We start from the raw sequence: 112,872 nt of genomic DNA on the forward strand, positions 1-112,872 counted from the left end.
ATGATCGAGACCTCCGGTCTCCTGGCCGCTGGGCCTACGGTCCTGCGCACCGCGACCGGTGAGCAGATGCAGATCCCGAAGACCACCGCGCACTCCGTGAGCGCGAGCCGGGTGGCCGAGGCCGGCACCCTCAACGCGAACGAGCCGACGTTCGGCCAGGTCCCGCTCGACGCGTACAAGTACGGGTTCCTGCTCCAGGTCTCCCACGAGCTCGCCAACGACACGGGCGTCGACCTGATCGGCTACCTCGCCATGCAGGCCGGCCGCGCGCTGGGCAACGGGTTCGGCGCCGAGCTCGTCACCGGCACCGGCTCTTCGCAGCCCAACGGTGTCCTGACCGCATCGACGCTCGGCAAGACCGGCGCCGCCTCGGTCGCTGGTGCCCCGTCCGGGGACGACATCATCGACCTCTTCTACTCGGTCATCGGCCCGTACCGGAAGTCCACTTCGTGCGGCTGGCTGATGCGCGACGGCACGGTCGGCACCGTCCGCAAGCTCAAGGACGGCAACGGCAACTACCTCTGGGCCCCGGGCCTGGAGGGCGCCCCCGACACGATCCTCGGCAAGCCGGTCCACACCGACCCGAACATGCCCGCCGTCGCGCTCGCCGCCAAGTCGATCCTGTTCGGCGACTTCTCCACCTACTTCGTCCGCCAGGTCGAAGCCATCCGCTTCGAGCGCTCGGACGACTACGCCTTCAACACCGACCTGATCACCTACCGCGCGATCCTGCGCGGCGACGGCGACCAGGTCGACACCACCGGCGCCATCAAGCACTTCATCGGCAACGCCGCCTGACCGGCCCGGGCGGGCCCCACCCGGGGCCCGCCCGGCGCGCTTTCCCGACCTGACCGAAGGAGCACCACCATGCGCGTCCGTATGCGCGTCAAGATCAGCGGCACCCGCGACGGAGCCGAGTGGCCCGACCGCGGCGACACCATCGACCTGCCCGACGACGAGGCCGAGCAGCTCATCCGCTACGGCGGCGCCGAGCCGACCGAACCCGAGGCCGCCGAGGACACCGTCGACGAGGACCCGGACGAGGGCGGCGACGGCCCGGACGAGGGCGACGGCGGGGAGCCGGACGTCGAGACCGCCACCGTGCCGGACACCAGCGAGAAGCGCCCGACCCGCAGCCGGGCCAAGGGCTGAGCGTGGCCACCGACTACGCGACGGTGGCCACCCTGCGGGAGATGCTGAACGTCCCCGCCGACGACACGTCCCGCGACGGCCTGCTCGCCCGCGCGCTCGCCGCCGCCTCCCGGGGCATCGACACGGCCACCGGCCGCCGCTTCTACCTCGACGCCACGGCGAGCGCGCGGGTGTACCGGGTGGCGGGCCGGACGATGTGCGACGAGGACGGCGAGCAGCTGCTCGTCGACGACATCGGCGCCGCCTCCGGCCTCGTCGTCGAGACCGGCGCCGCCGGCGCGTGGTCGGTGGTCACCGACTACGAGACCGCCCCGGACAACGCGCTCGCCCGAGGCCGCCCGGTCACCTCCCTGCTCCGGACGTCCTGGGGCAGCAGCTCCACCCGCGTCCGCGTCACCGCCCAGTGGGGCTGGCCCGACGTCCCCGACGAGATCGAGCAGGCCACCCTCATCCAGGCCGCCCGCCTCTACCGCCGCAAGGACAGCCCGGAGGGCGTGACCGGCTCGGCCGAGTGGGGCGTCGTCCGGCTCTCCCGCCGTGACCCGGACGTGTGGGCCCTGATCGAGCACTACATCCTTCCCGGCTTCGGGTAGAGAGGAGCACCCGCATGCGCATGTCCGCCATCCGGGCCGCCATCGCGGACGCCGCCCGCACGGTCGTCCTGCCGGCCGGGACCGCCGCGCTCACCACCACCGCCTACGTCCCGGACGCGGTCACCGCGCCGCACTTCTTCTGCGCCGAGTACGAGGCGCAATTCGACCGGGCAATGCGCCGCGCGCTCGACGAGGCGACCCTCACCTGCCGCGTGCTCGTCGGCCGCGCGGACGACCGCGCCGCCCAGGAGATCCTCGACGCACTCCTCGAAGGCTCCGGCCCCAGCTCGCTCAAGCAGGCGATCGAGGCAGCGCGCGGCGCCCCCGGCGAGTACGCGCTCGGCGGCCTGGCCCACGACCTCCACGTCACCCGCATCCAGGGATACCGCTGGTACGAGCACCAGGGGACGCAGTACGTCGGGGCCGAGCTGATGATCCGCATCCTCGGGAAGGGGGCCACGCCGTGAGCCAGATCCTCACCGACGTCCGCCTGTTCGCCGTCGGCGCCGACTTGTCCGGCAACTCCAACAAGGTCGAGCTCGGCGCCGAGCACGAGGAGAAGGACGTCACCAACTACCGGTCGAAGGGCTGGAAGGAGGTCCTCGGCGGGATCGGCTCGGCGGAGATCTCCGGCGAGGGACAGTGGGAGGCCGGCGACCCGAGCAAGGTCGACGACGCCTCATGGGCCCAGCTCGGCGGCCTCGGCCCCTGGACCGTGTGCCCGGGCGAAGCCACCGTCGGCGCGCTCGCCTACCTCACCAGCGCGATGCGCGCCGACTACAAGCTGCTCGACGCGGTTGGCGAGGTCGCCCCCTGGGCCGGGACTGCCAAGAGCAGCTGGCCGCTGGTGCGCGGGCAGATCGCCCACCCGCCCGGCACCGCCCGCACCGCCTCCGGCTCCGGCACCGCGCTGCAACTCGGCGCCGTTCCTGCCGGCGCCCGGCTGTACGCCGCGCTGCACGTCCTGTCCGCGGCCGGGACCACGCCCTCGCTCACCGTCGCGATCGAGTCGGACGACGCGGTCGGCATGGCCACCCCGACCAGCCGCCTCACGTTCGCTGCCGCGTCCGCGCCGGGCGGCCAGATCCTGCGTACCTCGGGCGCGGCCATCACCGACACCTACTACCGGGCCACCTGGACCGTCTCCGGCACGGGGCCCAGCTTCCTGTTCGCTCTCTCCCTGGGAATCAGGTGATCCCCCATGCCCATGATGGTTCTGACCAGCGAGTACCTCAGCCTTGCCGGGACCGACCTCTCCGAGTACACCCGCAAGGCCGAGCTCGCGGTCGAGGTCGAGGAGAAGGACGTCACCACCTACGCCAGCCTCGGCTGGAAGGTCGTCCTCGGCGGACTCAAGTCCGGCGAGCTCGGGTGTGAGTTCCTCCAGGACTTCGCCGCCACCCGCATCGACTCGATCATGTGGCCGCTCCTCGGCACCGTCGTGCCGTTCGAGGTCCGGCCGACCAGCGCCGCCGTCGGCACCTCCAACCCCAAGTACACCGGGTCGGTCCTGGTCAAGGAGTGGAAGCCGATCGAGGGCAGCGTCGGCGACGAGGCCACCTCCGGCGTCAGCTTCCCCACCTCCGGCGCGGTCCTGCGCGCCACCGCCTGATGGCCGCCTGATGGCCGCCGGCGGCCCGCCGTTCGAGCTCGGCGTCGAGACCCACGAGGGCCTGGCCGCGCTCACCCGCGCGATCCGCGCCGAGGCCGACGGCAAGGAACTGCGCCGGGACCTCGCGCGCAACATGCGGGAGTCCCTCAAGCCCGCGGCCACCCTCGCCAAGTCCGGGATCATGGCCATGTCCTCGGCCACCCCCGGCACCTCCCCGGCGCTGCGCTCGGCGATCGCCCGCAAGATCCGGCCCGAGGTGAAGCTGGGCGGACGGTGGAGTGGGGCCAGGATCAAGGCCTTCAAGACCAAGAACATCCGCGGCTTCAACAACGCGCCCAAGCGCACCAACCGCCCGCGGGGCTGGCGCCACCTCGTCTACGGCCGGCCGGACTCCTGGGTCACCCAGCACGGCAAGAGCCACTGGTTCGACCACGCCCTGGAGGGCGTCGAGCCCAACGCCCGCGAGGCCGTCGAGCGGGCCATGGAGGACATGGCCCGCCGCCTCGCCTCACGCATCGGATAGGAGCAGCACACCCATGTACCTCATCTACCAGCCCGAGGGGCAGGACGAGCCCACCCGCTGGCCCTACAACCCGCGCAAGCTGATGTCCGTCGAGCGCGAGGACATCGAGCGCCGCACCGGCCGGAACTTCACCGCCTTCACCACCGACGTCCTGGAGGGCAACAGCCTGTGCCGGCGGGCGCTGCTGTTCACGTTCCTGCGCCGCGAGCACGCCAAGATCCGGTTCGAGGACGTCGACTTCGCGTGGGACGAGCTGCGCCTGGAGTACTCCCGCCAGGAGCTGCTGCGGATGCGTGAGGCGGTGCTGAAGGCCAAGCACGGCGACGAGCTGGCCGCCGCGCTCGCCGCCCTCGACGAGCAGATCGAGACCGCCTACGACGACGAGGCCGAGGGAAAAGCCCCGCTGCCGATCGCCGACTGAGCCAACTCGGCAACGCCGCCCATCTCCTCGGCATCCGCCCGTGGGAGTGGGACCTCATGACCACGGAGCAGGCCGACGCCGCACTCGACTGGCTCGACGCCTACAAGAAGGCGCAGGACGAGGCCGAGGCCAAGATGAGAAGGAGGTGATCCGGTGTCGGACACCTCCCTGGTCTTCAACCTCGTCGCCCGCGACAAGGCGAGCGGCGAACTCTCCGCGATGGGCGAGCGTTTCAACACCGCCGCCATCGGGATCGGCGCCGGGTTCGCCGGGGCACTCGGCGTGAGCATCATGGACAACATGGAGCTGGAGGCCGCCGGCTCCAAGCTCGCCGCGCAGCTCGGTGTCGGGCCGGCCGAGGCCGCCGAGCTCGCCCAGGTCACCGCGAACGTCTTCAAGGACGGCTGGGGCGACTCCGTCGCGACCGTCAACGAGGCCATCAAGGGCGTCTACCAGAACATCGGGGACGTCTCGGCAGTCGAGGGCGGCCTCGAAGGAGTCACCACCAAGGCCCTCGCCCTGGCCGACACGTTCAACCAGGACCTCGCCATGGCGACCGCCGCCGCCGGCCAGATGATCCGCACCGGCCTCGTCGACGACGCCAACGAGGCGTTCGACGTCCTGACGGTGGGGCTCGGCTCGTCCGCCGACAAGGCCGGCGACCTGTTGGAGACGTTCAACGAGTACAGCACGCAGTTTCGCCGGGTCGGCCTGGACGCCCAGACCGCAACCGGTCTGATCGTCCAGGCCATGAAGGCCGGCGCCCGCGACTCCGACCAGATCGCCGACGGCATCGGCATCTTCGGCGAGACCGCACTCAAGGGCGGGAAGGCCGTGGACGAGGCCTTCAAGTCGATCGGGCTGAACAGCAAGATCATGGGCCGGCTCATGCGCGAGGGCGGGGACAGCTCGACCAAGGCGCTCCAGATGACCATGGACGCGCTGCGCGGCACGAAGAACGAGACCGTGCGGCTCAACGCCGCGTCCGCGCTGTTCGGCGACCCCGCGAACATCATGGGCGACGCGCTCTACGCCCTCGACCCGGCGAGCGCCGCCGCGGCAGCCGGGATGGACAAGGCCACCGGCGCCGCCGACCGCATGGCCAAGACCGTGAGCGACAACCCCAAGGCCGCCCTGGAGTCGTTCAAGCGGTCCGTCATGGTCGAGCTCGGCCAGGTCGGCGGCGCCGTCGGCAAGTTCGCCATGGAGCACACCGGCTTCACCAAGGGCCTCGGCTACGCCCTCGCGGGCCTGGCCGGCATCGTGCTCACGGTCGCCGCCGCGCAGAAGGTCTACGCCGCGTACACCGCGATCGCGACCGTGGCCACCACGATCATGAACTCCGCCAGCATGGCGGCGGTCGCCGGGTGGGCCCGGATGCTCGTGTGGGGCCTGGCCACCTACGCCCGGATCGCCGCCGGGGCCGTCGCGTCCGCGGCGGTCACCTCGGCCTCGTGGGTCGGCTCGGCGCTGGTGTCGATCGGCACGTGGATCGCCGCCGTCGTCCGCGCCGGCGCCACGGCCGTGGCCCAGTTCGCGCTCATGGCCGGCCGCGCGGTGATCTGGGCCATCACCATGGCCGCGCAGTGGCTCATCGCCATGGGTCCCGTGGGCTGGGTGATCGCGATCGTGGTCGGCCTCGTCGCGCTGATCATCGCCAACTGGGACAAGATCGTCGCCTTCACCAAGAGGATCTGGCCGATGGTGTGGGGCGCGATCAAGTCTGTCGGTCAGATGATCTGGAACTTCTTCCTCAACTGGACGCTCCCGGGCCTGATCATCAAGCACTGGCAGTCCATCAAGGACGGCACGGTCCGCAAAGCCACAGAGATGGTGAACTGGGTGCGCGGCCTGCCCGGCATGATCGGCCGCGCCCTCGGGAACCTCGGCGGCCTCCTGGTCGAGAAGGGCCGCGACGTCGTCCGCGGGCTGTGGCGCGGCATCCAGGGCATGGGCCCGTGGCTGCGCGACACCCTCGTGGGCTGGGCGGCGCGCATGGTCCCCGGCCCGATCGCCCGCGCGCTCGGCATCGCGAGCCCCTCCAAGGTGCTGGCCGACCAGGTCGGCCGGTGGATCCCCGCCGGTGTCGCCATGGGCGCCGAGGACAACCGCGCCGTGCTCGACCGCACCATGTCCAACCTCGTCCAGGCGCCGTCCGTCTCGGCCACGCTCAACACCTCGGCCGCGGCGGCCCCCACGGTCGCGCCGCTCGCCCGGGCGGGCATGGGCGGCGGCGGGATGGTCGTCGTCCGCCTGGAGACGACCGGCGCCGACAGCGCCATGCGGACCCTGCTGCAGAAGATCGTGCGCGTCGAGGGACGCGGCAACGTCCAAGTCGCCTTCGGGCAGTAAGGAGGTGGCGGCGTGACGTTCCCGCAGACGCCGCTCGACGTGCGCGTGGAGGCCCAGGTCGGCACCGTGTGGACGGACATCACCGCCGACTCCTACACCCGCTCGCCGATCGGGATCGAGCACGGCCGGTCCGAGGAAGCCGTCCGCACCAACCCGTCCAAGCTCGGCCTGGAGCTCAACAACCGCGAGGGCAAGTACAGCCCGCGCAACCCCCGCAGCCCGTACTACGGCCTGATCGGCCGCAACACCCCGATCCGGGTCTCCGTTCCCGGCGCGGAGCCGTACCTCTCCGTCCCCGAGGGGGTCGCCGGCCGGGCCACCACCCCGGACCACGCCTCCCTCGACATCACCGGCGACATCGACGTGCGCGTGGACGTCGCCCCGCGGCTGTGGTCCGGGGCCGGCATCGGCTACGAGCTGGCAGGCAAGTACGCCGGCGCAGGAAGCCGCAGCTGGCGGTTCATGGTGACCGGCGAGGGCGAGCTGATGTTCACCTGGTCACCAAACGGCACGAACGTCTTGGAGCACCGCTCCCCGGTGCTCACGCCGATCGCCGAGCGCATGGCCGTCCGCGCGACCCTCGACGTCAACAACGGGTCCGGTGGCTACACGCTGACGTACTACGTCGCGGACACGCTCGCCGGGCCCTGGACGCAGGTCGGGCAGACCGTCACCACGGCCGGCACCACCGCGATCTTCGCGTCGGCCGCGGCGGTCGAGCTGGGCGACGTCGCCGTCATGGCCTTCACCAACCATGAGCGGCGGATCTACGGCGCGGAGATCCGTAGCGGGATCGACGGCACGGTCGTGGCCGCGCCGTCCTTCTCCGCCCAGGCCCCGGGCGCGACGAGTTTCACGGACTCCACGGGCAAGGTCTGGACTGTCGCGAACGGCGCCAGCGTCTCTGACCGCGCGTACCGGTTCGTCGGCGACGTGTCAGCCTGGCCCGCCCGCTGGGATACCTCCGGCCGGGACGTGTGGGTGCCGATCGAGGCCGCCGGGATCCTGCGGCGCCTCGGCCAGGGGAAGAAGGCCCTGGCCTCGACGCTGCGGCGGCGCCTGCCGTCCCGCGCCGAGCTGCTGGCGTACTGGCCGTGCGAGGAGTCGGCCGGCGCCACCCAGGCCTACAGCCCGCTCACGAACGGTAGCCCCTTGGCCGTGTCCGGCTGGGACTTCGCCCAGGACAACACCCTCAGCGGGTCGGCCCCGCTGCCCGTGATCGCGCCCGGCGGCACCATGCGCGGCACCATCCCCGCGTCCGCGTCGACGACCTGGGCCCTGTGCATGCCCTACCGCGTCGACGGCACCCCGCCCGCCGCCGAGCAGGAGATGCTGTCCTGGCAAAGCACCGGGACCGTGCGGCGGTGGCGCATCACCATGAGCACCACCGTGGCGCGCGTCCTCGGCTACGACGTCCTGGGGGCGACCATCGTGGACGGCGGCTTCGCTGTCGGCGCCGACCTCTTCGTCGGGTGGCACCGCCTGGAGTTCACCGCCACGCAAAGCGGCGGCACCGTCAACTGGGAGGCCAGCTGGACGCAGGTCGGCGGCGGCAGCGCCTCCGGCACCGGCTCGTTCGCGGGCACGGTCGGCCAGGCCACCCAGATCGACACCCGCTTCGGCACCGGTCTGCCCGACATCCGCATCGGTCACCTCACCGCCTGGACCGCCAACGTCATTGCCGCGGCCTACGACAGCGCGGATCACGGCTTCACCGGCGAGGCCGCCGATGCGCGCATGCGGCGCCTGGCCACCGAGGAAGCGGCCACCGTCTCCCTGGTCACCTACGACGGCGACCTCTCCCTCGACGCCGAGCGCCTCGGTCCGCAGCGCCCCGACACCCTGCTCAACCTTCTCCAGGAGGCGGCCGACTGCGACGGCGGGATCCTGTACGAGGACCGCGCGGCGAGCCGGCTCATCTACCGCGACCGCGCCACCCTCTACAACCAGACCCCGCGCCTGGTCCTCGACTACACCGCTGAGGGCGAGGTCGGCCCGCCGCTCGAACCGGTGGAGGACGACCAGCGGACCCGCAACGACGTCACCGTCACGCGGGCCGGCGGCTCGTCCAGCCGTGCCGTCCTTGAGGAAGGTGCGCTCTCCGTCCAGGCCCCGCCCCTCGGCGTCGGGCTCTACGACGAAGAGGTCACCCTCAACCTGTACGAGGACGGCCAGACCGGTCCGATTGCCTGGTGGCGGCTCCACATGGGCACGTGGGACGAGTCGCGCTACCCCACCGTGCGGCTCATGCTGCACGCGGCCCCCCACCTGATCAGCGCCTACCTGAAGCTGAGGGTCGGCGACCGCATCCAGATCACCAACCCCCCGTCATGGCTGCCGCCCGGGCCGCTCGACCTCATCGTTCAGGGCGTGTCCGAGGTCATCGACCAGTACACGTGGGACGCCGTCCTCCCCTGCACCCCGGCTGGCCCCTGGACCGTCGGCGTCGTCGACGACGCGGCGCTCGGCCGGGCGGACACCGACGGCTCGGAACTCACGGTCGGGGTGAACAGCACCGCAACCACGCTGTCCGTGGCAGTGACGTCCGGGCCGCTGTGGACGACCGACCCCGGCGAGTTCCCGCTCGGCATCGTCATCGGCGGCGAGGAGATGACCGTCACTGGCATCACCGGAACGAGCAGCCCGCAGACGTTCACCGTCGTCCGCAGCAGCAACAGCGTCACCAAGTCGCACGTGGCTGGTGCACAGGTACGCGTTGCCCAGCCCGCCGTCGCTGCACTCTAGAAGGGAGCCGTCCGCATGCCTCAGACCTCGTGGGCCGCCGGGCAGCGCATCACCGCCGGCGGCCTGAACGACCTGATCCCGCCCTCGATCCAGCTCGTCCAGCCGTCCACGTCAATCCCGGTGGGCGCCAACACCTACACGCCGGTCCCGTTCGCGTCGGTCGCCCAGACGAACACCCCGTCCATGTGGTCCGCTGGGCAGCCGACGCGGCTGGTGGCCCCGTATGCGGGGACGTTCCTGCTCCACGGATTCATCGGCTGGCCCGGCACCCTCGGCACGGCCGACGCCCGCGGAGAGTTCCGGACCAACGGCTCCGCGACCCCGATCGCGACCGCGAAATGCGGCACCCAGCGAGGCAGCACCGGCAACATGGCGAGCACGCTGAGCGGCGTCGTCATCTTCACCGCCGCCGCCCAGTACGTCGAGCTGTACCTCAACCACGCCGCGGCGGGCGCCGTCGCGATCAGCGCCACGCTCGGCATGACCCGCGTGTCCTTCGCCACCTCCTGACCACCCCACCCCCTGCACGCCCCGCGCCGCTGGCCCGGGGCTCTCCTCATGTCTGGAGGCCCTCATGGCCGCACCACTGTCCGCGGACCGGCTGCTCGCCGCGCTCCGCGCCGAAGGCGTCAAGGTCGTCGAACACGACGGCTGGCGCACCCACAACCGCAACGGCCACGGCGCCTGGGGCCCCGTGCACGGCGTGATGATCCACCACACCGTGAGCACCGGTACCACCTCGTCCGTCCGGATCTGCAACGACGGCTACTCGGGCCTGCCCGGCCCGCTGTGTCACGGCGTCATCGCCAAGGACGGCACCGTGCACCTGCTCTCCGCCGGGCGCGCCAACCACGCCGGCGGCGGCGACCCGTCCGTGCTCCAGGCCGTCATCTCCGAGACCTACGGGGCCCGGCCGCCGGTCCCGCGCGAGCACCAGGGCAGCGCCGGCGCCGTCGACGGCAACGCCCGCTTCTACGGCTTCGAGTGCATCAACCTCGGCAACGGCTCCGACCCCTGGCCCGCCGAGCAGCTCGACGCCATCGCGCGCGTCTCGGCGGCCCTGTGCCGGGCGTACGGCTGGGGCGCGAAGTCCGTGATCGGGCACTCCGAGTGGTCCGACTGGAAGAGCGACCCGGCCGGGCCCGGGATGCCGGGCATGCCCGCCGTGCGCGAGCGCGTGCAGAAGCGCCTCGGCCAGGACCCGGCCAAGCCCAAGCCCCTGGCGCCGAAGCCCGCGCCGCCGGCCTACGAGCCGTTCCCCGGGGCCGCCTTCTTCAAGGCGCACCCGAACTCGCCGCTCGTGACCGCGATGGGCCGGCGCCTGGTCGCCGAGGGCTGCTCCCGGTACCGGTCCGGCCCGGGCCCGCGCTGGACCGCGGCCGACCGCCAGTCCTACGCCGCCTGGCAGCGCAAGCTCGGCTACTCCGGCACGGACGCCGACGGCTGGCCCGGCCCGGCCTCCTGGCGAGCTCTCCGCGTCCCCAAGACCACCCGCTGAACGGAGCCACCATGATGAGCACCGCCACCAAGCGCACCATCCGCACCGTCCTCCAGGGCGCCGCCGGCCTCGCCGTCACCCTGCCCGCGATCGTCGACGCCGCGGGCATCCCCGAGACCCTGCCCTGGGTCGCCGGAACGCTCGCCGTCGCCGGCGCCCTCGCCCGCGTCATGGCCCTGCCCGCGGTCGAGCAGCTGCTCGACCGCATCGGCCTCGGCCTCATCGACGAGAAGGGCCCGGCCTCGTGACCACACCCCCGTCGCCGACGGAGCCGCTCGCCGTGGCCCTGGAGCTGGAGAAGCTGCGGGGCTCCATGGAGGCCGGCTTCGCCCGGGTCGACGGTTCCCTCGCGCTCCTCGTTCAGCGCGGCGACCAGACCGACAAGCAGCTCGCCGACCACGAGACCCGCCTCGACGCCCTGGAGCGCGGACGCTGGCCGCTGCCCTCCATCGCCGCGCTGACCGGCCTGGCCGCGCTCGGGATCACTCTCTACGAGCTCGCCGCCCGCTGACCCAAGATGCCCCCTCCGCTGCGGCGGAGGGGGCATCTTCGCCTTCCTCGCTATGCGCTGCGACGTGCCCGTACGGCGTCCGTGTAGAGCTCCCGTGTGAGGTCCTGTTCGCTGATGCCGAGCTCGGCGAGGACTGCGCGGATGTCGTCGAGAGCGGCCGGCACCTGGTCGTCGTCGACGAGGGTCTCGACCTCAAGAAACGTGCCGTCGATCTCGGGAACCCGGACGAGGGTGGCGAGCACCTTCCGGCCACGGGCCTCGAAGGTGTAGTTGCGGCAGCGCTTTTCGAACGCAATCAGGGGGACGTATCCGAGGCCGCGCACGATCGCGTGGGCGGCCTCGGCGTCCTCGACGCGGGTCTCTGCCTCCGGCTTGGAGCCGGACGCCTCATCGACTGCGGCGCCCTTGTAGGTGAGGACCGTGCGGGTGTCGTCGGGTCCGTGCACGGTACGGATGCGTAGCTCAGCGTCTCGGGCGTCGAGGCCGCCGTCCGGGGCGTCGTAGTACGTGTCCCGGTACACCTCCGGCACGCCGCTCGCGCGCTCATCGAGTCGTCGCAGGACTTCCTCCGGCGCATGCACGCGGGCCTTCAGCTCCGCCTCGATCACGGGTCTCTCCCCTCTCTCACACCGTTCGCTCCGCGCCGTCGAGGAGCGCCTCGAACATCCGCCGGAAGCCGCGGAAGAGCGGCCCGTGCGGCGTCTCCATCACCTTGTAGGTCGCCGACTCGTGGCCTTCCCAGCCCGCGTCGAACGCGCCGAGAAACATGGTGGAGCCCACGCGGATGATCCGCCAAGTGGGTAGCTGGCGGTACCGGTAGACCTGCACGTCCCCTTCGAGTTCACGTAGGCGTGCCTCGGCGAGACGGATCCCGCTGGCGAGCGATTCAGTCGATTCGCCGATCTCGGCTGCGCGCCGGGCGGTGGCCGGCGACTCGGGGTCGAGGAGCAGTACCCGGACCCGCAGACCGCGGCCGCCTTGGTCTCGGGGGAGGCAGTACTCGCGCAGCAGGCTGTCGTTGAGGCCGATGAGCCCGAGGCCTCGTACGGCCAGGACGTCGAGCTCGTCGGCCGCGGCTGCGTGCTGACGGATCTCGTCGCGGGCGGCGGCCTGGGAGGAGTAGACCCGGACGACCTCGGGGAAGGCGGCGAGGTCGAATGCGGCCCCGCCGACACGCTTCTCTCGGCTGGCAGCAAGGCCGAGAAGGTGGCGGGCATCGTCGGGCATCCGCAGGCCGTCGGCGATCCGCTCGTAGACCTCCAGGTCCTTGACCTCCCGACGACCGTTGATGATCTCGTTGACGCGTCCCTGCGACAGGTCGACGGCCGAGGCGATCCGGGCCTGGCTGGCGCCGCTGTACTGCTGCACGTAGCGGAAGACGGCGCCGATGTTCCGTGCGCGCAGGGCCTGTCGGACCTCGGCGCGCTCCCACGACCACGCCTCTAGCTCGATGGGTCCGAGGGCCATGTGACGCCTCCTCATTCATCGTGGGATCGAAATGCATCTCACCGTGAGATTACCGGTCTGGGATCGAAGCACCACCCTCCGTCACATGATCCTTGCGGCATGACTTCTCGGCTCACGGACTGGCTCCCGGCGGGACGCACCATCACGATGCGCCCCGCCGGCACCTGGTGGGACGCCGTACGCGCCCCTCGCCACCTGGGCCTGACCGCGCTCGGCGTCCTCGGCTCGACCAGCGGCGCCGTCATCGAGGACCCGGGAAGCGGCAGCCTCCTGTGGCTCGTCGAGCCGGGACGGTCGGTCAATCTGCGATCGCTGCCCGAGGCCGCCGCGGTCGAGGTCTACAGCGAGACCATGCACGTCCCCGTGCCCGGGCCACAGCGGACCGCTGGCCCCCTGTGGCGCATCCCGCCTACCACCCGCCGATGGGCCACGAGCGCAGCAGCGCTGGAGCAGGCGTTGCGGTACGCCGTCGCCCGCGAGCTCGGCCCGCGCGGCAGCCTGCCGTGAGCGCCCCGGCCAAGTCCGCCGCGGGAGTGCTCCCGGCGTGCGAGTTCGGCGAGCACCGGTGGTGCAAGCCGGGCGAGGTCCGCACCCTCTACGGCGACGTCGTGCCGGGCCTCGGCCGCTGCTGCACCTGTCCCTGTCACAAGCAAGCCCTCAAGGAGAGACCCCGTGCGTAAGCGCGCGTGCGCCCGCTGCGGCAAGTTCGTCAGCCGTGCCGGCGCCCCCACCGTCATCGTCGCGGTCCGGAACGGGGCGGACGTGTTCGCCTGCGCCGACCACCAGGGCGAGCTCGCGGCACCGGCTGGCGATCCGCTCGTGGCGATCGCTCAACTTCAGGACATGGCCCGCCGCCGTCGCGCGGGCGGATGAGCCCCTGCCCGTGGGCGTGACGGCGGAGCCGCCCACGGGCAGGACACACCCCCTCCCGGTGGGATCGGACGGGCCCGCGCCGCCTCCGGTTGCTCCATAGGATGGGCGGGCCGCCACGAGAGGAAATGATCACAAATGCGACCCCAGCGCTTCACCGAGTACCTCCTCGACCTCGCCAAGAACGCACCCGGGGCGACCCGCGTGCAGACCCTCGCCGATGCCGGGGACGCGGCGCACCCCTTCGGCCTGGCCGTCACGAACGGCGGGAGAGAGACCCGCTGGCAGTTCATGGGTCAGCTGCCGGACGGGGCGAAGCACGACGGGTTCGCGGACGAACCGGTGACCGGCACGCCTGCGCCGGCGCTCGGCGACCCGGCCGCGGCCGACGGGCCCGAGGCGTGGCTCGCTGCGGTCCTCGCCGCCGCCGAGTGCCCCGAGGTCGCCGCGATCGAGCGCTGGTCCACCCGCCCCGAGCCGTCCACCCAGGCCGGGTTCACCGTGACCTTCCACAACGGCGCCCGCATGTTCGTGCGCCAACTCTGACCCTCCCCGGCGTCCGGCCGGGGAGTACATCGCACCACCTCAGCACCACCTACACCAAGGAGGACTGATCCATGCGATTCGACCCCGGTCTCCTCGAGGGCTCCTGCCCCGTCTGCGGCGCTGGCGTCGGCGCGCCGCCCGGATCCCCGACCGCTATGCACCAGCGCGGCGGCACCGGCACGGAGACCTGCCCCGGCAGCGGCCAGCCCGCCGTCTAGCCGCGGCGTGAGACCGCCCCGGCCGGCAACCAGTTCCCCTGCGCCCCGGCCGGGGCTATTGCACGAGCTCGGCGAGCGGGACGTCCAGGACGTACGCGATCCGAGCGAGCACGGAGAAGGACGGATTCGCGCGGCCGGCCTCGATGGCCTGGAGCGTTGCTCGGTCCACGTGGGCCGCGAGGAACACCTTCTCCTGGGTCAGGTTCTGGTGGAGCCGAACGGCTCGGAGCCGGGCCCCTATCGCCCTCTGGCGCTCGTTGATCCATGAGTCGTCGTCAGGCAAGTCTCGCACCCGGTCCACGGTTGACCGGGTGCGACCACTTGTCGGCCGAATATATTCAGCATTTTTTGATCTTCATGAGCGCACGTCACCCCCGGCCGCTCGCAAGCGGCCCGCCCTACGGCAGCTGCTGCTCCTCGCTCCCGCCCCACCAGGCCATGAGCTGATCACGCGACCTGAAGCCCAGCGCCCGGCGAAGCTTCAGCAGCTCGCGAGCGACCGTGGCCTCGCCCATGCCCAGCGCCGTGGCCACCTGGTGCTGCGAGTCACCCCGGGCGAGACCGCGCAGGATCTCACGCTGACGGTCCGAGGTCACCGCGCCCTCCATACGCCTCCGGGCCTGCTCCCACGGTGTCGCAGCCACCCAGGCCCGTTCGAACACGGCGCGGGCCCACGCGGTCGACGGGGCATCCTTGACGTGCCACCCCGCGTCCACCTCCTCAGGCACCACGACCTGCTCTACGAAGAGGTGGCGGTCCGCCAGCACCATGCGCGGGGGCAGGTGCTCGCGCGGGCTGACACGCACCTCGCCACCGGCCTCGATGAGCGCCTCGACGGCCTCGACCGTCGGCCCGTGCCCGAGGGCCGCAGGGGCGTAGAGGTAGCGGACGACCCCTCCGCGCTCCAGGAGCGCCCGGTCCCGCTGGAAGCCGCCGGCCTGGACCTCCGGGTCCCGGTCGGCCGGGTCGGCCGGCTGGACGGTGAGCAGCTCCGTACGCGCGTCGCCGACGACTCGCCCGATCCGTTCGTTCATCAGCCGCTTCGTGGGGACGAGCTCGGAGGCGCTGCCGCCATAGAGGCGGTTGGCGTCGTAGAGCTGGGCGAGCAGACCGATGTCGGGGATCTGGGCCATGCGGTCGGCGGCGGCAAGGAGGTCCTGGCGGACGGCCTCGATGAGCTCTCGCACGACGGCGCGGGGGTCGCGCGCTGCGTGCGCGCCGTCGGCCCCGGGCTCGACGAGCCCCAGCTCGACGAGGCGCCGCACCGCGTCCGCCTCGGGTTCCGCTCCGGTGGCCACGGCCTCGTAAGCCCGCAGGTCAGGCCCCGAGGCGGCCTCGGGTCGATCGCGCTCCGAAAACATACCGCTCTCCTTCGCCGTGAGGGGTTTCCATCATCCCGGTTTCCATCACCCGGAAGATCTGGCACATGCGCTACGCACATGCCACAGTACGTACAGCCATACAAACGCGCACACGCGTTCGATTTCTGGTTGATCCTGGGAGGGACCATGCGAGAGAAGATCGCCCGAGCGACCGCCACGCTCCTGCTCGCCAGCGCTGGTGTGATCGGCGCCGCCACGGCGTCCAGCGCGGACGACTCCGGCTGGGGAGCCCCTGCGCCCGTCACCGCCAACGACTCCGGCTGGGGAGCCCCTGCCCCGTCGCCGACCCCGGAGCCCCCGGCGACCGTGGCCGGCGACTCCGGCTGGGGCTAAGCCACAGCCGCCGCGGGAGCCTCGCCCGCCACTCCCCACATGGCGGGCGAGCGACTGTTTCAGGCCCACGCGCACCAGCGCACGGGGGGCACTCGTTGAGACCGGATATGGGTAGCCGGGGATGGGTGAAATGTACGTCGTGTTCGATCTTGTAAGAGCCGTTGTGCTGGGCATCATCGCCATCGGCGTCGTCTCCCTCGTCCTCGCGGGTCGCTCTCTCCAGCGGCAGGTGGACGACCTCCGCGCCGAGGTCGCAGTTGCGCGGATCGAGGGGATCCTCGGCGGCGCAGCCGCGGAGACGGAGGCGCCTGCGGAGCCCCGGCCGCCCCGGCGGCTCGCCGGGGTCGGCGCGTACCTCGGTGCCCTCATCGGTGCTCTCGTTGCGACGTACGGGTCGTGGCTCGTCTGGGCGTAGGCCTGAATGACGATGCCCCTGCCGCCGAGGCCGCTGTAGTCGGCCAGGCCGCAGGGGCATTGTCGTTCCTCGTCCGCGGGGGACAGTCAGCGGATCGACTCCCGCCCGCCTTCGGGCTCCCCGGTCTTCAAGGCCGGGTTGAGGCCGCACACCCGCAGGGCATCGGCGCGGGCCTGCTCGTACGCGGCCACCACCGCGCTGCGGGACAGGCCCCAGGCCTCCGCCTCGGTCTCGCCGCTGGGGCGCCACTCCGCACGCCGTACGAACGGCTCCTCGGTGAAGCGCTCCTCCCATTCCCACACCCACGACGCGCGAGGCTCGTGATCGTCGGGGCACACCACATGCTCGGTGCCGTCTGCGGAGTACAGCGCCGGGCCGACGTGCCAGACCTGGAGGCGCTCCGGCACCTGGTGGCGGACCTTGTTCAGTCCGCCGTTGAGGCCGCCGCCCACGGTGCGCTGCCACCAGTCCGCCGACCACACCTCGACGAGTGCGGCCTCGCCCTTATCGAGCTCCCACTGCCGCGAGACGGCCTGGGCGTCGTCCAGGTCCCAGAAGCCCTCCTTGTGCGCGCCGAAGTGCACGACGTACACCCGGCGAGCGCTGCCCGCAGCGGCCCGCTCGGAGAGCTCGTACGGCACCTCCTCGACGTCGGAGTCGCTCGGGGCCGGCGGGCCGCCGAGCGTCTTCACGATGGTCTCCATGGCGTCGTCGTCGGCTTCCGGCAGCAAGTGCCCGTAGCGGTCCGAGGTCGTCGTGATCGACTCGTGCCCGAGGCGGCGCTGCACGTACGTCAGGCTCCGGCCGGCGGACAGCAGTGCTGCCGCGTGGGAGTGCCGCAGGTCGTGCAGCGTCGGGTGCTTGTCGAGCGGCAGCGCGCCGGCCGCGTGGGCCTTCTCGACGGCAACCAGCCATCGGTCGTAGACCGTGCTGTACGGGAGCCGCTCGCCCTTGCCGTTGTGGTGGACGAGGTTCTCGGCCTTGAGGGATTCCAGGCCGTCGTCCAGGAGCTCCTGGTAAGTCACCTCGTCGAGCCTGATGGTGCGGCGCGACCGCTTCGACTTCGGCGTGCCGAGGTAGTAGCCGCCGCCCTTCGCCTTCGAGCGTCGCTTCCACGCCCGGGTGACGCGGATCTTGGGCTTGCCGTCCTTCGGGTCCCGGAGGATCTGCCGCTTGGCCAGCGCGGTCAGCTCGCTCCACCGCAGGCCGGTCGCGTACTTCCGGCGCACGAGCTTCTTGTCCTCGGGCCTGTCGAGCGCGTCGACGATCGCCTGGACCTCGTGCGGCTCCAGGAAGCACATGTCCTCGTCGCTGCCGTCGTCCTCCACGCCGCCATCGTCGATGCGCGGGAGCGTCACGAGCTCGCACGGGTTCCGCAGCCGCAGGGGCGGCTCCTCCTGCGTGGCCTCCTTCAGAATCGACGAGAGCAGGCCGTGCAGGTTCCTGAGCGTCTTGGGGCTCATGAACTTGTGCTGGGAGCCGCGCCAGACCTTCGTCTCGGCCATCCGGTTGACCCACTGCTGCACGGTCCGCTTCGAGAAGTGCTCGGTGGACCGGACGTCGCAGTGGGCGAACGTCGGCAGGAGGTACGTGCGCAGCTCTTTCTCGATCGCGTCGCGGTAGTACTCCTCGACACCGGTCCGGTTCCGCACCGACTCAAGCGCGTAGACCTCAAAGCGGTATCGGGCGTCGTCCGGCTCTTCGGCGGCGGGGTCGATGTACCCCTGGCCCTTCACCCATCCGGGGGGCCACCGCTGGCCGGCCTCGTCGACGGCCTGCTTAAAGAGGTCGGCCGCGTCCAGGCCCTCGTCGTCGCCATCGAACTTCTCGGTTTGCCACGTCGGCTTGCCGTCGGGGCCCGGCTGTCGCCACTTCACCTGGTAGCTGGTGATCTCTCCGTTGCGGTTCTCCCGCGGGTGCACGCTCGCCATAGCGACCATGGTGTTCCCAAGGTGTTCCCACGCGCCAGAGGGAACGCAGGCGGGAACCCGCCATCTTCGCAGGTGGGAGGCTATATGGAGGCTGGTGCCCGGAACCGGATTCGAACCGGTACGGCCCGAAGGCCAGCGAGGTTTAAGCTCGCCGTGTCTGCATTCCACCATCCGGGCGTGCGCGAAGCTCCGCGTTGGCACAGGAGCCTATCGGGACGCATCGCCCGATCAGTCGAACGATGTCCCGATGTTGTCTTATTTTATTGACACCTGAGGGTGCGTCAGCGCTGGTGGCGGCCCAGGTGACGAAGTGTGACCAGGGTCGCGTCGGCAAAGACGCCGGGGGCGGAATGACGAAAACTCGCCGCAGCGCGCGGACCGACTCCGTCACCTCCCGCACCGCCCCGGCGTCTCGGGGTGGCCGTCATACCTCAGGATGACGGGGCGCCCCCGCGGTCCGACTCCAGAGGGCCCCCCGAACGGGCACGTGGACGGACGTCGGCGTCCGGAACGAACGACACGATGGAGTGGTTCCCGCATCGTCGCAGTGACAGGAGTCGCCCTCGTGACCACCACCCCCACCGTGCACCGCTCGACCGCGGTGGCCGCCCGCGCCACCGACCTCAGCAAGGTCTACGGATCGGGCGAGACCCAGGTGGTCGCCCTCGACCGGGTCACCGTGGACTTCGGGCAGGGCGAGTTCACCGCCATCATGGGCCCCTCCGGCTCCGGCAAGTCGACCCTGATGCACTGCGTCGCCGGCCTCGACTCCTTCTCCTCCGGCTCGGTCCGGATCGGTGACACCGAGCTCGGCACCCTCAAGGACAAGCAGCTCACCCAGCTCCGCCGGGACAAGATCGGCTTCATCTTCCAGGCCTTCAACCTGCTGCCGACGCTCACCGCCCTGGAGAACATCACGCTGCCGATGGACATCGCCGGCCGCAAGCCCGACAAGCAGTGGGTGCAGCAGGTCATCGACATGATCGGGCTGTCCGGCCGGCTCTCCCACCGCCCCAGCCAGCTCTCCGGCGGCCAGCAGCAGCGCGTGGCCGTGGCCCGCGCGCTCGCCTCCAAGCCCGAGATCATCTTCGGCGACGAGCCGACCGGAAACCTCGACTCGCGCTCCGGCGCCGAGGTCCTCGGCTTCCTGCGCAACTCGGTGCGCGAGCTCGGCCAGACCGTGGTGATGGTGACCCACGACCCGGTCGCCGCCTCCTACGCCGACCGCGTGATCTTCCTGGCCGACGGCCGGATCGTCGACGAGATGCTGCACCCCACGGCGGACGGCGTGCTCGACCGCATGAAGGCCTTCGACGCGAAGGGCCGCACCAGCTGAGCCGCGGGGCCCCGCCCCGCCGCCCGGTCCCCCTTCCCGTCCCACCCTCCTTCCAGGACTCCTCCCATGTTCCGTACCGCCCTGCGCAACGTGCTCGCGCACAAGGCCAGGCTGCTGATGACCGTGCTCGCGGTCATGCTCGGCGTCGCCTTCGTCTCCGGCACCCTGGTCTTCACCGACACCCTCTCCCAGGCCTTCCGCAACCAGTCCGCCAAGAGCTATGACGACATCGCCGTCGCCGTCTCCACCGCGCCGAACCAGCAGGACCCCGGGGCCACCCCCGGCCTGTCCGAGCGCACCCGGCAGAAGATCGCCGCCCTCGACGGCGTCGCCGACGCCACCGGCCGCGTGAGCGGCTTCGCCGGCGTGCCGGACAGGAACGGCAAGCTGATCGGCGCCGGCTGGTCCAACAAGGGCACCAACTTCGCCCCCGGCAAGGGCGGCAAGGACTCCGCGTACGCCTTCACCGCCGGCCAGGGCCCGGTGCGGGACGACGAGATCGCGCTCGACAAGGACACCGCCGACAAGGGCGGCTACCAGGTCGGCGACCAGGTCCGGGTGGCCACCAACGGCCCCGTCGAGACCTACACCCTCGCCGGCGTCTTCACCACCGAGGACGGCGCCGTCAACGCGGGCGGCAGCCTCGTCCTCTTCGACACCGACGTCGCCCAGAAGCTCTACCTGCGGCCCGGCTTCTTCTCCGACATCAACGTCAGCGCCCGGCCGGGTGCCGACGCGGACCGGATCCTCGCCGCGGTGAAGCCGCTCGTGGGCGACCAGGCCGACGCCCGGACCGGCAAGGAGCTGGCCGACGAGCAGGCCAAGGACATCGAGGCCGGGCTCGGCGCGCTCAACCAGATGCTGCTCGGCTTCGCCGCCATCGCGCTCTTCGTCGGCGTCTTCCTGATCTCCAACACCTTCACCATGCTGGTCGCCCAGCGCACCAAGGAGCTCGCCCTGATGCGCGCCGTCGGCGCCTCGCGCCGGCAGATCACCCGCTCCGTGCTCGCCGAGGCCGGACTCGTCGGCCTGGTCGCCTCGGCCGTCGGCTTCGTGCTCGGCATCGGGCTCGCCGCCGGGCTGCGCTCCGGCATGAACGCCTTCGGCCTCAAGGTCCCCGCCGGCGACCTCGTGGTCGGCGCCACCCCGCTGGTCTCCGCGCTCGCCGTCGGCGTCCTCGTCACCATGCTGGCCGCCTGGCTGCCGGGCCGCCGCGCCGCGAAGATCCCGCCGGTCGCCGCGATGAGCAGCGTCCACGCGGTCGCCACCACCAAGTCCCTGGTCGTGCGCAACACCATCGGCGCGATCATCACCGCGCTCGGCGCGGCCGGCATCGCCGGCGGTGCCGCCAAGGGCGGCGACGACGGCCGGATGCTGATCGCGATCGGCGCCTTCCTCGCCCTCGTCGGCGTGATCGTGCTGATCCCGCTGCTGTCCCGCCCGGTGATCGCGCTGGCCCGCCCGGTCCTCAAGCCCTTCGGCGTGGCCGGTGCGCTGGCCGGCCAGAACGCGGTCCGCAACCCGCGCCGCACCGGCGCCACCGCCTCCGCGCTCGCCATCGGCCTCACCCTGGTCACCGGCCTCTCGGTGCTCGGCGCCACGGTCGGCTCGGCCGTCGACCGGATGACGACCGACCAGATCAAGGCCGACTACATGATCACCATGGCGAGCGGCGACGGCCTCAACCGGGCCGCGCTGGACGCCGTGCGCAAGACCCCGGGCGCCACCGCCGTCTCCCCGCAGCAGGCCGGCTGGATCGAGGTGAAGGGCACCTTCAAGTCCGTCTCCGGCGTCACCCCCGGCGACATCGAGAAGGTCCTCAACCTCAAGGTCGTGGGCGGCTCCCTCGGCACCCTCGCCGACGGCCGGGTCGCGGTCGACGACAAGACCGCCGACAAGCAGGGCTGGAAGGTCGGCTCGACGCTGCCCGTCGAGTACTCCGACAAGAAGAAGGGCTCGCTGACGGTCGGCGCGGTCTACGAGGCCAGCGAGTTCGTCTCGCCGCTGATGCTGGACAGCAAGCTCCTCGACGCGCACGACCCCAAGCCGTACATCCCGCAGATCTTCGTGAAGATGGACGGCGGGGCGTCGGACGCGGCCGAGAAGGCCGTGATGAAGTCGCTCGGCGACAACCCGGCCATGACGGTGATGGACCAGAAGGACATCCGCGACCAGTTCGGCGGTGTCATCAACATGATGCTCAACATCATGTACGGCCTGCTCGCCATGGCGCTGATCATCGCGGTGCTCGGCGTCGTCAACACCCTCGCGATGTCCGTCTTCGAGCGGCAGCAGGAGATCGGCATGCTGCGGGCGATCGGTCTCGACCGGCGCCGGGTGAAGCGGATGGTCCGCCTGGAGGCCGTGGTCATCTCGGTCTTCGGCGCGGTCGTCGGCATCGGCCTCGGCGCGTTCCTCGGCTGGGCGATCGGCGAGACCTTCAAGCACAGCCTGCCGAACTACGCGCTCGTGCTGCCCTGGGGCCGGATCGGGATCTTCCTGCTCCTCGCCGGACTGGTCGGCGTGCTCGCCTCGCTGTGGCCGGCGCGCAGCGCGGCGAAGCTGAACATGCTGGCCGCGATCAAGGCCGAGTAGCCGCCCGCGTACGGCGAAGGGCCGGGCTCCCGCACGGGGGTCCGGCCCTTCGCCGTACGCACCGGGCGGCGGCTACTCCGTCCACTCCCGGGTGCGCAGCGGCAGCCCGCTCGTGCCCGCGGCCGGGGTCTTCACCGCCAGGAACTGGTTGACGCCGATCCGGTTGCGCTCGAAGGAGACCGCCGAGGCCGCCATGTACAGGCGCCAGATGCGGGCCCGGGCCGGCGAGGTCAGCCGGACCGCCCGGTCCCAGTGCTCCTCCAGATTGGCCACCCAGCGGCGCAGCGTCAGGGCGTAGTGCTCGCGGATCGCCTCGACGTCCCGCACCTCGAAGCCGGCGTCCTCAAGGGTCGTCAGGGTGCGTCCCATCGGGGCCAGTTCGCCGTCCGGGAAGACGTAGGCGTCGATGAAGGCGTCCACCTGGTACGCCTCCTCGTCGGGCTCCGGGCGCCGCGCGATCTGGTGGTTGAGCAGCCGGCCGCCGGGCTTCAGGAGCCGGTGCAGGATGTCCGCGTACTCCCGGTACCGCACGGAGCCGACGTGCTCGGCCATGCCGATGGAGGAGATCGCGTCGAAGGGGCCGTCGGTGACGTCCCGGTAGTCCTGGACCCGGATCTCGATGCGGTCGGTCAGGCCCTCCTCGGCGATCCGCTTGCGGGCGTAGGCCGCCTGCTCGCGGGAGAGGGTGATGCCGACGACCCGCGCCCCGTACTCCCGGGCCGCGTGGATCGCCATCGAGCCCCAGCCGCAGCCGACGTCGAGCAGCCGGTCGCCCTCCTTGAGGGCCAGCTTGCGGGCGATCAGGTCCAGCTTGTCGCGCTGGGCGTCCTCCAGGGTGCCGTCCTCGGTCCAGTAGGCGCACGAGTAGACCATCGACGGGCCGAGCACCAGCTCGTAGAACTCGTTGCCCACGTCGTAGTGGTGACTGATCGCCTGCTTGTCCCGGCGCTTGCTGTGCCGGACGCCGCTGCGGCCGCGCATCTCCTCCGCGGGCGGCTTCGGCGGCGGGAACGGGCCGGCCAGCTTGAGCAGCTCCTTCGCGGCCGCCCTGACCCTCGGGTCACGCACGGTCTCCAGGGCGCCGCGGGTCTGCTCGCCGCGCTCCCAGAGGAGGCCCGCCAGCCGGTCCAGGACCTCGTAGAGGTCGCCCTCGACGTCGATCTCGCCGGCCACCCAGGCCCGGGCGAGCCCCAGCTCCCCCGGCTTCCACAGCAGCCGCCGCAGGGCGCGGCGCTCGCGCACGATCAGTACGGGGCCGTCCGCAGGACCGGCCTCGCTGCCGTCCCAGGCCCGCAGGCGCACCGGGAGCTTCACTCCCAGGACGTCCTCGGCAAGGGCGGTCAGCCGCGACGCGGCGTCGGCCATGGTGCAACACCTCCGTGATCTCGTGCCCCAGAAATGCTTGTCACCATGGGAACACCGTCCGTGGGCGAAGCCATCCCGCCGCGTGCGTAAACAGCGGGAAAAACACGCGAAGGGCCGTCCGCACCACGGATGGCGGACGGCCCTTTTACGGCCTTGCGTGTACGACCGGTCCTGCCGGTCCTACGGGTACTGCTGGTCCTGCGGGGTCAGGAGGCCTTGGCCTTCTCCTGCGCCGGGGCGGCCGGCGCCGGGGCGGGCTTGGCCGCCTCGTAGAACTCCTCGCGGGGGGTCTCCATGGCGCCCAGGGAGACGACCTCGCGCTTGAGGAACATGCCGAGGGTCCAGTCGGCGAAGACGCGGATCTTGCGGTTCCAGGTCGGCATGGCCATGCCGTGGTAGCCACGGTGCATGTACCAGGCGAGCCGGCCCTTGAGCTTGATCTTCATCTTGCCCATGACGATCATCGCGACGCCCTTGTGGAGGCCGAGACCCGCGACGGCACCCTTGTTGGAGTGCTCGTACTCCTTCTGCGGGAAGCCGCGCATGCCGGCCACGACGTTGTCGCCGAGGACCTTGGCCTGGCGCAGGGCGTGCTGGGCGTTCGGCGGGCACCAGGCGCGCTCGCGCGGGACGCCGGCCTTGATCGAGGCCAGGTCCGGGACCTGGGCGTTGTCGCCCGCGGCCCAGACGTAGTCCAGACCGTTGACCTGGAGCTTCTCGTTGCAGTCCACGTGGCCGCGGGGGCCGAGCGGCAGACCGAAACGGGCGAGCGCCGGGTTCGGCTTCACGCCGGCGGTCCACACGATCGTGTTGGAGTCGACCTCGAGGCCGTTCTTCAGCACGACGTGGCCGTCGACGCAGGAGTCCATCGAGGTCTGGAGGTAGATCTCGATGCCACGGCCCTCGAGGTGCTCCTTGCCGTACTGGCCGAGCTTCGGGCCGACCTCGGGAAGGATCTTGTCGGCGGCGTCGACCAGGATGAAGCGCATGTCCTCGCGCTTCACGTTCTGGTAGTACTTCGCCGCGTCGCGGGCCATGTCCTCGACCTCGCCGATGGTCTCCGCGCCGGCGAAGCCGCCGCCCACGAAGACGAAGGTCAGCGCCTTGCGGCGGACCTCCTCGTCGGTCGTCGAGTCGGCCTTGTCGAGCTGCTCGAGGACGTGGTTGCGCAGGCCGATGGCCTCCTCGATGCCCTTCATGCCGATGCCCTGCTCGGCGAGACCGGGGATCGGGAAGGTGCGGGAGACGGCACCCATCGCGATGACCAGGTAGTCGAAAGGCAGCTCGTACGCCTCGCCGACGAGCGGCGCGATCGTGGCGACCTTGCGGTCCTGGTCGATGGTGGTGACCCGGCCGGTGAGCACCTCAGCTCCGCGCACGACGCGTCGCAGCGGGACGACGACGTGACGCGGGGAGATGCTGCCGGCGGCGGCTTCGGGGAGGAAGGGCTGGTAGGTCATGTACGACCGCGGGTCGACGACCGTGACGGTCGCCTCGCCGTAGCGCATCTTCTTGAGGATGCGCCGAGCTGCGTACAGGCCTACGTACCCGCCGCCTACTACGAGGATCCTGGGACGCTCCGTGGTGCTCATGCATCCGAGTATCCACCCCGCTGGAAGGGGTGGCTCGTGCGCCCCTTCACAAGGTTCCGGGACACCTCTGCTACACTCCGCCGCCCACGTGACCCAGGTCATGGTCCAGCAAAGGAACCACTGTGCGGGGACGAACGTTGTTCACCCCTTGTGAACTGGACCGGAGAGCCTTCCTTAACGCTGAACCGGCGGGCGCGTTCACACGATGGAAACAACGAGCGAAGTGGCCTCCGCGCCTGCGAAAGGGCCCTGCGGAGCCCCTCGGAGGGACCAAAGGCCCTCGGAAGGCTCCTCCGGGGCCCTTTTCCTTGTGAAGAACTTCACGAACCTTTTCGCCGAGGCGCCCAGAAGGGGTGCTTCCGGGGCCCCGAAGGACCCCCGGAGCACCCCTGGCAGGCCTCTCAGCGGGGCTCATAGCCGCGCGCTATGCGACGGATAGCGCGATCCCATCGAGGATGTCGTGCTCGCTCACCACGACCTCGGCGGCGCCGGTGCGCTCCATGACCTCCTGGAGCACCAGGGCGCCGGCGACGATCACGTCGACCCGCCCGGGGTGGACGACCGGGATCGCGGCGCGCTCGTCGTGGGTGGAGCCGAGCAGCCGGGCCACCACCTCGTCGACCTGGGCGCGGGTGATCCGGGAGTGGTGGACGCGCTCGGAGTCGTACTCCGGCAGGCCGAGGGCGATGGCGGCGACGGTGGTGACCGAGCCGGCCAGGCCGACCAGGGTCTCGGCCGCGGTGATCGGCACCGTCTCGGCGGCCAGGTCGAGGGCGGCGCGCACGTCGGCGCGGATCGCGGCGACCTCCTCGGCGGCCGGCGGGTCGTGCCGCACGTGCCGCTCGGTGAGCCGGACGCAGCCGATGTCGACGGAGCGGGCGGCCTCGACGTGCCGGTTGCCGACCACGAACTCGGTCGAGCCGCCGCCGATGTCGACCACCAGGCGCCGGTCGTCGCCGTGCAGCTCGCCGGTGGCGCCGGTGAAGGAGAACTCGGCCTCCTGGTCGCCGGTGATCACCTCGGGCTCGACGCCCAGGATCTCCACGACGCCCTTGACGAAGTCCTCGCGGTTCTCGGCGTCGCGGGAGGCGGAGGTGGCGACGAAGCGCAGCCGCTCGGGGCCGACCCCGTGCTCCCTGATCACCTCGGCGTACGCGCGGCAGGCGGCGAAGGTCCGCTCCAGGGCCTCGGGCGCGAGCCGGCCGGTCCGGTCGACGCCCTGGCCGAGCCGGACGATCGTCATCCGCCGGTCCAGCTCGATCAGTTCGCCGGTCTCCGGGTGGAGGTCGGCGACGAGCAGGCGGATGGAGTTGGTGCCGCAGTCGATTCCGGCGACCCGGGTCACTCGGCGGACTCCTTCTCGTCGGTGCACGGCGTCACGCAGGGGCCCTTGGCCCACCACTCGGGCAGCATCGCGAGGGCCTCGTCGCCGAACGGGTTCACCCCGGGGCCTGCGGCCAGCGAGTGCCCGACGAGCACGTGCAGGCACTTGACCCGGTCGGGCATGCCGCCGGCGGAGGGGAAGCCCTCCAGGACCTCGATGGCGTCGCGGCGCGCGATGTAGTCCTCGTGCGCGGCGCGGTAGGCGGCGGCCAGCTCCGGGTCGGTGGCGAGCCGGGCCTGCATCTCCTTCATGACCCCGTTGGCCTCCAGGGTGCCGATGGCGGAGGCGGCGCGCGGGCAGGTCAGGTAGTACGTCGTCGGGAACGGCGTGCCGTCGGGCAGCCGCGGCGCGGTCTCGACGACGTCGGGGTTGCCGCACGGGCAGCGGTGCGCGATCGCGCGCAGGCCGCGCGGCGGCCGGCCGAGCTGGGCCTCGAACGCGGCGACGTCCGCGTCGGTGGGCTCGGTGCGTTCGGTCTGCGGAGGGGGCGTTTCCATCTGGGATCCTGGGTTGGTTAGCGGCGGTCGGCGTCGTCGACGCCGTCCCACAGGTTGTCGTACCAGGGGCGGTCGTCCGCCGCGTCCTGGTCGGTGCGGGGCCGGTGCTCCGCGTCGGGGTCGTTCACGGTGAAGCCGGTCTCGCCGGGCATCACGTAGTGCAGGTGCTCGCGGGCCAGCCGGCGCACATAGGCCGGGTCCTGGAGGCGGGCCTTCTCGTCCCGCAGCTCCTCGACCCGTTTCGCCGCCTCGGCGGCCTTGCGCTTCTGGTCGGCGATCTCGCCCTGCTGGGAGACGTACTGCCGCATCGGGTAGGCGAGCGCCACCACGAGCGAGCAGACCACGAGGGCCAGGAAGGCCGCGCGGCCGGTGAGCCGGGAGCGGCGGGCCTGGCGGCGGGTCTGGGAGCGGTAGACGCGGGCGGCGGTCTGCTCGCCGAGCAGCCTGATCCGGGTCGCGGTCGAGAACCGGTCCCGGTTCTTCACTGCCATGTCCCGTGCCTCCCCTGGTCACCTGATCAAACGTGCGTCCCCGCACACGGTACGGGACCGAGTGCGGGGACGTCCGGAGGTGCCTCACGGCGCCGGTGTCAGCGCTGGATGTCAGCGCCGGATGTCAGCCCTTGAAGCGCGGGAAGGCGCTGCGGCCGGCGTAGACGGCGGCGTCGTCGAGGATCTCCTCGATGCGCAGCAGCTGGTTGTACTTGGCGACGCGCTCGGAGCGGGCCGGGGCGCCGGTCTTGATCTGGCCGCAGTTGGTGGCGACGGCGAGGTCGGCGATGGTGACGTCCTCGGTCTCGCCGGAGCGGTGGGACATCATGCACTTGAAGCCGTTGCGCTGGGCCAGCTCGACGGCGTCCAGGGTCTCGGTCAGCGAGCCGATCTGGTTGACCTTGACCAGGAGGGCGTTCGCGGAGCCCTCCTCGATGCCGCGGGCCAGGCGCTCCGGGTTGGTGACGAAGAGGTCGTCGCCGACGAGCTGGACCTTGGAGCCGAGCTTCTCGGTGATGACCTTCCAGCCGGCCCAGTCGTCCTCGAACAGCGGGTCCTCGATGGAGACGAGCGGGTACGCGGAGACGAGCTCCTCGTAGTACTCGGTCATCTCGGCGGCGGAGCGGGCCTTGCCCTCGAACTCGTACTTGCCGTCCTTGTAGAACTCGGAGGCGGCGCAGTCGAGCGCGAGCGCGATGTCCTTGCCGGGCACGTAGCCGGCCTGCTTGATGGCCTCGAGGATGAGGTCGAGGGCCTCGCGGTTGGACCCCAGGTTGGGGGCGAAGCCGCCCTCGTCGCCGAGGCCGGTGGACAGGCCCTTGGACTTCAGGACGGACTTGAGGGTGTGGTAGACCTCGGTGCCCCAGCGCAGGGCCTCGGAGAAGGACTCGGCGCCGATCGGCGCGATCATGAACTCCTGGATGTCCACGTTGGAGTCGGCGTGCGAGCCGCCGTTCAGGATGTTCATCATCGGAACGGGCAGCAGGTGCGCGTTCGGGCCGCCGAGGTAGCGGAAGAGCGGCAGGTCGGAGGCCTCGGAGGCGGCGTGCGCCACGGCGAGGGAGACGCCGAGGATGGCGTTGGCGCCGAGCGAGGACTTGTCCGGGGTGGCGTCCAGGTCGAACATCGCCTGGTCGATCAGGCGCTGCTCGGTGGCGTCGTAGCCGACGAGCTCCGGGCCGATCTGCTCGATGACGGCGAGAACGGCCTTCTCGACACCCTTGCCCTGGTAGCGGTTGGGGTCACCGTCGCGGAGCTCGAGGGCCTCGAACGCACCGGTGGAGGCACCGGACGGAACGGCAGCACGGCCGGTGCTGCCGTCGTCGAGGCCGACCTCGACCTCGACCGTGGGGTTGCCTCGGGAGTCCAGGATTTCCCGGGCTACGACGACGTCGATGGACGGCACGAGCATCTCCTTCTGGGATGTGACGCTGATTGTGACGCATGCGGCAAGGACTCGTTCGCCTTGCGACAAGAGCCTAACCGGCTCGGGGGCTCCGGCCAGCCGGGCGCCCGCCCCCTGGGACGAAAAAGGACCCAAGGGCACGCGTATGGGGGCGAAAGACCCCGGTTACCGAGGAGTACGAAACCGGCCCGGAGCGGGATGCTCCGGGCCGGCCTCGTCGGTCACCGCGGGGAGGGGGAGGAAGGGGACGACCGCCGGACCGTCCCCCGCTGCCTCGGGTGCTCCGGGACTACTTCAGGTGGAGCTGCTGACCCGGGTAGATCAGGTCGGCGTCCTGGACGACGTCCTTGTTCAGCTCGAAGAGCTTCGCCCAGCCGCCCTTGACACCGTGCGCCTGGGCGATCTTGCTGAGGGTGTCGCCGGGGACGACCTTGTACTCGCCGTCGCCCTTCTTGACCTTCTTGCCGGTCGGGGTGGTGACGGTCTTCTGCGCGCTCTTCTTGGTGCTCTTCGGAGCGGCCTGCTTCGGGGCGGCCTGCTTCGGGGCCTGGCGCTGCTCGCTGCGGGTGGTCGGCTGCTCGGTGGAGCGCTCGGCGGTGGAGCCGCTGTCCGAGGAGGCGGAGCCGCCGTCGTACGAGGCGCTGGAGAGGCCCACGCCACAGCTCGGCCAGGCGCCCTTGCCCTGGCCCGCGAGGACCTTCTCGGCGACGGCGATCTGCTGCGCCTTCGAGGCGAGGTCGGCGCGCGGGGCGTAGGCGGTGCCACCGAAGGCGGCCCAGGTGGAGTTGGTGAACTGCAGGCCGCCGTAGAAGCCGTTGCCGGTGTTGATGGACCAGTTGCCGCCGGACTCGCACTGGGCGACGGCGTCCCACTCGGAGGCGGTGGCGGCCGAGGCGGAGCCCGCGGTCATCAGCGGGGCGGCGACGGCGACGCCGGCCACGCCGACGAGGGCGACGGCGCGGGTGGCCTTGAAGGCACGACGGTGTTTGCCCTTGCCGGAAAGCAGCATGGAAGTTCTCCTCACCGACGCCTGCGAGGTGAGCTGTCGGGTTCGGGCGAGTGAGCTGCCCGGCCGCGTGTCCTTGCACGCGGCTTCACCCCAAGCCGGTCGCCGGCCGCCCGTCTCGGGCGGCCGGGGACGGCACCTACCTTGGGTCCCCCGCTCCTGCCTTCGGCGCTTGCGCGACGACTGTTCCCATCGGATCGGCGGCAGGATTCGGCGTACCGGTCGACGGGGCCCGCGGTGGCGAGCGGTGACGACCGTAGACAGAGACCCGGGAGAAGTTCAAAGACCCTCAACCCGGAAAAATCGCCCCTACTTGCACCCCGTCAGGTCCTGTTTGCCCAGGTGAGGGGTGCGATGAGCAAAGTTTGCGGGCGTGACACGCCAGTTCGGGAAGAGAGACTCATGTCTCACTTGCACAGAACCGGACATATGGCCCTGAACTACTTCGCGGGCGCGGTCGATTCGGGGCCCAACTCCAGGCTCTGACCAGGGAGGATGAGGTCGGGGTCAGAGCCGACCGTTTCCTTGTTGGCGTCGTAGAGGGCGGTCCAGCCACCGAGCAGGCCGTTCTCCTGCGCAATGCCCGACAGACTGTCACCCGGCTTGACGAGGTATTCGCCCGCCTTGTCCGAGGTGCCCGAATCGTTCGCCCCGTTACCGCCGGTCGCGTCACCCTTCGCCCCGTCAGCGGGCGCGGCGTGACGTCCGGACTCGACTGTTCCGCCCGTTGTGTCCGTTTCATCTGTCGCGGCGTCACCCCGGTGCCGGCCCGTGCCGGGCGCGGGGGCGGAGGTCGTCGGATCCGAGGCGCCGGGGGTGCCGGGGAGACCCGGGAGGCCGGGCGTGGCCGGGCTCGCGGGGGTCGCCGGGGTGGCGGGCGCGGTCGTGGACCCGGGGGTGGAGCCGGGGGCCGACGGGGTGCCGGTGCCGGCTCCGGTGGAGGGCGTGGCGGGCGTCGCGGGGGCGGCCGGGGTCGCCGGAGCGGTCGTCCCGGCCGAGGGGGCGGTGGTGGTGCCGCCGGAGCCGGCGGCGGTGCCGGTCGAGGTGCCGGGCAGGCCGTCGGTGCGGTTGGACTCCGGGAGCGGGCCGGTGGGCTCCGCGGGCGTGACGCCCGGGCCCGGGTCGACGTTCGGGGTCCTGCCGTCGTGGGTCAGGCCGGCGATCGGCGCGCAGGTGGCCCACTGGGTGTCGCCCGCGGCGAACGCCTTGTCCGCGACGGCGATCTGCTGGGCCCGGCTCGCCAGGTCCGCGCTCGGCGCGTAGGCCAGGCCGCCGTGCCGCTCCCACCCCTCCTGGGTGAACTGGAGCCCGCCGTAGAGGCCGTTGCCGAAGTTGGCGCTCCACGCGCCGCCCGACTCGCACTCGGCGACCCGGTCCCAGGTCGCCGCGTCGGCGGCGGAGGCGGAGCCGGTGGCGAGCAACGGCAGCGCCATGGCCGAGCCGGTCACACCCGCCGCGACGACGAGCGCGGGGGCCTGGCGGGGTCTGCGGTGACGTCCGTTTCCGGAGCGCATGCGGAGTGCCTTTCGCGTGACTGCTGAGACTGCTGGTGAACGTAGCGGCATTCGAACGCACGTCACAAGTCGATGCAGCGCAGATCACGCGAAGATCACAGCATTGACGCCCCGTCAGTTCGCGGACGTTTTGTGGGAAGCGCTGAACGCGACCGGAAGCGTGCGCAGGCCACGCATGATGAGCCCGCCGCGCCACCGGAGTTCGGCCGGATCGGCCCCGAGTCGCAGGTCCGGCAGGCGAGTCAGCAGGGTCGCCAGCGCCGTCTGCCCCTCCAGGCGGGCCAGCGGGGCGCCCAGGCAGTAGTGGATGCCGTGCCCGTACCCGAGGTGCTGGTTGTCACGGCGCGCCAGATCCAGGGTGTCCGGCGCCTCGAAGCGCGCCGGATCGCGGTCGGCGGCCGCGAGCACCACCAGGACCGGGTCGCCGGCCGGGATGTCCTGCCCGCCGATGGTGAGCGCCTCGGTGGCGAACCGCCAGGTCGCGAGCTCCACCGGCCCGTCGTACCGGAGCAGCTCCTCGATCCCGGTCTCCAGGAGCCCGGTCTCGCCCGCCGCGATCGACTCCTGGAGCCTGGCCCGCTGCCCGGGGTTGCGCAGCAGCGCGTAGACGCCGTTGCCGATGAGGTTGACGGTGGTCTCGAAGCCGGCGAAGAGGAGGATGAAGGCCATGGCGGCGGCCTCGTTCTCGGTGAGGTGCTCGCCGTGGTCGGAGGCCTTGATCAGTCCGGAGATCAGGTCGTCGGCCCCGTCCTGCCGCAGGCCTTCCCTCTTCTTGTGGATGAGCTCGGCGAGATAGCCCCGCATCTTCTTGACCGAGCGCGCCACCCCGCCGCGCGGCCCGCCGCCGTGCCGGATCATCATCCCGGCCCAGTCCCGGAAGTCGTCCTGGTCCTCGGCGGGCACGCCGAGCAGGTCGCAGATCGCGTAGATGGGCAGCGGGAAGGCGAACTCGTGGATGAGGTCGGCGCTCCCCCGCTCCGCGAAGCCGTCGATCAGACGGTCGGTGAGCTCCTGCACCCGCGGCGCGAACTCCGCGACCCGGCGCGGCGTGAACGCCTTCGACACCAGCCGGCGCAGCCGGGTGTGGTCCGGCGGGTCGATGTTGAGCAGGTGCGTCATCAGCTCGGCCTTGCGCTCGCCCGGGATCCCCGTCTTCCCCTTGGCGTGCGCCGGCTCGTCGTGGTGCGCCGGATTCTTCGACAGCCGCTGGTCGGCCAGCGCCTGCCGGGCGTCCGCGTACCGGGTCACCAGCCAGGCGTCGACCCCACTGGGCAGCGTCGCCTTGTGCACGGGCGCGTGCTCGCGCAGCCAGGCGTACGCCGGGTACGGATCGGTGGCGAACTCCCAGGTGAAGAGCTCGGGGGCGGAGGTCGACGACTGCTGGTGCATGCCCCGACCGTAACCGGCCCGCCGCGCGGCGACCCGACCGGAGCACCCGGCGGGGACTTCTTCCGAAGCTGACACACCAGGGCCCGGTCCCGCCGGAGAATGACGAAGTCCACCCGTGCGGTGACACTCCGTGGCTTAGATTCACCGCGTGGATGCCCAGTTGCTCAGAAGTGTGTTCTCGGTCGTCGAGAGGCGGGCCGAGCACGCCGTCACCTTCTTCTACGCGCACCTCTTCTGGCACAACCCGGGCATGCGCGCGCTGTTCCCCGAGGACCTGGCACCGCAGCGGGACCGGCTCTTCGCCGCGCTCACGCATGTGGTGACGCACCTGGAGGACCCGGGGCTCGCGCACTACCTCGGGCAGCTGGGCCGGGACCACCGCAAGTTCCTGGCCACGCCCGCGCTCTACGCCCAGGTCGGCGCCAGCCTGCTGGCCGCCTTCGGGCACGCCGCCGGCGCCGCCTGGACGCCCGAGGCCGAGAAGGCCTGGACCGAGGCGTACGGGCGGGTGGCCGACCTCATGCAGGCCGGCGCCGAGGAGTCCGCGGCGGGCGGCGAGCCGGCCTGGTGGGACGCGGACGTGGTGCGCCACGAGCGGTACGGGGCGGACCTGACGCTGCTCACCCTGCGCCCGCGCCGCCCCTATCCGTACCTCCCCGGGCAGTACGTGAGCCTCAGCACCCTGCATCTGCCGCGGGTCTGGCGCACCTACTCGCTCGCGAACGCGCCCCGCCCGGACGGCACGCTCGACCTGCACGTGAGCCGGATCCGGGGCGGGCTGATGAGCACCGCCCTGACCGAGCGGCTGCGGGTCGGCGAGACGGTCCGGCTGAGCGCACCGGGCGGCGCGCTGACCGCCCGCACCCCGCCGGGCAAGCCCCGCACCTACATAGCCGGCGGCACCGGCTGGGCGCCGGTGCGGGCCCTGCTCGAAGAGGCCGCGCGGGACGAACCCGAGCTGGAGGGGCGCCTGTTCGTGGTCGCCCGGGCCAAGGAGTACCTGTACGGGCGGGCCGAGGCGGAACGCCTGTGCGGGCTGATCCCCGGGCTGCGCGCCACCTACATCACCGCGGCCCCCGGCCGCCCCCGCGACCAGGCCACCGAGCGGCTGGTGCAGGCCCTGCGGGCGGCCGTGAACTGGCCCGCCCACGACGTCTATCTGGCCGGGCCGCCCGGACTGCTCGACGAGGTCGCGGAGGCGCTGACCGGGCTGGGCACCGATCCGGTGCGCATCTTCCACGACCGGCTGCCGGCCGTCGGCCGCTTCCGGACCCGGCCCGGCAGCCGCGCGGAGTGGCTGATCGAGCCCCCGCAGCTGCACTGGCACAACCCGGACGCCCGCGCCCCGCGCGAGGACTGACCGGGACCCGCCGGGGCCTCAGGCCCCGTCCAGGCCCTCCGCCGCGCGGATCGCGTCGCGGTAGAGACGCCCGGCCGCGCGCAGGGCCGCCTCCGGGTCGACCCCGGCGGCCTCGGCCCGTACGGCCAGGGCGAGCAGCTCGTAACCGATGCCCTCACCGGTGGGGAGCGGGACGTCGAGCCTGGCGGTGCGGACCCGGCCCGCGAGCTTGGCGGCGAGCGCGAGGCCCGGCTGGCCGAGGGGGACGCCGTCGGTGACCGAGTCGCGCCGCTTCTCCGCCGCCTTCATCCGCAGCCAGTGCTCCTTGACCTCCTCCGGGGTCTCGGCGGTCGCGTCGCCGAAGACGTGCGGGTGCCGGTGGATCAGCTTCGCCACGATCGTCGCGGCCACGTCGTCCACCGAGAAGGGCTCCTCGGTGTCCTCCTCCGCGATCCGGGCGTGGAACACCACCTGGAGCAGCACGTCGCCGAGCTCCTCGCGCAGCGCCTCGCGGTCCTCGTCCTCGATGGCCTCGACCAGCTCGTAGGCCTCCTCGACGGCGTACTTCGCGAGGCCGCGGTGGGTCTGCCGGGAGGACCAGGGGCAGGCGCGGCGGATCCGGTCCATGACCTGGACGAGGTCGAGCAGCCGGGCGCCGGGCAGGTCGTACGAGCCGGGCAGCAGCTCCAGGTCGGGCATGGCGACCCGGCCGGAGCCGGCGAGCCGGGCGAGCCCGTCGGTGAGGGCCTGGTCGCCCTCGCCGGAGGGCAGCACGAGGACCGTGCGGCCGCCGGCGCAGGCCTCGACCAGTTCCCCGGCGGTCGGCCGCAGCACCTCGACGGCGACCCCGGCCTCCTTCAGATAGGGCAGCTGGGGGTGGTCCGCGTCCGGGCACAGCACCCGGTCCGCCCCGTGCAGCGCCTGCCAGGCCGGCCAGGACAGCAGGCCCGGCGCGACGCGGTGGCTGGCGGTGAGCAGGACGATGCGACCGGGGTTCTCAGCGTTCACCCCTCGAACCTACCCCTCCGCGCGGGGCGGCCCCCGCTCAGGCCCCGGCCTCCGCGGCGGCCGGCTTGGTGATCTGCCGCACCCACGGCGCCGTGTACGTGCCGAGCTGGATCTTCTCGTCGTCCCAGGTGCCGAAGCGCGGGTTCACGTCGATCTCCAGCGCCTTGGAGGCCCGGCTGAAGGCCTCGGTCAGCTTCTTCTGGCCCTCGGGGGTGTTGGTGATCCCGAGCTTGGACGCGATCTTGTTCATGAGGACGGCGCGGCGGGCCACGTCGTCGATCTGGTCGGGTGCCACCCCGCGCTGCTGGAGCAGCGCGGCCGTCATCTGCTGCTCGCCGCCGCTCTGCCGCACGAAGTCGGCGCGGGCCTGCTGGACCTCGGCGCGGGTGACGGTGACGCCGTTGTCCTCGCCGACCTTCCGGGCCACCCGGTCGAAGATCATGTCGTGCAGCTTCTGGCGGCTGAGGTCGCCGGTCTCGCGGATCAGCTGCTCGGCGTTCGGCGAGGCCTGCTGGGCCGTGCGCACGTCCTCGACCTGGGCCTGGAGGCTGGAGACCTCGATCCGCTGGCCGCCGACGACGGCCGCCGCCCCCGGATGGGCGTCGTTGCCGCAGGCGGTGAGCAGCGGGGCCGCGGCGAGCAGCGCGGCGGCGGAGACGGAGAGCGCAGTGCGGCGGTGCAAAGGAGCCTCCCGGCGTGGGTCGTGCGTCAGTGGGACGACCGTGCGGTGATCGATGGTAGGCAGTCGTCGTGGCCCGGGCCACTACTTGGCGGCGACTGTCTCGGTCGAATCGGTCAACGACTCACGTGTTCGGGTGGTGTCGGGTCCCAGCATGATCGTCCGGGAGAGGACGAAGGTGACGGGGATCGCGGCCGCGGCGGCGAGCAGCGGCGCCCACCGGCTGTCGACGCCGGCCAGGTCGACCAGGACGTAGACGCCGACGGTGGTGACGGTGAAGTTCGCCGCGTTGGTCAGCGGGAAGAGCAGGAACTTCCGCCAGGTGGGGCGGGTGCGGTAGGTGAAGTGGGAGGTGAGGAAGAAGGAGCCGACCATGGACAGCGCGAAGGCGAGGACATGGGCGGCGATGTAGGGCAGCCACCTCCCCAGGAGCAGGTAGATCCCGTAGTACGTACCGGTGTTGACGACTCCGACCAGGCCGAAGCGCAACAGCTGCCCGGCGGTGTTCTTCGCCGTCATCGGCGCAGGAGCTCCTCGTCCCTCCGGTCCTCGCGGGGTGCGGGGACGCGCGTGTTGGTCGCCTTCACCAGGTAGTGCGGGCGCCGCTTCACCTCGTAGTAGATGCGGCCGACGTATTCGCCGACCAGGCCGAGCATCACCATCTGGACGCCGGCCAGCGCCGTGACCGTCACGAGCAGGGTGACATAACCGGGGGTGTCCACGCCGTTCACCAGGGCGACACCGACGATCCAGGCGGCGTACGCGAATGCCACGGCGACCAGCACCATCCCGAGATAGACGGCGGCCCGGAGCGGTTTGTTGTTGAAGGAGAGAAGGCCGTCGAGGCCGTAGTTGAGCAGTTTTCCGAACGTCCATTTCGAGCGCCCCTGCTCGCGCACCGCGTTCTCGTACTCGAAGGTGGTCGACTTGAATCCGACCCAGTCGAACAGGCCCTTCGAGAAACGGTTGTATTCGGTCAGCTGGAGAATGGCGTCGACCGTGCGGCGGGACAGCAGCCGGAAGTCGCCGACGCCGTCGACCAGCTCGACGTCGACCAGGCGGTTGATCGCCCAGTAGTAGGCGCGGGCGGTGAGCGTGCGGGTGACCCGGTCGCCGGTGCGCGTGCGCCGGGCGATGACCTGGTCGTATCCCTCGGTGTGCAGCGCCAGCATGCGGTGCACGAGCTCCGGCGGGTGCTGGAGGTCGGCGTCCATGATCACGACGGCGTCGCCGGCCGCGTGCTGGAGACCGGCCAGCATGGCGGCCTCCTTGCCGAAGTTGCGGCTGAAGGAGACGTACCGCGCCCTCGGGTCGCCGGCGGCGATCTCCGCGAGGAGGGGCAGCGTTCGGTCACGGCTTCCGTCGTCCACGTACACGATCTCGAATTCCCCGTCGAAACGGGAGAGTTCGGCCGTCACCTGGTCATGGAAGCGACCGATGATCTCTTCTTCGTTGAAGCACGGGACCACGATCGAGAGCAGCACGGTCCACACCACAACCGGTCCGGATGTCGCCGCCGGATTCCACCGGTGACGCCGAGGCGACCATTGCGTGAACTGCCCGGCGCCGGGGACGATTTCATGATCTGCCCTGTCATATTCGACAGCACGATGAACACCAGGAACAGAATCACGGCCAAAGCCGGAAGGCCGGACGGAAGGCCCAACAGAAGGCCGGACGCAAAAACCTTGCGCGGTTCCGGGCGCGGTCGCGGGCGCGGGCGCGCGGGCGCCCCGGGCCTCGCGGCGCTGCTCACCGTCCTCGCCGTGTGCGCCGGGGACGCCGTCGCCACCACCTTCCCCTTCGGGCACCACCGGCGCAGCGTCAACGACCTGGGCAACCAGTTCCTGCCCTTCCACGCGCGCCTGTGGGACCTGCTGCACGGGCGGGCCGACGGCGGGCTGCTGCTCAACTGGCAGTCCGGCTGGGGGACCAGCTTCCTGCCCGACCTGGCCACCTATCTGACCAGCCCGTTCGCCCCGCTGGTGGCACTGTTCCCGCGGGCCGGTCTGGCGTACGCGCTGTACGCGATCACCCTCCTGAAGGCGGCGACGGCCGCCGCCGCCATGGCCTTCCTGCTGCCCCGGCTCCGGCCGCCGGCCGGGGAGCGCACGCCGTGGTGGGCGCCGGGGCTGCTCGGCGCTGCCTACGGCCTGTGCGGCTGGGCGATCCTGGAGGCCGTCTACAACCCGATGTGGATGGACGGCCTGATCTCGTTCCCGCTGCTGTGCCTGGTCGGCGTGTGGGTACGGGAGGGGCGGCGGCCGCTGCTCGGCCCGCTGGTCGTCGCGGTCTGCTGGACCGCCAACTTCTACACCGCCTACATGGCGACCCTCGGCGCGGCCCTGGTGCTGATCGTGACCGCCCCGCGGTGGCGGGTGGTCCTGCGCGGGGCCCTGACCGTGCTCCTCGGCGTCGGCCTCGCGGCGCCGGTGCTGGTGCCGGTGTTCCTGGGGACGCGGTACGCGTACCCCGGCGTCGTCCGGGACTTCGTGCCGGCCGGCGGCGCGGACCTCGCGGCGCGCCTGATGCCCGCCACGTACGGCTTCTCCACCCCGGCCCTGTTCGTGTGCACGGCGGTCCCGGTGCTCGCCGCCTCGCAGCTCTTCCGGCGCGCGTGGCGGTGGCCGGCGGTGGTGGCGGGGGTCGCGCTGTCCTTCCAGTTCGGGCCGACGCACCTGGTGTGGCACGTCTTCGCGACCCCGAACGGCAGCCCGTACCGGCAGACCTTCGTCCTCGCGGGCGTCCTCGTCATCGCGGCCTGGGCGGCGGTCGCCGACGGCCCGCCGGACCGGCGGGCGCTGCTCGGCGGCGTCGCGGTCGTCGGGCTGCCGGCGCTCGCCGCGCTGGGCAGCGCGGAGGCGACGCCGTGGGGCTGGGCGCTGTTCGCGGCGGGCCTCGCGGTCGTGCTGGTACGGCACCGGCGCCTCGCCCTGCCGCTGCTGGCCGCCGTCCTGGTGGCGCAGGCCGCCGCGACCACGGCCTGGGGCGACAAGGAGCGGCTGCGGCGGCTCGACGACTACCCGCCGTGGAGCGCCGTCGACACCCGGCGGGCCGAGGCGCTCGACCGGGCCGACGGCTGGCCCGCGTACCGCGTGGACTCCGGCCGGCCGCAGACCACCGGCAACGAGCCGATGATGCTCGGCGGCCAGGGCGGCTCCTACTACAGCAGCCTCACGCCCGACGTCCTCACCCGCACCATGGCGGCGCTCGGCGCCGGCTGGACCTCCCGCGGGCGCAATCTGCAGAGCCTCGACAACCCGGTCACGGACGCCCTGTTCGCGGTCGGCGCGCGCCTGCGGGACGGAGAGCCGGTGCGCACGGGCCCGGCGGCGCCCCTGGTGACCGTCCGGCCCCCGGGCCCGCCCCCGGTCTACGGCCCCTCCCCCTTCCGCAACCAGGAACTCCTGCTGGGCGCCCGGGTGTACGAGCCGCCGGCCGCCGGTGCCTGCCGGGTCGGCACCGAGGTCTTCCTGTGGGCCCCGAACCACACGGGCACGGCCGCGCTCGGCGACCGCACGGTCCGGATGCGCGGCCGGCTGCCGAAGTGGCGGGCCGCCCTGGTCTCCCTGGGCGTCCAGCAGGTGCCGGGTCTGAAGCCGCGGATCCCCGCCGGGGGCGAGGTCGCCTGCCTGGACCGCGCCCGCCTGGACACCGCCGTCGCCGCTCTGCGCGCCTCGGCCCCGACCGCCCTACACGTCACCGACACCGGCTTCCGCGCGACCCTCCGCCCCGGCACCACCGGCACCCTCGTGCTGTCGGCGCCGGCGATCCCCGGCTGGCGCTGCGACGGCCGGGGAGCCGGCTCGTACGGCGGCCTCGTCGCCGTCCCGGTGACCGCCGGCCGCACCGAGGTGAGCTGCGCCTTCCGCCCTCCGGGGCTGCGCCTCGGTCTGGCCGGGGCAGGGGTGTCGCTGCTGGTCCTCGCCGGGTGGGTCCTGGGCGGACGAAGGCGCCGGCGAACCCCTCAGGAGGATGTGGCGCAGGTCACATCGGAGGCTGTCACACGTGCTCCGGCCGTCTCGTCATAGGGGTGTAGCGACGATGAGAACGGCACAAAGGAGCCCATCATGGAACCCCGCCTCAACCCCTTCACCAGCCCGACCGCCGGCAAGCTCATCAAGCACCTCTCCGCCGCCGGCAACGCCGTGACGGCGTCCGGCGTGCCGGTCCTGACCCAGGAGCTGGTGAAGATCCGGGCGAGCCAGATCAACGGCTGCGCCTTCTGCCTCGACATGCACACCAAGGAGGCCGAGGCGACCGGCGAGACCACCCAGCGGCTGATCATGGTCGGCGCCTGGCGCGAGGCCACCGTGTTCACCGACGCCGAGCGGGCCGCGCTCGAACTGGCCGAGCTGGGCACCCGCATCGCGGACGGCACGGGCATCCCGGACGACGTCTGGCAGAACGCCGCCAAGTACTACGACGAGGAGCAGCTGCTCGGTCTGGTCGGTCTGATCGCCCTGATCAACGCCTTCAACCGGATGAACGTCCTGCTCCAGATCCCGGGCGGCGACTACAAGGTCGGCCAGTTCGCCTGAGCCGCACGCCCCCGAACGCCCGCGTGCCCCTTCGCCGCAGGACGGCGGAGGGGCACACGGGTGGTGAGGGTGGGGTGGTCAGTACCCGGTCGCGCCGTCGAGCAGCTCGCGGATGATGTCCAGGTGCCCGTTGTGACGGGCCGTCTCCTCGGTGAGGTGGAGCAGGATCCAGCGCAGGTCGACCGTGGCGCCGTCGCGGATGGTGCGCTTGGCCGGGGTGTCCAGGGCGTGCGCGGCGACGAGTTCGCGGTGCCGGGCGGACTCCTCGGCGTACTCGTCGAGGAGCTGGTGGAGCGGGAAGTCGACGGCGATGCGCATCTCGCGGTCGGGGTCCTCGTCGGTCCAGGGTCCCTGGTCCTCCTCGCCGAGGAAGACCACCCGGAACCAGTGGTACTCGACCCAGCGGAGGTGGTTGACCACTCCGCTCACGGTCATCAGGGGCGAGCCCGGCAGGATCGCCTTGCGGGCGTTCTCCGCGGAGAGGCCCTCGCACTTGGCGCGGACGGTGTCACGGGCGTAGTCGAGGAACGTGGTGAGCTGGGTGCGCTCGTCCCACGCGGTCGGCATGTCGTCGATTCTGGTCATCGCGCGAAGCCTCCCCGATCACCGGGACCGGTGTCGAGGCAATTAGGGCCCGTCCGAACTCGATCCGTCCCGGACGGGCCCCAGGCCGTCCCTTCCGGATCTCGCCGGGTCCCGGCGCCCGGGACCGGGCGGCGGCGCCGTCAGCCGACCCGCTTCTCCCGCAGCGTGAACGACTTGGGGGCGCCGCCCGGCTGGGGCTTGCCCTCCTTGTGGCCGACGGCGCGGTACCCGGCGTCCCGGTAGTAGGCGTTCAGGGCCTCGTTGCCGGCGAGGCAGTCGAGGCGGACGAAGGCGCGACCGGCCTCGGCGACCCGGCGCTCGGCCGCCGCCAGCAGGAGCCGGCCGGTGCCGGGGGCGGCGGTGGCGCGGTCGACCATCAGCCGGTGCACGTATCCGGCCACGGGCGGCTGGACGCCCCACGCGGCCTCGTCCTGCCACCACAGCTCCCAGCCCCCGACGACCTCCCGGTCCGCCTCCGCGATCCACACCTCGCCGCCCCCGGCCGCCACGCGCCGGAAGTGTTCCTCGTCCAGCTCCCCCGGCCGCCACTGGCCGGTGACGCCGCGCGCCAGCATCCAGCGGGCGGCGTCGTCGCGGAGGCGCACGAGGGTGGCCAGGTCGGGTTCGGCGGCGAGCCGGAAGCGCAGGCGGGAGTCGGTCACGCGGTGGATCTTCGCACGCCGGACCGCGTCCCCGCCGGACACGCGGTCCGGCGGGGGTGCGGGGCCCGGCCGTCAGCGCCGGTCGAGGCGCAGGATCGCGCGGCCCGGCAGGCCGGCGGGGTGGACCGCGACGCCGAACTCCGGCCGCCGGTCCGGCTCCTGCGCGTGCCGTGCCCCGTGCTCCCGCGCGTACGCGTCCGCGTACCCCTCCGCGTACTCCTGCGGGACGAGCAGGGTCGCCGAGGAGAGGGCGGCGGGCGCGCGCAGGCACCAGGCGCTGAGCGAGGCCGCGGCGGCCGGGTCGGGGGCGAGCGCGACCAGCGCGAACGGCTCGCGCGGGGTCCTCGCCCTGGTGAAGTCGGCCCGCACCACGCCGATTCCGGGCTCGTCACGGGTGCGCGCGGCCAGCCGCCCGGCGGCGGCCGGGTCGGCCTCGTACACCGTGACGCGGGCGCCGTGAGCGGCCAGCGCGCGGACGAGCGCGCCGTCACCGGCGGCGGGCACGAGGACGAGCCCGTCGGCGGCCGGGGCGGCGGCCGTCACGAGCCGGTCGATCGCGGCGGGGTCGACGGAAAGCTCCGCGGCGGAGGTCCGGCGGGCCCGGTCGCGCGGGGCGCGCTGGGCACCGGGGACGGACCTGCCCCGGTTGTCGTGCGAGAAGTTCCCGTAACCGTGCTTGCGGGAGGAGAAGTTGTTCGCCATGGCGGCTGCCCTTTCGGGGTCTTCGAGAGGAATGGGGTCTCGAAGGGCCCTGGGCACGCCCGCGGACGGGTGAAGCCTGAGGGGATCCGCGCGTCCGCTAGCGGGCCTGGGCCCGGTCGCCGCGCAGACGGATGAAGACGGTGCCGTAGCCGCCGAGGGCGGCACTGGTGAAGGCTGACATGCGGACCACGCTAGGGAGACGCCACGGCGCCCGCAAACGAATTACGGCCCGCGCCGGACCGTGCACGCGTGAGGGGCCGTCCCCGTCGGGAACGGCCCCTCACGTGTACGTCGCGGGACGGACGTCAGCTCTTCTTGACCTCGTCGAGGCAGAGGACGAACTTGTCCGAGCCCAGCTGCTGGGCGAGCGCGGAGAGCTCGTCGCCGCACTTGTTCAGGTCGAAGGTGTTGTCGTGCACCTGGACGACCTTGAACAGGTCGGCCTTGCCGGAGGAGCAGTCCTGGGTGTCGACCTTCGGGTCGTTCTCCGGACCGGTCACGGTCACGCAGTCGCCGACCTGGGCGTGGACCGGGGCGTCACCGGTGAGGTGCGGCAGGCCGACCTTGACGGCGACGGCGACGATCACGAGGACGACGAAGCCACCGATCTTCTTCAGCAGGCCGCCCTTCTTCTGCTCGGGCTGGGGCGCGGGCTGCCCGGGCGCGGCGGCGAACGGGTCGGTCGGCTGAGGCGTGGTCATCTCGGAATCCTTGAACGGCGTGGACATGATCGAACGCGCACGTTACACAGCGCAAAACGATCAAATCGGACCCTTCTGATTCGTTTTCCAATCCGGTACGCACTCGTGACTCTGCCGACCCGTCAGACATGGCGCCAGACACGGCAAGGAAACCGCCTAGTAACGCGCGCTGCGCGGGTCCATCTGGCGCTGACGGTCGAGGACCCGGCGCAGGTCGGCGGCGAGCGGGTGGTAGGGGCCCTGGTCGCGTTCCACGTCGTAGAGGAGGGTGGCGAGGTGGGCCACGGCGGCGGCCTGTTCGCCGGTGGCCAGCATCAGCAGGCCGATCCGGTGCCGGATGTCGAAGGCGCGCTGCCGCAGCTCGTGGTCGGTGGTGCCGGCCTGCTCGTGGTACGGCAGGAGCGCGCGGAACTCGGCGAGCGCGGCGGCCGGGTCGCCGAGCTGTTCCAGGCACAGCGCCGCGTCGTAGCGGAAGCGCAGCGTCTGCGGGTCGTAGGGGCCGGCCTCGGCCGAGCGGTCCTCGGCGAGCCGGCGCAGCTCGGGCAGGGCGCGCCGGTACTGCCCGTCGTCCATGAGGGTCGTCGCGTACTGCTTGCGCAGGATGCGGACGACCGGCGAGTGCTCGCCGTGCTCGGCCGCGGCGGCCGGGAGGATGCCGCCGAGGACGTCCACGGCCTGGGTGATGGAGCCCTCGCCGAGCAGCCGCTTGACCTCGTCGACGGCGGCGGCCACGTCGGGCCGGCCGGGCGCCGGGGGCACGGTCGGCGGGGCGGGCACGCCGGCCGGGACGGCCGCCCGGTCGGGCCAGGGGGCGTGCGGGCGGCGGAAGGGGCGGGTCGGGTCGAGCGGCCCGGCCGCGGCTCCGGCGGACGCCGCACCGGGCGCGGGCAGGAGCGGCAGCAGCAGCTCGTAGACCTCCTGGGCGCCGGACGGGCGGTCCTGCGGGTCCTTGGCCAGCAGCCGCAGGACCAGCGCCTCCAGGGCCTCGGGCACCTCGGGCCGCATCCGGCGGACCGGAAGCGGCGACTCGTGGAGGTGGCGGTGGAGCACGCCGAGGGCGGTGGAGCCGGCGAACGGCACTGTCCCGCTGAGGAGTTCGTGGAGCAGCACGCCGAGCGCGTACAGATCGGTGTACGGGCCGACGGCGCCGCCCATCGCCTGCTCGGGCGCCATGTACGCGGGCGTGCCGATGGGCGAGCCGGTGTGGGTGAGCCGGGTGGTGTCGCTGTCGAGGACGGACGCCACGCCCAGGTCGAGCACGGTGACCGTGCCGTCGGGGCGGACCATCACGTTCCGCGGCTTGAGGTCGCGGTGCACGATCGGCACCGCGTGCACGGCGGCGAGCACCGCGCACAGCTGGGCGGCCACGGACACCGCCCACGGCCAGGGGTAGGGCTCGTGCTCGGCGAGGTGGTCGGCGAGGTCTGCGCCCTCGACGTACTGCATGACCAGGTACAGCTCGTCGCCGTCGCTGCCGGCGTCGTGGACGGTGACCAGGCCGGGGTGGTCGACCTGGGCGGTCACCCGGCACTCGCGCACGAAGCGGCGGCGCAGCTCGTCGGCGGCGGTCGCCGGGCCGCTGATGGCGGCGGGGTTGAGCAGCTTGACCGCGACCCGGCGGTCGAGCCGCCCGTCGTAGGCGGTCCACACCTGGCCCATGCCGCCCTGGCCGATCAGCGTGGCCAGCTCGTAACGCCCGCCGACGACCCGGCCGTTCATCTCTCCTGGTCCTTGCGGAGCAGGTCGCTGAGCTCGTCGAGCTCGGCGCGGACCTGGTCGATGCGGGGGCTGGACGGGGCGACCTGCGGGGGCCGCACCGGCGCCGGGGGCTGGGGCTGGACCGGGGGCTGGGGCTGTGCCTGGACCGGGGGCCGGGCCTGGGGGCGGGCCTGCGGGTATCCGTACGCCTGCTGGGGCACGGTGGCGGCGTAGGGGTTGTAGGGCGCGGGCGGCGGGACCGGGCCGCGCAGGCGTATCCGGTCGTGGCGGATGTCGACCGCCAGGTAGTAGCCGGTGAACGCGGCCGCGCTCAGCAGGATCGTCGCCACGACGACGTCCGCCCGGGTGGTCTCGACGTCGTCCGGCATCAGGACCAGACAGACGACGATCAGCACGATGGAGAGGGCGAACAGCACCCAGTCGACCGCGCGGCGGGTCAGCAGGGCGATGCGCAGCGCCGTGGCCCAGGTGAGCAGCCCGATGCTGAACAGCGGCAGCACGGCGAACAGCACCCGCAGCACGATGACCGACGCCGGCACGCCCGGCCGCTGCTGCGGCCCGGCGGGAGGCGGGTAGCCCTGGCCGTACATTCCTGCTCCTGGTGACCTGAAAAGTCCGACTGTCGGGGACGAGCGTATACACCGACTCCGACAGTCACCCAGGGGTTGTGCACAACCGCGCCCGGACCGTTGTCCGGGCGCTGGTCGGGGCCTTGTCCCGGCCCTTGCCCGGGCCCTGGTTCAGGGCGCGACGGTGCCGTCCGCGAGCCCGTCGTACATGCCCTGCACGAGCTGTTCGCCGAGCCGGCCGGCGAGCCGCAGGGCCTCCTCGAACTCGGCGAGGGCGCGGAACCGGGCGCCGTAGCGCCGCTGTTCGGCGAGCGGCAGCCGGGGCAGCTGGAGGCGCCGCACGTCGAGCCGGGTGGCGGTCGAGGCGTACGAGCTGGCCTGCCGCTTGTTGGCGGTGGCCCGCAGGAAGCCGGCCAGGAACCAGGGGTCGACGGCGGCCGGGTCGGGGCGCAGCAGGTGCACGTTGCGCCCGAGGGCGGCGCCGGCGGTGGCCGGGTCGACGACCCGGGCGACCGCGCCGCCGCCGAGCACCGGGACGACGACGTCGCCGACGGCGAGCAGCACCGGGTCCTCGGCGGGCTCGCCGGGCGGGGCCTCGGGCAGGGTGCCGGAGGGCGGCTGGGCGGCGAGGACGTCGGTGTCGGTGAGGAGCCGGACGGGGGCGCCGGGGCGGGCCGAGCCGGCGCCGCCCGCGTGCAGGGTGAGGGCTCCCGCGCGGGCCAGTTCGCCGACGGTGGTCGCGGTCCGGTGCGGTCCTGGGAGGCCGGCGGAACCGGGGGCGCCGGCCGGGTCCGCGGCGGGCGGCGGGGTGAGCTCGCGGGTGCGGCGCAGGGTCTCGGTCAGGCGCTCGCGCACCCCGGCCAGCTGCGCGGCGCCCTCGGCGGCGGCGGGCGGCGGCAGGTGGCGGGCGGGGGCCAGGTCGACGTCGTCGTCGAGGAGTTCGATGACGGGGACCGAGCGGCTCTCGCCGGGGGTCTCGGCGAGGGTGCCGTCCTGGAGGAAGGGGCGCCAGGCGCCGAGCACGGCCGTCTCGACGGCGGGCCAGTCGGGCCGCCGACCGCTGCCGCCGGGGGCGGCCGTCCCGGTGGTCCCGGCGGCGGTCTCGGTGGCGGTGTCGACGAGCAGCAGTTCGGCCGGCGGGCGTTCGCCGGGGACGGGCCTGCGCAGCACCCACAGGTGCAGCGGGATGCCGTACGGGGGCGCCGCGCCGGCCGGCAGGGCGACGACGGCGCGGAGCGCGCCCCGGCGCAGCAGGTCGGCCCGGATGCGGCGGCCGGAGCGGCGGGAGGCGGCGGCGGGCGGCATGAGCAGGACGGCGGTGCCGCCGGGGCGGACCCGGGCCAGGGCGTGCTGGACCCAGGCCAGTTCGGACTCGGTGCGGGCCGGGAAGCCGTACTCCCAGCGCGGGTCGTAGGCGAGTTCGTCGTGGCCCCAGTTGCGTTCGTTGAACGGCGGGTGGCACAGCACGGCGTCGGCGGCCAGGGCGGGGAAGGCGTCGGCGCGCAGGGTGTCGCCGGGCAGCACGCGCACGTCGGTGCTCCGGCCGGTGGCGAGCGCGAGGCGGAGCGCGCAGAGGGCGGCGAGGTCGCGGTCGGCGTCCTGGCCGTGCAGGGCCGTGGCGGTGGGGGCGGCGGCGCGGAGCAGGGCGCCGGTGCCGCAGGCGGGGTCGAGGACGCTGTCGGCTGGTCCGGCGAGGGCGGCCATGAGGGCGGCCGGGCCGGGCGGGGTGAGCGTGTACTGCCGCGGGTTGGCGTCCAGGTGCCGGCCGAGCAGGAACTCGAAGGCCTCCCCGGGGCCGCTCTCGGCGGCCAGCTCGGCGGCGCCGCGCACGAGCGGGACGGACGGGGCGAGGTCGGCGGCGGTGGGGGTGCGGACGGCGCGGTCGGCGCCGAACCGCTCGGTCAGCGTCTCCTCCAGGGGTACGGGGAGGAGTTCGGCGAGGCGGTCGTCGGGCGCCGCGGCGAGGGCGGGCCAGGCGCCGGCCCGGTCCCGGACCAGGAGCAGGGCGCAGCCGGCGTGCACGAGGGCGGTGACGGCGCCGGCGGGGTGGGCGGCGACCTGCTGCCAGACCCGCTCGCCGAGCGGGACCTCGGCGAGCTTGCCCTGGGCGCGCAGCCAGGACTCGACGTCGGCGAGGGCGAAGGACGGGCTGGTCTCCGTGCCGCCGACGGGCCGGGGGAAGTCGGCGTGCCGGCGGCGCCAGTTGCTCACGGCCGCCCGGCCGACTCCCGCGAGGCGGGCGATCCCCGCGGCGGTCACCTCTGCTGCGCTCTCCGGCACCTGCCACCCCTCTCGTCCCGCCGACTGGCGTGCGACCCCGAACCTCGTGTGGCGCCGATCCTACCGACGAACGCAAGAGCCGACCCTTCACAGCGTGAGCGGACGCATTTTCCGTGAACCGTGTTGACTCGGTTCACAGGCTCTGCTGTCATTGATCCATCGCGCCAGACAAACCCACTGTCCGGGAGGACACACTCATGTCGTACGACACGCAGCTCCCGCACGCCCCCGCTCCGGTGGCCATGCGGAACGGCCTCGGCACCGCGGCCCTGATCCTCGGCATCATCGGCACGCTCTCCGGGCTCGTCCCGCTCTTCTTCTGGCTGGCCGGCATCCTCGGCCTGATCGCCCTGATCCTGGGCCTGGTCGGCACCGGCCGGGTCAAGCGCGGCGAGGCGAACAACAAGGGCGTGACGGTGACCGGAGCGGTCCTCGGGCTCGCGGCCCTGATCCTCTCGGTGGTCGGCGCGGTCATCACGTTCACGGCGGTCAGCGACGCGGTGGAGGAGATCGACAAGACGCTCAAGGACTCCGCCCCGGCCACCCCGGGCGCCAAGGGCAAGGGCCAGACCACGGGCAAGGACGCGGCGGCCAAGGCGCTCACCGCCGACGAGACCGCCGCGTACGACGACGGCCTGGAGATCACCGTCTCGGCGCCCAAGACCTTCACGCCCGGCGAGTTCGCCGTCGGCCACACCGAGGGCAACAAGGCCTACAAGGTCACCGTCACCATCGAGAACAAGGGCAAGAAGGCCTTCGACACCGCAGGCACCCTGCCCACCGCCCGGGCCGGCAAGGACGGCGCCGACGCGGAGATGATCCTCGGCGACAAGGGCCTCGACGTCGCCTTCGAGGGCTCGGTCCTGCCCGGCAAGAAGGCCACCAAGACCTTCGCCTTCGACGCGCCCGCCGACGCCAAGCTCCTGACGGTCGAGATCGCCCCGGCCATGGGCCTGGACCACGACGCCGCGCAGTGGGACCTGAAGATCGGCTGACCCGGCCGCCCTCCCCCACCCCCCACTCCCCCGCATCCCGTGCCGCTCCCCCGGCACGCACCCCCGCACCACCCCGATCCCCCCGGAGAAGCACCATGTCTGCCACCGTCCGCCCCCGCCGCCGGGCCGCCCTCGTCGCCACCCTCTGCGCCGCCGTCGCGCTCGGCGCGGGCGCCTGCGGGCCCTCCTCGGACTCCGGGCCCCAGGCCTCGGGCCCCTTCGGGGAGTTGAGCGGCCCGCAGATCCTGGAGAAGGCGATCAAGGAGACGAAGGCCGCGAAGTCCCTGAGCCTGGACCTGGACCTGAAGACCTCCGACGGCCCGCTCAAGGCCTTCGTCTCGACCGACGTCCAGGGCCGGTGCACGGGCACGATGACGATCGGCACCACCGGCACCGCGGAGCTGCTCCGCCCGGCCGGCGGCGGCCCGGTCTACCTCCGCTACGACGAGGCCTTCCTCAAGGAGCAGGCGAAGGGCGAGTCGCCCGAGGTCCAGGCGGCCGTGCTCAAGCAGATGAAGGGCCGCTGGCTGAAGACCGACGCCAAGGACCCCGACACCAAGGACATGCTCGAACTGTGCGACCTGAAGGCGCTGCTCGCCGACTTCGAGCAGACCACGGCCGGCACGGTGCAGGGCGAGGAGACCACGGTCGGCGGAGCGAAGGCGCTGACGCTGACGCAGCGGTACGAGGGCAACGAGAAGGACACCTTCTCCGTGGCCACCGAGGGCCGCCCGCACCTGCTGAGGATCGTCACCACCGGCGGCGACGAGCCGGGCACGATCACGCTGTCCGGCTACGACAAGCCGGTCACGGCCACCGCCCCGCCGAAGAAGGACGTGGTGGACGAGAAGGACCTCGGCTGACGCGCCCCGCGCGCACGGCCCGCAAGGACGCGAAAGGCGTGACGGCCTCCGGAGGGGGGTGGCCGTCACGCCTTTCGCGTGCCGTACGAGAGGGGCGGGGTCAGAGCCTGTGCTGCACCCATATGTTGGGCTCGACGTAGACCGCGTAGCCGCGGGCGGTGTCGCAGTGCACCGGCACCAGGGCGCCGGGGACCTCGACCGGGCCGTCGGTGTCGAAGGGCAGCCCGGTCCAGGACCGCCACTGCTCCACGGACCCGCCGATCGTCATCGAGGCCGGCGCCACCTTCACCACGGTGCCGCCCGCGCGCACGTGCACGCGCAGCCACGGGTCGTGCGGCAGCCCGTCGGACGCGCGGGTGCGCCGCGCGTACTCGTGGATGGAGGCCGCGGCCTCCAGGTGCTTGCCGTTCGGGCGCAGCGGGGCGACGAGCCGGGTGTGCCCGAGGCGGCGGGCGTTGTCCCGCATGGCCGCGAGCATCCGGTGCGAGACCCCGAGGCCCAGCGCGCCCGTGTCCACGGTGATCTCGATCGCGCTCACCGTGTCCGGCGTCCGCCCGGCCCGCAGGTCGGAGAACGCCCACAGCAGCACCTGGTCCCACCCGGTGTCCGGCAGCTCCCCGCGCCCCTCCTCCGCCAGCCGGAACGGCACGCTGAACCCGCGCGCCACGACGTCCTCGCCGTCCGGCCCGTCGGTCGCGACGAGCACGTACTCCGGGAACTCGGCCACGATCCGCCCGATGTGGCTCCACCCCACCGGGTCGTACATCATGAACTCCGGCCAGAGGTCTTTCATCTGCCACAACTTCCCGGCGAGGCCGGGCCGCTCGGCGAGCGTGGTGATGTGCACGTCCATGCGCCCGAGGCTAACGGCACACCGGTGACGGGCCGTAACGATTTTCCGCGCAGGTGACGGGCGGATCCGCCCGTCACCTGCCGGGCTCACACCTTGCCGATGCCGAGCGTGTTCTCCGACGGCAGCAGGCCGGAGCCGATGACGGTGAGCCAGGGGGCGCCGAGGAGGTCGGCGAGGCGGGTGGTGGCCGTGGGGCCGAGGGTGGTCCAGGGGGCGGAGGCGAGGGCGTCCGTGCGGGCTTCGACCTCGGCGCGCAGCGCGCGGCCGGCGTCGGTGGCGGTGCCGTCGGGAGCGAGCAGGCCGCGGGCCGCGAGGCGGGCGCGGGCGGCGGACCACTCGGCGGCGCGCCAGCCGCGGCTGGCGAAGGTGGCCTCGGGGGCGGCGCCGATGGCCGCGAAGGAGACCAGGGACTCCACCGGGTCCAGTCCGGCGGCGGCGAGCGCGACGAGGTGCCCGTCGCCGCGGTGTTCGCGCAGGATCGTCGCCGCCTGCCACAGCACCAGGTGCGGGGCTTCCGGCCAGGGCAGTTCGGCGTGCGCCGCGGCCAGCGGGCGCCCGGCGAGCGGGGCGGCGAGGGCCGCGCGGCGCGCCAGGTCGGCGGCCTCGGCGATCCCGTCGCCCGCGAGGACCTCCTCGCCGAGGAGCGTGCGGTACGTGCGGTCGACGGCGCGCAGCCGGGCCGCGAGCACCTCGGCGGGCGGGGCGACGGACCAGACGGCGGGAACGTACCGGGCGACCATCGCGGGGCTGAAGGAGTAGAAGGCCGAGGCGACCCGCTCCGCCCCGACCGGGCCGATCGCGGCGGCGCGCCAGGCGAAGTAGCCGGGCCAGCGCTCGGTCACGTCGTAGCCGAGCGCGGCGGCCTCGGCGAAGGCCTCGGGGGCGTAGTAGTGGACGGCGTGCAGGGGTTCGAGCAGGTGCCACATCTGCCGGACCCGGCCGGGCTCGACGAAGGCCGGCCCGCCGGCCGGCCCGGGCTCCACGACGGCCGGCTCGTCGGCCCCCGCGTGGCCCCGCTCGGTCCGGGTCTGCGTGCTCACGGCGTTCGTCGCGTCCACGGTGTCCATGGCGTCCTCCCTCGGCAGCACATCTTGTCACTGACTAGATTCCTCCCCGCCCCCGAACTTGTCAATGACTAGATCCCGCGTACGCTGCTGCCATGACCACCACCGGCAGCACCCGGCGCGGCTACCACCACGGCGACCTGCGGCGGGCCGTCCTCGACGCCGCCCTCGACGTCATCGCCGCCGACGGGCCCGGCGCGCTCAGCCTGCGCGACCTCGCCCGGCGCGCGGGCGTCTCGCACGCGGCACCGGCCCACCACTTCAAGGACCGCACCGGACTGCTCACCGCGATCGCCGCCGAGGGGTACGAGCTGCTCGCCGCCGCCCTCTCCGGCGCCCCCGGGCTGCGCGAGCGGGGCGTGCGCTACGTCCGGTTCGCCGCCGCGCACCCCGCGCACTTCCAGGTGATGTTCCGGCCCGACCTGCACCGCCCCGACGACCCCGCGCTGCTCGCCGCCAAGGAGCGGGCCGCCGCCGAGCTCCGGGCCGGGGTCGCCGCCCTGCCCGCCGGCCCCGGGGACTCCCCCGGTCCGCGCGACACCGGCGTGGCCGCCTGGTCGATGGCGCACGGCTTCGCGACCCTGCTGCTCACCCACAACCTCGACGCCGCGCTGGCCGGGCGGGACCCGGGCGAGGTGTTCGGCGCACTGGCCGGACTGCTCGGTTCCGCCGGAGCCGTCGATTCCGCTCAACTCCCTTCCCCCGCAGGGGAATAGCCGGGAGCGATCACGCCTTCTCCCTGTCGCACACGGACGGTCACGAAGACGACGGGGGAACACACATGTCCAGCCGCACCACCCGGCGGAGCGCGGGGCTCGCCCTGCTCGCCGCCCTGGCCCTCACCAGCACCCTCACCGGCACGCCTGCCACCGCAACCCCGGCCACCGCCGCCGCGCAGCCCGGCTGGCACGGCGTGTGGGCCGCCTCCCCGCAGGCGCCGACGGCCCCCTTCGGCCCCAACTGGTCCACGCAGGGCTTCGCCGACCAGACGGTGCGCCAGAGCGTGCGGCTCTCCGCCGGCGGCACCCGGGCCCGGATCGAGCTGAGCAACCGCTACGGCGACGCCCCGCTGCGGATCACCGGCGCCACCGTGGCCCGCACCGCCGGGGGCGGCGCGGTCGAGCCGGGCTCCGTCCGCCCGCTCACCTTCGGCGGCGGCCACGGCTCCGTGACGGTCCCGGCCGGGGGCACCCTGCTCAGCGACGGCGTGCCGTTCACGACCCGCGCCCTGGAGTCGGTCACCGTCACCCTCTACCTCGCGGGCCCCACCGGCCCCGCGACCTTCCACCACTTCGCGGGCGCCACCAGCTACCGCGCGGCGGGCGACCACCGCTCCGACGCCTCCGGCGCGGCCTTCACCGAGACCAGCAGCTCCTGGTACTACCTGTCCGGCGTCGAGGTCTCCGGCGGCCCCGCCACCGCCCGGCCGCACCGGCGCGACGGCATCGTCACCTTCGGCGACTCCATCACCGACGGCGTCGGCGCCACCCACGACGCCGACAACCGCTACCCCGACGAGCTGGCCGAGCGCCTCGCCGCCGCCGGCCGCCCGCGCCCGGTCCTCAACCACGGCATCGGCGGCAACCAGGTCACCAACGACACCACGTGGGCCGGCGAGGCGGCCCTCGCCCGCTTCCGCGAGGACGTGCTGACGGAGCGCGGCGTCGGCACGGTCGTCCTCCTGGAGGGCATCAACGACATCGGCGGCAGCGGCCCGGCCTACCCCGGCGGGCCGACCCCCGAGGTGTCCGTGAACCGGCTCATCGAGGGCCACCGGGCACTGATCCGCCAGGCCCGCGCCCACGGCATCAAGGTCGTGGGCGCGACCCTCACCCCGATCAAGGGCTCCTTCTACGACACCCCGGAGAACGAGGCGAAGCGCGAGGCCTTCAACGCCTGGGTCCGCACCTCCGGCGCCTACGACGCGGTCGTCGACTTCGACCGGGCCGTCGCCGACCCCGCCGACCCGGACCGCATGCTCCCCGCCTACGACTCCGGCGACCACCTGCACCCGGGCGACGCCGGGTACGCGGCGATGGCCGCCGCCCTGGACCCGGACGCGCTCTGAGCCGAGGGGGACGTACGGCGCGGGAAGCGGAACCCGCGCCCCGCGCCGTACCCCCCTCGACAGCCCGGAACCCACGTCACGGGCCCGGAACCCACGTCACGGGCCCGGGACCCCGGTCACGAACCCAGGATCTCCGTGAGGAACTCGCCCGTCCACGCGAGCAGTTCGCGGCCCACCACCGGCTTCCCGCCGATCTTCCCGGTCGTCGGGCGCGGCACCAGGATCTGGTGCACGGCCGGCTTGATGACCGTGCGCGGGTAGAGGCGCTTGAGGCGCAGCTCCTGCGACTCGCGGAGCTCCACCGGGGCGAAGCGGATGTTGGGACCCTGGAGCACGATCTCGCCGACCCCGCAGGCCCGGGCCAGCATCCGCAGCCCGGCGACCAGCAGCAGGTTCTCCACCGGCTCGGGCAGCTTGCCGTAGCGGTCGGTGAGCTCCTCCCGCACCGCCTTGATGTCGGCCTCGGAGTTGGCGGAGGCGATGGCCCGGTAGGCCTGGAGGCGCAGCCGCTCGCCCGGCGCGTAGTCGTGCGGGACGTGCGCGTCGACCGGCAGCTCGATCTTGACCTCCAGCGGCGGCTCCTCCTCCGCGCCGCCCTCCAGGGAGGCCCGGTAGTCGGCGACGGCCTCGCCCACCATCCGTACGTACAGGTCGAAGCCGACGCCGGCGATGTGGCCGGACTGCTCGCCGCCGAGCAGATTGCCCGCGCCGCGGATCTCCAGGTCCTTCATCGCCACGTACATGCCCGCACCCATCTCGGTGTGCTGGGCGATGGTCGCCAGGCGCTCGTGCGCGGTCTCGGTCAGCGGCTTCTCCGGCGGGTAGAGGAAGTAGGCGTAGCCGCGCTCGCGACCGCGGCCGACCCGGCCGCGCAGCTGGTGCAGCTGGCTGAGGCCGAAGTTGTCGCCGCGCTCCACGATGAGCGTGTTCGCGTTGGAGATGTCGATGCCGGACTCGACGATCGTGGTCGAGACGAGCACGTCGAACTTCTTCTCCCAGAAGTCGACGACGACCTGCTCCAGCGTCTGCTCCGACATCTGGCCGTGCGCGGTCGCGATCCGCGCCTCGGGCACGATCTCGCGCAGCCGGGCCGCCGCCCGGTCGATCGACTCGACGCGGTTGTGGATGTAGAAGACCTGGCCCTCGCGCAGCAGTTCGCGGCGGATGGCCGCGCCGATCTGCTTCTCCTCGTACGGGCCGACGAAGGTGAGCACCGGGTGCCGCTCCTCCGGCGGGGTGGTGATCGTCGACATCTCGCGGATGCCGGTCACCGCCATCTCCAGGGTGCGCGGGATCGGGGTCGCGGACATCGTCAGCACGTCGACGTTGGCGCGGAGCTTCTTCAGCTGCTCCTTGTGCTCGACGCCGAACCGCTGCTCCTCGTCGACGATGACCAGGCCGAGGTCCTTGAACTTCGTCTCGGAGGAGAACAGGCGGTGGGTGCCGATGACGACGTCGACCGAGCCGTCCTTGAGGCCCTCCAGGGTGGCCTTGGCCTCGGCGTCGGTCTGGAAGCGGGACAGGGCGCGGACGTTGACCGGGAACTGCCCGTAGCGCTCGGAGAAGGTGCCGAAGTGCTGCTGCACGAGCAGCGTGGTGGGCACGAGGACGGCGACCTGCTTGCCGTCCTGGACGGCCTTGAAGGCGGCCCGGACCGCGATCTCGGTCTTGCCGTAGCCGACGTCGCCGCAGATCAGGCGGTCCATCGGGACCGTCTTCTCCATGTCCTCCTTCACCTCGGCGATCGTGGAGAGCTGGTCGGGCGTCTCCGCGTACGGGAAGGCGTCCTCCAGCTCGCGCTGCCAGGGGGTGTCGGGGCCGAAGGCGTGGCCGGGGGCGGCCATCCGGGCGCTGTAGAGCTTGATCAGGTCGGCGGCGATCTCCTTGACCGCCTTCTTCGCGCGCGCCTTGGTCTTCGTCCAGTCGGCGCCGCCGAGCCGGTGCAGGGTCGGGGCCTCGCCGCCCACGTACTTGGTGACCTGCTCCAGCTGGTCGGTGGGGATGTAGAGGCGGTCGCCGGGCTGGCCGCGCTTGGCGGGGGCGTACTCCACGAGCAGGTACTCGCGGGTGGCGCCCTGCACGGTGCGCTGCACCATCTCGATGTAGCGGCCGACGCCGTGCTGCTCGTGCACGATGTAGTCGCCGGCCTCCAGGGTCAGCGGGTCGATCGTCTTGCGCCGCTTGGCCGGCATCCGCTGCCCGTCCTTGCCGGCGGCCTTCTGGCCCGACAGGTCGGTCTCGGTGAGCACGGCGAGCCCGAGCGCCGGGTCGACGAAGCCGTGGTCGATCGCGCCGCAGGCCACGTGCACGACGGAGGGCGCGATGTCGGCGAGGTCGGAGGTCAGCCGGGCGGCGATGCCCTCGCCGCCGAGCACCTCGACGGTGCGGGCGGCCGGGCCGTGCGCCTCCGTGACGTACACGGTGCGCCAGCCGTCGGCCAGCCAGCCCTTGGTGTCGGCGAGCGCGCGGGCGGTGTCGCCGCGGTAGCTCTCCGGGGCGTGCATGCCGAGCTTGAGGGTGTCGGAGGAGAGTTCCTCGTCGGCGGCGAACGGCGACACCGACCACCACATCATGCCGAGCTCGCGCGCCCGGTCCCGGACGTCCGCGATGCCCCACAGGGAGGCCGCGCCGACGTCGATCGGGGCCTCGCCGCCGCCGGCCGTGGCCGCCCAGGAGGCCTGGAGGAACTCCTGGCTGGTCGCCACCAGGTCGGCGGCCCTGGTCCGCACCCGCTCGGGGTCGCAGACGACCGCCATGGAGCCGGCGGGCAGCACGTCGAGCAGCAGCTCCATGTCGTCGACGAGGACGGGGGCGAGTGACTCCATGCCCTCGACGGCGATGCCCTCGGCGATCTTGCCGAGCAGTTCGCCCAGCTCGGGGTGCTGCTCGGCGAGCGCCGCGGCCCGCTCCCGCACGGTGTCGGTCAGCAGCAGCTCGCGGCAGGGCGGGGCCCACAGGCCGTGCTCGGCGACTTCGAGGGAGCGCTGGTCGGCGACCTTGAAGTAGCGGATCTCCTCGACGTCGTCGCCCCAGAACTCGATGCGGAGCGGGTGCTCCTCGGTGGGCGGGAAGACGTCGAGGATGCCGCCGCGGACGGCGAACTCGCCGCGCTTCTCCACCAGCTCGACCCGGGAGTACGCGGCGGCGGCGAGGCCCTCCACGATGGCGTTCAGGTCGGCGGTCTGGCCCGTGCGCAGCGCCACCGGCTCCAGGTCGCCGAGGCCCTTGACCTGCGGCTGGAGCACGGAGCGGATGGGCGCGACGACCACGCTGACCGGGCCCGCGGCGGGGTCGTCGGCGGACGGGTGGGCGAGCCGGCGGAGGACGGCGAGGCGGCGGCCGACGGTGTCGGAGCGGGGCGAGAGGCGCTCGTGCGGGAGGGTCTCCCAGCTGGGGTAGTCGACGACGGTGTCCGGGTCGAGCAGCGAGCGCAGCGCCGCGGCGAGGTCCTCGGCCTCGCGGCCGGTGGCGGTGACGGCGAGCACGGGCCGGCCGGCCTCGCGGGCGAGCGCGGCGACCGCGAAGGGGCGGGCGGCGGGCGGGCCGACCAGGTCGACGTGCATGCGGTTGCCGTCGCGGGCGGCCGTCACCGCCTCGGCGAGGGCGGCGTCTCGGACGACGACGTCAAGCAGACCGTGCAGGCTCATGGGGCTTCCATCCCGGCGTGTGGGCAACGCGAACCGCCCGACACGTCTCACGGGCCGGGGGTTTCCCAGCCTACGTCGCCCCGCCGACAGCCGCCGCTGAACGGGGCCGGTCCCGGTCCCGTACGCGCGCGTGCGGCGTACGGGACCGGGACCGTGGGCCGGAGGGGCAGGGCCCGGGGTGCGGCCGGGACCCGTCCGGCGGACCGGCCGTGACCCGCCGGACGGGCCCTAATCCGTCGCGATGGCGTTCAGGACGTTCATCCGGCCCGCCCGGAAGGCCGGGACCAGGGCCGCGAAGAGGCCCACGAAGGCCGAGCCGACGAAGACGCCGACGATCGTCGGCCACGGGATCTCCAGGACGCCGAGGCCTTCGAGCGCGAGCAGCTTCTGGGCGGCGGTGCCCCAGCCGAGGCCCAGGCCGAGGCCCAGGAGGGCGCCGAAGAGGGCGATGACGACCGACTCCAGGCGGATCATGCGGCGCAGCTGGCGGCGGGAGAGGCCGATGGCGCGCATGAGCCCGATCTCGCGGGTGCGCTCGACGACGGACAGCGCGAGGGTGTTCACGACCCCGAGCACGGCCACGACGATCGCGAGGGCGAGCAGCCCGTACACCATGTTGAGCAGCTGGCCGACCTGGTCCTGGAGGTCCTTCTTGTAGTCGGCCTGGTCGGCGACCTTGTACTGCGGGTACGGCTTGAGGGCGTCCTTGAGGGACTGGTAGGCGGCCTCCTCCTGGCCGTCCTTGGCCGTGCCGAAGACGATCATGCTGCGGGGCAGCTTCTCCGCCGGCAGGTACTGCTCGGCGGTGGTGATCGCGGTGTACTTCACGCCCTTGTCGATGTTGTTGTCGTCGGACGTGATCGCCGCGACCCGCAGGGTGGCCTGCCGGCCGCCGGTGAAGGCGACGGTGAGGCGGTCGCCGAGCTTCACGCCGTGCTCGGCGGCGTAGGCGCTGCCGACGGACATGGCGCCGGGGCCGTAGGCGTCGGTGAGCGTGCCGGCGGTGGTGTCGCGGCGCACGTCCTGGGCGTACGTGGGATCGGCGGCGACCAGTCCGGTCTTCTCGGCCCGGCCGCGCGGGTCGGTCACGGTGGCCTCGACCCACTTGTACTCGGTGACGTGGTCGAGTCCGGCGGCCTTCTCCACGGCGGCCTGGGCCTGCGGGACGATCGGCTGCCCGTTGGTGGACTGGACGATGAAGTCGGCGCCGACGGACTTGTCGAGCTCCTCGGTCGCGGAGGCGACCATGGAGGAGCCGACGACGGAGAGGCAGGCGACGAGCGCGAGGCCGATCATCAGGGCGGCGCCGGTGGCGCCGGTGCGGCGCGGGTTGCGCAGCGCGTTGCGCTCGGCCATCCGGCCGACGGGTCCGAAGATCCGCAGGACGACGGCGCCGAGGGCGCGGACGACGGCTCCGGAGAGCAGCGGGCCGACGACGACGAAGCCGAGCAGCGAGAGGACCACGCCGAGGCCCAGCCACATCGAGCCGGGGCCGGCCTCGTCGGCGCGGGTCGCGGCGTACAGCGCGGCGGCGCCGGCGGCGGTCAGGACGATCCCGAGGGCGCCGCGGACCCGGCCGGCGCGGGCGTCGGCGGGGGTGCCGGACTCGCGCAGGGCGGCCATCGGGGAGACCTTGGCGGCCCGGCGGGCGGGCACGAAGGCGGCGAGCAGGGTGACGACGACGCCGAGGACGAGGCCGACGACCGGGGTGGTCCAGCGGACCGTGAGGTCGCCGGTGGACAGCTCCATGCCCATCTGGGACATCAGCTTCATCAGGCCGACGGCGAGGCCGACTCCGGTGGCGACGCCGGCGGCCGAGCCGACGACGCCGAGGAGCAGCGCCTCGACGAGGACGGAGCGGTTGATCTGCCGGCGACTGGAGCCGATGGCCCGCATGAGGCCGATCTCGCGGGTGCGCTGGGCGACCAGCATGGAGAAGGTGTTGACGATGAGGAAGATGCCGACGAGGAAGGCGATGCCGGCGAAGCCGAGCATGGCGTACTTCATGACGTCGAGGAAGCCGGCGACGTCCTCGCGGCCGGCGTCGGTGGCCTCGGCGGCGGTCTGCAGCTTGTAGTGCTCGCCCTTGGGGTCGCCGAGCTTCGCGGCGACGGCGGCCTTCAGGGCCTCGTCGCTGACGCCGTCCGCGGCCTCGGCGGTGATCTGGGTGAACAGGCCCGGCTTGCCGAGGAGTTCGCGCTGGGCGGTGGCGGTGTCGTACCAGACGACGGTGGCGCCGGGGTTGGTGACCTTGAACTCGGCGATGCCGGAGATCTTCGCGGTGAAGTCGCCGGTGACGGCGATGGTGCGCAGCTCGTCGCCGATCTTCAGGTGGTGCTTCTCGGCGGTGCCGGCGTCGACGAGGACCTCGGTGGGGCCGCGCGGTTCGTGGCCGGAGGTGATCTCGACCGAACGCAGCTCCTTCGGCGCCCAGTTGCCGGCGATGGTGGGGGCGCCGGAGGTCGGGCCGACGTTCTCGCCGCCGGCGTCGACGACGGTGACGGACATCGAGGTGACGGCGCCCTGGACGTCGCGGGCGCCCTGGACGCCCTTGATCTGCTCGACGAGCGCCGCGGGCAGGGTGGCCGGGCGGCCGCTCTGCGGGATCTCGTCGTTCTCGGCGGCGTCCTTGGGGCTGACGCTGACGTCGGAGGCGGTGGTGGCGAAGAGCTTGTCGAAGGTGGTGTTCATGGTGTCGCTGAACACCAGGGTGCCGCAGACGAAGGCGACGGAGAGGAGGACGGCGACGGCGGAGAGCGCCATGCGGCCCTTGTGCGCGAGGAAGTTGCGCAGCGAGGTCTTGAGGACGGTGCCGCTCATGAGGCCCGCCCGCGCGCGTCGACGTCGGGGGTCTGGGGGCGTCCCCCGGAAAAGAGGAGCATGCGATCGAGGACCTGATCGGCCGTCGGGGAGTGCATCTCGTCGACGATGCGCCCGTCGGCGAGGTAGAGGACCCGGTCGGCGTAGGAGGCGGCGACGGGGTCGTGGGTGACCATGACGATGGTCTGGCCGAGCTCGTCGACGGACTGGCGCAGGAAGCCGAGGACTTCGGCGCCGGCGCGGGAGTCGAGGTTTCCGGTGGGCTCGTCGCCGAAGATGATCTCGGGCCGGGCGGCGAGGGCGCGGGCCACGGCTACGCGCTGCTGCTGGCCGCCGGAGAGCTGGTTCGGGCGGTGGGAGAGCCGGCCGGCCAGGCCGACGGTGTCGACGACCCGGCGCAGCCACTCGCGGTCCGGCCTGCGGCCGGCGATGTCCATCGGCAGCGTGATGTTCTCCAGGGCGCTGAGCGTGGGCAGCAGGTTGAAGGCCTGGAAGATGAAGCCGATGCGGTCGCGCCGGAGCTGGGTGAGCTTCTTGTCCTTGAGCCCGGTGATCTCGGTGTCGGCGACGAAGATCTGCCCGGAGGTCACGGTGTCCAGACCGGCGAGGCAGTGCATGAGCGTGGACTTGCCGGAGCCCGAGGGCCCCATGATCGCGGTGAAGCGGCCGCGGTCGATGTCCACGTCGACGTGGTCGAGCGCGACGACCCGGGTCTCCCCGGTCCCGTAGGCCTTGACGACCTGTCGCGCCCGCGCGGCGACGGCCGTCCGCCCTCCCGTACCCCCGTGTGCGGGGATGGTTGCAGCCGAAGTCACGGTGTTCTCCTAGGTTTGCGTACGCGTGCGATGGCGCGTTCGAGTCTGGTTTCCGGACCCGGGCCGGGGCACTGGTGCCAGGCGCACTCTTCGTCCTGGGGTTCTCCACAGGGCCGGACCCGTAAGAACAAGCTAAGGACGGCGGGGGCCGGGTCTCGTCCTCCGCCGGGACGAAGCGTCCCTGGGCTGTATGGGGGAGGCGCCCCTAGGGGTTCCTCCACCCCTGGTCGGAGTGAGAGGCTGACCCGGGCACGCAGTTAGATGTACGAAGCATCCGTCGCGGGCGGGGCGGGAGAGGGGTGGAGCGAGGTGTCCGAGGCCACGGCGCGACGGACGGAAGAGACGGCGGGAACGGGCGGCACCCGGCGCGGGCCGGTCGTCGCGGCCCTGATGCTGGGCATGGCGCTCGCCGCGCTCGACGGCACCATCGTGTCCACCGCCGTCCCGCAGATCGTCGGCGACCTCGGCGGCCTGTCGGTCTTCTCCTGGCTGTTCTCCGGCTATCTGCTGGCCGTCACGGTGACCCTCCCGGTGTACGGCAGGCTCAGCGACACCTTCGGCCGCAAGCCGGTCCTGATCGCCGGCATCGTGCTCTTCCTGATCGGCTCCGTGCTGTGCGCCTCCGCGTGGAGCATGGGCTCCCTCATCGCCTTCCGGGTCGTCCAGGGCCTCGGCGGCGGCGCCCTCCAGGGCACGGTCCAGACGATCGCCGCCGACCTCTACCCGCTGAAGGAACGCCCCCGCATCCAGGCCCGGCTCTCCTCCGTGTGGGCCGCCTCCTCCGTGGCCGGCCCGGCCGCCGGCGGCCTGCTCGCCGGATACGCCGACTGGCGCTGGATCTTCCTGATCAACCTGCCCGTGGGCCTGCTCGCCCTCTGGCTGATCGCCCGCCACCTGGCGGAACCCGCCCGCACCGCGCCCCCCGCGCGCGTGCGGATCGACTGGGCCGGGGCGCTCGCGATCTTCGCCACCGGCGCCGTGCTCGTGACCGCGCTCGTCCAGGGCGGCGTCGCCTGGCCCTGGCTCTCCGCCCCCTCGCTCGGCCTGCTCGGCACGGCCGCCGCGCTCGCCGCGCTCACCGTCGTCATCGAGCGCCGCGCGGCCGAACCGATCATCCCCGGCTGGGTCTGGCGCCGGCGCACGATCGCCGCCGTCAACCTCTCGCTGGGCGCCCTCGGCCTGCTCATGGTCGCGCCGACCGTCTTCCTGCCGACCTACGCGCAGTCCGTGCTCGGCCTCGGCCCGATCGCCGCCGGCTTCGTGCTGTCCTCCTGGACCCTGAGCTGGCCGATCAGCGCCGCCTTCTCGAACCGCGTCTACACCCGCATCGGCTTCCGCAACACGGCGGTCCTCGGCATCTCCCTCGCCCTGCTCCTGCTGCTCGCCTTCCCGTTCCTGCCGTTCCCCGGCGAGCCCTGGCAGCCCGCGCTCCTGATGCTGCTGCTCGGCGCGGCCCTCGGCCTGTTCCAGCTGCCGCTGATCGTCGGCGTGCAGTCGACCGTCCCGTACGAGGAGCGCGGCACCACCACCGCCTCCGTCCTCTTCTGCCGCCAGGTCGGCCAGAGCGTCGGCGCCGCGCTCTTCGGCGCCGTCGCCAACGCCGTCCTGGCCGCGCGCCTGGGCGCGGACACGGACCTCGACGCCCTGGCCCGCGCGCTGACCGCCACCGACCGCATCCGCCGGGCGGTCGACACCGCCGTCGACTACGTCTACCTCGGCGCCGCAGCGGCGGCGGCCCTGGCCCTCCTCGTCCTCCTGACGCTCGCCCCGCGCCGCTTCCCGGTCCTGAAGGAGCAGACGCAGACAGCCGATCCTGCTACGGACACGGACGCGGGCGCGGGCGCGGGAGCGGGCGCGGACAAGGAGTCGGACGCGGGCGCGGCTGCCGGGGCGGAACCGGGTGCCGGGGCGGACTCGGGGGCCGAGGGGGCGAAGCCCTAGGGGTGTCTTGTCGATCAGGCCGGATCTGGGGGCACCTCCCGTGCCCGGAGGGCTACGGGGGAGAGCGGCGTCCGGTGCGTGGGGTCTCCCCAGGCCCGTCAGGGCCGAGGGTTGGGGTCTCCCCGGGCCCGTCAGGGCCGAGGGTTGGGGTCTCCCCGGGCCCGTCAGGGCCCAGGGGAAGGATCGCAAGGCGGAGGTGGGGGCACCTCCCCGGCCGCCGGGCCGAGGGGGCGGACGCGATGCGGTGGGGGTACTCCCCCTGGGCTCCGCCGGGGGGGCGCCCCCACCCGGGCGAAGCCCAGGGGGCCATCGGCGACCGACGACAACGCGGCGAGGCGCGGTGCCGGGGGCACTCCCCCAGGCTCCGCCGGGGGCACCCCCACCCAGGCGAAGCTCCGGGGGAGTCGAGAGCCCGGCAAGATCGGCGAGACACCCCCTAGGGGACGTCAGGCCCCGGTCTCGGGGTCGGCGTCAGGGTCGGGCTCCGGGGCCGGCTCGGGGTCCTCGTCCCGGGGCGCGCCGGCGACGCGGCCGGTGAGCGTCGCCAGGGACGCCCGGATGTGCTCCATGTGGGCGTGGATCTCGTCGCGCGCCTCCTCGTGCTCGCGCAGCAGCCGCTCCGTGGCCCGCTCGATCCGCTCCTGTTCGAGGCGGGCCGCGGCCAGCAGCTCCGCCGCCTTCGCCTCGGCGTCCTCCTGGCGGTGCCGGGCCGCCTCCGCGGTCTCGGCGAGCCGCCGGTCGGCCTCGGCCCGTACCGCCTCGGCGCGGGCGTCGAGCTCCGCGTGGCGGTCCTGCTGCTCGGCGAGCCGGGCCGCCGCCTCCCGCTCGGCCTCCGCCAGCCGCGCCGCGTGTTCCTCCCGCTGCTTCGCCAGCAGCTCCGCGGCCTCCCGCTCGACGGTCTCGAAGGCGGTACGGGCCTCCTCCCGCTGCTCCTCGGCCTCGCGCCGGGCTGCGGTGCCGATCGCCTCGGCGCGCTCGGCGGCGTCCTTCAGGGTCGCGCGGGCCTGCGCCTCGGCCGCCGCGGTGACCCCGTCCGCGTACGCCCGGGCCGCCTCGGCCGCCTCCCGGCCGGCCGCCTCCGCCGCGGCGGCGAGCTCCTGCGCCTCGGCCTCCGCGGCCCGTACCAGGCTCTCGTCCTCGGCCTCCGCCAGCTCCAGGATCTTTTGGGCCCGCTCCCCCAGGGACTCGTAGCGCTGCGGGGCGAGCGCGGCGACCGCCTCGCGCAGCCGGGCCGCCTCCTCCTCCATCTCCTTGGCCAGGACGGTCAGCCGGGCCGCCCGCTCCCACGCCCCGTCCCGCTCGGCGGACAGCGCGGCCAGGAAACGGTCGACCTGCTCGGGCCGGTAGCCCCGCCCGCGCACCCCGGAGAATCCGACGGAGAAACTCATCCCTGACGCCCCTTCGACTCCCTTATGTCCTCAAACATCAAGGATGCGACATCAGAACGGACAAAAGGCGCCCGATACGGATACGCATCGAGCGCCTTTCGTCACATTGCGTCGATGACGACGCGTCAGGCCCGCCCTACAGCAGACCGTCCCACATCTGCTCCAGCAGCACCGACCACCAGTTCTCCGGCGACGCCAGCGCCGCCGGGTCCAGCATCGCCAGCTGCGCCTGGAAGTCCACCGTCCAGCGGCCCGCCTGCTCCGGGTTCAGCCCGAAGCGCAGCCGCCACATCCGGCCGAGCAGCGCCAGGCAGCGCACGAACTCCGGCAGCCCGGTGTTCACGAACTGCGGCGGCACCGACTGCCCGCCCGGCCCCGCCTCCACCGGCACGGCCACGATGTTCGCCGTCCCGTACTGGACACAGATCGCCCGGCCGAAGTCCGAACCCAGCACCAGGTACGAGCTCGCGTCCGCGGCCGGCTGCACCTGCCGCTGCGCCGCCAGCTCCGCGAGCGTCGGCACCACCGGCACCGCGGGCTGCGCCCAGAAGAACGGACCGAAGTCGGCCGGCAGACCCGCCCACACCAGCGTCACCGCCACCAGCTCCGGCACGCCCTGCCGGGACACCGCACGCTGGTCGAAGCGCAGGATGCCCGGACCGAAGGCCCCGGCCAGCTCCTGCGCCACGCCGTCCGGCGGCAGCGGCGGGGCCGGCTGCACCTGCGGCAGCGGCGCCCGCACCGGCGCCGGCCGTGCCGGGCCGTCCGCGACCTGGTGCAACTCGCCCTGGTGGGTCAGCAGTTGCCGCATGCCCTGCTGACGCCCGGCGTGATCCCGGCCGTACGGAGCGATGTTGGTGATCCGCGCCTGCGGCCAGGTCTCCCGGATCATCCGCGCGCAGTAACCGCCCGGCAGCTCACAGGACTCCAGCTCCGTGTGCAGCTCCAGCACCTGCTGCGGCGGCACGTTCATCGCACGCAGCTCGTGCAGGATCTGCCACTCCGGGTGCGGGGTGCCCGGCGCGGAGCGGCGGATGATCTGCTGCTCCGAACCGTCGGGCGCGCGGTAGCGCAGCACCGCCTGATAGCCCGGACCCACGGTCGGCAGACCGCCCGGCTGCGGCTGCGGATAGCCGTACGCCCCACCCGGACCGGGCTGCGGCCCGGGCGGCGGACCCGGCTGCGCCGGCGCCGCGGGCGCCGGTCCCGGCGGCGGGGGCGGCCCGGCCGGACCCATCTGGCTCGGCTGGGCGAGCATCGTCGCCGCGTGCGCGACACCACCCGGAGGCGTACCACCCCCCGGCACCCCCGGCGGCGGAGGCGGAGGCGGCGGCGTCCCCGGACCACCCGACGACGCCGGACCACCCGGGCCCATCTGGCTCGGCTGGGCGAGCATCGTCGCCGCGTGCGCGACACCACCCGGAGGCGTACCACCACCCGGCACCCCCGGCGGCGGAGGCGGAGGCGGCGGCGTCCCCGGACCACCCGACGACGCCGGGCCACCCGGGCCCATCTGGTCGGGGTGCGCGAGCATCGTCGCGGCCTGGTGCACGGCGGGCGGCGGCGTCGGCGGACCGGGCGGCCCCGGCGGGGGCGTCGCACCGGGAGGCGCGGGCGGACCGGGCGGGGCCGGCGGGCCGTCGGGCAGCTGCGAGACCAGCTGGGTGCGCACATAGCCGCCGGGCGGCGGCGTCGCCTTGCTCGTCGCGGCGTTCGCGATGTCCGCCGCACCGGCGGAGGCCGGCGCCGCGGGCGGCGCGGCCGGGGGCGGCGGGGTGGCGGGCGAGGCCGAGGGCGGCGGAGTGGCCGGCGCCGGCGGGGCGAGCGGACCGCCCTGCCCGAAGCTGCCGTCCGGGTTCAGCCGAGGCGCGATCGCGGTCGGCGGCAGCGCGCTGCCGCCCTTCATCAGCGCCGTCGGCGCGTCCGCGCCCACCACCGGCGCCGGAGCGTCCTCGTCGTCCGCACCGGACAGCGGCGGCGCGAACACCGTCGCCGGCAGCGGTACGGCCCCGTCGGCACCGCCCGAACTGGCGTTGGCGTCCGCCCACGGGCTCTGCGCGGGCACCGGCACCCCGTCGTTCGCGGTCGGCTCGTAGCCCTCGGGGGCACCGGCCTCGCCCGGGGCCCGGGAGACCTCCGCCTCCGAAGCCCCGGCGTCCACCGGCGCGGCCTGCTCGGCCCCCTCGGCCGGCCCGGTCGCATCGGCCGACTCGGCAGGAGCCGCGAGGGCCGCGGCACCGGTCGCGGGGGCCACCGGAGCCGCGGGCTCCGACGCCTCCTCCGAGGGCTCCACCGCCGGCGCCGCCGACGGCAGACCCGACGCCGGCGTCGACGACGCGCTCTCCGCCGACGCACCCGCCGACGCCTGCGAGGCGTTCGACTCCACCGGCGGCAGACCCACCTTGTCCGCCGCCTCCTGCAACCACTCCGGCGGACTCAGCAGGAACGACGTCTGGTTCAGGTCGATCCGCGCCGCCGGCGCCGCCGGAGCGGCCGCCTCGGCGGAAGCCCCGTACTCCTCCTCGTACCGGCGGATCACCTCACCCACCGGCAGCCCCGGCCACAGCGTCGCCTCACCGCTGTCCCGGGCGATGACCAGACGCTGCCGGCCCCCGTCCGGGGTCGGCGCCTCCTCCCGGTCCTCCGCCCACACCACGAAACCCAGCGCGAACTCCCGCACCCGCACCTCACGGTGCAGATACGCCGGCACATCGCCGTTGATCCACTCCTCGGCGCGCTCCTGCGCCTGCGCGAACGTCACCACAGCCAGCTCACTCCCCCACCGGGACCACGGGCACGGCACGCGCGAAGCCACCGTCCACCATCAGGTTCGCCACCGTCTCCAGCTCCGGCGGACTGCCCGCGAGCCGCTGCAGGAACACGTCGAAATCCTCACCACAGGGCAGCAACAGGCGCTCCACCCGCTCCGCCACCGTCCACGCGGCGGCCAGCTCGCCGCCGTCCCGCGCGTCGTCGTACGGGCAGAACCACACCGAACCCGTCCCCTGACCCCGCACCTTCACCGCCAGCAGACCGCCCTGCACGAAGGCCACCCCCAGGTAGTCCTTCGTCAGATGGTCCCGCAGACACTTGTTCACATAGACGAGGTCGTTGATCCCCGCCTCCTCGCGCAGCGTGAAGAACGGCTGGTCCACCAGCACGCCCAGCTCCGCGTCCAGCGCCGTGCCCACCGGGGCACACCCACCCGCCGCCTTCAGGAACGCCCGGTACGCCCCCGGCAGCCGATAGCCCAGGTCCTCCTCCACGCCCTGCACCTGCTGCTCCGACACCGACACCACGCGCTTCGGCAGCCCGAAGTGCACCGGCCGGGTCTCCTGCAACGGACGCGTCCCACGCTTCGCCTGGTCCACCCCGGCCGCCGTCGCCACCCCGCCGTGATGCCGCAGCAGCGCCTTCACCTCGACCGGCACCAGCTCCAGCCGCCGGGTCCCCACCACGTGGTGCCAGGTCCAGCCGTGCGGCGTCGCCACCGCCGGAATCGTGTCCCACAGCTCGTGCCCGGTCGCCGCGAGCGCCGCGTTCGCCGACACGTAGTCCGTCAGGCGCAGCTCGTCGACCCCGAAACCCTCCGGCGGATCGGCGATCTCCGCCGCCGCCCGGGCATACGGAGAGAAATCCGGAAAGCCGCGCTCGTCCACCCGCACCCCTCTCGGATGACGGGAGGCCCGGACCGGGTCCGGGAAGTGCACGACCTGACCGGCGTACGCCGCGTTCGGCGGCGGCGCGGTGACCTGACCGAGCCGACCTGTCGTCATGGCGGTTGCCCCCTGAGTGGCTGTGCCTGCTACTGCGTGGCTGCTTCTACTGCTCCTGGCTGGTCCGCACAGCCTAAGCGCTGCCCCCGACTGCCGACCCGGCCCGCCCCGGCCCCGCCCCCACCACCCCCACCACGGTGACCAAGTGTCACCACCGCATGACAGCACCGCCATGGTTCCGACACACCGAAAGCACGTTTCCGCGCCCCAGCTTCCCCATCGGGCAGCGCATTTGGCAGGCTGTTCACGCAACTCGGGGGATTGCAGGAGGGGAAGAACAGCACCATGCACGCAAGCGCCACACCCGCACCACCGCCCACACAGGGTGACCCACGCCTCATCTGGGGCCACGACGCCGACACCCAGCGCGCCCCCTTACTGCGACACCGCCGCGACGGCATCCTGCCCACCGTCGGCGCCGCCCTCTCCGTCCGCGGCGAGACCACCCTCACCTGCACCGCCGCACGCGGCGAGACCGCACCCACCCTCCACCCGCTCGTGCAGGACTTCCTCGACACCCTCACCAGCGGCCAGCGCGAACGCTTCACCGGACGCTGCCCCGAGGCCATCCTGCTCTCCCGGCACCTCACCGCCACCGAGAACGCCCGCTCCAAGCGCGCCCAGCGCAAACCGCTCACCCACAGCGAAGCCCGCCGCTCCCTCAAGCACGCCAAGCTCACCGCCCGCCGCATCCGCGAGGACGGCGACCCGCTGCACGGCAGCTACGCCGCCCCCTGCCGCTCGTGCAGCGCGATGCTCGCCCACTTCGGAGTCCGTACGGTCGACCCGACCGCCACCCAGAACAGCTGACCCGCCACCCATGCCCGATCTCAACAGCACCCGCTTCCCGGTCAACGTCGACGCCGCCCTCCGCGAGGCCGGCTGGCAGCCCGGCCGCTGGGACATCAAGCTCGCCGAACAGTGGGCCGACACCCTGCGCGGCCACGTCTCCCCCGGCGGCCACCGGCACAGCGTCTTCCCCGCCGTCGTCGAGGCCTGGGCCGAATTCGGCGGCCTGCGCGTCACCGCCCCCGGCCACGGCCGCCAGATAGCCCCCGCCACCCTCCGCTTCGACCCCCTCGCCGGCCTCCACCTCGCCCGCACCCTCGGCGACCTCGGCCGCGCCCTCGACACCGAGCTCGCCCCGCTCGGCGAGGAGGGCGAGGACAGCGAACAGCGCGCGGTCCTCGCCATGGACGTCGAAGGCCGCGTCTACAGCGTCGACCACACCGGCGACTGGTACCTCGGCCGGGACATCGACACGGCCCTCGCGACCCTGATCACGGGAACGCTGCCGACCCGGCTGACGGCCGGCGGCTGAACACGCGGCACCTTACGGGCAGGGGTACGGGTACGGGCCTGGGGTACGGACGGGATACGCGTACGGGGGCCGACGGGGGGCCCGGGGGTACGGACGGGGTACGGGTACGGGCCTGGGCACGTCCGGATTCCGGTACGGGTGACGCGCGAAGCACCCGCCTACGAACCCGCCCCGCCGGCCGCCGCCCCCACCGGCAACACCGCGCTCACCCGGAAACCGCCCGCGTCCGTCGGCCCCGACACGAACACGCCACCGAGCCGCGACACCCGCTCCCGCATCCCCACCAGACCGTTCCCACCACTCGGCAGATCCGCCGCCGCCACAGCCGCGTCCGACGGACCGTTCTCCACCTGCATCGCGACCTCCGCGTCACGATGCGCGAGCCGCACCACCACCTCGGCACCCGCCGCGTGCTTGTGCACGTTCGTCAACGCCTCCTGCACCACCCGGTACGCCGTCTGCTCCACCTCCGCCCCGTACGCCCGGGCCTCCCCCAGCACCACGAACTCCACGACCGCACCCGCCTGCCGCGACTGCTCGACCAGGTCCGGCAACGCATCCAGACACGGACCGCCCTCCTGCGCGGCCGCCTCCGCCGCCGCCGCAGCGGCCCGGCCCACGGCGGCGAGCGGCGCCACGACAGGACCCGCGGGCGCGACCGGAACCTCCTCCCGCAGCACCCCCAACATCTGCCGCAACTCCGTCAACGCCTGCCGACCCATGTCCCCCACCAGCGCCGCGTTCCGCACCGCCTTCTGCGGATCCTTCAACGCCACCGCCTGCAACGCCGCCGCGTGCACCACCATCAACGACACCCGGTGCGCCACCACGTCGTGCATCTCCCGCGCGATCCGCGTCCGCTCCTCCTGCCGCGCCCACTGCGCCCGCTGCTCCGCCCGGTCCGCCAGCAACGACAGCTCCTGCTCCAGACTGTCCGCCCGCTCCCGCAACGACTCCATCAACCGCCGCCGCGCCCCTATGTACAGCCCCAGCAGCACCGGCGGAGCATTCAGCCCCAGCGTCAGCAACAACGACATGACCGGCACGTACCAGCCACTCGGATCGAAATCCGGCTGCCCGACGTCCGCCTGCGCCACGTCCTGCCGCATCCGCACCACGGTCACGATGTACACCGCGGCCGTCGACATCCCGGCCAACACCGCCGTGAACCGCCGCGGCACCTCCGAGGCCGCCAGCGAATACAGGCCGACCAGCCCCATCAGATAGCCCATCTCGGCCGGCGTGACCGCGATCGAGACCAGCACCACCGTGATCGGCCACCGCCGCCGCACCACCAGCACGGACCCGACCACCAGCCCGAACAGCACCCCCACCGGCACCGGCAACGACGCCTTCTCCGCGAACCCGACCCCCTCGAGCCCGCACTCCAGCGCCGACACCACCCCCAACGAGACGTCCAGCACCACGCTGCGCCGTCTCCCCCACCACCACCAACCCCGCCGGCCACCCTCCGTGCCCGCCGCGTCCCGGTCTGCCCCCGTTGTGGTCATGCCTTCCACCCTACGGTCGAGCACCACCGATTTTCCCGCCGCTCCAGCGCCTCGGAGCGGCGCCCGTCAACCCGCGTGGACACCAGTCCCTCGAACTGTTGAATCGACAGGGTTTTCGACCCGGACGTTCGCATTCCGGACGAACCTGTCCCCATGACACCCGAAACCAGCCGCTACGCCGACTTCGAGGACCTCCGCCGACAAGCCGTCGCCCTGCGCCGCGAAGGCCTCAGCCTCCGCCAGATCCGCGACCGCCTGCACGTCCACAACAACGACCTCCTCCACCGCCTGGTCAAAGGCGAACCCCCACCGGACTGGACCCGCCGCCCCAAAGCCAAGGACGACCTCCGCGCGCGTGCGCGCGAGCTGCGCCTGGAGGGCAAGACGTACGACCAGATCCAGGTCGAGCTGGGCTGCTCGAAGAGCTCGATCTCCCTGTGGGTGCGGGACCTGCCGAAGCCGGCGGCGCGGTACACGCCCGAGGAGCAGCGGGCGCTGATGAACGAGGGCCTGGCGAGGCTGCGCAACGCGCGCGAGGAGGAGCGGGGACGCATCAGGTCCTCCGCCCGGCACGAGGTCGGAGACCTCTCGGACCGCGAGCTGTTCGCGGCCGGCGTGGCGCTGTACTGGGCGGAGGGCGCCAAGAGCAAGCCGTACTCCCGTCGGGAGCGGGTCGTCTTCGTCAACAGCGATCCGGGGGTGATCAAGCTCTACCTCGCGTGGCTCGACCTTCTTGGCGTCGACCGGGGCCGCCTCGGTTTTCGGATCCTCATCCACGAGTCCGCCGATGTCGACGCCGCCCATCGGCACTGGGCATCCCTCGTCGGCGTCGAGGTCTCGGACTTCTCGAAGCCGACGCTCAAGAAGCACAACCCGAAGACCGTCCGCCACAACACCGGGAACGACTATCACGGCTGCCTGGTGGTCGACGTCGCCAAGAGCGCGGATCTCTACCTGCGAATCGAGGGCTGGTGGGCCGGAATCGTGGCCCAGGCGGAAGCACGTCTCCGGTAAGGTCTGAGGCGCTGTCCCCCGTGGTGTAACTGGCAGCACACTGGTTTTTGGTACCAGCAGGACAAGGTTCGAATCCTTGCGGGGGAGCCACAGCACACAAGACCTCGGTTCGGGTCCCGACCTCCCAGGTCGGGGCCCTTCCTCGTTTCCCGCCCGACACCCCCCGGTATCCTTCGGTGGTCCAGCCACCCGAAGCCGAAGGGCATCCCCGTGAGCGCCAACCGCCCGGCCGCCGTCGTCGTCCTCGCAGCGGGTGAGGGCACCCGCATGAAGTCGAAGACTCCCAAGGTTCTGCACGAGATCGCCGGGCGTTCGCTCGTCGGGCACGTCGTCTCCGCCGCCCGTGAGCTGGAGCCCGAGGACCTGGTCGTGGTCGTCGGGCACGCGCGGGAGCTGGTGAAGGGACACCTGGACGCGCACTACGCGGGGACGCGGACCGCCGTGCAGGAGCAGCAGAACGGGACCGGGCACGCGGTGCGGACCGCGCTCGGGGAGCTCGGGCGGACGCCCGAGGGGACCGTGGTCGTGGTGTGCGGCGACACTCCGCTGCTGTCGGGTGAGACGCTGCGCGCGCTCGCCGGCACGCATGCCGCCGACGGCAACGCCGTGACGGTGCTGACGGCGGAGGTGCCGGACTCGACCGGTTACGGCCGCATCGTGCGCGACCCGGCGACGGGTGCGGTGACGGAGATCGTCGAGCACAAGGACGCCTCGGACGAGCAGCGCGCGATCAAGGAGATCAACTCCGGCGTGTTCGCGTTCGACGGTGCGCTGCTGGCGGACGCGCTGGGCAAGGTGCGGACGGACAACAGTCAGGGTGAGGAGTACCTCACGGACGTGCTGTCGATCCTGCGTGAGGCGGGGCACCGGGTGGGTGCGTCGGTGGCGGCGGATCACCGGGAGATCCTGGGGATCAACAACCGGGTGCAGCTGGCGGAGGCGCGTGCGCTGCTGAACGCGCGGTTGCTGGAGCGGGCGATGCTCGCGGGTGTGACGGTGGTGGATCCGGCGTCGACGTTCGTGGATGTGACGGTGACGTTCGAGGCGGATGCGACGATCCTGCCGAACACGCTGCTGCTGGGTGGTACGCACGTCGCGGAGGACGCGGTGGTGGGTCCGAACACGCGCCTGAAGGACACGGTGGTGCGTCGGGGTGCGCGGGTGGACAACACGGTGGCGGATTCGGCGGTCGTGGGCGAGGGCGCGTCGGTGGGTCCGTACGCGTATCTGCGTCCGGGGACGGATCTGGGTGCGAAGTCCAAGGCGGGTACGTACGTCGAGATGAAGAACGCGCAGATCGGTGAGGGCACGAAGGTCCCCCATCTGTCGTATGTGGGTGACGCGACCATTGGCGAGTACACCAACATCGGTGCGGCGAGTGTCTTCGTGAACTACGACGGTGAGGCGAAGCACCACACGACGATCGGTTCGCACTGTCGTACGGGTTCGGACAACATGTTTGTGGCTCCCATCACGATCGGGGACGGTGCGTACACCGCTGCCGGGTCCGTCATCACCAAGGACGTGCCGCCCGGCTCGCTGGCCGTCGCCCGTGGCCAGCAGCGGAATATCGAGGGTTGGGTGGCCCGGAAGCGTCCGGGGAGCGCGGCCGCGCAGGCCGCTTCCGTGGCCACTGAGAAGTCCGCAGGCGAAAGCTGACCGGAAACGAGTACGTCGAACTCGGCGTACCGTGATACGTGCACACAAATTCGGCTGGCTCGCACGCGCGCACGGGAGCGCGGGGATTCGCGGCCAGAGAAACCGTCGAGGAGACAGTGCTGTGACCGGGATCAAGACGACCGGCGAGAAGAAGCTGATGCTCTTCTCCGGCCGCGCCCACCCCGAGCTGGCCGAGGAGGTCGCACACCAGCTGGGTGTCGGCATCGTTCCGACCAAGGCGTTCGACTTCGCCAACGGTGAGATCTACGTCCGTTTCCAGGAGTCGGCGCGTGGCGCGGACTGCTTCCTGATCCAGAGCCACACGGCTCCGATCAACAAGTGGATCATGGAGCAGCTGATCATGATCGATGCTCTGAAGCGGGCTTCGGCCCGGAGCATCACCGTGATCATTCCGTCCTACGGTTATGCCCGTCAGGACAAGAAGCACCGTGGTCGTGAGCCGATCTCGGCCCGTCTGGTGGCGGATCTGCTGAAGACGGCGGGTGCGGACCGGATCCTGACCGTGGACCTGCACACGGACCAGATCCAGGGCTTCTTCGACGGTCCGGTGGACCATCTGTCGGCGCTGCCGGTGCTCGCGGACTACGTGGGTGCGAAGGTGGACCGGTCGAAGCTGACGATCGTGTCTCCGGACGCCGGCCGGGTGCGGGTGGCGGACCGCTGGTGCGACCGTCTGGACGCGCCGCTGGCGATCGTGCACAAGCGGCGTGACAAGGACGTCGCGAACCAGGTGACGGTGCACGAGGTCGTGGGTGACGTCCGGGGCCGGGTGTGTGTGCTGGTGGACGACATGGTCGACACGGCGGGCACGATCTGTGCGGCGGCGGACGCGCTGTTCGCGCACGGTGCGGAGGACGTCATCGTGACGGCGACGCACGGCATCCTGTCCGGTCCGGCGGCGGACCGGCTGAAGAACTCGAAGGTGAGCGAGTTCGTGTTCACGGACACGCTGCCGGACCCGAGCTCGCTGGAGCTGGACAAGATCACGGTGCTGTCGATCGCGCCGACGATCGCGCGTGCGGTGCGTGAGGTGTTCGAGGACGGTTCGGTGACGAGCCTGTTCGAGGAGCACTGAGCCTCGTCGCCCTGGTTGCGTCGTGGAGGGCCGTCCCCGGTCGGGGGCGGCCCTTCGCCGTCGGTCGGGTGGGTCCGTTGATCCATTTGGGCGCGGGTGCGGTGGCCGTTAGACTGTCGTGGTTGCTCGGCGAGGGAGGCCGGTCGCGCGTACGGGGTACGCACGGTTCCGGCGGTCCGTTATCGACGCGCTCTTCGTAGCAGGCCCACGCCAGTCGGGCCGGGTGACAGCCGTATCCGTCACCGCACCACGAGGAGTGCACATGTCCGAGGTGAAGCTCACCGCGTCCGTCCGCACCGAGTTCGGCAAGGGCGCCGCCCGTCAGCTGCGTCGTGCCGCCCAGGTTCCCGCCGTTCTGTACGGTCACGGCTCGGACCCGATCCACCTGGCGCTGCCGACCCACGACACCGTGATGGCGCTTCGTACGCCGAACGTCCTGCTGTCCCTGGACATCGAGGGCAAGGGCACCGAGCTGGCCATCCCGAAGGCCGCCCAGCGTGACCCGCTGAAGGGCTTCCTGGAGCACGTCGACCTGCTGCTCGTGAAGCGCGGCGAGAAGGTCACCGTCGAGGTTCCGGTCGTCGCCGAGGGCGAGCTGGCCGCCGGTGGCAACCTGCTGGAGCACGTGCTGAACACCCTGTCGGTCGAGGCCGAGGCCACCCACCTGCCCGAGTCCGTGACGGTCTCCGTCGAGGGCCTGGAGGCCGGTGCGTCCGTGCTGGCGCAGGACATCGCGCTGCCGAAGGGTGTCACCCTGGTGACCGAGGCCGACGCCGTGGTGCTGCAGGTCCTGGCCGCGCAGGCCGAGGAGCCGGCCGCCGAGGCCGAGGGCGAGGCCGCCGAGGGCGCCGAGGCCTGAGCCGTAGGCTCTGCTTGACGCGACGGGGTGACGGGCCGCGGCCGGTCACCCCGTTTCGCTGTGCCGGTACGGACGAGTACGGATACGAGGAGACGAGACGCAGATGACGGACGACGCGAACGCCCCCTGGCTGATCGTCGGCCTCGGCAATCCGGGCCCGGAGTACGCGGGCAACCGGCACAACGTGGGCTTCATGGTGGTGGATCTGCTCGCCGAGCGGATGGGCGGGAAGTTCAAGCGCGCGGGGAAGGCGCAGGCGCAGGTGGTGGAGGGCCGGATCGGTCCGCCCGGGCCGGCGAACCGGCGGGTGGTGCTGGCCAAGCCCATGTCGTACATGAATCTGTCGGGCGGTCCGGTGACGGCGCTGCGGGACTTCTACAAGGTGCCGACGGCGCACGTGGTGGCGGTCCATGACGAGCTGGACATCGACTACGGGGTGCTGCGGCTGAAGATCGGCGGCGGGGACAACGGGCACAACGGTCTGAAGTCGATGACGAAGTCGATGGGTGCGGACTATCACCGGCTGCGGTTCGGGATCGGGCGGCCGCCGGGGCGGATGCAGGTGGCGGACTTCGTGCTGAAGGACTTCTCGTCGACGGAGCGCAAGGAGCTGGACTATTTCGTGGACCGGGCGGCGGACGCGGTGGAGTGCCTGGTGACGGAGGGTCTGGAGCGGGCGCAGTCGGCGTACAACGCGTAGGGTCGGCGCGGCGGGGGTACGACTGTACGATCGCGGGTCATGACGCATGCCCGTAACGCCGCCATGGTCCTCGTCGCCCTGCTCCTCGTCGTCGCGGGGGTGTGGACGTCCTGGCAGACGGCCCAGCACGTGCTGTTGTCGAAGGGCCGGGAGCACGGGACGTTGACGGTGACCGGTTGCAACGAGGAGACGTGCAGCGGGCGTTACGTCTCCGAGGACCCGGCTTCGCGGCACCACACGTTGCGGATCGCGCACTCGGTGGCGGCGGAGAAGGGCGAGACGCTGCCGGTGGTGGTGAAGCCGGGTACGGACGAGGCGGTGCGTACGGGCTGGGGTGGCGGTCTGCACGCGTGGTTGCCGCTGGGCGGTGCGCTGTTGCTGGCGGCGCCGTTGGTCGGGGGCGGGCTGCGGCTGGTGCGGACGGCGTGGTCGGTGGCGGGTGTGGGGGCGGTGTTGTTGCTGGGGGCGTTCTTCGCGCTCTAGTCGTTTTCGGACACCGTGGCCGGTTCCAGCCGAATCGTTATCGCCCCTTGGCTTAAGGGTGACTTAGAGCGATGGATAGGCTGCCCACGCCACCTCCCACACGGCATCCTTCCTCACTTCAGATGGACGACTGCACATGCGACGATCCCTCATTCCCGCCGGCGCGCTCGTCGCGGCCATGGCGGGCTCCCTGGTCCTGGCGCCCAGCGCCTTCGCGACGGGCCCCAAGGACCCGGGTGGCGACAACGGCAACGTGAAGATCCACGATGCCAAGACCGGCGAAGAGCTGCACAAGAACGAGCCGAAGACGTGCGTCTTCTACCTCGACGGCTTCCAGTTCGACGGTGCCCAGAAGGTCACGTGGCACATCGAGGCCTGGGCCAACAACGACCAGGACAAGGGCACCACGGTCAAGGAGGGCAGCCTCGTCCTCGACGGCTCCGGCCACGAGCGCACCGAGGACATGACCCTCCCGGACGGCCAGTACAAGCTGTTCTGGAACTTCGACGACGAGAACGGCCGGGCCAAGCACAAGGTCTTCAAGACCAAGTGCGCGCCGGGCGAGCAGCCCACGCCGTCCGGGACGCCGTCGGGCACCCCCTCCGGCACCCCGTCGGGCACGCCGTCCGGCACCCCCTCGGGCACGCCGAGCACGGGCACGTCGGGCACCCCGGGCGCCACGGACACCCCGTCCGGCACCCCGTCGGCCACCGCCCCGGCCGGCACCGCCAACGGCGGCTCCACGGGCGGTGACTCGGGCAACCTCGCCGAGACCGGTTCCAGCGCCCCCGTCGGCATCATCGCGGGTGTCGCCGTGGCCCTCGCGGCCGCCGGTGCGTTCCTGGTGACGCGCCGCAAGAAGGCGCAGCAGCACTGACGTGGTGACGGTGCCCCCGTCGGAGCCTGGCTCCGGCGGGGGCACCGTCGTGCGTAGGGGACGGGATCAGCCGGTGTTGCGCAGGCCCGCCGCCACGCCGTTGACCGTGAGGAGCAGGGCGCGGGAGAGGAGCGGGTCGGGGTCCTCGCCGCGTTCGGCGGCGGTGCGCTGGCGGGCGAGGAGGGCGACCTGGAGGTAGGAGATCGGGTCCAGGTAGGCGTCGCGGATGGCGAAGGTCTGCTGGAGGACGGGGTTGGAGTCGAGCAGGCGCTCGCCGCCGGTGACCTTGAGGACCTCTTCGACGGTGAGGGCGTGCTCGGCCTCGATGGTGTCGAAGACGTGCTTGAGCCGGTCGGGGACGAGGGTGTCGACGTAGTGGCGGGCGATCCGCAGGTCCGTCTTGGCCAGCGTCATCTCGACGTTGGAGAGGAAGTTGCGGAAGAAGTGCCAGCGTTCGTACATCTCGCCGAGGACGGCGTCGAGGCCGGCCTCGCGCAGGGCCTTGAGGCCGGAGCCGACGCCGAACCAGCCGGGGACGATCTGGCGGGACTGGGTCCAGCCGAAGACCCACGGGATGGCGCGGAGTCCGTCAAGTCCGGCGCCGGAGTCGGGCCGGCGGGAGGGCCGGGAGCCGAGGTGGAGGTCGGCGAGCTGGTCGACGGGGGTGGAGGCGAAGAAGTACGCGGGGAGGTCGGGGTCCTCGACGAGGCGCCGGTAGGCGGAGTGGGCGGCGTCGGAGACGGTGTCCATGGCGGCGTCCCAGCGGGCGAGGGCCTCGTCGGACTGGCGCGGCGCGGTGTGCAGGGCGGAGGCCTGCAGGGTGGCGGCGACGGTCAGTTCGAGGTTCTCGCGGGCGAGGGACGGGATGAGGTACTTGTCGGAGATGACCTCGCCCTGCTCGGTCACCTTGATCTCGCCCTCCAGGGTGCCCCAGGGCTGGGCGAGGATGGCGTCGTGGGAGGGGCCGCCGCCGCGGCCGACGGTGCCGCCGCGGCCGTGGAAGAGGCGGAGCCGTACGCCGTAGCGGTGGGCGACGTCGCGCAGGCGCCGCTGGGCGCGGTGGATCTCCCACTGGCTGGTGGTGATGCCGCCGAACTTGGAGGAGTCGGAGTAGCCGAGCATGACCTCCTGGACGTCGCCGCGGAGCGAGACGAGGCGGCGGTAGGAGGGGTCGGCGAGCATGTCGTTGAGGATGACGTCGGCGGCGCGGAGCTCGTCGGTGGTCTCCAGGAGCGGGACGATGCCGATCTTGGCCCAGCCGGCGTGGAGGTCGATCAGGCCGGCCTCGCGGGCGAGGACGGCGGCGGCGAAGACGTCGTCGGCGCCCTGGCACATGGAGATGATGTAGGACTCGATGACCTCGGGGCCGAAGACGGCGAGGGCCTTCTTGACGGTCTGGAAGACGCCGAGGGTCTTCTCGCCGGCGGCGTCGAGCGGGGCCGGGGTGGGGGCGAGGGGGCGGCGGGAGCGCAGTTCCTTGGCGAGGAGCTTCTGCCGGTAGTCGCGCGGCATGTCGGCGTAGCGCCAGGACTCCTCGCCGAGCCGGTCGAAGAGCTGGCCGAGGGCGTGGTGGTGGGCGTCGGCGTGTTCGCGGACGTCCATGGTGGCGAGCTGGAGGCCGAAGGCGGCGAGGGTGCGGATGGTGCGGTCCATGCGGCCGTCGGCGAAGAGGCCGCCGCGGTGGGCGCGCAGGGAGGTCTGGATGAGGGTGAGGTCGCGGAGGAGTTCGGCGGTGCCGAGGTAGTCGCGGCCGTCCTGGTGGGGGGTGCCCTTGGCGAGGCGTTCGCGGGTGTTGAGGAGCTTCTGGCGGACGCAGGTGACCTTGAGCCGGTAGGGCTCCTCGGCGTTGAGGCGCTTGTAGCGGGGGCTGATCTCGGGGAGGCGTTCCAGGTCGGTCTGGAGGGACTCCAGGAGCTCGTCGGTGGCGCCGGCGTAGCGGATGGAGTTGGAGAGCAGTCCGCGCAGGTAGTCGACGAGTTCGAGGGCGTCGGTGATGCCGTGCTCGTGCTGGAGGATCAGCACGTCCCAGGTGACCTGGGGGGTGACGTTGGGGTTGCCGTCGCGGTCGCCGCCGATCCAGGTGCCGAAGGTGAGGGGGCGGGTGCCGGCGGGGAGCTCGAAGCCGACGCGCTCGAGTTCGGCGGCGAGGTCCTCCAGGACGTCGCCGACGGCGCCCGCGTGCAGCTCGTCGAGGTAGTAGATGGCGTTGCGGGCCTCGTCGGCGGGCTCGGGGCGGACGACGCGGAGCTCGTCGGTCTGCCAGATGAGGTCGATGTTCTCGGCGAGCCGGAGGTCGGTGCGGCGCCGGTCGGCGACGCTCACCGGGGTCTCCAGGAGGGCTCCGATGCGGCGGAGCTTGTTGAGGACGGAGCGGCGGGCGGCCTCGGTGGGGTGGGCGGTGAACACCGGCCGTACGTTGAGGTTCTTGATCGTCTCGCGTACGTGGGCGGGGTCGCCGTCCTTGAGCATGTCGGCGGTGCGGGCGAGGAGGCCGCCCTCGGCGGCGCGCTTCTCGCGGAGTTCGCGGCCGCGGTGGACCTGCTCGGTGACGTTGGCGAGGTGGAAGTAGGTGGAGAACGCGCGTACGAGCTTGGCGGCGGTCTCGAGTTCCGTGCCGCGCAGCAGTTCGGCGGCGGCGTCGCCGTCCTCGCGGGTGAGGCGGCGGACCTTCTCGACGAGGTCGAGGAGGTCCGGTCCTTCCTGGCGGACGAGGGTCTCGCCGAGGAGGTCGCCCAGTCGGCGGATGTCGGAACGCAGCTCGGCGCTGGCGGTGGGGGTCTGGTCGGCACTGCTCACAGGTGCGGCTCCTTGCAGTGTTTGAGCACGTCTGGAGGGGTACTGGAGGCTTGCGGACCGCGCTGTCCGACGCACCCAGGATAGGTGTCCGCGGTCGCGGCGCGGGCGACGCCCCGCCTTTGGCGCTCTTGCCGCGCGCCGAGGCGCTGCCATACTTACGTCGCCGTAGGTTACGGGACCGTAGCCACGGCGTTCCTTTCCTCACCCTCACCCCCCAGGGGACCCCCATGACCACTAGCCCCGAGGTGACCTCGGAGTCGTCGCAGTCCGAGGCGTCCGACACCGCTCAGGCCCTGCCCTCCGCCACGCTGGGCGGGGACAACAAGCGTTCGATCGAGCAGATCACGCTGCTGCTGTTCATCACGGTGCCCTTCCTGGCGCTGGTCGCGGCGGTGCCGCTGGCCTGGGGCTGGGGGGTGAGCTGGCTGGATCTGGGGCTGATGACGGCGATGTACTTCATCGGCTGCCACGGGATCACGATCGGTTTCCACCGCTACTTCACGCACGGCTCGTTCAAGGCGAAGCGGCCGCTGCGGATCGCGCTGGCGATCATGGGGTCGCTGGCGGTGGAGGGGCCGCTGGTGCGGTGGGTGGCGGATCACCGCAAGCACCACCGGTTCTCGGACGCGGAGGGCGACCCGCATTCGCCGTGGCGGTTCGGGGAGACGGTGCCGGCCCTGATGAAGGGGCTGTGGTGGGCGCACATCGGCTGGATGTTCGACGAGGAGCAGACGCCGCAGCACAAGTACGCGCCGGATCTGATCAAGGACCCGGCGATCCGGACGATCTCGCGGCAGTTCGTGCTGTGGACGGTGGTGTCGCTGGCGATTCCGCCGCTGGTGGGCGGTCTGGTGACGTGGTCGTGGTGGGGCGCGTTCACGGCGTTCTTCTGGGGCTCGCTGGTGCGGGTGGCGCTGCTGCACCACGTGACGTGGTCGATCAACTCGATCTGTCACGCGGTGGGCAAGCGTCCGTTCAAGTCGCGGGACCGTTCGGGGAACGTGTGGTGGCTGGCGGTGCTGTCGTGCGGGGAGTCCTGGCACAACCTGCACCACGCGGACCCGACGTCGGCGCGGCACGGGGTGCTGAAGGGGCAGGTGGACTCCAGCGCGCGGCTGATCCGCTGGTTCGAGCGGCTGGGCTGGGCGTATGACGTGCGCTGGCCGGCGCGGGCGCGGATCGACGCCCGGCGCCAGGCCGCGCCCGCCGACGCGGCATGATGGACGACGTGGCGATCGACGGCAGTTCCAGCAGCGGCAGCGAGCAGAAGCCCCGGCGTGGCCGCCGGGTGAGGATGACCGGCGCCGAGCGCCGGGAGCAGCTTCTGGACATCGGCCGGACGCTCTTCGCGGAGAAGGGCTTCGAGGGCACGTCGGTGGAGGAGATCGCGGCGAAGGCCGGGGTGTCCAAGCCGGTGGTGTACGAGCACTTCGGCGGCAAGGAGGGCCTGTACGCGGTCGTGGTGGACCGGGAGATGCGCCAGCTGCTCGACATGGTGACGGGCGCGCTGACGGCGGGCCATCCGCGGGAGCTGCTTGAGCAGGCGGCGTTCGCGCTGCTCGACTACATCGAGCGGTACACGGACGGGTTCCGGATCCTGGTGCGGGATTCGCCGGTGGCCCAGTCGACGGGCACGTTCGCGTCGCTGATCAGCGACATCGCCACGCAGGTCGAGGACATCCTGGGCCTGGAGTTCAAGGCCCGCGGCTTCGACCCGAAGCTCGCCCCGCTGTACGCCCAGGCCCTGGTCGGCAGCGTGGCCCTCACGGGCCAGTGGTGGCTCGACGTCCGCAAACCGAAGAAGGCGGAGGTCGCCGCCCACCTGGTCAACCTGGCCTGGCACGGCCTGGACGGCCTGGAACAGAAACCGCGCCTGATAGGGCACCGGAAGAGCTGAAGGGCCGAGGCCCGCCGGCCCGGTGGTGGGGGCGGGGCGCCGCGCACGGCGCCCCGCCCCCGGCTCATTCCGGGACGCGGGTGACGGTGACCGGCATCAGGCCGCCTTCCGGGCGACGGCGAAGATCCGGCGGAACGGGAAGGCGGTGCCGTGGCGGCCCGGGGGGTAGGCGTCGCGCAGCAGGTCGCGGTACTGGGTCAGGAAGGCCTCGGTGGCCTCGGGGTCCTCGCGCAGGGCGGTGAGGACGGGGCGCAGGGCGGTGCCCTTGACCCAGTCGAGGACGGGGTCCTCGCCGGGGAGCAGCTGGATGTAGGTGGTCTCCCAGACGTCGGTGGCGCAGCCGAGGTCCGCGAGGCGCTGGAGGTAGTCGGCGGAGTCGAGGATGTGGACGTAGCGGCGGCCCTGGTCGCCGAGGCGGTCGCGCCATTCGGGGCGTTCGCACAGTTCGCCGAGCAGGGCGTGGCTGGGCGAGGTGAAGTTGCCGGGGACCTGGAAGGCGAGGGTGCCGCCGGGGCGCAGGCCGTCGATCCAGAGGGGGAAGGACTCGGGGTGGTTGGGCACCCACTGGAGGGCGGCGTTGGAGACGATCAGGTCGTAGGGCTCGTCGGGTGTCCAGTGGGCCGCGTCGGCCTGCCGGAAGTCGAGCCAGCCGCCGCCGGAGGTGGTGCCGGCCCAGTCCTTTCCGGCCCGTTCCAGCATCTCGGGCGAGAGGTCGAAGCCGGTGATGTGCGCGTCGGGCCAGCGGTCGGCGAGGAGGACGGTGACGTTGCCCGGTCCGCAGCCGATGTCGGCGATGCGGGCGGGGCGCCGCTGGTTCGGCAGCTGCGGTATTCGGGCGAGCAGGTCGAGGAACGGCCGGGTGCGGTGGCCCGCGTGCCGCAGGTACTGCTGTGGGTCCCAGGTCGGTGCGGCGGAGTCCACGGAATACATGTTCGAAGCCCCCTTGCAGGAACGAGTGGCCGAAACGGAACGGAGTTCCGGGCCGTCTCTTCCCCATAGTCCAGAAGACTATATCTCGATGTCAAGAGACTTGATATCGAGAGACTTGGCGTCGAGATACTCACTTTCAAGAGACTTTATGTCAACAGACCCTCTACACTGATCGCCATGGAGGACGAGGTCGACCGGTTGGTCGCTGCATGGCGCCGCGAGCGCCCGGACCTCGACGTGGAACCGCTCGAGGTGCTCAGCCGCGTCTCACGCCTGGCCCGCCACCTCGACCGCGCTCGTCGACTCGCCTTCTCCGAGCACCAGCTGGAGCCCTGGGAGTTCGACGTCCTCACCTCGCTGCGCCGGGCCGGCGCGCCCTACCAGCTCTCCCCCGGCCAGCTGCTCACCCAGACCCTGGTCACCTCGGGCACCATGACCAACCGCATCGACCGGCTCGCCAAGAAGGGCCTGGTCGAGCGGCTGCCCGACCCCAGCGACCGGCGCGGCGTGCTGGTCCGGCTGACCCCCGAGGGCCGCGACCGCGCCGACCAGGCGCTGGCCGGACTGCTCGCCCAGGAGCGCGCCATCCTGGCCCGGCTCTCCCGCACCCAGCGCGGCGAACTGGCCGATCTGCTACGCCAGTTGACCGCCCCGTTCGACAACATCCCCGGCTAGCGGCGGCCCGGCCGCCGGCGCCGGGTCCTCCGCCGGGTCCACCCCGGCCCGCCGCGCCAGCGCCACGGCCGCGAGCGTCGAGTGCACGCCCAGCTTCCCCAGCACGTTCTGCATGTGCGTACGGACCGTGTGCGGCGACAGGAACAGGCGCTCCGCGACCGCCTTGCGGCCCAGCCCCGCCACCATGCAGCGCAGCACCTCCCGCTCGCGCGGGGTCAGCGACTCCACCAGCCGCTCGCTCTCGGTCCGGTGCCGACGCGCCTCCGTCAGCTCCCGCAGCACCCCGGTCAGCAGCGCCGGCGGCAGGTGCGTCTCGTCCCTGAGCACGCCCCGCACCACCGCGAGCAGCCGCTGCAGCGAGCTGTCCTTGGCCACCCAGCCCCAGGCCCCGGCCTGCAGCGCGAGCGCCGCCCGCCGGGCGTCGTCCTTCTCGGCGAGCACCACGCCGCGCAGCCCGGGCCGGCCCTCCCGGACCTGCCCGACCAGTTCGATGCCGTCACCGGAGCCCAGGTCGGCGTCCACGAGCATCACGTCGAAGCGCCGCCCCTCCGCGGCCGCCCGGTCCAGACAGCGCAGCGCGGCCGGTCCGCTGCCCGCGGCGGCGACCTCGACATCGGGCTCCGCCGCGAGGGCGGCGGCGAGCGACTCGGCGAAGACCCGGTGGTCGTCCACCACCAGAACCCGGATACGGGCCACGGACACCCCTCATGTGGTCGAGGAACGGCCCCGGCACGGGCACGACGCCGGGAGCGGGCCGCCGACGGCACGGCCGCCGCCGTGCCAGACGCATACCCCCGCCCCGGGCGCCGTACCCGGCGGGTCTCGATACCCCTGAACAGCACCGGCCCCCACCGGCGCTGCGACCAGACTAGGGGCGCCCCCGGCGCCCCGCGGGAAAATCCCGGAACTCCACCCGCACGCGTGCCCGTACGCGCTCAAACGAGCCGGCGCGCCCCGGCCCCCGGCACGACCGGGAAGACCCGCGGCGCGGCGAACCCGGCGCCGAGGAAGGCCTTCGTCACCGCCGCCGCGACCTCCTCCGCGGCCGCCTCGGCCACCAGCACCACCGCGGAGCCGCCGAAGCCGCCGCCGGTCATACGCGCGCCGAGCGCGCCGGCCGCGACCGCCGTCTCGACCGCGAGGTCCAGCTCCGGGCAGGACACCCGCAGGTCGTCCCGGAGCGAGGCGTGGCCCTCGACGAGCAGCGGGCCGACCGCGCGGGGGTCGCCCGCGTCGAGCAGCTCGATGACCCGCGCCACGCGCGCGTTGTCGGTGACCACGTGCCGTACGTACCGGCGCACCGTTTCGTCGGTCAGCCGGCCGAGGGCCTCGGGCAGCTGCTCGGGGTCCACCTCGCGCAGCGCGCGCACCCCGAGCGCCCGCGCGCCCGCCTCGCAGCCGGCGCGCCGCTCCGCGTACGCGCCGTCCCCGAGCGCGTGGCCGACCCGGGTGTCCACGACGAGCAGCCGCAGTCCGTGCGCGGCGAGGTCGAAGGGCACCTGGCGGTACGCGAGGTCGCGGGTGTCCAGGTGGAGCGCGTGGCCCTCGGTCGCGCAGGCCGAGGCCATCTGGTCCATCACCCCGCACGGCACGCCGACGAAGGCGTTCTCGGCGCGCTGGGCGAGCAGCGCGAGTTCCGGGCGGCCGAGGCCGAGGCCGTACAGCTCGTTCAGGGCGAGCGCGGTGACGACCTCCAGGGCCGCCGAGGAGGACAGGCCCGCGCCGGTCGGCACGGTGGACGCCACGTGCACGTCGGCGCCGCCCACCGGATGCCCCGCCGTGCGCAGCGCCCACACCACCCCGGCCGGGTAGGCGGCCCAGCCCTCGACCGCGCCGGGCTCCAGGGCGGCGGGGTCGAGGCGTACCGGATCGCCCGGCACGTCGCGGGAGTGCAGCCGCAGCACGCCGTCGTCCCGGCGGGAGACCGCGGCCACGGTGGTGTGCGGCAGGGCCAGGGGGAGCACGAAGCCCTCGTTGAAGTCGGTGTACTCCCCGATCAGGTTGACCCGCCCCGGCGCGGCCCAGATCCCCTCGGGCCCGGACCCGTACAGCGCGCGGAACTCCGCCGCGACACCCTCGCTCATGCCTCTCCCCTACCCCTGTGCCTGCTCGGACCGTTCGGTGTGCTGCTTCCGGGCGAACGCCCAGGCGTCCTCGACGATGGCCCTGAGGTCCGGCCGGGACGGGGTCCAGCCGAGGCGCTCGCGGGCGGTGGCGGCGGAGGCCACGAGCACGGCCGGGTCGCCGGGCCGGCGGGCTGCCACCACCTCGGGCACCGGGTGGCCGGTGACCTCGCGGACGGTGTCGACGACCTCGCGGACGGAGAAGCCGTTGCCGTTGCCGAGGTTGCAGATCAGGTGCTCGCCGGCGGTCATCGCGTCCAGGGCCCGCAGATGGGCCTCGGCGAGGTCGGCGACGTGGATGTAGTCGCGGACGCAGGTGCCGTCGGGCGTCGGGTAGTCGTCGCCGTGGACGTGGATCGCCTCGCGCCGGCCGAGGGCGACCTGAAGCACCAGCGGGATCAGGTGCGACTCGGGCTCGTGCCGCTCGCCGCAGTCCCCGTACGCGCCGGCCACGTTGAAGTAGCGCAGCGAGACGGCGGCCAGGCCGTGCGCGGCGCACTCGCCGCCGATCATGTGGTCGACGGCCAGCTTGGTCGCCCCGTACGGGCTGGTGGGCGCGGTCGGCGCGGCCTCCGTGACCGGCACGCTCTCCGGCTCGCCGTAGGTCGCGGCGGTGGAGGAGAAGACCAGCTTGCGCACCCCGGCCGCGCGCATGGCGGCGAGCAGCGCCATGGTGCCGCCGACGTTGTTCTCCCAGTACTTCTCGGGCCGGGCGACGGACTCGCCGACCTGCGAGAAGGCGGCGAGGTGCAGCACGCCGTCGTAGCTCGGGTCGAGCCACCGCGCGGCTTCCTGGATCCGGCCCTCGACGAAGGCGGCCCCGGCGGGCACGCCCGCGCGGAAGCCGGTGGACAGGTCGTCGAGGACGGTGACCTCGTGCCCCGCCCGAAGGAGGTGGGCCGCCACCGTGCCGCCCACGTAACCGGCCCCGCCGGTCACCAGGTACCTGCTCACCTGCTCGCCACCTCCCGGAGCCGGTCGGCCGCGGACTCGGGCGACACGTCGTTCATGAACGCTCCCATGCCGGACTCGGTGCCGGCGAGGTACTTCAGCCGGCCGGAGGCCCGCCGGACGGTGAAGAGTTCCAGGTGCAGCGCGAACTCCTCGCGGCCCGCGCCGGTGACCGGGGCCTGGTGCCAGGCCGAGATGTACGGGGTCGGGGGCGCGTCCGGGCCGAAGATCCGGTCGAAGCGGCGCAGCAGCTCCAGGTAGACGGCGGGGAACTCGGCGCGGGCCGCCGGGTCGAGCCCGGTGAGGTCGGCGGTCCGCCGGTGCGGGTGCAGGTGCACCTCGTACGGCCAGCGCGCGGCGTACGGGACGTAGGCCGTCCAGTGCTCGCCGGCGAGCACCACCCGGGGGCCGGCCCGCTCCTCGGCGAGCACGTCCTCGAAGAGGTTGCGGCCGGTGGCGGCGCGGTGGGCGGCGGCGGTGCGGAGCATGGTTGTGGTGCGCGGGGTGACGAAGGGGAAGGCGTACACCTGCCCGTGGGGGTGGGCGAGGGTGACGCCGATCTCGGCGCCGCGGTTCTCGAAGCAGTAGACCTGTGCGACGCCGGGGCGGGCGGACAGTTCGGCGGTGCGGTCGGTCCAGGCGGCCAGGACCAGGGCGGCGCGCTCCTCGCTCAGTTCGGCGAAGGAGGCGTGGTGGTCGGAGGTGAAGCAGACCACTTCGCAGCGCCCGTTGGCGCCGGAGAGGGACGGGAAGCGGTTCTCGAAGACGACGACCTCGTAGTCCGCGGCCGGGATCTCGCTCAGCCAGGCGTCGGTGGTGGGGCAGAGCGGGCAGCTGTCGGCGGGCGGGTGGTAGGTGCGGCCCTGCCGGTGGGAGGCGATGGCGACGTGCTCGCCGAGCAGCGGGTCGTGGCGGACCTCGGAGGCCGAGACCACGGGGTCGAGGTCGCGCCGGTCGACGGCGGCGGCGTGCCCGGAGGCGGCGCCCCCGGTGTCGTAGTAGACGATCTCGCGCCCGTCGGCGAGGCGGGTGGTGGTCTTCTGCACGGCCTTCTTCACGGCGGGCGGCTCCTCAGCCTCTTCCCAACAGAACCACCCACAAAAAACCACAATCAAACATCGGTGGTCAACACCGAGCGCCGGACGACCCGCCGGACCACCGTCCGACCCTCCGTCCGTCCCGTCGTCCGTCACGCCCTCTGGACGGGCACCCGGTCCAGGAGTCCCGTGCGGGCCGCCAGCGCCGCCGCCTCCAGGCGGGAGCCCACGCCCAGCTTCATCAGCACCCGCTGCACATGGGTGCGCGCCGTGCTGGGGGCGATCGCCATGCCCGCCGCGATCACCCGGGTGTCCTCGCCCTCCGCGACCCGGACCAGCACCTCCGCCTCGCGCGGGGTCAGCAGGCGCAGCAGCCGCTGCCCCTCGTCGTCGGGCTGCGCGGTCGGGTTGAGCAGCTCCGCGAAGGCGCCCTGGATCAGCTGCGGGGCCACCGCCGCCTCGCCCGCGCGCGCCTTCACCAGCGCGCGCTCCACGCCCTCGATCCGCTCGTCGTGGCGCACGTACCCGGACGCGCCGGCGGCGAACGCGGCGGCGATCCCGCGCGGCGACGGCACCGGCCCGAGCACCACCACGGCGATCTGCGGGCGCTCGCGCTTGATCCGCACCACCGGGTCGAAGGTGCCCGGTTCGGCGGGCGAGGCCGTGCCGAGCAGACAGACCTCGGGCGCGCGGCTCACCACCAGCTCCGCGGCCCCGGCCACCGGCGCCGCCGCGGCGAGCACCCGGTGCCCGCGCAGCTTCAGCGCCGAGGCCAGCGCCTCCGCGTGCAGTCGGTGGTCGTCGACCACCATGAGCCGTACGCCCATCGTTCGCTCCCCCATCCCCGGGCCGGCCTTCCCCCGGCCACCCTGCCCGGCAAGCTACACACTCCCCCGCCCCGCTTTGCCCCAATCGCGCCGACCCGTGAATCGCCCGGCCGCCGCCCCGGCCCGGGAAACGCCCGTGGGGCCCCTTCACGAGAAGGGGCCCCACGGGGAGCGCGGCACCGGAGGGAGGGTGCGGTCCGGTCAGCCGCCGGTCCGGTAGCCCACCGCCAGGTACTGCTTCCAGCTGGAGGAGGACGAGGACGAGGGCTTGCTGATGTTCGTCCCGGAGATGAACAGGTGCCCGTTCGCGTAGCGGTACTCGGCGCTGGTCGTGCTGAAGCTGGTCTCGGCGTCCCGGACCGTCTTCTCCGACGGGTTCTCCATCAGCAGCGTCGACTGCATGGTGCCGCCGTGGATGGACACGACCTGGCCGCCCTTGTCGTACGGCGGGTACTTGTACGCGATCAGGTCGCCGCCGTCCATGCGGAGCGGCACCAGGGTGTACTTGTCGCCGGCGTCCGCCTTGTTGGGCGTCAGCTGGCCGGTGTTCAGGTCGAAGGCGACGATCTCGTTCGTCTCGTCGCCGTACTCCCCGGAGCTGCCCTCGTGCTCCTCGGTCGCCACGTACAGGCGCCCGTTGCCGACGGCCATCCAGGTGCAGGACTCGACCTTGGTCGAGCGGCAGCGGCCGGCGTAGCGGTCCGCGTCCGCGGAGATCTTCGCCTTCAGCTTGCCGGTCTTCTCGTCGATCGAGAAGAAGTCCGAGATGCCGCTGCCGTCGTCGGCGGTGTCGCCGACCTCGGCCGCGACCACCAGCGGCTTGGTGGACACGATCGAGGCCCACTCGACGCCCTTCGGCATCCGGTACTGCGAGATCGGCGCGCCGCTCATCGGGTCGAGGTTCTGGATGGTGACGGTCGGGTCGTCGTACGGGCCGCACTTGCGGACCGCCACGAGACCGCCCTCGCCGCCGCCGTACCCCAGGTCCTCGCAGTTGTCGGCCTGGGCCTGCGGCTTCCAGCGCGGGTTGCCGTTGGCCAGGTCGAAGGCCGCGCCGCCGTCGCCGCCGCCGGCCGCGACGGTCTGGCCGTGCACGGTGATCTCGCCGAAGGTGACCTTCTTGTCGCCGGCGGTGCCACCGGTGATCGACTTCGTCCACACCAGCTTGCCGGTGGTCAGGTCGACCAGGCCGACCTCGGTGCACGGCTGGAAGTAGCGCGGCGCCGTGCGCTTGGCCGCCTCGAAGAGGATCGGCAGCTTGAAGTCGGGCGTCATGTGGCGCGAGGCGCCGCAGATCTGACCGGTCAGCGGCAGGGTCCACTGGACCGTGCCCTTGTCCAGGTCGTAGCCGACGAGCGACTCGACGCCGGGCTTCACATAGGCCTTGGGGGTGATCCAGGAGCCGGCGACCTCGGTGAGGTCCGGCACCTTCGGCAGCGGAAGCTGGAAGGCCGCGGTCGACTTCGGGTCGGACGGCGCCTTCTCCTTGCCGTTGCCGCCGATGCCGCCCGCACCGCCGGCCGCGCCGCCGTTCTGGCCCGCGCTGGTGCCGCCCGAGCCGCCCTTGGCGGTGTCGTCCTCGTCGCCGCCGCTGTTCGCGTACCAGAGGCCGGCACCGACGATCAGCACCACGGCGACGACCGCCGCGATGATGATCTGCGCCTGCGCGGACAGCTTCTTGCGGCCGCCGGGGCCGGGCACCGGCGCCGGCGCCGGCGCCTGCTGCGGGTACATCGGCTGGGTCGGGTAGCCGTACGGCTGCGCGGGCTGCCCCTGCGGCTGCGGGGGCTGCTGCGGCGGATAGCCGTACGAGCCGTACGCCTGCTCCTGCGGGGCCTGTGGGGGCTGCGGGGGCGCCTGCGGCGCGGGGGGCTGCTGCGGATAGCCGTACGGGGGCTGCGCCGGCGGGGGCGTGGGGGCCCCGAAGCCTCCGTGCGGGGGCTCCTGCGGCGCGCCGAAGCCGCCCGGCGGCGGCCCCGGGGGCTGGTTCGGCGGAGGGGGCGGCTGGGTCATGGCTGGGGACACCTCGGTCGGGTCGGGAAGCGGGCGGCGGGGCGGGACGTGCGGGGGTCCGCCCGGCGGGCTGCGCCGGACGGACCCCGGGGCGTCACTTGGCGTACGCCATCATCGTCTTGGTCTCCTTCTCCTCCTCGTCGTTGGAGGCGGAGACCCGGCCGGCCGCGATCACGAACGTGCCGTTGGAGTAGGCGTATCCGGCGCTGTAGAAGGAGCTCTCGACGGTGGAGACCGCCGCCTGGTGCTGGAGCAGCACCTTCGGCGCGCCGCCGGTCGGCGCGATCGCCGCGACCGCGCCGCCCGCGTCGTAGCGCGGGCCGACGTAGACGAGGACGTCCGACCCCTCCATGCGCAGCGGGGTCATCTGCTGCTCACCGGGGGCCTTGGAGCGCCACTTCGCCTTGCCGGTGTTCAGGTCGAAGGCGATGACCTCGTTGGGCGTGCCGTACTCGGTGTCGGTCGCCATGTAGAAGGTGTTCGCGTCGGCGGCGACACCGGTGCAGCCCTGCAGGTTCTTGCCGAAGACGACGAAGCTGCCGCCGCAGCGCGGGGCGAACTTGTCGGTGCCGCCCTGGATCTGCGAGCGCTCCTTGCCGTTCGCGGTCAGGGAGAAGATCGCCCACTTCTTCTGCTCGCGCTGGGTCGCGGAGACGACCAGCGGGTCCACCGAGTAGACCTTGTCGACCTCCCAGGTCGGCTGGAGCCGGAAGGTCCACTTGTTCTTGCCCGTGGTGGGGTCGACCTCGCTGATCTCGTGCTGTTCCTTGTTCACGTCGCCCGTGCGGCACTCGGAGGCGGCGATCAGCTTGCTGCCGCCCGCGTAGGCGTAGGGCTTGCAGCCGGTGGTGGGACCGGTGAAGAGCTGGCGGCCGTCGGTGAGCGAGAAGCCGTAGGCGGAGCTGGAGCCCGCGGCGGTCACCGTGTTGCCGCTGATGGTGAGGGTGTTGTCGGAGAAGGCGAAGAGACCGGTCGGCTTGGGGACGGACTTCTTCCAGCCCGCCTTGCCGGTGTTGAGGTCGACCTGCTGCATCTCCAGGCACTTGGCGCGGTCGCCGTCGCTGTCCTGGTAGCCGAAGACCATGAGGCCGTTGGCGGACGGCTGCGGCGGGGCGGCGCACAGCTTGTGCGGCACGTCGATGTGCCACTTGCTGGAGCCGTCGGACAGGCTGTAGCCGTCGATGCCCTTGTACATCGCCTTGACGACGGTGTCGCCGATGATCCACGGGCCGTAGACGTCGGCGCCGTTGCGCGGCAGGTCGACGTTGTTCTTCAGCAGCCAGGCGATCTTGGCCTCGCCGTCCTTGCGGCCGGCGTTGAGGTCCTCGGGGCCGCCGTTCTCGCCGTCGCCGCTGCCGTCGCCCTTGTCCACGGACTCGGTCGGCTTGGGGCCGTTGGTGGCGGACTGGGTCGGCTGGGCGACCGGGTCCTCCTCGCCGTCGCCGCTGAACGCGAACCAGGCGCCGAGGCCGATGACGAGGGCCGCGGCGACGGAGGCCGCCACGATGATGCCGGGCTTGCCCTTGAAGGGGTTCTTGCCGCCGCCACCGGGCCCCGGGGGCACCGGGTTCGCCGGGTAGCCGCCGTACGGACCGGGCTGCTGGCCGTACGGACCGGGCTGCTGACCGTAGGGGCCGGGCTGCTGCGGGTACCCGTACGGGCCGGGTGCCTGCTGCGGGGCCTGCTGCGGGTAGCCGTACGGGCCCGGCTGCTGCGGGGCCTGCTGGGGGTACCCGTAGGGGCCGGGCTGCGCGGCGGGCTGGGCCGGAGCGGTGGGCGGGGCGGTCGGCGGTGCCGGCGGGGCCTGCGGAGGCATCGGCGGGACCGGGGGCACGTTGCCCTGGTTCGGGTCCGGAGCGCCGAAGCCCCCCGGCGGCTGGTTGCTGGGCGGCTGGGTCATCAGCGCTTCCCCCTTGATGTGAGCGGGTTTTCTTTCTACCACTCACGGGATGGCGCAAAAGTGACCGGTCCGTCCCTTGTTCCCAAGGGAGGACCGGTCCGTGATGCCGCCGTTACGCGTCCTCTACGACATCTCTACGCGTCTTCGGCCAGTTCCAGCCAACGCATCTCCAACTCCTCGCGTTCACCCGCGAGTTCCCGGAGCTCCGTGTCCAGTTTGGCCACCTTCTCGAAGTCCGTGGCGTTTTCGGCGATCTGGGCGTGCAGCTTGCTCTCCTTCTCGGAGATCTTGTCGAGCTGCCGCTCGACCTTCTGCAGCTCCTTCTTCGCGGCGCGCCCCTCTTTGGAAGACACAGTGGCGGCCGAGACCCCCGGCTTCGCGCCCGCGGCCGGCGCGGCCGGCGCCGGGGTCGCGGCCTCGATCATCCGCTGCCGCCGCTCCAGGTACTCGTCGATGCCGCGCGGCAGCATCCGCAGGGTCTTGTCGCCGAGCAGCGCGAAGGTGCGGTCGGTGGTGCGCTCGATGAAGAAGCGGTCGTGGGAGATGACGACCATCGAGCCGGGCCAGCCGTCGAGCAGGTCCTCCAGCTGGGTCAGGGTCTCGATGTCGAGGTCGTTGGTGGGCTCGTCGAGGAAGAGCACGTTGGGCTCGTCCATCAGCAGCCGGAGCAGCTGGAGCCGGCGCCGCTCACCACCGGACAGGTCGCCGACCGGGGTCCACTGCTTCTCCTTGCCGAAGCCGAACTGCTCGCACAGCTGGCCCGCGGTCATCTCGCGGCCCTTGCCGAGGTCGACGCGGTCCCGGACCTGCTGCACGGCCTCCAGGACCCGCAGCTCGCCGGGGAGTTCGGTGACGTCCTGCGAGAGGTAGGCGAGCCGCACGGTCTTGCCGACCACGATCCGGCCGGCGGCCGGCTGCTTCTCGCCCTCGGAGACGGCTGCCTCGGCGAGCGCCCGCAGCAGCGAGGTCTTGCCGGCGCCGTTGACGCCCACCAGGCCGATCCGGTCGCCCGGGCCGAGCTGCCAGGTGAGGTGCTGGAGCAGCACCTTCGGGCCGGCGGTGACGGTCACGTCCTCCAGGTCGAAGACGGTCTTGCCGAGCCGGGCGTTGGCGAACTTCATCAGCTCGCTGCTGTCCCGGGGCTCCGGCACGTCCGCGATGAGCGCGTTGGCCGCCTCGATGCGGAAGCGCGGCTTGGAGGTGCGGGCCGGGGCGCCGCGGCGCAGCCAGGCCAGCTCCTTGCGGACCAGGTTCTGCCGCTTGGCCTCCTCGGTCGCGGCGATCCGCTGGCGCTCGGCGCGCGCGAAGACGTAGTCGGAGTAGCCGCCCTCGTACTCGTACACGCTGCCGCGCTGCACGTCCCACATGCGGGTGCAGACCTGGTCGAGGAACCAGCGGTCGTGGGTGACGCAGACGAGGGCGGAGCGCCGCTCGCGCAGGTGCTGGGCGAGCCAGGCGATGCCCTCGACGTCGAGGTGGTTGGTGGGCTCGTCGAGGACGATCAGGTCCTGCTCCTCGATGAGCAGCTTGGCCAGCGCGATGCGCCGGCGCTCGCCGCCGGAGAGCGGTCCGATGACGGTGTCGAGGCCGTGCTCGAAGCCCGGCAGGTCGAGTCCGCCGAACAGGCCGGTGAGCACGTCGCGGATCTTGGCGCTGCCGGCCCACTCGTGGTCGGCCATGACGCCGATGACCTCGTGCCGGATGGTGGCCTTCGGATCGAGCGAGTCGTGCTGGGTGAGCACGCCGAGCCGCAGCCCGCCGCTGTGGGTGACCCGGCCGGTGTCGGCCTCCTCCAGCTTGGCCAGCATCCGGATGAGGGTGGTCTTGCCGTCGCCGTTGCGCCCGACGACGCCGATCCGGTCCCCTTCGGAGACGCCGAGGGAGACCCCGTCGAGCAGCGCACGGGTGCCGTACACCTTGCTGACGGACTCGACATTGACCAGGTTGACGGCCATTTCACTCCTGTACGGGGCTTGCGATCGACGTCCCAGGGTACGTCCCCGGGCGCCGCTCCCGCGTCCTACGTCCGGCCCGCCCGCTCCACCAGGAACCAGCCCGCGAGCGCCATGGCGACGGCGGCCGGGGCGGTGACGCGCAGGGCGATCAGGGTGGCGGTGTGGCCCTCCAGGAGGCCGCCGAGACCGGTGAGGGAGAGGCCGAGGACGCCGAGCAGGGCGAGGGTGATGCCGAGGGCGGCGAGCGGGCCCCCGCTGCCGGTCGACGGCGCGGCCGGCACCGGCTGCTCGAAGCGGCGGAAGACGGCCACGAGGAGCGCGGTGAGCAGGGCGGCCGCGGCGAGCCGCAGCGGCACCTGGGCCCACCAGGCGCCGGTCGCGGGCTCGGGCAGGCGGGCGCCGAGGGCGAGCAGCCCGCCGTACACGCCGAGCATCGCGGTCAGGTGCCAGAGGAAGGCGGTCATCGCGACTCCGTTCGCGGCGACCACCGCGCGCCAGACCCGGGCGCGGGCCGTGAGGCGGGTGCCGGGGCCCTTCAGGAGCTCGACCGCGCCGACCAGCCACAGGCCGTGGCAGAGCAGGGCGAGGGTGGGCGGGGCCATGTTGGAGATCTTCTCGCCGGGCATGCCGACCATGGACAGCGGATACGGGCCGAGGGCCACGAGCAGCCCGGCGCCGGCGAGGCCGGCCGCGGCGAGCAGGCCCGGGCGGCGGATCATGCCGTCGGCGCGCAGGAAGCCGAGCTGGTGGACCGCCAGCCAGACCAGGGCGAAGTTCAGGAACTCGACGTAGGGCACGCCGGCCGCGAAGCGCAGCACGTCGACCAGGACGGCGCCGGCCACCAGGGCGCCGAACGCGCCCCAGCCGTAGCGCCCGTGGGCCTTCAGGAGCGGCGGGGTGAGGGCGACCATGGCGAGGTAGATGCCGATGAACCAGAGCGGCTGGGTGACGAGCCGCAGCGCCGTCCCGGTCAGTCCGCCGTCCGCGCCGAGCAGTTGGACGGCGAGCGCGAGGGCGCCCCAGACGCCGATGAAGACCACGGTGGGCCGCAGCAGGCGCTGCAGCCGGGCCCGCAGGAAGGCGGCGTAGCGGGGGCGGGAGCGGTGGGCGAGGGCGTGCGAGAAGCCGCCCACGAAGAAGAAGACCGGCATCACCTGGAGCACCCAGGTGAGCGCCTGGAGGCCGGGCACGACGGCGAGCAGGTTGCCGACCTGTCCGTCGGCGGTGACGGCGGCCATCAGCCAGTGGCCGAGGACGACGACCCCGAGCGAGGCGACCCGCAGCAGGTCGACGTAGCGGTCGCGGCTCGCGGGCGTGGCGGCGGCGAGTTCCCGAGCACTGATTCCCATACGGGCACGGTGCCGGGCGGGCCGGGGGCGCCGGGAGCGCTCGGATACTCAACTCGCGCATGAGTACGAGCAGGAGCGGGCGGGCCGGGCCGTCACAGGGGCCCTGCCGGGGGTGCGGGGCGGGGCCGGCGGGGAGCGGGGGCCGGGCCCGGATGGCGGGAGCGCGGTCCGCCGCGCGGGCGACCCCACGGCCCGGGCTGCCGGGCCCGGCGCGGCGGCGCCGCATCGTCGTCTCGTGTCCCACCCCCACGAGGAGAACCCCATGGCACAGCTGCCCCGTCCCTCCCGCGCGGCCCGGCTCGCCGCCGCCGTCGCGACCGCCGCCGCCCTCGCCGTGCTCGGCGCGGGCCCCGCGGTCTCCGCCGTCGGCGACCCCACGGTGACCGACCCGCGCTTCCTCGCCCACTTCACCGGCCAGGGCCAGACGCCGGAGAACATCGCGCTCGAACCCGACGGCTCGGCCGACATCACCTTCGCCTTCGCCCACCAGGTCGCCCGGGTCGCCAAGAACGGCGACACGACGGTCCTCGCGGAGCTCCCCGCGGTGGCGAACCCGAACACCCCGGTCGGCGCCGCGATCGCCCTCGGCATCGCCCGCGCCCACGACGGCACCCTCTACGTCGCCTACGCCACCGGCGAGGCGAACACCCACGGCATCTGGCGGATCGCCCCCGGCGGCCGCACCGCCGAGCGGCTGGTGGCCCTGCCCGTCGACACGTTCCCCAACGGTATGGCCATCGACAAGGAGTGCGACACCCTCTACGTGGCCGACTCCTCGCGCGGCGCGGTCTGGAGCGTCGCCCTGAACACCGGCGACCCCGCCCCGAAGGCCACCGTGTGGGCCTCCGGCGACGCCCTCGATCCGACGCCCCAGCTGCCCTTCGGCGCCAACGGCCTCAAGGTGCACAACGGTGCCGTGTGGGTGTCCAACACCGCGCAGGGCAGCCTGCTGCGCATCCCGTTCGGCCCCGGCCCCGACCGGGCCGCCGGCCCCGTCGAGAAGCGGGCGACCGGACTCGGCGCCATCGACGACTTCGCCTTCACCGGCCACGGCGACACCGTCCTCGCCGCGCTGATCCAGGCGAACGCGCTGGAGCTGGTGCGCCCCGACGGCAGCCATACGACGGTGCTCACCGCCGCCGACGGGCTCGACAACCCGACCTCGGTGGCCGTGCACGCCAAGACCGTCTACGTGAACAGCGCGGCCTACTTCAACACGGCCCCGGACCGGGACCCGAACCTGCTGCTCGCCCGGATCTCCAAGAACAAGCTGTAACGAGCCCTCACGAGGGCAGGACGGTCGCCCCGGCCGCCGGGGAGGTCGCCACCCGGGCCGTCCGGCAGGTGCCGGAGGCGGTCAGCGCGGCGGCGACCGACGCGGCGGCCTCCTCGTCCTTCACCAGGAACGCCGTGGTCGGGCCCGAGCCGGAGACCAGGGCCGCGAGGGCGCCCGCCGCCGTGCCGGCCGCCAGGGTCGCCGCCAGCGAGGGCCGCAGCGACAGCGCGGCCGGCTGGAGGTCGTTGGCGAGGGCGCCGGCGAGCGCGGCGGTGTCCCCGGTGCGCAGGGCGTCCAGGAGGACCGGCGAGGCGGCCGGCTCCGGCACGGCCACGCCCTCGTTCAGACGGTCGAACTCGCCGTACACCGCCGGCGTCGACAGGCCGCCGTCGGCGACCGCGAACACCCAGTGGAAGGCGCCGCCGACCGGCAGCTCCGTCAGCCGCTCGCCCCGGCCGACCCCGAGCGCGGCGCCGCCGACCAGGCTGAACGGCACGTCGGAGCCCAGCTCGGCGCAGAGGTCGAGCAGCTCGGCGCGCGGGGTGTCCAGGCCCCACAGCGCGTCGCAGGCGAGCAGCGCGCCCGCGCCGTCCGCGCTGCCGCCGGCCATGCCGCCGGCGACCGGGATGTCCTTGGCGATGTGCAGGTGCACGTCCGGGGCGATGCCGTGGCGGGCGGCGAGCAGCTCGGCGGCCCGCGCGGCCAGGTTGGTGCGGTCGAGCGGCACCTTGTCGGCGTCCGGGCCCTCGCAGGTGACGGTCAGGGTCTCGGCGGGCGTCGCGGTGACCTCGTCGTACAGCGACACGGCGAGGAAGACGTTGGCCAGGTCGTGGAAGCCGTCGGGCCGGGCGCCGCCGACCGCGAGCTGCACGTTGACCTTGGCGGGGACGCGCACGGTCACGGACGGGACGGTCATGCCTGCGCCTCCGGCTTGTTCTCGGCGATCCGGGCGAACTCCTCGACGGTCAGCGCCTCGCCCCGCGCCTGCGGCGAGATCCCGGCCTTGACCAGGGCCTCCTCGGCGGCGGCCGGGGAGCCGGCCCAGCTCGCGAGCGCGGCCCGCAGGGTCTTGCGGCGCTGGGCGAAGGCCGCGTCGACGACCGCGAAGACCTCGGACTTGGCGGCGGTCGTGGCGATCGGCTCGGTGCGCCGGACGAGCGAGACCAGGCCGGAGTCGACGTTGGGCGCGGGCCAGAAGACGTTGCGGCCGATCGCGCCGGCCCGCTTGACCTCCGCGTACCAGTTGGCCTTGACGGAGGGCACCCCGTACACCTTGTTGCCCGGCCGGGCGGCCAGCCGGTCGGCGACCTCGGCCTGGACCATGACGAGGGTCCGCTCGATGGTCGGGAAGCGGTCCAGCATGTGCAGCAGGACGGGCACGGCCACGTTGTACGGCAGGTTGGCGACGAGCGCGGTCGGCGCCGGGCCGGGGAGTTCCTGGACGTGCATCGCGTCGGAGTGGACCAGCGCGAAGCGGTCCTTCCGCTCCGGCATGCGGGCCGCGATCGTCGACGGCAGCGCGGCGGCGAGGACGTCGTCGATCTCGACGGCCGTCACCCGGTCCGCGGCCTCCAGGAGCGCGAGGGTGAGCGAGCCGAGACCGGGCCCGACCTCGACGACGACGTCGTCGGGGCGCACCTCGGCCGTGCGGACGATCCGCCGCACGGTGTTGGCGTCGATGACGAAGTTCTGGCCCTTCTGCTTCGTGGGGCGCACGCCGAGGGCGGCGGCCAGCTCACGGATGTCGGCGGGGCCGAGGAGGGCGTCGGGGCCGTCGGGGCCGGTGGTGGTGCTCACCGGTACAGCGTACGGGGCGCGGCCGCGCCTGCCGCACCGGTCACTGGTGCAGCCGCCGTCCGCAGTGCGGCCAGGGGCTCGCCCCGCGCTGCACGTACAGCTTCTTCGCCCGGAAGGTCTGCTCGGCGGCCGGCGCGTCCTGGGCGACGCCGCTGCCGCCGAGCGCCCGCCAGGTGCCGGGGTCGAACTGGTAGAGGCCGCCGTAGGTGCCCGAGGGGTCGACGGCGTCCGGGCGGCCGCCGGACTCGCAGGCGGCGAGCGCGCCCCAGTTGAGCCCGTCGGCGCCGGCCACCGAGGTGGGCAGCGGCCGGGTGCCGACCCGGACGCGCTGCGAGACCGGCTCGCGGACCAGTTCCTCACCGGTGCGGCGCGGCTTCTGCCGCACCCCGTTGACGGTCCGCAGCGTGTACGTGACGCGGCGGACGCCCGGCACGCCGCGCCGCTCGACCAGCTCGGTGCCGGCGAAGAGCTCGGGGTCGCGGGTGCGCTCGACGGCGAAGGGCACCGGCTCCTCGCGGATCTCCCGGGTGCCGGTGATCCGCAGCACCGCCACGGTCTGCCCGTCGCGCGGGAAGGAGTCCAGCGGCACCGAGGTGGTGTCCTGGCCGGAGAGCGTGATCCCGGCCTCCTCGACGGCCTCCCGGACGGTGGCGGCGTTGGTGCGGACGGTGCGCTCCCGCCCGTCGGCCAGGAAGGTGACGGCCCGCTCGGTGCGCACGTCCAGGGCGAGGCCCTGGCGGGAGATCGGCGCCGACCGGGACACCGAGAGGTAGGCGCCCTCGGCCCGCACGCCGAGCTGCCGCAGCGCGCCGTCGACGGTGCGGGCGGTGGTCCACACCTGGCGGCGCCGCCCGTCGAGGGTGAGGGAGACCGGGCGCCCGTAGCGGACCACGACCTCGTCGCCGCTGGTCAGGGCCGCGCCGGGGCCGGGCGCGACGATGTCGTGCGCGCCGACGGCCAGGCCCTCGTCGGCGAGCAGCTCCTCGACGTCGTCGGCGAAGGTGTGCAGGGTGCGCGGGACGCCGTCGACGGAGAGCCGCACCGCCTTGTCGTCGGCGACGAAGGCGCTGGTGCCGCCCGCCAGGAAGGCGACGACGAGGGCCTGCGGGACGAGCCGCCGCAGCCCCTCGGCGGCGGGCGGGCTCGCCTTGCGGCGCCGGGCGGCCCGGCGGGCGCCGGAACGGTGCGAAGTGCTCACGAGGCCGGGACCCTAGCCCCGCGCACGGTCACCCCGCCGAACCGACCGGCTACGACACGTAACCGTTATGGATCAGTAATCGAAGGCGCGGGCCGTGTTCACGGCGATCGCCCCGGCCATCTCCTCCTCGCCGATCCCGCGCACCGCCGCCATCGCCCGCACGGTGACCGGGATCAGGTACGGGGCGTTCGGGCGGCCCCGGTAGGGCGCGGGGGTGAGGAAGGGGGCGTCGGTCTCGACCAGGACGAGCTCCAGCGGGGCGACGGCGAGGGCGTCGCGCAGCGGCTGGGCGTTCTTGAAGGTGACGTTGCCGGCGAAGGACATGTAGTAGCCCTTGGCGGCGCAGATCGCGGCCATGTCGGCGTCGCCGGAGTAGCAGTGGAAGACGGTCCGCTCGGGCGCGCCCTCCTCGTCGAGGATCCGCAGCACGTCGGCGTGCGCCTCGCGGTCGTGGATGACGAGGGTCTTGCCCTGCCGCTTGGCGATCTCGATGTGGGCGCGGAAGGAACGCTCCTGCGCGGCCATGCCCTCGGGGCCGGTGCGGAAGAAGTCGAGGCCGGTCTCGCCGACGGCGAGGACCTGCGGCAGGGCGGCGAGCCGCTCGATCTCGGCGAGGGCGTCGTCGAGCGCCGCGTCGCCGCCGGCCTCCCGGGCCCCCTGCCGCGACCACCCGTCCGGGTCCCCCAGGACGATCCTCGGGGCCTCGTTGGGGTGCAGGGCGACGGCCGCGTGCACGTGCTCGTACGCGGCGGCGGTCTCGGCGGCCCACTGCGAGCCCTTGAGGTCGCAGCCCACCTGGACCACCGTCGTCACGCCGACGGCGGCGGCCTTGACCAGGGCCTCCTCGACGGTGCCGGACTGCATGTCGAGGTGGGTGTGCGAGTCCGCGACCGGGACGGGCAGGGGCTCGGGCAGCGGCGGCGGGGCGTCCTTGGCACTCATGGTCCGATCGTACGAGGACCGGTCGGGAGCCGGTCGCACGCGGGCCACGAGTGCGACCGGCCCCGCGGGACTACCGCCGGGAGCGGCGGGGGTGGAAGAGGTCGGAGAGGTGCCAGTGGTGCGGCACCGGCGGCGGCTCCTCGGCCGCGGCCGGCGAGTCCTCGGTCAGCTCCTGCCCGATGGGCCCGGCGATCGACACCGGCCTGGTCGCCCTGGCCCCGTGCGTGTGCCGCTCGGTCGCGGCGACGGTGTCGAGCACCGAGGACACCTTGCCCGCCCGCATGATGCGGACGACGTGGCTGCCGCAGTTCATGCAGGTCGGGCGGGACAGCGGCGAGGGAACCCGCTGCCCGTCGGCCTTGTAGACGACGAATTCGATTCCTCGGGCGTCGGTGTGGTGCTCGATGTCGTAGGCCTGCTCCCAGCCGTAACCGCACCTCATGCACGCGAAGGCGTACGCCTCGTGGACGACGGGCGTTCCGGTGCCGGTGATCTCACTCATTCCAGCTCCTCTCCACTGATCCAGTGGACGCCTTTTCGGGCCGGAACGCATCAGCGCCGGAGAAACCATGGACGCTCTTTGGCGTTCCCTTGCCCAAAGGGCTTCGAGCGGGCCCGCCGCCGGGTTTCCGCTTTGCCTTTCAGATTAGTCCTTTACCGTTTCCGGGGCCCTCCGCGGCCGCGTTCTTTGCCGCCACGACGGCATCGAACACCTCCCGCTTGGGAAGCCCCGCCTCCGCGGCGACCGCCGCGATGGCCTCCTTGCGCCGCTCCCCCGCCTCCTCGCGCACCCGCACCCGGCGCACCAGCTCCTCGGCGTCGAGCTCGGCCGGCCCGGTCTCCGGGGCGCCCTCGACGACCACGGTGATCTCGCCGCGCACGCCCTCCTTCGCCCAGGCGGCGAGCTCGCCCAGCGGGCCGCGCTTGACCTCCTCGTACGTCTTCGTCAGCTCCCGGCAGACGGCGGCGCGCCGCTCGGCGCCGAAGACCTCGGCCATCGCGGCGAGCGTGTCGTCGAGCCGGTGCGGGGCCTCGAAGTAGACGAGGGTGCGGCGCTCCTGCCCGACCTCGCGGAGCCGGGACAGGCGCTCGCCGGCCTTGCGCGGCAGGAAGCCCTCGAAGCAGAAGCGGTCCACCGGGAGGCCGGACAGGGCCAGTGCGGTGAGCACGGCGGAGGGGCCGGGCACGGCGGTGACCTTGATGTCCCGCTCGACGGCCGCGGCGACCAGGCGGTAGCCGGGGTCGGAGACGGAGGGCATGCCGGCGTCGGTGACGAGCAGCACGCGCGCGCCGCCCTCCAGCGCCTCGACCAGCTCGGGCGTGCGGGCCGACTCGTTGCCCTCGAAGTAGGAGACCACCCGGCCCTGGGTGTGGACGCCGAGCGCGCGGGTGAGTCCGCGCAGCCTGCGGGTGTCCTCGGCGGCCACGACGTCCGCCCGCTCCAGCTCGGCCGCGAGCCGCGGCGGGGCGTCCGCGATGTCGCCGATGGGGGTCCCTGCGAGTACCAGCGTTCCAGTCACAAGGGTCATCCTCCCAGCCCGGACAGGCGACGCGCACAGGCGCGTTCCCTACGATGGCGCCCGTGACCAGAACCGCACCCGAGGCCCTGGAGGGTCAGCACCCCATGGATCCCGTGGACCCCATGGCGCCCGTGGACCCCACGGCTCCCCCGGCCCCCGCCGCGGCGGAGCCCTCCGCGTGGCAGCGGAGGCTGCGGCACTTCGGTTACCGGCCCGACACCGGGGCCGGTCTGTCCATCGGGCTGCGGGAGCGGCTCGTCCCGGCCTACACCCGGCCCTCGCCGCGGCTGTGGTCGCTGCTCGGCATCGGCCCGAAGGCCGCCGACCGGGTGTGGCGGCTCGCCGCGTGGGGCGGTCCGCTGCTCGTCGCGCTCGTCGCGGGCCTGCTGCGGTTCTGGAAGCTGGACCGGCCGCACGCGGTGATATTCGACGAGACGTACTACGCCAAGGACTCCTGGGCCCTGATCAACCAGGGGTACGAGGGGGCGTGGCCGAAGGACATCGACAAGACGATCCTGGCGAACCCGGACTCGGTGATCGTCCCGACCGAGCCGGGCTACGTGGTCCACCCGCCGGTCGGCAAGTGGGTCATCGGCATCGGCGAGAAGATCTTCGACTTCGAGCCCTTCGGCTGGCGCTTCATGGTGGCGCTGCTCGGCACCCTGTCGGTGCTGATGCTGTGCCGGATCGGCCGGCGCCTCTTCCGCTCGACCTTCCTGGGCTGTCTGGCCGGTCTGCTGCTCGCGGTGGACGGCCTGCACTTCGTGATGAGCCGCACGGCCCTGCTCGACCAGGTGCTGATGTTCTTCGTGCTCGCCGCCTTCGGCTGCCTCGTCATCGACCGGGACCGGGCACGGGCCCGGCTCGCCGGGGCGCTGCCGGTGGACGAGGACGGCGTGCTGCGGCCGGACGCGGAGATCGCGGAGACGCTGGGCCTGGGCTGGCGGCCCTGGCGGCTCGCGGCCGGCGTGATGCTGGGCCTGGCGGCCGGCACCAAGTGGAACGGCCTGTACATCATGGCCGCGTTCGGCCTGATGACCGTGGTGTGGGACCTCGGCGCGCGGCGCACGGCGGGCGCGGTCCGCGCCTACGCGGCGGTCGCCCGCCGCGACCTGGTCCCGGCCTTCGTCTCGGTCGTGCCGGTCGCGATCGCCACCTACCTGGTCTCCTGGTCCGGCTGGATCCTCACGGACAAGGGCTACTTCCGGAACTGGGCCGCCGAGCAGGACCGCCTGCACCCGGGCGGGACGTGGAGCTGGCTGCCGGAGTGGCTGCGCAGCCTGTGGCACTACGAGACCGAGGTCTACAAGTTCCACGTGGGCCTCAGCTCCCCGCACACCTACGAGTCCAACCCGTGGAGCTGGCTGGTCCTCGGCCGCCCGGTCTCCTACTTCTACGAGTCCCCGGCCCCCGGCACCGCCGGCTGCCCGGCCGACGCCAAGGAGAAGTGCGCCCAGGAGGTCCTGGCCATCGGCACCCCGCTGCTGTGGTGGGCGGCCTGCTTCGCGATCCTCTACGTCCTGTGGCGCTGGGCCTTCCGCCGCGACTGGCGCGCGGGCGCGATCGCCTGCGCCTTCCTGGCCGGCTGGGCGCCCTGGCTGCTCTACCAGGAACGCACCATCTTCCTTTTCTACGCGGTGGTGTTCATCCCGTTCCTGTGCCTCGCGGTGGCGATGATGCTCGGGGCGATGGTGGGCCCCGCGGGCTCCTCGGAAAGGCGCCGCACTTTCGGTGCGGTGGCGGCGGGAGTGATCGTCCTCCTCATCGTCTGGAATTTCATCTATTTCTGGCCCCTCTACACCGGAACGGCGATTCCGATGGACCAGTGGCGGAACCGGATGTGGCTCGACACCTGGGTGTAACGGGCTAAAGAGGGAAAGAGGGCGCGACCGACGGTCGTGCCCTCTCGATTGTCGTCGGTGACTGTTGGGGGCACTGGCAGCCCAGGACGGCCCGCAGATGGCCTGGCGGAGCAGCTCGCTCCCGACATCATGGAAGGCTGCATCTAGTCGAGGCGCTGCTGGTTCAATGGCAGTCCACACGACTGAGGGGGGCACATGACTCAGAAGGTGGTCCTCAGGTACGTCTGGGGAGACGGCACCTCAGGGCAGCACACGTGCAACAACAGAGCCGACGCCGAGAAGCTCCGCCGATCGATCGTCGCCCAGGCGGCAAGTACCAAGAAGAAGGTGTCCATCGACATCACAAGCGTCGATCCGTCGCACCTGGCACTACCTCAAGCCGCCCCCCAGCTGCGGCCACTGACTGCCAGAAAACCTCAGGCCTTCATCGCTGCCCTCGTCTTCGTGATTCTCGCCGTCGTCATCGGTCTCAGTAGCAGCGATTCGGAGCCGCTTCCCACCGCGCCGCAGAACCGTGAAGAGTGCGAGCGGGCCTACGAAGGCGTTGGAGACGGAACAGTGGACTGGCGCGGGCTCTGCCCAGTCATGTTCCCTTAGGGCCGCCCTCCGGGCGGACGACCATCGGGCACCCACTGGTCCAAGATGGCCTGCCTGTCCCCTCGCGGCTGCTCACCTCAGTCGTGTGCGTCGCCACCCACGCGGCTGGTGATGCGGACTGTGGCAGGGAGAAGACTTCGGCATATCCGAGGACGAGGTGGACCACGACGGCGGCTGGGTCTCCGTCGAGCATCAACTCAAGTGAATCCGAGGCAAGTTCGGCCTTCGTCCTGCCGAAGGATGGGAAGGTGCGCGGCGTACCCTCCCTCTGTCCGTGTCGGCCGCACCCGCCCGTGCAGGTCACTTTCCCCTGACGAACTCTGGCGGGCTACTCATGACCAAGTCGCTCATCTTCACCGGGCGGCCGGCAGCCACATCGGGGTGAGCCACTTCGACATTTTCCTGTCGAAGACCACTTGTCGCCGCCGTGGGCATGCCCCTACCTCCAACTTACTGAAGGCCACCCGACAGCCCCTCCGGCTGGGCAGTAAGGAGACGCATTCTCAATACGCCAGGATTCGCCACCCCCTCCAAAGCTCCTACCTGCGGTTTCTATTTTTACCGCCCTGGCGTCGCCACGGAGCGCCACGGTTTTTGCGCCATGGTCAAATCATGACTAAAGCCGCATTTCACGATCGGTCAATGACTGACGCTTGATGAAGTCGATGAACTGCGGTTACCTCGTCTTGCAGCGGCTTCATGTCTTGGACATTGGGGCCCTGCCTCCATACGCACGTCGGGCCTGACTATGGGATGCCGCCCACAGCCAGGCCCGTGTGCGGGGTAGCGTGGGTCCGGCCGAGCATCCGGCGGCCGGGCCCTCTTCCACCCGACCAGTCGTCCAGTCCCTGCTGCGTCACATGAAGCGTTCGACGCATCCCGCAATGGCAGCGATCGCCGTAAGTGCCAGCGCCGTCAGTTCGACCCAGTCTGGTAACTGGGCCTTACGACGCGACCTCTTCTTCGACCTCTCCATCGGTTCAACTTCCTCTCTCAGCCTCCCAACGGAGTTGGGGCCTGTCCCATGACAGGCGCTCGTGGAGAGAAGGCAGTGAACTCTCGCAACCTACCGCTGCCTCAACTCGATCCAGGACAAGATCCCTACTTCGCCACTGTTCGCCACGCCCCGCCCGCCGAAAGCGCCACCTTTCGTCCCCCGTGACGCTTTCGGCCATGCGCTCAGTACGGTTACCAACACAGCAGACCGTCTCTGCACAGCCCAGAGATTGCCTGGGAACTTCTCCACAGCCCGGCCGCCAGCTCCGTGGCTGCGCTGGATCCTTCTGCCCGCATACGCGAGGCTTCACCTATTTCTGACCCCTCTACACCGGAACGGCGATTCCGATGGACCAGTGGCGGAACCGGATGTGGCTCGACACCTGGGTGTAGGAAGCCCCACGGGGCTTCCTCGCCCTACGGGGCCTCTTCGCCCTACGGGGCTTCCTCGCCCAGCGGGACGAGGCAGAGGGTGAAGCCGCTGCGACCGGTCTCGGAGTACTCGGCGTAGCGGCTCGGGTCGCAGTGCTCGTAGCCGCTGTCGTAGCGCTTCTCGACCCGGAACTCCGCCTCGGCGGAGGAGCAGTCGACGACCACGACCTTCGGGAACATCTCGCTGCCCTTGTTGCGGACGCAGGAGCCGACCTCGGCGGTGCTCGCGGCGTCTTTGAAGGCGAACGCCAGCACGCCGACGAGGGCGAACGGCAGGAGGACGCCGAGTGCCTCGATCCGCCGGAGGAGCGGGCGGCCGGGGTTCGCCGGGGGCCGCACGCCGCCGGCGGGCGGGGCCAGGCGGCCCAGACGGATCCGCTGGACGAGATTGAGCACCAGGACGACGAACGTGTAGAAGAAGGACGCCGGTCCCCACCAGCCCTGATAGAGCGTCCGGGCCGTCATGTCCCGGTGCAGGGCGGTCCCGCAGTCCCGGCAGAGCGTCGCACGGCTCTTGGTCGTGCGCATGATCAGGACGAGGCCCTGGTGGGCGCGCAGGGTGGTGCGGAGGGCCGGCTGGGAGCCGCAGGCCTGGCAGCCGCCGACGGCGAGTTCGGGAACGGCGTGCTCGGACGGGACCGGCGCGGGCTCGGCGGGCGTCGGCTCGGACAGCGGTGCGGACATGGTGATTTTCCCCCCCGGGAAACAGAAAAGTGGTGCGTGAGCTGCTGAAGAGTACGGCCCGGCACCGACACACGGTCGGTTCCGCGGATCGCTATCCGGTAACAAGCGTCCGCGCTCTCACTCCTGACGCGGCGGCCGCCGCTTACGCTGCCCTGGGGCCGTACCTGGGGGAGGGAGGCGCAGTCATGCGCAGCGGGGCCAAGGTCGCGATCGTCGGCGGGGTGTTCGTCGTCGTGGCGAGCGGGGTGGGATACGGGGGTTACAACCTCTGGAACGGAATCACCGGGGGCTCGGACGGGACGGTGTCGACGTCCGGGGCCGACGGGAAGAAGACCGGTCCGGTGACCGGCGAGGAGGTCACGGCCACCGCGAAGGACTTCCTCGCGGCCTGGGCCGGCGGGGAGTCGGAGAGGGCCGCGCAGCTGACGAACAACCCGGTCGCCGCCGGGCCCGCGCTGCTCGGCTTCCGCGAGGAGGCGAAGGTCTCCGCCGCGCGGATCGTCCCGGGCACGCCGAACGGGACCACGGTGCCGTTCACGGTGCAGGCGACCGTCACCTACGAGGGCGTGTCCAAGCCCTGGACGTACACCTCGCAACTCACCGTGGTGCGCGGCCTGACCACCGGCCGGCCGCTGGTCGACTGGCAGGCGGCCGTGCTGCACCCGAAGCTGACCGCGGGCGCCTCACTGCGCACCGGCGGCGCGAAGAGCGGCGAGATCGAGGCCGTGGACCGCAAGGGCCGCGTCCTGACGGCGGAGAAGTACCCCTCGCTGGGCCCGGTCCTGGCCCAGCTGCGCGAGCGGTACGGGTCGACGACGGGCGGCAAGCCAGGCCTCGAACTGTACGTGGACTCGGGTGCGGAGGGCGTGCCGGACACCACGCTGCTGAGCCTGCGGAAGGGCGAGCCGGGCAAGCTGGAGACGACGATCGACGCCGACGTGCAGGCGGCGGCGGAGAAGGCCGTGGCCCGGTACGGCAAGGCGTCCGTGGTGGCGATCCAGCCGACGACGGGCGCGGTCAGGGCGGTGGCGAACAGCCCGGCGAACGGCTTCAACGCGGCGTTCGAGGGGGCGAAGATGCCCGGCTCGACGCTGAAGATCGTCACGGCGGCGCTGCTCCTGGAGAAGGGCCTCGTGAAGGCGAACGAGGTGACGGACTGCCCGCAGAACGTGCTGTACCAGGGCCGGACCTTCCACAACCTCGACAACTTCGCCCTGGAGGGCAGGACCTTCGGGTACGCCTTCGCCAAGTCCTGCAACACCGCCTTCATCAAGAAGATCGACGACGTCCACGACGACTCCGCCCTGGGCAAGGAGGCGCGGGAGGTCTTCGGCATCGGCCTGGAGTGGAAGACCGGCATCCGGTCCATGGACGGAAAGATCCCCGACGAGACCGGCGGCGAGGCGGCTGCCCAGTACATCGGCCAGGGCACGGTCCAGATGAACCCGCTGAACATCGCGTCGATCACGGCGACCGCCAAGGCAGGCGTCTTCCGGCAGCCCTATCTGGTCGCGGCGGACGTGGACGACCGTGAGTTCGCCGTCGCCGAGCGGAGGCTGCCGGCCTCGGTGGCGAAGCAGCTGCGGGAGATGATGCGGACGACCGCGACCACCTCCTACGGCACCGCGACGCGGGCCATGGCCTCCGTCGGCGGTGACAAGGGCGCGAAGACCGGCTCGGCGGAGGTCGACGGTCAGGCGACCTCCGACTCCTGGTTCACGGGCTTCTCGAACGACCTCGCCGCGGCGGCGTTCGTGGAGGGCGCCGGGCACGGCGGTGACGCGGCCGGACCGGTGGTGGCGCGGGTGCTGAGGGCCGGCTAGCGGGGGCGGGGAGCGGTCTCGTAACCCGGTCGCGTGCGTCGTACACGTACCGCTAGCCTGCGGGCTCATGACGAGTTCACACGCTGACGCCCACCCCCAGTTCGCCGCCGCCCTGAAGGAGTTGGGCCTGGACGTCGAGGTCCGGCGCTTCCCGGACGAGACGCGGACCGCGCAGCAGGCCGCCGAGGCGATCGGCTGCGCGGTCTCGGAGATCGTGAAGTCGCTGGTCTTCGCGGCGGACGGGGTGCCGGTACTGGTCCTGATGGACGGCTCGTCGCGGGTGGACGTGGAGCGGGTGCGGCAGGAGCTGGGCGCCGGGGCGGTCACGCGCGCCGACGCGCGGGTCGTCCGGGAGACGACCGGCTACGCCATCGGCGGCGTCCCGCCCTTCGGGCACCGCACCCGCACCCGGGTCCTCGCGGACCGGGCGCTGCTCGACCACGAGGTGGTGTGGGCGGCGGCCGGCACCCCGCACAGCGTGTTCGCGCTCGACCCGAAGGCGCTGATCGCGCACGCGGGCGGCACGCTGGTGGACGTCCGCGAGCGGGCCGACGAGCCCGCCGACGAGCGTTCGGCGTGACGCCCCTGGTCGTCACGGCGGTACTGCTCGCCGCCGTGACGCACGCGAGCTGGAACGCGATCGCCGCCCGCATCCACGACCAGCTGCTCTCCTTCACGCTGATCTCCGGCGGCGGGGCGCTGATCGGGCTCGTCGGGGTGTGCCTCGCGCCGGTGCCGGCGGCGGAAGCGTGGCCGTATCTGATCACGTCGGCCGTGCTGCACGTGGCGTACTACGCGCTGCTCATGAAGTCCTTCGCACTCGGCGACTTCGGCCAGATGTATCCGATCGCGCGCGGGACGGCGCCGCTGGTCGTCACCCTGCTCGCCGCGCTGTTCGTCGGCGAGATCCCGGACTCCGGGCAGCTCGCGGGCGTGGCCGTCGCCTCCGCGGGCCTGACCGGTCTGGCCCTGTGGGGCATCCGCGGCAAGGGCGCCCGGCCGCACTGGCCGGCCCTCCTGGCCGCCGGCGCCACCGGGCTCTCCATCGCCGCGTACACGGTCGTCGACGGCGTCGGCGTCCGCGCCTCCGGCACTCCGCTCGGCTACATCGCCTGGCTGATGTTCCTGGAGGGCCTGGCCGTCCCGGCCTACGCCCTGCACCGCCACCGCTCCCGTCTCCTGACCGAGCTCCGCCCCCACGCGGCCCGCGGCCTGCTCGGCGCCGCGATGTCCGTCGCCGCCTACGCCCTGGTCCTCTGGGCCCAGACGAAGGCCCCCCTGGCCCCGATCGCCGCCCTGCGCGAGTCCTCCATCATCGTCGGCGCCGCCATCGGCGCCGTCCTCTTCAAGGAACGCTTCGGCGGCCCGAGGGTCGCGGCGGCGGGCCTGATGGTGGTGGGCATCGGCCTGATGCTGTACGCGAGTTGAGGAGCACCGCCCATGAACACCGCCGTACGCACCCGGGTCTCCGCCTACGGACTCGTCCTCCACCAGGGCCGCCTCCTGCTCGCCCGGCTCGGCGCCGCCTCCCCCGTCTTCGCGCCCGGCCTCTGGCACCTGCCGGGCGGCGGCGTCGACCCCGGCGAGCAGCCCGCCGAGGCACTGGTCCGGGAACTCCACGAGGAGACCGGCCTCGTGGTGCGCACGGACGACCTCCAACTCCTCGACGCCCGCGGCTACACCGCCGCACGCGACGGCGTCCACTGGCACCTCGTCGCCCTCCTCTACGCCGTCACCCTCCCCACCGACGCCACGCCCGGCCCCCCGGTCGCCGAGAAGGACGGCTCCAGCGAGGCGGCGGCCTGGATCCCCCTCCCCGAGGTCACGGCCCTCGCCGCGGCGGGCCGCCTGTCCCCGCCGACGGCGGACGCGCTGGACCTGCTCAGAGCGAGGCCCGCACCGCACGTATCAGGGACTGGGCGCGGGGGTCGGCCGTGACCGTCTTGCGCATGCCGTTGGTGACGTAGCCGAAGGAGACGCCCGATGCGGGGTCGGCGAAGCCGAGGGAGCCGCCGCGGCCGGGGTGGCCGAAGGAGGTGGGGCCGAGGAGGGGGGAGGCGGGGCCGTGGAGCATGTGGCCCAGGCCGAAGCGGGTGCCGACGACGAGGACGCGGTCGGGGCCGGCGGACTCCTCGGTGCGGGCCAGGGTGAGGGTGGCCGGGGCGAAGAGGCGGGGGCCGCCGTCGACCGGGCCGAGGGTGGCGGCGTAGAAGCGGGCGAGGGCGCGGGCGGTGGCCACGCCGGCGGAGCCGGGCAGCTCGGCCGCGCGGTAGACCGGGTCGTTCTCGTCGGGGCGGGGGTCGATGACCCCGAAGGCGCGCCGGGTGAGGGACCGCGGGTCCTGGTAGGCGGCGGTCACGGCGGGCTTGGGGCGCAGCCGCAGCGCCGGGCTGTCGGCCGGTTCCTTCTCCTCGACCGGGCCGAGCCGCCCGACCCGGTGGGCCTCCTCCTCGGGCAGCCCGATCCACAGGTCGAGGCCGAGCGGGCGGGCGATCTCCTCGGCGACCCAGCGGCCGATGGTGCGGCCGGTGACCCGGTGGACCAGGCCGGACAGCAGCCAGCTGAAGGTGTGGGCGTGGTAGCCGTGGGCGGTGCCGGGCTCCCATGCGGGGGCCTGCGCGGCGATCGCGGCCGTGGCGGTGGGCAGGTCGACGGCCTCGGCGAGGGTGAGGGGGCGGTCCAGGACGGGGACGCCCGCGCGGTGCGCGAGCAGCTGCCGTACGGTCACCCGTTCCTTGCCGGCGGCCTTGAACTCCGGCCAGTACGTGGCGACCGGCGCGTCCAGGTCGAGCTGGCCGCGCTGGTGGAGCAGCAGCGGGACGGCGGCGGCGACGCCCTTGGTGGCCGAGCGCACGACCTGGGCGGTGTCGACGGCCCACGGGGTGTCCCCGTCGACGTCGCGGGCGCCGGCCCACAGGTCGACCACCTTGGTGCCGTCGCGGTAGACGGCGACGGCGGCGCCGCGCTCCCCGCGCTGCTCGAAGTTGCGCAGGAACGCGTCCCTGACCGGCTCGTATCCCGCCGCCACCGTGCCCCGGACGTCCACCTGAACCCACGCTTCCTCTCGTACGTACGAACCCCATCGTGCAACGCGGCCGGACGTCCGCCGATTCCGGGGGGGGTGCGTCCCGGCCGTCAGGCGACGGAGCCGGGCACGAAGCCGAAGGGGAGCTCCAGGCGGTGCCGGGCCATCAGCTCCTCGTCGGCGAGGATGTCGGCCGTGGGCCCGTCGGCGGCGATCACGCCCTCGCTGAGGATCACCGAGCGCGGGCAGAGTTCCAGGGCGTACGGCAGGTCGTGGGTGACCATGAGGACGGTGACGTCCAGGGAGCGCAGGATGTCGGCGAGTTCGCGCCGCGAGGCCGGGTCGAGGTTGGAGGAGGGCTCGTCGAGGACGAGGATCTCCGGCTCCATGGCGAGCACGGTCGCGACCGCCACCCGGCGCCGCTGCCCGAAGGACAGGTGGTGCGGGGGCCGGTCGGCGAACTCGGCCATGCCGACCCGGTCCAGCGCCCTGGCGACCACGGCCTCCAGTTCGGCGCCGCGCAGCCCGGCCGCCGCCGGGCCGAAGGCCACGTCCTCGCGGACGGTCGGCATGAACAGCTGGTCGTCGG

General features: G+C 72.7%; 103 protein-coding genes, 2 tRNA genes and 1 riboswitch (2 of these 106 running past the window's edge). Of the genes, 50 read left to right on the forward strand and 55 right to left on the reverse strand.

The window, feature by feature from the left end:
* The 14 genes from ACIGW2_RS30845 to ACIGW2_RS30910 form a co-directional block, all read left to right on the forward strand.
* On the forward strand, positions 1-798 hold the 3' portion of the coding sequence (locus tag ACIGW2_RS30845) for a phage major capsid protein (RefSeq protein WP_399847244.1). It extends 441 nt beyond the left edge of the window; only the last 798 of its 1,239 coding nucleotides appear in the window; its start codon lies off the left edge, out of view; the stop codon is at positions 796-798.
* A 69-nt stretch (positions 799-867) separates the two neighbouring features.
* Positions 868-1,152, forward strand: a complete 285-nt coding sequence (locus ACIGW2_RS30850; RefSeq protein ID WP_399847247.1) for a hypothetical protein — start codon at positions 868-870, stop codon at positions 1,150-1,152.
* 2 nt (positions 1,153-1,154) lie between these two features.
* The gene (locus ACIGW2_RS30855) at positions 1,155-1,745 is read left to right on the forward strand and encodes a phage gp6-like head-tail connector protein (protein ID WP_399847249.1); all 591 of its coding nucleotides are present in this window, start codon (positions 1,155-1,157) and stop codon (positions 1,743-1,745) included.
* A gap of 14 nt (positions 1,746-1,759) precedes the next feature.
* Complete coding sequence (locus ACIGW2_RS30860) at positions 1,760-2,212, forward strand: hypothetical protein (protein ID WP_399847251.1); 453 nt, start codon at positions 1,760-1,762, stop codon at positions 2,210-2,212.
* Complete coding sequence (locus ACIGW2_RS30865; RefSeq protein WP_399847252.1) at positions 2,209-2,940, forward strand: hypothetical protein; 732 nt, start codon at positions 2,209-2,211, stop codon at positions 2,938-2,940. The genes ACIGW2_RS30860 and ACIGW2_RS30865 overlap by 4 nt, the downstream gene beginning before the upstream one ends.
* A 6-nt stretch (positions 2,941-2,946) precedes the next feature.
* A complete protein-coding gene (locus ACIGW2_RS30870; protein ID WP_399847254.1) occupies positions 2,947-3,357 on the forward strand; it encodes a hypothetical protein in 411 nt (136 codons plus the stop codon).
* A 10-nt stretch (positions 3,358-3,367) separates the two neighbouring features.
* Positions 3,368-3,880: a hypothetical protein gene (locus tag ACIGW2_RS30875; RefSeq protein ID WP_399847256.1), complete on the forward strand. Its 513-nt coding sequence runs from the start codon at positions 3,368-3,370 to the stop codon at positions 3,878-3,880.
* 13 nt (positions 3,881-3,893) lie between these two features.
* Complete coding sequence (locus ACIGW2_RS30880) at positions 3,894-4,301, forward strand: hypothetical protein (protein WP_399847259.1); 408 nt, start codon at positions 3,894-3,896, stop codon at positions 4,299-4,301.
* Between the two features lie 153 nt (positions 4,302-4,454).
* The gene (locus tag ACIGW2_RS30885) at positions 4,455-6,653 is read left to right on the forward strand and encodes a phage tail tape measure protein (protein WP_399847260.1); all 2,199 of its coding nucleotides are present in this window, start codon (positions 4,455-4,457) and stop codon (positions 6,651-6,653) included.
* A gap of 12 nt (positions 6,654-6,665) precedes the next feature.
* Complete coding sequence (locus tag ACIGW2_RS30890) at positions 6,666-9,398, forward strand: hypothetical protein (RefSeq protein ID WP_399847263.1); 2,733 nt, start codon at positions 6,666-6,668, stop codon at positions 9,396-9,398.
* Positions 9,399-9,413: 15 nt separating this feature from the next.
* The gene (locus ACIGW2_RS30895) at positions 9,414-9,908 is read left to right on the forward strand and encodes a hypothetical protein (RefSeq protein WP_399847266.1); all 495 of its coding nucleotides are present in this window, start codon (positions 9,414-9,416) and stop codon (positions 9,906-9,908) included.
* Between the two features lie 64 nt (positions 9,909-9,972).
* Positions 9,973-10,896, forward strand: a complete 924-nt coding sequence (locus ACIGW2_RS30900) for a peptidoglycan-binding protein (RefSeq protein ID WP_399847269.1) — start codon at positions 9,973-9,975, stop codon at positions 10,894-10,896.
* A 14-nt stretch (positions 10,897-10,910) separates the two neighbouring features.
* On the forward strand, positions 10,911-11,144 hold the full coding sequence (locus tag ACIGW2_RS30905; protein ID WP_399847575.1) for a hypothetical protein: 234 nt from the start codon (positions 10,911-10,913) through the stop codon (positions 11,142-11,144).
* Positions 11,141-11,407: a hypothetical protein gene (locus ACIGW2_RS30910; RefSeq protein ID WP_399847270.1), complete on the forward strand. Its 267-nt coding sequence runs from the start codon at positions 11,141-11,143 to the stop codon at positions 11,405-11,407. Before ACIGW2_RS30905 ends, ACIGW2_RS30910 begins: the two co-directional genes overlap by 4 nt.
* 50 nt (positions 11,408-11,457) lie before the next feature.
* Here the strand turns inward: ACIGW2_RS30910 and cyaB are convergent, their stop codons facing one another.
* Both cyaB and ACIGW2_RS30920 read right to left on the reverse strand, forming a co-directional pair.
* On the reverse strand, positions 11,458-12,015 hold the full coding sequence (gene cyaB, locus ACIGW2_RS30915; RefSeq protein WP_399847272.1) for a class IV adenylate cyclase: 558 nt from the start codon (positions 12,013-12,015) through the stop codon (positions 11,458-11,460).
* Between the two features lie 16 nt (positions 12,016-12,031).
* The gene (locus tag ACIGW2_RS30920; RefSeq protein ID WP_399847273.1) at positions 12,032-12,874 is read right to left on the reverse strand and encodes a helix-turn-helix domain-containing protein; all 843 of its coding nucleotides are present in this window, start codon (positions 12,872-12,874) and stop codon (positions 12,032-12,034) included.
* 99 nt (positions 12,875-12,973) lie between these two features.
* Between ACIGW2_RS30920 and ACIGW2_RS30925 the strand changes: the two genes are divergently transcribed.
* The 4 genes from ACIGW2_RS30925 (at position 12,974) to ACIGW2_RS30940 (ending at position 14,508) form a co-directional block, all read left to right on the forward strand.
* Entirely contained in the window at positions 12,974-13,381 is a 408-nt protein-coding gene (locus tag ACIGW2_RS30925) for a hypothetical protein (RefSeq protein ID WP_399847276.1), read from the forward strand.
* Between the two features lie 165 nt (positions 13,382-13,546).
* Entirely contained in the window at positions 13,547-13,747 is a 201-nt protein-coding gene (locus ACIGW2_RS30930; protein WP_399847278.1) for a hypothetical protein, read from the forward strand.
* A 135-nt stretch (positions 13,748-13,882) separates the two neighbouring features.
* Positions 13,883-14,290: a hypothetical protein gene (locus tag ACIGW2_RS30935; protein ID WP_399847279.1), complete on the forward strand. Its 408-nt coding sequence runs from the start codon at positions 13,883-13,885 to the stop codon at positions 14,288-14,290.
* A 71-nt stretch (positions 14,291-14,361) separates the two neighbouring features.
* Complete coding sequence (locus ACIGW2_RS30940; RefSeq protein ID WP_399847280.1) at positions 14,362-14,508, forward strand: hypothetical protein; 147 nt, start codon at positions 14,362-14,364, stop codon at positions 14,506-14,508.
* Positions 14,509-14,563: 55 nt separating this feature from the next.
* On the opposite strand, the gene ACIGW2_RS30945 is transcribed toward ACIGW2_RS30940, so the two are convergent.
* Positions 14,564-14,800 (reverse strand): helix-turn-helix domain-containing protein, encoded by a 237-nt coding sequence (locus ACIGW2_RS30945; RefSeq protein ID WP_399847281.1) that lies wholly within the window; start codon positions 14,798-14,800, stop codon positions 14,564-14,566.
* A 106-nt stretch (positions 14,801-14,906) separates the two neighbouring features.
* Positions 14,907-15,869 (reverse strand): LuxR C-terminal-related transcriptional regulator, encoded by a 963-nt coding sequence (locus ACIGW2_RS30950; RefSeq protein ID WP_399847283.1) that lies wholly within the window; start codon positions 15,867-15,869, stop codon positions 14,907-14,909.
* Between the two features lie 147 nt (positions 15,870-16,016).
* On the opposite strand from ACIGW2_RS30950, the gene ACIGW2_RS30955 reads away from it, so the two are divergent.
* Complete coding sequence (locus ACIGW2_RS30955) at positions 16,017-16,223, forward strand: hypothetical protein (protein WP_399847286.1); 207 nt, start codon at positions 16,017-16,019, stop codon at positions 16,221-16,223.
* A gap of 130 nt (positions 16,224-16,353) precedes the next feature.
* Positions 16,354-16,638 carry a hypothetical protein gene (locus tag ACIGW2_RS30960; protein WP_399847288.1) on the forward strand — a complete coding sequence of 95 codons (285 nt, stop codon included), beginning with the start codon at positions 16,354-16,356 and terminating at the stop codon, positions 16,636-16,638.
* Positions 16,639-16,724: 86 nt separating this feature from the next.
* Here the strand turns inward: ACIGW2_RS30960 and ACIGW2_RS30965 are convergent, their stop codons facing one another.
* Positions 16,725-18,569, reverse strand: a complete 1,845-nt coding sequence (locus ACIGW2_RS30965; RefSeq protein ID WP_399847291.1) for a tyrosine-type recombinase/integrase — start codon at positions 18,567-18,569, stop codon at positions 16,725-16,727.
* 92 nt (positions 18,570-18,661) lie between these two features.
* Positions 18,662-18,746 (reverse strand) — tRNA-Leu (locus ACIGW2_RS30970).
* A 388-nt stretch (positions 18,747-19,134) separates the two neighbouring features.
* Here ACIGW2_RS30970 and ACIGW2_RS30975 point away from each other — a divergent pair.
* Together ACIGW2_RS30975 and ACIGW2_RS30980 are read left to right on the forward strand one after the other, a co-directional pair.
* Positions 19,135-19,905, forward strand: a complete 771-nt coding sequence (locus ACIGW2_RS30975) for an ABC transporter ATP-binding protein (RefSeq protein ID WP_356067466.1) — start codon at positions 19,135-19,137, stop codon at positions 19,903-19,905.
* Between the two features lie 66 nt (positions 19,906-19,971).
* Positions 19,972-22,500, forward strand: coding sequence for an ABC transporter permease (locus ACIGW2_RS30980; protein WP_399847295.1), 2,529 nt, complete (start codon positions 19,972-19,974; stop codon positions 22,498-22,500).
* Between the two features lie 72 nt (positions 22,501-22,572).
* On the opposite strand, the gene ACIGW2_RS30985 is transcribed toward ACIGW2_RS30980, so the two are convergent.
* From ACIGW2_RS30985 to ACIGW2_RS31025, 9 genes are all read right to left on the reverse strand, one after another.
* Positions 22,573-23,865, reverse strand: a complete 1,293-nt coding sequence (locus tag ACIGW2_RS30985) for a class I SAM-dependent methyltransferase (protein ID WP_399847298.1) — start codon at positions 23,863-23,865, stop codon at positions 22,573-22,575.
* Between the two features lie 206 nt (positions 23,866-24,071).
* The gene (locus ACIGW2_RS30990) at positions 24,072-25,457 is read right to left on the reverse strand and encodes an NAD(P)/FAD-dependent oxidoreductase (protein WP_361585646.1); all 1,386 of its coding nucleotides are present in this window, start codon (positions 25,455-25,457) and stop codon (positions 24,072-24,074) included.
* 424 nt (positions 25,458-25,881) lie between these two features.
* Positions 25,882-26,802, reverse strand: coding sequence for a Ppx/GppA phosphatase family protein (locus tag ACIGW2_RS30995; RefSeq protein WP_361585648.1), 921 nt, complete (start codon positions 26,800-26,802; stop codon positions 25,882-25,884).
* Positions 26,799-27,338 (reverse strand): DUF501 domain-containing protein, encoded by a 540-nt coding sequence (locus tag ACIGW2_RS31000; protein ID WP_356067457.1) that lies wholly within the window; start codon positions 27,336-27,338, stop codon positions 26,799-26,801. The genes ACIGW2_RS30995 and ACIGW2_RS31000 overlap by 4 nt, the downstream gene beginning before the upstream one ends.
* Before the next feature lie 17 nt (positions 27,339-27,355).
* On the reverse strand, positions 27,356-27,829 hold the full coding sequence (locus ACIGW2_RS31005; protein ID WP_391654585.1) for a septum formation initiator family protein: 474 nt from the start codon (positions 27,827-27,829) through the stop codon (positions 27,356-27,358).
* Between the two features lie 124 nt (positions 27,830-27,953).
* Complete coding sequence (eno, locus tag ACIGW2_RS31010; RefSeq protein WP_356067454.1) at positions 27,954-29,240, reverse strand: phosphopyruvate hydratase; 1,287 nt, start codon at positions 29,238-29,240, stop codon at positions 27,954-27,956.
* Between the two features lie 283 nt (positions 29,241-29,523).
* Entirely contained in the window at positions 29,524-30,243 is a 720-nt protein-coding gene (locus ACIGW2_RS31015; protein WP_399847302.1) for a transglycosylase family protein, read from the reverse strand.
* Positions 30,244-30,246: 3 nt separating this feature from the next.
* A riboswitch (cyclic di-AMP (ydaO/yuaA leader) is annotated at positions 30,247-30,421 on the reverse strand.
* A gap of 259 nt (positions 30,422-30,680) precedes the next feature.
* Positions 30,681-31,754 (reverse strand): transglycosylase family protein, encoded by a 1,074-nt coding sequence (locus ACIGW2_RS31020; protein WP_399847304.1) that lies wholly within the window; start codon positions 31,752-31,754, stop codon positions 30,681-30,683.
* 114 nt (positions 31,755-31,868) lie between these two features.
* Positions 31,869-33,143, reverse strand: a complete 1,275-nt coding sequence (locus tag ACIGW2_RS31025) for a cytochrome P450 (protein WP_391654587.1) — start codon at positions 33,141-33,143, stop codon at positions 31,869-31,871.
* Between the two features lie 148 nt (positions 33,144-33,291).
* Between ACIGW2_RS31025 and ACIGW2_RS31030 the strand changes: the two genes are divergently transcribed.
* Positions 33,292-34,503, forward strand: coding sequence for a globin domain-containing protein (locus ACIGW2_RS31030; RefSeq protein WP_391654589.1), 1,212 nt, complete (start codon positions 33,292-33,294; stop codon positions 34,501-34,503).
* Positions 34,504-34,521: 18 nt separating this feature from the next.
* On the opposite strand, the gene ACIGW2_RS31035 is transcribed toward ACIGW2_RS31030, so the two are convergent.
* The 4 genes from ACIGW2_RS31035 to ACIGW2_RS31050 form a co-directional block, all read right to left on the reverse strand.
* Entirely contained in the window at positions 34,522-35,490 is a 969-nt protein-coding gene (locus tag ACIGW2_RS31035) for a nucleoside triphosphate pyrophosphohydrolase (RefSeq protein WP_399847306.1), read from the reverse strand.
* 37 nt (positions 35,491-35,527) lie between these two features.
* Positions 35,528-36,172, reverse strand: a complete 645-nt coding sequence (locus ACIGW2_RS31040; RefSeq protein ID WP_399847310.1) for a SurA N-terminal domain-containing protein — start codon at positions 36,170-36,172, stop codon at positions 35,528-35,530.
* Between the two features lie 81 nt (positions 36,173-36,253).
* Positions 36,254-36,688: a GtrA family protein gene (locus ACIGW2_RS31045; protein WP_361585671.1), complete on the reverse strand. Its 435-nt coding sequence runs from the start codon at positions 36,686-36,688 to the stop codon at positions 36,254-36,256.
* Positions 36,685-37,653 carry a glycosyltransferase family 2 protein gene (locus tag ACIGW2_RS31050; RefSeq protein WP_399847313.1) on the reverse strand — a complete coding sequence of 323 codons (969 nt, stop codon included), beginning with the start codon at positions 37,651-37,653 and terminating at the stop codon, positions 36,685-36,687. Before ACIGW2_RS31050 ends, ACIGW2_RS31045 begins: the two co-directional genes overlap by 4 nt.
* A 126-nt stretch (positions 37,654-37,779) precedes the next feature.
* Between ACIGW2_RS31050 and ACIGW2_RS31055 the strand changes: the two genes are divergently transcribed.
* Both ACIGW2_RS31055 and ACIGW2_RS31060 read left to right on the forward strand, forming a co-directional pair.
* Entirely contained in the window at positions 37,780-40,200 is a 2,421-nt protein-coding gene (locus ACIGW2_RS31055) for a YfhO family protein (protein ID WP_399847314.1), read from the forward strand.
* A gap of 39 nt (positions 40,201-40,239) precedes the next feature.
* Complete coding sequence (locus tag ACIGW2_RS31060) at positions 40,240-40,710, forward strand: carboxymuconolactone decarboxylase family protein (RefSeq protein ID WP_399847317.1); 471 nt, start codon at positions 40,240-40,242, stop codon at positions 40,708-40,710.
* 78 nt (positions 40,711-40,788) lie between these two features.
* Here the strand turns inward: ACIGW2_RS31060 and ACIGW2_RS31065 are convergent, their stop codons facing one another.
* The 7 genes from ACIGW2_RS31065 to ACIGW2_RS31095 all read right to left on the reverse strand — a co-directional run bounded on the left by ACIGW2_RS31065 (position 40,789) and on the right by ACIGW2_RS31095 (position 47,928).
* Positions 40,789-41,295, reverse strand: a complete 507-nt coding sequence (locus ACIGW2_RS31065) for a DinB family protein (RefSeq protein ID WP_391654594.1) — start codon at positions 41,293-41,295, stop codon at positions 40,789-40,791.
* A 140-nt stretch (positions 41,296-41,435) separates the two neighbouring features.
* Positions 41,436-41,957 (reverse strand): GNAT family N-acetyltransferase, encoded by a 522-nt coding sequence (locus ACIGW2_RS31070; RefSeq protein WP_356067430.1) that lies wholly within the window; start codon positions 41,955-41,957, stop codon positions 41,436-41,438.
* A gap of 72 nt (positions 41,958-42,029) precedes the next feature.
* Positions 42,030-42,659 (reverse strand): rRNA adenine N-6-methyltransferase family protein, encoded by a 630-nt coding sequence (locus ACIGW2_RS31075; RefSeq protein ID WP_391654596.1) that lies wholly within the window; start codon positions 42,657-42,659, stop codon positions 42,030-42,032.
* Positions 42,660-42,964: 305 nt separating this feature from the next.
* A complete protein-coding gene (locus tag ACIGW2_RS31080) occupies positions 42,965-43,360 on the reverse strand; it encodes a hypothetical protein (protein ID WP_391654597.1) in 396 nt (131 codons plus the stop codon).
* Positions 43,361-43,516: 156 nt separating this feature from the next.
* A complete protein-coding gene (locus ACIGW2_RS31085) occupies positions 43,517-45,079 on the reverse strand; it encodes a protein kinase (protein WP_391654599.1) in 1,563 nt (520 codons plus the stop codon).
* The gene (locus ACIGW2_RS31090; RefSeq protein ID WP_399847320.1) at positions 45,076-45,669 is read right to left on the reverse strand and encodes a hypothetical protein; all 594 of its coding nucleotides are present in this window, start codon (positions 45,667-45,669) and stop codon (positions 45,076-45,078) included. Before ACIGW2_RS31090 ends, ACIGW2_RS31085 begins: the two co-directional genes overlap by 4 nt.
* Before the next feature lie 150 nt (positions 45,670-45,819).
* Positions 45,820-47,928 carry an N-6 DNA methylase gene (locus ACIGW2_RS31095; RefSeq protein WP_399847323.1) on the reverse strand — a complete coding sequence of 703 codons (2,109 nt, stop codon included), beginning with the start codon at positions 47,926-47,928 and terminating at the stop codon, positions 45,820-45,822.
* A gap of 197 nt (positions 47,929-48,125) precedes the next feature.
* Here ACIGW2_RS31095 and ACIGW2_RS31100 point away from each other — a divergent pair, with 197 nt between their 5' ends.
* Positions 48,126-48,923: a DUF4352 domain-containing protein gene (locus tag ACIGW2_RS31100; protein WP_391654602.1), complete on the forward strand. Its 798-nt coding sequence runs from the start codon at positions 48,126-48,128 to the stop codon at positions 48,921-48,923.
* Positions 48,924-49,018: 95 nt separating this feature from the next.
* Entirely contained in the window at positions 49,019-49,786 is a 768-nt protein-coding gene (locus ACIGW2_RS31105) for a hypothetical protein (RefSeq protein WP_391654603.1), read from the forward strand.
* Positions 49,787-49,886: 100 nt separating this feature from the next.
* On the opposite strand, the gene ACIGW2_RS31110 is transcribed toward ACIGW2_RS31105, so the two are convergent.
* Together ACIGW2_RS31110 and ACIGW2_RS31115 are read right to left on the reverse strand one after the other, a co-directional pair.
* Entirely contained in the window at positions 49,887-50,639 is a 753-nt protein-coding gene (locus ACIGW2_RS31110; protein ID WP_399847326.1) for an N-acetyltransferase, read from the reverse strand.
* 86 nt (positions 50,640-50,725) lie between these two features.
* Positions 50,726-51,565, reverse strand: a complete 840-nt coding sequence (locus ACIGW2_RS31115; RefSeq protein ID WP_399847578.1) for a hypothetical protein — start codon at positions 51,563-51,565, stop codon at positions 50,726-50,728.
* A 233-nt stretch (positions 51,566-51,798) separates the two neighbouring features.
* On the opposite strand from ACIGW2_RS31115, the gene ACIGW2_RS31120 reads away from it, so the two are divergent.
* Together ACIGW2_RS31120 and ACIGW2_RS31125 are read left to right on the forward strand one after the other, a co-directional pair.
* Entirely contained in the window at positions 51,799-52,419 is a 621-nt protein-coding gene (locus ACIGW2_RS31120; RefSeq protein ID WP_391654605.1) for a TetR/AcrR family transcriptional regulator, read from the forward strand.
* Between the two features lie 65 nt (positions 52,420-52,484).
* Positions 52,485-53,771 (forward strand): SGNH/GDSL hydrolase family protein, encoded by a 1,287-nt coding sequence (locus ACIGW2_RS31125; RefSeq protein WP_399847328.1) that lies wholly within the window; start codon positions 52,485-52,487, stop codon positions 53,769-53,771.
* Positions 53,772-53,887: 116 nt separating this feature from the next.
* On the opposite strand, the gene mfd is transcribed toward ACIGW2_RS31125, so the two are convergent.
* The 3 genes from mfd to ACIGW2_RS31140 form a co-directional block, all read right to left on the reverse strand.
* The gene (gene mfd, locus ACIGW2_RS31130; protein ID WP_399847331.1) at positions 53,888-57,418 is read right to left on the reverse strand and encodes a transcription-repair coupling factor; all 3,531 of its coding nucleotides are present in this window, start codon (positions 57,416-57,418) and stop codon (positions 53,888-53,890) included.
* 228 nt (positions 57,419-57,646) lie between these two features.
* On the reverse strand, positions 57,647-60,238 hold the full coding sequence (locus tag ACIGW2_RS31135; RefSeq protein WP_399847333.1) for an ABC transporter permease: 2,592 nt from the start codon (positions 60,236-60,238) through the stop codon (positions 57,647-57,649).
* The gene (locus tag ACIGW2_RS31140) at positions 60,235-61,053 is read right to left on the reverse strand and encodes an ABC transporter ATP-binding protein (RefSeq protein WP_391654609.1); all 819 of its coding nucleotides are present in this window, start codon (positions 61,051-61,053) and stop codon (positions 60,235-60,237) included. The genes ACIGW2_RS31135 and ACIGW2_RS31140 overlap by 4 nt, the downstream gene beginning before the upstream one ends.
* Before the next feature lie 309 nt (positions 61,054-61,362).
* Between ACIGW2_RS31140 and ACIGW2_RS31145 the strand changes: the two genes are divergently transcribed.
* Positions 61,363-62,994, forward strand: a complete 1,632-nt coding sequence (locus ACIGW2_RS31145) for an MFS transporter (protein ID WP_399847335.1) — start codon at positions 61,363-61,365, stop codon at positions 62,992-62,994.
* A gap of 446 nt (positions 62,995-63,440) precedes the next feature.
* On the opposite strand, the gene ACIGW2_RS31150 is transcribed toward ACIGW2_RS31145, so the two are convergent.
* The 3 genes from ACIGW2_RS31150 to ACIGW2_RS31160 form a co-directional block, all read right to left on the reverse strand.
* Positions 63,441-64,382 (reverse strand): DivIVA domain-containing protein, encoded by a 942-nt coding sequence (locus tag ACIGW2_RS31150; RefSeq protein WP_399847337.1) that lies wholly within the window; start codon positions 64,380-64,382, stop codon positions 63,441-63,443.
* A 136-nt stretch (positions 64,383-64,518) separates the two neighbouring features.
* The gene (locus tag ACIGW2_RS31155; RefSeq protein ID WP_399847340.1) at positions 64,519-67,146 is read right to left on the reverse strand and encodes an SUKH-4 family immunity protein; all 2,628 of its coding nucleotides are present in this window, start codon (positions 67,144-67,146) and stop codon (positions 64,519-64,521) included.
* 7 nt (positions 67,147-67,153) lie between these two features.
* Positions 67,154-68,158, reverse strand: a complete 1,005-nt coding sequence (locus ACIGW2_RS31160; protein ID WP_356064372.1) for an SMI1/KNR4 family protein — start codon at positions 68,156-68,158, stop codon at positions 67,154-67,156.
* 285 nt (positions 68,159-68,443) lie between these two features.
* On the opposite strand from ACIGW2_RS31160, the gene ACIGW2_RS31165 reads away from it, so the two are divergent.
* Entirely contained in the window at positions 68,444-68,968 is a 525-nt protein-coding gene (locus ACIGW2_RS31165) for a YwqJ-related putative deaminase (protein WP_361585732.1), read from the forward strand.
* 10 nt (positions 68,969-68,978) lie between these two features.
* Positions 68,979-69,479 carry an SUKH-3 domain-containing protein gene (locus tag ACIGW2_RS31170; protein ID WP_356064367.1) on the forward strand — a complete coding sequence of 167 codons (501 nt, stop codon included), beginning with the start codon at positions 68,979-68,981 and terminating at the stop codon, positions 69,477-69,479.
* Positions 69,480-69,637: 158 nt separating this feature from the next.
* On the opposite strand, the gene ACIGW2_RS31175 is transcribed toward ACIGW2_RS31170, so the two are convergent.
* The gene (locus ACIGW2_RS31175; RefSeq protein WP_399847343.1) at positions 69,638-70,990 is read right to left on the reverse strand and encodes a sensor histidine kinase; all 1,353 of its coding nucleotides are present in this window, start codon (positions 70,988-70,990) and stop codon (positions 69,638-69,640) included.
* Between the two features lie 153 nt (positions 70,991-71,143).
* Here ACIGW2_RS31175 and ACIGW2_RS31180 point away from each other — a divergent pair, with 153 nt between their 5' ends.
* The 8 genes from ACIGW2_RS31180 to ACIGW2_RS31215 all read left to right on the forward strand — a co-directional run bounded on the left by ACIGW2_RS31180 (position 71,144) and on the right by ACIGW2_RS31215 (position 77,678).
* Positions 71,144-72,004, forward strand: coding sequence for a hypothetical protein (locus tag ACIGW2_RS31180; RefSeq protein ID WP_399847346.1), 861 nt, complete (start codon positions 71,144-71,146; stop codon positions 72,002-72,004).
* 14 nt (positions 72,005-72,018) lie between these two features.
* Positions 72,019-72,094: transfer RNA gene (locus ACIGW2_RS31185), tRNA-Gln, on the forward strand.
* Positions 72,095-72,214: 120 nt separating this feature from the next.
* Positions 72,215-73,663, forward strand: coding sequence for a bifunctional UDP-N-acetylglucosamine diphosphorylase/glucosamine-1-phosphate N-acetyltransferase GlmU (gene glmU / locus ACIGW2_RS31190; protein ID WP_391654615.1), 1,449 nt, complete (start codon positions 72,215-72,217; stop codon positions 73,661-73,663).
* A gap of 121 nt (positions 73,664-73,784) precedes the next feature.
* Positions 73,785-74,759 (forward strand): ribose-phosphate diphosphokinase, encoded by a 975-nt coding sequence (locus ACIGW2_RS31195; protein WP_356064422.1) that lies wholly within the window; start codon positions 73,785-73,787, stop codon positions 74,757-74,759.
* Between the two features lie 262 nt (positions 74,760-75,021).
* Positions 75,022-75,618, forward strand: a complete 597-nt coding sequence (locus ACIGW2_RS31200) for a 50S ribosomal protein L25/general stress protein Ctc (protein ID WP_391654616.1) — start codon at positions 75,022-75,024, stop codon at positions 75,616-75,618.
* Positions 75,619-75,721: 103 nt separating this feature from the next.
* Positions 75,722-76,318, forward strand: coding sequence for an aminoacyl-tRNA hydrolase (gene pth, locus ACIGW2_RS31205; protein WP_361585743.1), 597 nt, complete (start codon positions 75,722-75,724; stop codon positions 76,316-76,318).
* A gap of 39 nt (positions 76,319-76,357) precedes the next feature.
* Positions 76,358-76,801 carry a hypothetical protein gene (locus ACIGW2_RS31210; protein WP_391654617.1) on the forward strand — a complete coding sequence of 148 codons (444 nt, stop codon included), beginning with the start codon at positions 76,358-76,360 and terminating at the stop codon, positions 76,799-76,801.
* 136 nt (positions 76,802-76,937) lie between these two features.
* Positions 76,938-77,678, forward strand: a complete 741-nt coding sequence (locus ACIGW2_RS31215) for an LPXTG cell wall anchor domain-containing protein (RefSeq protein ID WP_399847350.1) — start codon at positions 76,938-76,940, stop codon at positions 77,676-77,678.
* A gap of 66 nt (positions 77,679-77,744) precedes the next feature.
* Here the strand turns inward: ACIGW2_RS31215 and ppc are convergent, their stop codons facing one another.
* Complete coding sequence (gene ppc / locus ACIGW2_RS31220) at positions 77,745-80,474, reverse strand: phosphoenolpyruvate carboxylase (protein WP_391654619.1); 2,730 nt, start codon at positions 80,472-80,474, stop codon at positions 77,745-77,747.
* Positions 80,475-80,701: 227 nt separating this feature from the next.
* Here ppc and ACIGW2_RS31225 point away from each other — a divergent pair, with 227 nt between their 5' ends.
* Both ACIGW2_RS31225 and ACIGW2_RS31230 read left to right on the forward strand, forming a co-directional pair.
* On the forward strand, positions 80,702-81,694 hold the full coding sequence (locus ACIGW2_RS31225) for an acyl-CoA desaturase (protein ID WP_391654620.1): 993 nt from the start codon (positions 80,702-80,704) through the stop codon (positions 81,692-81,694).
* The gene (locus ACIGW2_RS31230; protein WP_356064419.1) at positions 81,694-82,371 is read left to right on the forward strand and encodes a TetR/AcrR family transcriptional regulator; all 678 of its coding nucleotides are present in this window, start codon (positions 81,694-81,696) and stop codon (positions 82,369-82,371) included. The genes ACIGW2_RS31225 and ACIGW2_RS31230 overlap by 1 nt, the downstream gene beginning before the upstream one ends.
* Before the next feature lie 96 nt (positions 82,372-82,467).
* Here ACIGW2_RS31230 and ACIGW2_RS31235 read toward each other — a convergent pair whose 3' ends face one another.
* Entirely contained in the window at positions 82,468-83,301 is an 834-nt protein-coding gene (locus tag ACIGW2_RS31235; RefSeq protein ID WP_399847355.1) for a trans-aconitate 2-methyltransferase, read from the reverse strand.
* A 177-nt stretch (positions 83,302-83,478) separates the two neighbouring features.
* On the opposite strand from ACIGW2_RS31235, the gene ACIGW2_RS31240 reads away from it, so the two are divergent.
* Complete coding sequence (locus ACIGW2_RS31240) at positions 83,479-83,976, forward strand: MarR family transcriptional regulator (RefSeq protein ID WP_356064338.1); 498 nt, start codon at positions 83,479-83,481, stop codon at positions 83,974-83,976.
* On the opposite strand, the gene ACIGW2_RS31245 is transcribed toward ACIGW2_RS31240, so the two are convergent.
* The 9 genes from ACIGW2_RS31245 to ACIGW2_RS31285 all read right to left on the reverse strand — a co-directional run bounded on the left by ACIGW2_RS31245 (position 83,935) and on the right by ACIGW2_RS31285 (position 96,131).
* A complete protein-coding gene (locus ACIGW2_RS31245) occupies positions 83,935-84,672 on the reverse strand; it encodes a LuxR C-terminal-related transcriptional regulator (protein ID WP_391654621.1) in 738 nt (245 codons plus the stop codon). The two genes, ACIGW2_RS31240 and ACIGW2_RS31245, sit on opposite strands and share 42 nt — an antisense overlap.
* Positions 84,673-84,911: 239 nt before the next feature.
* Complete coding sequence (gene galK, locus ACIGW2_RS31250) at positions 84,912-86,060, reverse strand: galactokinase (RefSeq protein WP_391654622.1); 1,149 nt, start codon at positions 86,058-86,060, stop codon at positions 84,912-84,914.
* Between the two features lie 9 nt (positions 86,061-86,069).
* Entirely contained in the window at positions 86,070-87,053 is a 984-nt protein-coding gene (gene galE / locus ACIGW2_RS31255; RefSeq protein ID WP_399847358.1) for a UDP-glucose 4-epimerase GalE, read from the reverse strand.
* Positions 87,050-88,096, reverse strand: a complete 1,047-nt coding sequence (galT, locus tag ACIGW2_RS31260; protein ID WP_399847581.1) for a galactose-1-phosphate uridylyltransferase — start codon at positions 88,094-88,096, stop codon at positions 87,050-87,052. Before galT ends, galE begins: the two co-directional genes overlap by 4 nt.
* 143 nt (positions 88,097-88,239) lie before the next feature.
* Positions 88,240-88,914 carry a LuxR C-terminal-related transcriptional regulator gene (locus tag ACIGW2_RS31265; protein WP_391654624.1) on the reverse strand — a complete coding sequence of 225 codons (675 nt, stop codon included), beginning with the start codon at positions 88,912-88,914 and terminating at the stop codon, positions 88,240-88,242.
* A gap of 201 nt (positions 88,915-89,115) precedes the next feature.
* Positions 89,116-90,927: a PQQ-binding-like beta-propeller repeat protein gene (locus ACIGW2_RS31270; protein WP_399847361.1), complete on the reverse strand. Its 1,812-nt coding sequence runs from the start codon at positions 90,925-90,927 to the stop codon at positions 89,116-89,118.
* A 94-nt stretch (positions 90,928-91,021) separates the two neighbouring features.
* The gene (locus ACIGW2_RS31275) at positions 91,022-92,827 is read right to left on the reverse strand and encodes a PQQ-binding-like beta-propeller repeat protein (protein ID WP_399847362.1); all 1,806 of its coding nucleotides are present in this window, start codon (positions 92,825-92,827) and stop codon (positions 91,022-91,024) included.
* A gap of 134 nt (positions 92,828-92,961) precedes the next feature.
* Positions 92,962-94,782, reverse strand: coding sequence for an ABC-F family ATP-binding cassette domain-containing protein (locus ACIGW2_RS31280; RefSeq protein WP_399847365.1), 1,821 nt, complete (start codon positions 94,780-94,782; stop codon positions 92,962-92,964).
* 65 nt (positions 94,783-94,847) lie between these two features.
* A complete protein-coding gene (locus ACIGW2_RS31285; RefSeq protein ID WP_399847367.1) occupies positions 94,848-96,131 on the reverse strand; it encodes an acyltransferase in 1,284 nt (427 codons plus the stop codon).
* Between the two features lie 262 nt (positions 96,132-96,393).
* Here ACIGW2_RS31285 and ACIGW2_RS31290 point away from each other — a divergent pair, with 262 nt between their 5' ends.
* Positions 96,394-97,407: an SMP-30/gluconolactonase/LRE family protein gene (locus tag ACIGW2_RS31290; RefSeq protein ID WP_399847369.1), complete on the forward strand. Its 1,014-nt coding sequence runs from the start codon at positions 96,394-96,396 to the stop codon at positions 97,405-97,407.
* 7 nt (positions 97,408-97,414) lie between these two features.
* On the opposite strand, the gene ACIGW2_RS31295 is transcribed toward ACIGW2_RS31290, so the two are convergent.
* The 6 genes from ACIGW2_RS31295 to rsmI all read right to left on the reverse strand — a co-directional run bounded on the left by ACIGW2_RS31295 (position 97,415) and on the right by rsmI (position 102,873).
* Positions 97,415-98,323, reverse strand: a complete 909-nt coding sequence (locus tag ACIGW2_RS31295) for a 4-(cytidine 5'-diphospho)-2-C-methyl-D-erythritol kinase (RefSeq protein ID WP_361585788.1) — start codon at positions 98,321-98,323, stop codon at positions 97,415-97,417.
* A complete protein-coding gene (gene rsmA / locus ACIGW2_RS31300) occupies positions 98,320-99,204 on the reverse strand; it encodes a 16S rRNA (adenine(1518)-N(6)/adenine(1519)-N(6))-dimethyltransferase RsmA (RefSeq protein ID WP_391654631.1) in 885 nt (294 codons plus the stop codon). The genes ACIGW2_RS31295 and rsmA overlap by 4 nt, the downstream gene beginning before the upstream one ends.
* A gap of 40 nt (positions 99,205-99,244) precedes the next feature.
* Positions 99,245-100,402, reverse strand: coding sequence for a ubiquitin-like domain-containing protein (locus ACIGW2_RS31305; RefSeq protein ID WP_391654632.1), 1,158 nt, complete (start codon positions 100,400-100,402; stop codon positions 99,245-99,247).
* A gap of 72 nt (positions 100,403-100,474) precedes the next feature.
* Positions 100,475-101,344 carry a TatD family hydrolase gene (locus tag ACIGW2_RS31310; RefSeq protein WP_399847373.1) on the reverse strand — a complete coding sequence of 290 codons (870 nt, stop codon included), beginning with the start codon at positions 101,342-101,344 and terminating at the stop codon, positions 100,475-100,477.
* 70 nt (positions 101,345-101,414) lie between these two features.
* Positions 101,415-101,846 (reverse strand): hypothetical protein, encoded by a 432-nt coding sequence (locus tag ACIGW2_RS31315; protein WP_356064300.1) that lies wholly within the window; start codon positions 101,844-101,846, stop codon positions 101,415-101,417.
* Positions 101,847-101,985: 139 nt separating this feature from the next.
* Entirely contained in the window at positions 101,986-102,873 is an 888-nt protein-coding gene (gene rsmI, locus ACIGW2_RS31320) for a 16S rRNA (cytidine(1402)-2'-O)-methyltransferase (RefSeq protein WP_361585801.1), read from the reverse strand.
* 53 nt (positions 102,874-102,926) lie between these two features.
* On the opposite strand from rsmI, the gene ACIGW2_RS31325 reads away from it, so the two are divergent.
* Both ACIGW2_RS31325 and ACIGW2_RS31330 read left to right on the forward strand, forming a co-directional pair.
* On the forward strand, positions 102,927-104,726 hold the full coding sequence (locus ACIGW2_RS31325) for a dolichyl-phosphate-mannose--protein mannosyltransferase (RefSeq protein WP_399847377.1): 1,800 nt from the start codon (positions 102,927-102,929) through the stop codon (positions 104,724-104,726).
* A gap of 195 nt (positions 104,727-104,921) precedes the next feature.
* Positions 104,922-105,323 (forward strand): hypothetical protein, encoded by a 402-nt coding sequence (locus tag ACIGW2_RS31330; protein ID WP_399847380.1) that lies wholly within the window; start codon positions 104,922-104,924, stop codon positions 105,321-105,323.
* Positions 105,324-106,754: 1,431 nt separating this feature from the next.
* Here ACIGW2_RS31330 and ACIGW2_RS31335 read toward each other — a convergent pair.
* On the reverse strand, positions 106,755-107,435 hold the full coding sequence (locus ACIGW2_RS31335) for a hypothetical protein (RefSeq protein ID WP_399847381.1): 681 nt from the start codon (positions 107,433-107,435) through the stop codon (positions 106,755-106,757).
* A gap of 185 nt (positions 107,436-107,620) precedes the next feature.
* On the opposite strand from ACIGW2_RS31335, the gene ACIGW2_RS31340 reads away from it, so the two are divergent.
* The 4 genes from ACIGW2_RS31340 to ACIGW2_RS31355 all read left to right on the forward strand — a co-directional run bounded on the left by ACIGW2_RS31340 (position 107,621) and on the right by ACIGW2_RS31355 (position 111,196).
* Positions 107,621-109,258, forward strand: a complete 1,638-nt coding sequence (locus ACIGW2_RS31340; RefSeq protein WP_391654637.1) for a penicillin-binding transpeptidase domain-containing protein — start codon at positions 107,621-107,623, stop codon at positions 109,256-109,258.
* Between the two features lie 67 nt (positions 109,259-109,325).
* Positions 109,326-109,838, forward strand: coding sequence for a YbaK/EbsC family protein (locus ACIGW2_RS31345; RefSeq protein WP_361585807.1), 513 nt, complete (start codon positions 109,326-109,328; stop codon positions 109,836-109,838).
* Complete coding sequence (locus ACIGW2_RS31350) at positions 109,835-110,686, forward strand: EamA family transporter (RefSeq protein ID WP_399847384.1); 852 nt, start codon at positions 109,835-109,837, stop codon at positions 110,684-110,686. Before ACIGW2_RS31345 ends, ACIGW2_RS31350 begins: the two co-directional genes overlap by 4 nt.
* 12 nt (positions 110,687-110,698) lie before the next feature.
* Entirely contained in the window at positions 110,699-111,196 is a 498-nt protein-coding gene (locus ACIGW2_RS31355; RefSeq protein WP_399847387.1) for an NUDIX hydrolase, read from the forward strand.
* On the opposite strand, the gene ACIGW2_RS31360 is transcribed toward ACIGW2_RS31355, so the two are convergent.
* Positions 111,141-112,304 carry a serine hydrolase domain-containing protein gene (locus tag ACIGW2_RS31360; RefSeq protein WP_391654641.1) on the reverse strand — a complete coding sequence of 388 codons (1,164 nt, stop codon included), beginning with the start codon at positions 112,302-112,304 and terminating at the stop codon, positions 111,141-111,143. The two genes, ACIGW2_RS31355 and ACIGW2_RS31360, sit on opposite strands and share 56 nt — an antisense overlap.
* 89 nt (positions 112,305-112,393) lie before the next feature.
* On the reverse strand, positions 112,394-112,872 hold the 3' portion of the coding sequence (locus ACIGW2_RS31365; protein ID WP_399847389.1) for an energy-coupling factor ABC transporter ATP-binding protein. 271 nt of this gene lie beyond the right edge of the window; 479 of the gene's 750 nt are visible here — the last part of the coding sequence; its start codon lies beyond the right edge, outside the window; its stop codon occupies positions 112,394-112,396.

This window comes from Streptomyces sp. NPDC053541 (assembly GCF_044544705.1).
GTDB lineage: Bacteria > Actinomycetota > Actinomycetes > Streptomycetales > Streptomycetaceae > Streptomyces.

Coding starts and splice junctions, on each gene's coding strand:
- eno (WP_356067454.1), bottom strand. CDS start 29,240: ATGCTCGTGCCGTCCATCGACGTCGTCGTAGCCCGGGAAATCCTGGAC.
- galK (WP_391654622.1), bottom strand. CDS start 86,060: ATGAGCGAGGGTGTCGCGGCGGAGTTCCGCGCGCTGTACGGGTCCGGG.
- ACIGW2_RS30940 (WP_399847280.1), top strand. CDS start 14,362: ATGCGATTCGACCCCGGTCTCCTCGAGGGCTCCTGCCCCGTCTGCGGC.
- ACIGW2_RS30935 (WP_399847279.1), top strand. CDS start 13,883: ATGCGACCCCAGCGCTTCACCGAGTACCTCCTCGACCTCGCCAAGAAC.
- ACIGW2_RS31125 (WP_399847328.1), top strand. CDS start 52,485: ATGTCCAGCCGCACCACCCGGCGGAGCGCGGGGCTCGCCCTGCTCGCC.
- ACIGW2_RS30900 (WP_399847269.1), top strand. CDS start 9,973: ATGGCCGCACCACTGTCCGCGGACCGGCTGCTCGCCGCGCTCCGCGCC.
- ACIGW2_RS31330 (WP_399847380.1), top strand. CDS start 104,922: ATGACTCAGAAGGTGGTCCTCAGGTACGTCTGGGGAGACGGCACCTCA.
- ACIGW2_RS31335 (WP_399847381.1), bottom strand. CDS start 107,435: ATGTCCGCACCGCTGTCCGAGCCGACGCCCGCCGAGCCCGCGCCGGTC.
- ACIGW2_RS30950 (WP_399847283.1), bottom strand. CDS start 15,869: ATGTTTTCGGAGCGCGATCGACCCGAGGCCGCCTCGGGGCCTGACCTG.
- ACIGW2_RS31115 (WP_399847578.1), bottom strand. CDS start 51,565: ATGTGGCACCTGCTCGAACCCCTGCACGCCGTCCACTACTACGCCCCC.
- ACIGW2_RS31065 (WP_391654594.1), bottom strand. CDS start 41,295: ATGACCAGAATCGACGACATGCCGACCGCGTGGGACGAGCGCACCCAG.
- ACIGW2_RS31225 (WP_391654620.1), top strand. CDS start 80,702: ATGACCACTAGCCCCGAGGTGACCTCGGAGTCGTCGCAGTCCGAGGCG.
- ACIGW2_RS30990 (WP_361585646.1), bottom strand. CDS start 25,457: ATGAGCACCACGGAGCGTCCCAGGATCCTCGTAGTAGGCGGCGGGTAC.
- ACIGW2_RS30880 (WP_399847259.1), top strand. CDS start 3,894: ATGTACCTCATCTACCAGCCCGAGGGGCAGGACGAGCCCACCCGCTGG.
- ACIGW2_RS31015 (WP_399847302.1), bottom strand. CDS start 30,243: ATGCTGCTTTCCGGCAAGGGCAAACACCGTCGTGCCTTCAAGGCCACC.
- ACIGW2_RS30985 (WP_399847298.1), bottom strand. CDS start 23,865: ATGGCCGACGCCGCGTCGCGGCTGACCGCCCTTGCCGAGGACGTCCTG.
- ACIGW2_RS31005 (WP_391654585.1), bottom strand. CDS start 27,829: ATGGCAGTGAAGAACCGGGACCGGTTCTCGACCGCGACCCGGATCAGG.
- pth (WP_361585743.1), top strand. CDS start 75,722: ATGACGGACGACGCGAACGCCCCCTGGCTGATCGTCGGCCTCGGCAAT.
- ACIGW2_RS31085 (WP_391654599.1), bottom strand. CDS start 45,079: ATGAACGGCCGGGTCGTCGGCGGGCGTTACGAGCTGGCCACGCTGATC.
- ACIGW2_RS31355 (WP_399847387.1), top strand. CDS start 110,699: ATGAACACCGCCGTACGCACCCGGGTCTCCGCCTACGGACTCGTCCTC.
- ACIGW2_RS31345 (WP_361585807.1), top strand. CDS start 109,326: ATGACGAGTTCACACGCTGACGCCCACCCCCAGTTCGCCGCCGCCCTG.
- ACIGW2_RS31170 (WP_356064367.1), top strand. CDS start 68,979: ATGCCCGATCTCAACAGCACCCGCTTCCCGGTCAACGTCGACGCCGCC.
- ACIGW2_RS31275 (WP_399847362.1), bottom strand. CDS start 92,827: ATGACCCAGCCGCCCAGCAACCAGCCGCCGGGGGGCTTCGGCGCTCCG.
- ACIGW2_RS31090 (WP_399847320.1), bottom strand. CDS start 45,669: ATGTACGGCCAGGGCTACCCGCCTCCCGCCGGGCCGCAGCAGCGGCCG.
- ACIGW2_RS31200 (WP_391654616.1), top strand. CDS start 75,022: ATGTCCGAGGTGAAGCTCACCGCGTCCGTCCGCACCGAGTTCGGCAAG.
- ACIGW2_RS31175 (WP_399847343.1), bottom strand. CDS start 70,990: ATGACCACAACGGGGGCAGACCGGGACGCGGCGGGCACGGAGGGTGGC.
- ACIGW2_RS31215 (WP_399847350.1), top strand. CDS start 76,938: ATGCGACGATCCCTCATTCCCGCCGGCGCGCTCGTCGCGGCCATGGCG.
- ACIGW2_RS31315 (WP_356064300.1), bottom strand. CDS start 101,846: ATGAGTGAGATCACCGGCACCGGAACGCCCGTCGTCCACGAGGCGTAC.
- ACIGW2_RS31025 (WP_391654587.1), bottom strand. CDS start 33,143: ATGCACCAGCAGTCGTCGACCTCCGCCCCCGAGCTCTTCACCTGGGAG.
- ACIGW2_RS30920 (WP_399847273.1), bottom strand. CDS start 12,874: ATGGCCCTCGGACCCATCGAGCTAGAGGCGTGGTCGTGGGAGCGCGCC.
- ACIGW2_RS30955 (WP_399847286.1), top strand. CDS start 16,017: ATGCGAGAGAAGATCGCCCGAGCGACCGCCACGCTCCTGCTCGCCAGC.
- ACIGW2_RS30850 (WP_399847247.1), top strand. CDS start 868: ATGCGCGTCCGTATGCGCGTCAAGATCAGCGGCACCCGCGACGGAGCC.
- ACIGW2_RS31230 (WP_356064419.1), top strand. CDS start 81,694: ATGGACGACGTGGCGATCGACGGCAGTTCCAGCAGCGGCAGCGAGCAG.
- rsmI (WP_361585801.1), bottom strand. CDS start 102,873: ATGACCCTTGTGACTGGAACGCTGGTACTCGCAGGGACCCCCATCGGC.
- ACIGW2_RS31120 (WP_391654605.1), top strand. CDS start 51,799: ATGACCACCACCGGCAGCACCCGGCGCGGCTACCACCACGGCGACCTG.
- ACIGW2_RS31105 (WP_391654603.1), top strand. CDS start 49,019: ATGTCTGCCACCGTCCGCCCCCGCCGCCGGGCCGCCCTCGTCGCCACC.
- ACIGW2_RS30960 (WP_399847288.1), top strand. CDS start 16,354: ATGTACGTCGTGTTCGATCTTGTAAGAGCCGTTGTGCTGGGCATCATC.
- ACIGW2_RS31270 (WP_399847361.1), bottom strand. CDS start 90,927: ATGACCCAGCCGCCCCCTCCGCCGAACCAGCCCCCGGGGCCGCCGCCG.
- ACIGW2_RS30925 (WP_399847276.1), top strand. CDS start 12,974: ATGACTTCTCGGCTCACGGACTGGCTCCCGGCGGGACGCACCATCACG.
- ACIGW2_RS31135 (WP_399847333.1), bottom strand. CDS start 60,238: ATGAGCGGCACCGTCCTCAAGACCTCGCTGCGCAACTTCCTCGCGCAC.
- ACIGW2_RS30895 (WP_399847266.1), top strand. CDS start 9,414: ATGCCTCAGACCTCGTGGGCCGCCGGGCAGCGCATCACCGCCGGCGGC.
- ACIGW2_RS30905 (WP_399847575.1), top strand. CDS start 10,911: ATGAGCACCGCCACCAAGCGCACCATCCGCACCGTCCTCCAGGGCGCC.
- ACIGW2_RS31280 (WP_399847365.1), bottom strand. CDS start 94,782: ATGGCCGTCAACCTGGTCAATGTCGAGTCCGTCAGCAAGGTGTACGGC.
- ACIGW2_RS30870 (WP_399847254.1), top strand. CDS start 2,947: ATGCCCATGATGGTTCTGACCAGCGAGTACCTCAGCCTTGCCGGGACC.
- ACIGW2_RS31055 (WP_399847314.1), top strand. CDS start 37,780: ATGAACACCAGGAACAGAATCACGGCCAAAGCCGGAAGGCCGGACGGA.
- ACIGW2_RS31165 (WP_361585732.1), top strand. CDS start 68,444: ATGCACGCAAGCGCCACACCCGCACCACCGCCCACACAGGGTGACCCA.
- ACIGW2_RS31210 (WP_391654617.1), top strand. CDS start 76,358: ATGACGCATGCCCGTAACGCCGCCATGGTCCTCGTCGCCCTGCTCCTC.
- ACIGW2_RS31080 (WP_391654597.1), bottom strand. CDS start 43,360: ATGACCACGCCTCAGCCGACCGACCCGTTCGCCGCCGCGCCCGGGCAG.
- ACIGW2_RS31150 (WP_399847337.1), bottom strand. CDS start 64,382: ATGAGTTTCTCCGTCGGATTCTCCGGGGTGCGCGGGCGGGGCTACCGG.
- ACIGW2_RS31265 (WP_391654624.1), bottom strand. CDS start 88,914: ATGGGCGTACGGCTCATGGTGGTCGACGACCACCGACTGCACGCGGAG.
- ACIGW2_RS31060 (WP_399847317.1), top strand. CDS start 40,240: ATGGAACCCCGCCTCAACCCCTTCACCAGCCCGACCGCCGGCAAGCTC.
- ACIGW2_RS31160 (WP_356064372.1), bottom strand. CDS start 68,158: ATGACGACAGGTCGGCTCGGTCAGGTCACCGCGCCGCCGCCGAACGCG.
- ACIGW2_RS30965 (WP_399847291.1), bottom strand. CDS start 18,569: ATGGCGAGCGTGCACCCGCGGGAGAACCGCAACGGAGAGATCACCAGC.
- ACIGW2_RS31235 (WP_399847355.1), bottom strand. CDS start 83,301: ATGTATTCCGTGGACTCCGCCGCACCGACCTGGGACCCACAGCAGTAC.
- ACIGW2_RS30980 (WP_399847295.1), top strand. CDS start 19,972: ATGTTCCGTACCGCCCTGCGCAACGTGCTCGCGCACAAGGCCAGGCTG.
- ACIGW2_RS30875 (WP_399847256.1), top strand. CDS start 3,368: ATGGCCGCCGGCGGCCCGCCGTTCGAGCTCGGCGTCGAGACCCACGAG.
- ACIGW2_RS31075 (WP_391654596.1), bottom strand. CDS start 42,659: ATGGCGAACAACTTCTCCTCCCGCAAGCACGGTTACGGGAACTTCTCG.
- ACIGW2_RS31180 (WP_399847346.1), top strand. CDS start 71,144: ATGACACCCGAAACCAGCCGCTACGCCGACTTCGAGGACCTCCGCCGA.
- mfd (WP_399847331.1), bottom strand. CDS start 57,418: ATGAGCCTGCACGGTCTGCTTGACGTCGTCGTCCGAGACGCCGCCCTC.
- ACIGW2_RS31240 (WP_356064338.1), top strand. CDS start 83,479: ATGGAGGACGAGGTCGACCGGTTGGTCGCTGCATGGCGCCGCGAGCGC.
- ACIGW2_RS31285 (WP_399847367.1), bottom strand. CDS start 96,131: ATGGGAATCAGTGCTCGGGAACTCGCCGCCGCCACGCCCGCGAGCCGC.
- ACIGW2_RS31290 (WP_399847369.1), top strand. CDS start 96,394: ATGGCACAGCTGCCCCGTCCCTCCCGCGCGGCCCGGCTCGCCGCCGCC.
- ACIGW2_RS31000 (WP_356067457.1), bottom strand. CDS start 27,338: ATGGAAACGCCCCCTCCGCAGACCGAACGCACCGAGCCCACCGACGCG.
- ACIGW2_RS31020 (WP_399847304.1), bottom strand. CDS start 31,754: ATGCGCTCCGGAAACGGACGTCACCGCAGACCCCGCCAGGCCCCCGCG.
- ACIGW2_RS31295 (WP_361585788.1), bottom strand. CDS start 98,323: ATGACCGTCCCGTCCGTGACCGTGCGCGTCCCCGCCAAGGTCAACGTG.
- ACIGW2_RS31100 (WP_391654602.1), top strand. CDS start 48,126: ATGTCGTACGACACGCAGCTCCCGCACGCCCCCGCTCCGGTGGCCATG.
- ACIGW2_RS31340 (WP_391654637.1), top strand. CDS start 107,621: ATGCGCAGCGGGGCCAAGGTCGCGATCGTCGGCGGGGTGTTCGTCGTC.
- ACIGW2_RS30860 (WP_399847251.1), top strand. CDS start 1,760: ATGCGCATGTCCGCCATCCGGGCCGCCATCGCGGACGCCGCCCGCACG.
- ACIGW2_RS31045 (WP_361585671.1), bottom strand. CDS start 36,688: ATGACGGCGAAGAACACCGCCGGGCAGCTGTTGCGCTTCGGCCTGGTC.
- ACIGW2_RS31310 (WP_399847373.1), bottom strand. CDS start 101,344: ATGAGTGCCAAGGACGCCCCGCCGCCGCTGCCCGAGCCCCTGCCCGTC.
- ACIGW2_RS31110 (WP_399847326.1), bottom strand. CDS start 50,639: ATGGACGTGCACATCACCACGCTCGCCGAGCGGCCCGGCCTCGCCGGG.